At 73.5% G+C, this 114,095-nt stretch carries 95 protein-coding genes and 1 pseudogene; 58 read left to right on the top strand and 38 right to left on the bottom strand.

The features are described from left to right. Nucleotides 1-143: 143 nt before the first annotated feature. Genes tsaB through AC0B61_RS06360 form a run of 5 tightly spaced genes read left to right on the top strand, consistent with a single transcriptional unit; the run spans nucleotide 144 to nucleotide 3,674 of the window. Nucleotides 144-818, top strand: a complete 675-nt coding sequence (tsaB, locus tag AC0B61_RS06380; protein ID WP_471739476.1) for a tRNA (adenosine(37)-N6)-threonylcarbamoyltransferase complex dimerization subunit type 1 TsaB — start codon at nucleotides 144-146, stop codon at nucleotides 816-818. 23 nt (nucleotides 819-841) lie between these two features. Then, nucleotides 842-1,330 carry a ribosomal protein S18-alanine N-acetyltransferase gene (rimI, locus tag AC0B61_RS06375; RefSeq protein ID WP_471739785.1) on the top strand — a complete coding sequence of 163 codons (489 nt, stop codon included), beginning with the start codon at nucleotides 842-844 and terminating at the stop codon, nucleotides 1,328-1,330. Beyond that, nucleotides 1,323-2,429, top strand: coding sequence for a tRNA (adenosine(37)-N6)-threonylcarbamoyltransferase complex transferase subunit TsaD (tsaD, locus tag AC0B61_RS06370; protein ID WP_471739475.1), 1,107 nt, complete (start codon nucleotides 1,323-1,325; stop codon nucleotides 2,427-2,429). The genes rimI and tsaD overlap by 8 nt, the downstream gene beginning before the upstream one ends. Continuing rightward, nucleotides 2,426-2,731 carry a hypothetical protein gene (locus tag AC0B61_RS06365; RefSeq protein WP_471739474.1) on the top strand — a complete coding sequence of 102 codons (306 nt, stop codon included), beginning with the start codon at nucleotides 2,426-2,428 and terminating at the stop codon, nucleotides 2,729-2,731. The genes tsaD and AC0B61_RS06365 overlap by 4 nt, the downstream gene beginning before the upstream one ends. 34 nt (nucleotides 2,732-2,765) lie before the next feature. Continuing rightward, the gene (locus AC0B61_RS06360; RefSeq protein ID WP_471739473.1) at nucleotides 2,766-3,674 is read left to right on the top strand and encodes a polysaccharide deacetylase family protein; all 909 of its coding nucleotides are present in this window, start codon (nucleotides 2,766-2,768) and stop codon (nucleotides 3,672-3,674) included. On the opposite strand, the gene AC0B61_RS06355 is transcribed toward AC0B61_RS06360, so the two are convergent. Beyond that, nucleotides 3,675-4,859 carry a THUMP-like domain-containing protein gene (locus tag AC0B61_RS06355; RefSeq protein WP_471739472.1) on the bottom strand — a complete coding sequence of 395 codons (1,185 nt, stop codon included), beginning with the start codon at nucleotides 4,857-4,859 and terminating at the stop codon, nucleotides 3,675-3,677. A 245-nt stretch (nucleotides 4,860-5,104) separates the two neighbouring features. Here AC0B61_RS06355 and groES point away from each other — a divergent pair, with 245 nt between their 5' ends. From groES to AC0B61_RS06340, 3 genes are all read left to right on the top strand, one after another. Further along, the gene (groES, locus tag AC0B61_RS06350; protein ID WP_014136232.1) at nucleotides 5,105-5,410 is read left to right on the top strand and encodes a co-chaperone GroES; all 306 of its coding nucleotides are present in this window, start codon (nucleotides 5,105-5,107) and stop codon (nucleotides 5,408-5,410) included. 116 nt (nucleotides 5,411-5,526) lie between these two features. Next, nucleotides 5,527-7,152, top strand: a complete 1,626-nt coding sequence (gene groL / locus AC0B61_RS06345) for a chaperonin GroEL (RefSeq protein ID WP_471739471.1) — start codon at nucleotides 5,527-5,529, stop codon at nucleotides 7,150-7,152. A gap of 132 nt (nucleotides 7,153-7,284) precedes the next feature. Continuing rightward, nucleotides 7,285-8,283, top strand: a complete 999-nt coding sequence (locus AC0B61_RS06340; protein ID WP_471739470.1) for a LysR family transcriptional regulator — start codon at nucleotides 7,285-7,287, stop codon at nucleotides 8,281-8,283. Between the two features lie 97 nt (nucleotides 8,284-8,380). On the opposite strand, the gene AC0B61_RS06335 is transcribed toward AC0B61_RS06340, so the two are convergent. Next, nucleotides 8,381-8,707: a WhiB family transcriptional regulator gene (locus AC0B61_RS06335; RefSeq protein ID WP_380418051.1), complete on the bottom strand. Its 327-nt coding sequence runs from the start codon at nucleotides 8,705-8,707 to the stop codon at nucleotides 8,381-8,383. 562 nt (nucleotides 8,708-9,269) lie between these two features. Between AC0B61_RS06335 and AC0B61_RS06330 the strand changes: the two genes are divergently transcribed. The 4 genes from AC0B61_RS06330 (at nucleotide 9,270) to AC0B61_RS06315 (ending at nucleotide 14,073) form a co-directional block, all read left to right on the top strand. Then, complete coding sequence (locus AC0B61_RS06330; RefSeq protein ID WP_014136228.1) at nucleotides 9,270-9,881, top strand: response regulator transcription factor; 612 nt, start codon at nucleotides 9,270-9,272, stop codon at nucleotides 9,879-9,881. Nucleotides 9,882-10,213: 332 nt separating this feature from the next. Next, a complete protein-coding gene (shbA, locus tag AC0B61_RS06325) occupies nucleotides 10,214-10,930 on the top strand; it encodes an RNA polymerase sigma factor ShbA (protein WP_471739469.1) in 717 nt (238 codons plus the stop codon). A 354-nt stretch (nucleotides 10,931-11,284) separates the two neighbouring features. Continuing rightward, a complete protein-coding gene (guaB, locus tag AC0B61_RS06320) occupies nucleotides 11,285-12,787 on the top strand; it encodes an IMP dehydrogenase (RefSeq protein WP_471739468.1) in 1,503 nt (500 codons plus the stop codon). 158 nt (nucleotides 12,788-12,945) lie between these two features. Further along, complete coding sequence (locus tag AC0B61_RS06315; protein WP_471739467.1) at nucleotides 12,946-14,073, top strand: GuaB3 family IMP dehydrogenase-related protein; 1,128 nt, start codon at nucleotides 12,946-12,948, stop codon at nucleotides 14,071-14,073. Nucleotides 14,074-14,162: 89 nt separating this feature from the next. On the opposite strand, the gene AC0B61_RS06310 is transcribed toward AC0B61_RS06315, so the two are convergent. After that, entirely contained in the window at nucleotides 14,163-14,726 is a 564-nt protein-coding gene (locus AC0B61_RS06310; RefSeq protein WP_471739466.1) for a hypothetical protein, read from the bottom strand. 254 nt (nucleotides 14,727-14,980) lie between these two features. On the opposite strand from AC0B61_RS06310, the gene AC0B61_RS06305 reads away from it, so the two are divergent. Beyond that, the gene (locus tag AC0B61_RS06305; protein WP_471739465.1) at nucleotides 14,981-16,993 is read left to right on the top strand and encodes a serine/threonine-protein kinase; all 2,013 of its coding nucleotides are present in this window, start codon (nucleotides 14,981-14,983) and stop codon (nucleotides 16,991-16,993) included. An 18-nt stretch (nucleotides 16,994-17,011) separates the two neighbouring features. On the opposite strand, the gene AC0B61_RS06300 is transcribed toward AC0B61_RS06305, so the two are convergent. Further along, on the bottom strand, nucleotides 17,012-17,575 hold the full coding sequence (locus tag AC0B61_RS06300) for an SHOCT domain-containing protein (RefSeq protein ID WP_471739464.1): 564 nt from the start codon (nucleotides 17,573-17,575) through the stop codon (nucleotides 17,012-17,014). 57 nt (nucleotides 17,576-17,632) lie between these two features. On the opposite strand from AC0B61_RS06300, the gene AC0B61_RS06295 reads away from it, so the two are divergent. The 8 genes and pseudogenes from AC0B61_RS06295 (at nucleotide 17,633) to AC0B61_RS06260 (ending at nucleotide 30,168) form a co-directional block, all read left to right on the top strand. Beyond that, nucleotides 17,633-18,796, top strand: coding sequence for a protein kinase domain-containing protein (locus tag AC0B61_RS06295; protein ID WP_471739463.1), 1,164 nt, complete (start codon nucleotides 17,633-17,635; stop codon nucleotides 18,794-18,796). A gap of 163 nt (nucleotides 18,797-18,959) precedes the next feature. Next, nucleotides 18,960-20,756 carry a serine/threonine-protein kinase gene (locus tag AC0B61_RS06290; protein ID WP_471739462.1) on the top strand — a complete coding sequence of 599 codons (1,797 nt, stop codon included), beginning with the start codon at nucleotides 18,960-18,962 and terminating at the stop codon, nucleotides 20,754-20,756. A gap of 127 nt (nucleotides 20,757-20,883) precedes the next feature. Next, complete coding sequence (locus AC0B61_RS06285) at nucleotides 20,884-22,515, top strand: succinic semialdehyde dehydrogenase (protein ID WP_471739461.1); 1,632 nt, start codon at nucleotides 20,884-20,886, stop codon at nucleotides 22,513-22,515. Between the two features lie 154 nt (nucleotides 22,516-22,669). Then, complete coding sequence (locus tag AC0B61_RS06280; RefSeq protein ID WP_471739460.1) at nucleotides 22,670-24,475, top strand: GMC oxidoreductase; 1,806 nt, start codon at nucleotides 22,670-22,672, stop codon at nucleotides 24,473-24,475. Nucleotides 24,476-24,728: 253 nt separating this feature from the next. Then, the gene (locus AC0B61_RS06275; RefSeq protein WP_471739459.1) at nucleotides 24,729-26,285 is read left to right on the top strand and encodes a hypothetical protein; all 1,557 of its coding nucleotides are present in this window, start codon (nucleotides 24,729-24,731) and stop codon (nucleotides 26,283-26,285) included. A gap of 1,072 nt (nucleotides 26,286-27,357) precedes the next feature. Then, nucleotides 27,358-28,953: a glutamine-hydrolyzing GMP synthase gene (gene guaA / locus AC0B61_RS06270; protein ID WP_471739458.1), complete on the top strand. Its 1,596-nt coding sequence runs from the start codon at nucleotides 27,358-27,360 to the stop codon at nucleotides 28,951-28,953. A gap of 195 nt (nucleotides 28,954-29,148) precedes the next feature. Then, nucleotides 29,149-29,676, top strand: a pseudogene (locus tag AC0B61_RS06265) (DoxX family membrane protein); the annotation flags it as partial. Between the two features lie 192 nt (nucleotides 29,677-29,868). Then, nucleotides 29,869-30,168: a QcrA and Rieske domain-containing protein gene (locus AC0B61_RS06260; protein WP_471739784.1), complete on the top strand. Its 300-nt coding sequence runs from the start codon at nucleotides 29,869-29,871 to the stop codon at nucleotides 30,166-30,168. 34 nt (nucleotides 30,169-30,202) lie between these two features. On the opposite strand, the gene AC0B61_RS06255 is transcribed toward AC0B61_RS06260, so the two are convergent. Next, complete coding sequence (locus AC0B61_RS06255) at nucleotides 30,203-30,412, bottom strand: hypothetical protein (protein ID WP_471739457.1); 210 nt, start codon at nucleotides 30,410-30,412, stop codon at nucleotides 30,203-30,205. Then, nucleotides 30,409-31,812 (bottom strand): PspC domain-containing protein, encoded by a 1,404-nt coding sequence (locus AC0B61_RS06250; protein ID WP_471739456.1) that lies wholly within the window; start codon nucleotides 31,810-31,812, stop codon nucleotides 30,409-30,411. The genes AC0B61_RS06255 and AC0B61_RS06250 overlap by 4 nt, the downstream gene beginning before the upstream one ends. Before the next feature lie 134 nt (nucleotides 31,813-31,946). Here AC0B61_RS06250 and AC0B61_RS06245 point away from each other — a divergent pair, with 134 nt between their 5' ends. The 3 genes from AC0B61_RS06245 (at nucleotide 31,947) to pcrA (ending at nucleotide 36,853) form a co-directional block, all read left to right on the top strand. Continuing rightward, nucleotides 31,947-33,416, top strand: a complete 1,470-nt coding sequence (locus tag AC0B61_RS06245; protein ID WP_471739455.1) for an ATP-binding protein — start codon at nucleotides 31,947-31,949, stop codon at nucleotides 33,414-33,416. Continuing rightward, entirely contained in the window at nucleotides 33,409-34,086 is a 678-nt protein-coding gene (locus tag AC0B61_RS06240) for a LuxR C-terminal-related transcriptional regulator (protein ID WP_471739454.1), read from the top strand. The genes AC0B61_RS06245 and AC0B61_RS06240 overlap by 8 nt, the downstream gene beginning before the upstream one ends. 151 nt (nucleotides 34,087-34,237) lie before the next feature. After that, nucleotides 34,238-36,853, top strand: coding sequence for a DNA helicase PcrA (pcrA, locus tag AC0B61_RS06235; protein ID WP_471739453.1), 2,616 nt, complete (start codon nucleotides 34,238-34,240; stop codon nucleotides 36,851-36,853). A 7-nt stretch (nucleotides 36,854-36,860) separates the two neighbouring features. Here the strand turns inward: pcrA and AC0B61_RS06230 are convergent, their stop codons facing one another. Further along, nucleotides 36,861-37,661: a M23 family metallopeptidase gene (locus AC0B61_RS06230; RefSeq protein WP_471739452.1), complete on the bottom strand. Its 801-nt coding sequence runs from the start codon at nucleotides 37,659-37,661 to the stop codon at nucleotides 36,861-36,863. Between the two features lie 324 nt (nucleotides 37,662-37,985). On the opposite strand from AC0B61_RS06230, the gene AC0B61_RS06225 reads away from it, so the two are divergent. Beyond that, on the top strand, nucleotides 37,986-38,390 hold the full coding sequence (locus AC0B61_RS06225; RefSeq protein ID WP_471739451.1) for a cobalamin B12-binding domain-containing protein: 405 nt from the start codon (nucleotides 37,986-37,988) through the stop codon (nucleotides 38,388-38,390). A 159-nt stretch (nucleotides 38,391-38,549) separates the two neighbouring features. Here the strand turns inward: AC0B61_RS06225 and AC0B61_RS06220 are convergent, their stop codons facing one another. Continuing rightward, nucleotides 38,550-40,157, bottom strand: coding sequence for a DUF5691 domain-containing protein (locus AC0B61_RS06220; protein ID WP_471739450.1), 1,608 nt, complete (start codon nucleotides 40,155-40,157; stop codon nucleotides 38,550-38,552). A gap of 11 nt (nucleotides 40,158-40,168) precedes the next feature. After that, complete coding sequence (locus tag AC0B61_RS06215; RefSeq protein ID WP_471739449.1) at nucleotides 40,169-41,482, bottom strand: SWIM zinc finger family protein; 1,314 nt, start codon at nucleotides 41,480-41,482, stop codon at nucleotides 40,169-40,171. A gap of 249 nt (nucleotides 41,483-41,731) precedes the next feature. Here AC0B61_RS06215 and AC0B61_RS06210 point away from each other — a divergent pair, with 249 nt between their 5' ends. The 5 genes from AC0B61_RS06210 (at nucleotide 41,732) to sucD (ending at nucleotide 48,817) form a co-directional block, all read left to right on the top strand. After that, nucleotides 41,732-42,814, top strand: a complete 1,083-nt coding sequence (locus AC0B61_RS06210; RefSeq protein ID WP_471739448.1) for an ATP-binding protein — start codon at nucleotides 41,732-41,734, stop codon at nucleotides 42,812-42,814. After that, complete coding sequence (locus tag AC0B61_RS06205) at nucleotides 42,811-45,168, top strand: DUF5682 family protein (protein ID WP_471739447.1); 2,358 nt, start codon at nucleotides 42,811-42,813, stop codon at nucleotides 45,166-45,168. The genes AC0B61_RS06210 and AC0B61_RS06205 overlap by 4 nt, the downstream gene beginning before the upstream one ends. Before the next feature lie 97 nt (nucleotides 45,169-45,265). Then, on the top strand, nucleotides 45,266-46,432 hold the full coding sequence (locus tag AC0B61_RS06200; protein ID WP_471739446.1) for a VWA domain-containing protein: 1,167 nt from the start codon (nucleotides 45,266-45,268) through the stop codon (nucleotides 46,430-46,432). Nucleotides 46,433-46,734: 302 nt separating this feature from the next. Beyond that, a complete protein-coding gene (sucC, locus tag AC0B61_RS06195; protein ID WP_471739445.1) occupies nucleotides 46,735-47,907 on the top strand; it encodes an ADP-forming succinate--CoA ligase subunit beta in 1,173 nt (390 codons plus the stop codon). A 19-nt stretch (nucleotides 47,908-47,926) separates the two neighbouring features. Beyond that, nucleotides 47,927-48,817, top strand: a complete 891-nt coding sequence (gene sucD, locus AC0B61_RS06190) for a succinate--CoA ligase subunit alpha (RefSeq protein ID WP_471739444.1) — start codon at nucleotides 47,927-47,929, stop codon at nucleotides 48,815-48,817. Between the two features lie 57 nt (nucleotides 48,818-48,874). Here sucD and AC0B61_RS06185 read toward each other — a convergent pair whose 3' ends face one another. Continuing rightward, nucleotides 48,875-50,950 (bottom strand): LuxR C-terminal-related transcriptional regulator, encoded by a 2,076-nt coding sequence (locus AC0B61_RS06185; RefSeq protein ID WP_471739443.1) that lies wholly within the window; start codon nucleotides 50,948-50,950, stop codon nucleotides 48,875-48,877. A 132-nt stretch (nucleotides 50,951-51,082) separates the two neighbouring features. Here AC0B61_RS06185 and AC0B61_RS06180 point away from each other — a divergent pair, with 132 nt between their 5' ends. Continuing rightward, entirely contained in the window at nucleotides 51,083-52,525 is a 1,443-nt protein-coding gene (locus AC0B61_RS06180; RefSeq protein WP_471739442.1) for a cell division protein PerM, read from the top strand. Nucleotides 52,526-52,580: 55 nt separating this feature from the next. On the opposite strand, the gene AC0B61_RS06175 is transcribed toward AC0B61_RS06180, so the two are convergent. After that, entirely contained in the window at nucleotides 52,581-53,225 is a 645-nt protein-coding gene (locus AC0B61_RS06175) for a DUF308 domain-containing protein (RefSeq protein ID WP_471739441.1), read from the bottom strand. A gap of 373 nt (nucleotides 53,226-53,598) precedes the next feature. Between AC0B61_RS06175 and purN the strand changes: the two genes are divergently transcribed. Further along, nucleotides 53,599-54,318 (top strand): phosphoribosylglycinamide formyltransferase, encoded by a 720-nt coding sequence (gene purN / locus AC0B61_RS06170; protein ID WP_471739783.1) that lies wholly within the window; start codon nucleotides 53,599-53,601, stop codon nucleotides 54,316-54,318. Further along, complete coding sequence (gene purH / locus AC0B61_RS06165) at nucleotides 54,315-55,916, top strand: bifunctional phosphoribosylaminoimidazolecarboxamide formyltransferase/IMP cyclohydrolase (RefSeq protein ID WP_471739440.1); 1,602 nt, start codon at nucleotides 54,315-54,317, stop codon at nucleotides 55,914-55,916. Before purN ends, purH begins: the two co-directional genes overlap by 4 nt. 68 nt (nucleotides 55,917-55,984) lie before the next feature. Here purH and AC0B61_RS06160 read toward each other — a convergent pair whose 3' ends face one another. Beyond that, nucleotides 55,985-56,596 carry a hypothetical protein gene (locus AC0B61_RS06160; RefSeq protein WP_471739438.1) on the bottom strand — a complete coding sequence of 204 codons (612 nt, stop codon included), beginning with the start codon at nucleotides 56,594-56,596 and terminating at the stop codon, nucleotides 55,985-55,987. 528 nt (nucleotides 56,597-57,124) lie between these two features. Here AC0B61_RS06160 and AC0B61_RS06155 point away from each other — a divergent pair. From AC0B61_RS06155 to AC0B61_RS06130, 6 genes are all read left to right on the top strand, one after another. Continuing rightward, entirely contained in the window at nucleotides 57,125-57,979 is an 855-nt protein-coding gene (locus AC0B61_RS06155; RefSeq protein WP_471739437.1) for a bifunctional methylenetetrahydrofolate dehydrogenase/methenyltetrahydrofolate cyclohydrolase, read from the top strand. Nucleotides 57,980-57,997: 18 nt separating this feature from the next. Continuing rightward, complete coding sequence (locus AC0B61_RS06150) at nucleotides 57,998-58,423, top strand: DUF3017 domain-containing protein (RefSeq protein ID WP_471739436.1); 426 nt, start codon at nucleotides 57,998-58,000, stop codon at nucleotides 58,421-58,423. A gap of 210 nt (nucleotides 58,424-58,633) precedes the next feature. Further along, nucleotides 58,634-59,626: a malate dehydrogenase gene (locus AC0B61_RS06145; protein WP_471739435.1), complete on the top strand. Its 993-nt coding sequence runs from the start codon at nucleotides 58,634-58,636 to the stop codon at nucleotides 59,624-59,626. Nucleotides 59,627-59,734: 108 nt separating this feature from the next. Further along, on the top strand, nucleotides 59,735-61,060 hold the full coding sequence (locus tag AC0B61_RS06140) for a hemolysin family protein (protein WP_471739434.1): 1,326 nt from the start codon (nucleotides 59,735-59,737) through the stop codon (nucleotides 61,058-61,060). A gap of 75 nt (nucleotides 61,061-61,135) precedes the next feature. Continuing rightward, nucleotides 61,136-62,131 carry a tryptophan--tRNA ligase gene (trpS, locus tag AC0B61_RS06135; protein WP_471739782.1) on the top strand — a complete coding sequence of 332 codons (996 nt, stop codon included), beginning with the start codon at nucleotides 61,136-61,138 and terminating at the stop codon, nucleotides 62,129-62,131. Nucleotides 62,132-62,193: 62 nt separating this feature from the next. Beyond that, the gene (locus AC0B61_RS06130) at nucleotides 62,194-62,682 is read left to right on the top strand and encodes a 2'-5' RNA ligase family protein (RefSeq protein WP_471739433.1); all 489 of its coding nucleotides are present in this window, start codon (nucleotides 62,194-62,196) and stop codon (nucleotides 62,680-62,682) included. Between the two features lie 55 nt (nucleotides 62,683-62,737). On the opposite strand, the gene AC0B61_RS06125 is transcribed toward AC0B61_RS06130, so the two are convergent. Beyond that, nucleotides 62,738-65,248: a CDP-glycerol glycerophosphotransferase family protein gene (locus AC0B61_RS06125; RefSeq protein ID WP_471739432.1), complete on the bottom strand. Its 2,511-nt coding sequence runs from the start codon at nucleotides 65,246-65,248 to the stop codon at nucleotides 62,738-62,740. Between the two features lie 228 nt (nucleotides 65,249-65,476). Next, entirely contained in the window at nucleotides 65,477-69,046 is a 3,570-nt protein-coding gene (locus AC0B61_RS06120) for a bifunctional glycosyltransferase/CDP-glycerol:glycerophosphate glycerophosphotransferase (RefSeq protein WP_471739431.1), read from the bottom strand. A gap of 133 nt (nucleotides 69,047-69,179) precedes the next feature. Between AC0B61_RS06120 and AC0B61_RS06115 the strand changes: the two genes are divergently transcribed. Continuing rightward, entirely contained in the window at nucleotides 69,180-70,175 is a 996-nt protein-coding gene (locus AC0B61_RS06115; protein WP_471739430.1) for a glycosyltransferase family 2 protein, read from the top strand. A 49-nt stretch (nucleotides 70,176-70,224) separates the two neighbouring features. After that, the gene (locus AC0B61_RS06110; protein WP_471739429.1) at nucleotides 70,225-71,247 is read left to right on the top strand and encodes a YihY/virulence factor BrkB family protein; all 1,023 of its coding nucleotides are present in this window, start codon (nucleotides 70,225-70,227) and stop codon (nucleotides 71,245-71,247) included. Nucleotides 71,248-71,274: 27 nt separating this feature from the next. On the opposite strand, the gene AC0B61_RS06105 is transcribed toward AC0B61_RS06110, so the two are convergent. Further along, nucleotides 71,275-72,471 (bottom strand): D-alanyl-D-alanine carboxypeptidase family protein, encoded by a 1,197-nt coding sequence (locus tag AC0B61_RS06105; protein ID WP_471739428.1) that lies wholly within the window; start codon nucleotides 72,469-72,471, stop codon nucleotides 71,275-71,277. A 142-nt stretch (nucleotides 72,472-72,613) separates the two neighbouring features. Between AC0B61_RS06105 and AC0B61_RS06100 the strand changes: the two genes are divergently transcribed. Beyond that, entirely contained in the window at nucleotides 72,614-72,874 is a 261-nt protein-coding gene (locus tag AC0B61_RS06100; RefSeq protein WP_471739427.1) for an SCO4848 family membrane protein, read from the top strand. Nucleotides 72,875-72,971: 97 nt separating this feature from the next. Here the strand turns inward: AC0B61_RS06100 and AC0B61_RS06095 are convergent, their stop codons facing one another. From AC0B61_RS06095 to AC0B61_RS06065, 7 genes are all read right to left on the bottom strand, one after another. Beyond that, nucleotides 72,972-73,745 carry a succinate dehydrogenase iron-sulfur subunit gene (locus AC0B61_RS06095; protein WP_471739426.1) on the bottom strand — a complete coding sequence of 258 codons (774 nt, stop codon included), beginning with the start codon at nucleotides 73,743-73,745 and terminating at the stop codon, nucleotides 72,972-72,974. After that, nucleotides 73,745-75,487: a succinate dehydrogenase flavoprotein subunit gene (gene sdhA / locus AC0B61_RS06090; RefSeq protein WP_471739425.1), complete on the bottom strand. Its 1,743-nt coding sequence runs from the start codon at nucleotides 75,485-75,487 to the stop codon at nucleotides 73,745-73,747. The genes AC0B61_RS06095 and sdhA overlap by 1 nt, the downstream gene beginning before the upstream one ends. 51 nt (nucleotides 75,488-75,538) lie before the next feature. Next, entirely contained in the window at nucleotides 75,539-76,030 is a 492-nt protein-coding gene (sdhD, locus tag AC0B61_RS06085; RefSeq protein WP_471739424.1) for a succinate dehydrogenase, hydrophobic membrane anchor protein, read from the bottom strand. Between the two features lie 8 nt (nucleotides 76,031-76,038). After that, on the bottom strand, nucleotides 76,039-76,419 hold the full coding sequence (sdhC, locus tag AC0B61_RS06080; RefSeq protein WP_471739423.1) for a succinate dehydrogenase, cytochrome b556 subunit: 381 nt from the start codon (nucleotides 76,417-76,419) through the stop codon (nucleotides 76,039-76,041). Nucleotides 76,420-76,764: 345 nt separating this feature from the next. Beyond that, nucleotides 76,765-77,250, bottom strand: coding sequence for a 2-oxo-4-hydroxy-4-carboxy-5-ureidoimidazoline decarboxylase (locus AC0B61_RS06075; protein WP_471739422.1), 486 nt, complete (start codon nucleotides 77,248-77,250; stop codon nucleotides 76,765-76,767). Nucleotides 77,251-77,537: 287 nt separating this feature from the next. Then, nucleotides 77,538-79,193, bottom strand: a complete 1,656-nt coding sequence (locus tag AC0B61_RS06070) for an alpha/beta hydrolase (RefSeq protein WP_471739421.1) — start codon at nucleotides 79,191-79,193, stop codon at nucleotides 77,538-77,540. A 67-nt stretch (nucleotides 79,194-79,260) separates the two neighbouring features. Continuing rightward, complete coding sequence (locus AC0B61_RS06065) at nucleotides 79,261-80,016, bottom strand: SDR family oxidoreductase (RefSeq protein WP_471739420.1); 756 nt, start codon at nucleotides 80,014-80,016, stop codon at nucleotides 79,261-79,263. Nucleotides 80,017-80,136: 120 nt separating this feature from the next. Between AC0B61_RS06065 and AC0B61_RS06060 the strand changes: the two genes are divergently transcribed. The 8 genes from AC0B61_RS06060 (at nucleotide 80,137) to AC0B61_RS06025 (ending at nucleotide 90,681) form a co-directional block, all read left to right on the top strand. Next, nucleotides 80,137-81,762, top strand: coding sequence for an acyl-CoA mutase large subunit family protein (locus tag AC0B61_RS06060; RefSeq protein ID WP_471739419.1), 1,626 nt, complete (start codon nucleotides 80,137-80,139; stop codon nucleotides 81,760-81,762). 258 nt (nucleotides 81,763-82,020) lie between these two features. Next, nucleotides 82,021-83,274: an amidohydrolase gene (locus AC0B61_RS06055; RefSeq protein ID WP_471739418.1), complete on the top strand. Its 1,254-nt coding sequence runs from the start codon at nucleotides 82,021-82,023 to the stop codon at nucleotides 83,272-83,274. A gap of 269 nt (nucleotides 83,275-83,543) precedes the next feature. Continuing rightward, the gene (locus AC0B61_RS06050) at nucleotides 83,544-84,605 is read left to right on the top strand and encodes a BMP family lipoprotein (protein ID WP_471739417.1); all 1,062 of its coding nucleotides are present in this window, start codon (nucleotides 83,544-83,546) and stop codon (nucleotides 84,603-84,605) included. A 293-nt stretch (nucleotides 84,606-84,898) separates the two neighbouring features. Further along, nucleotides 84,899-86,479 carry an ABC transporter ATP-binding protein gene (locus tag AC0B61_RS06045; RefSeq protein ID WP_471739416.1) on the top strand — a complete coding sequence of 527 codons (1,581 nt, stop codon included), beginning with the start codon at nucleotides 84,899-84,901 and terminating at the stop codon, nucleotides 86,477-86,479. Nucleotides 86,480-86,482: 3 nt separating this feature from the next. Continuing rightward, complete coding sequence (locus AC0B61_RS06040; RefSeq protein ID WP_471739415.1) at nucleotides 86,483-87,637, top strand: ABC transporter permease; 1,155 nt, start codon at nucleotides 86,483-86,485, stop codon at nucleotides 87,635-87,637. After that, nucleotides 87,634-88,899, top strand: coding sequence for an ABC transporter permease (locus AC0B61_RS06035; RefSeq protein WP_471739414.1), 1,266 nt, complete (start codon nucleotides 87,634-87,636; stop codon nucleotides 88,897-88,899). The genes AC0B61_RS06040 and AC0B61_RS06035 overlap by 4 nt, the downstream gene beginning before the upstream one ends. After that, nucleotides 88,896-89,297, top strand: a complete 402-nt coding sequence (locus tag AC0B61_RS06030; RefSeq protein ID WP_471739413.1) for a cytidine deaminase — start codon at nucleotides 88,896-88,898, stop codon at nucleotides 89,295-89,297. The genes AC0B61_RS06035 and AC0B61_RS06030 overlap by 4 nt, the downstream gene beginning before the upstream one ends. 106 nt (nucleotides 89,298-89,403) lie before the next feature. Next, nucleotides 89,404-90,681, top strand: a complete 1,278-nt coding sequence (locus AC0B61_RS06025; protein ID WP_471739412.1) for a thymidine phosphorylase — start codon at nucleotides 89,404-89,406, stop codon at nucleotides 90,679-90,681. Nucleotides 90,682-90,741: 60 nt separating this feature from the next. Here AC0B61_RS06025 and AC0B61_RS06020 read toward each other — a convergent pair whose 3' ends face one another. Both AC0B61_RS06020 and AC0B61_RS06015 read right to left on the bottom strand, forming a co-directional pair. Beyond that, entirely contained in the window at nucleotides 90,742-90,894 is a 153-nt protein-coding gene (locus tag AC0B61_RS06020; protein WP_471739411.1) for a hypothetical protein, read from the bottom strand. A 60-nt stretch (nucleotides 90,895-90,954) separates the two neighbouring features. Further along, entirely contained in the window at nucleotides 90,955-92,241 is a 1,287-nt protein-coding gene (locus AC0B61_RS06015) for an MFS transporter (protein ID WP_471739410.1), read from the bottom strand. A 91-nt stretch (nucleotides 92,242-92,332) separates the two neighbouring features. On the opposite strand from AC0B61_RS06015, the gene AC0B61_RS06010 reads away from it, so the two are divergent. The 3 genes from AC0B61_RS06010 (at nucleotide 92,333) to AC0B61_RS06000 (ending at nucleotide 95,205) form a co-directional block, all read left to right on the top strand. Next, a complete protein-coding gene (locus AC0B61_RS06010) occupies nucleotides 92,333-93,301 on the top strand; it encodes a LysR family transcriptional regulator (RefSeq protein ID WP_471739409.1) in 969 nt (322 codons plus the stop codon). A 152-nt stretch (nucleotides 93,302-93,453) separates the two neighbouring features. Continuing rightward, complete coding sequence (locus tag AC0B61_RS06005; RefSeq protein WP_471739408.1) at nucleotides 93,454-94,611, top strand: adenosine deaminase; 1,158 nt, start codon at nucleotides 93,454-93,456, stop codon at nucleotides 94,609-94,611. Between the two features lie 225 nt (nucleotides 94,612-94,836). Beyond that, a complete protein-coding gene (locus AC0B61_RS06000) occupies nucleotides 94,837-95,205 on the top strand; it encodes an ATP-binding protein (protein WP_471739407.1) in 369 nt (122 codons plus the stop codon). A gap of 73 nt (nucleotides 95,206-95,278) precedes the next feature. On the opposite strand, the gene AC0B61_RS05995 is transcribed toward AC0B61_RS06000, so the two are convergent. Next, a complete protein-coding gene (locus tag AC0B61_RS05995; RefSeq protein WP_350735952.1) occupies nucleotides 95,279-95,464 on the bottom strand; it encodes a PspC domain-containing protein in 186 nt (61 codons plus the stop codon). A gap of 274 nt (nucleotides 95,465-95,738) precedes the next feature. Continuing rightward, entirely contained in the window at nucleotides 95,739-96,410 is a 672-nt protein-coding gene (locus AC0B61_RS05990) for a hypothetical protein (protein WP_471739406.1), read from the bottom strand. A gap of 149 nt (nucleotides 96,411-96,559) precedes the next feature. Between AC0B61_RS05990 and AC0B61_RS05985 the strand changes: the two genes are divergently transcribed. Continuing rightward, nucleotides 96,560-97,234, top strand: a complete 675-nt coding sequence (locus tag AC0B61_RS05985; RefSeq protein ID WP_471739405.1) for a PhzF family phenazine biosynthesis protein — start codon at nucleotides 96,560-96,562, stop codon at nucleotides 97,232-97,234. Here the strand turns inward: AC0B61_RS05985 and AC0B61_RS05980 are convergent. The 4 genes from AC0B61_RS05980 to AC0B61_RS05965 form a co-directional block, all read right to left on the bottom strand. Then, nucleotides 97,204-97,848 carry a VanZ family protein gene (locus AC0B61_RS05980; RefSeq protein ID WP_471739404.1) on the bottom strand — a complete coding sequence of 215 codons (645 nt, stop codon included), beginning with the start codon at nucleotides 97,846-97,848 and terminating at the stop codon, nucleotides 97,204-97,206. The genes AC0B61_RS05985 and AC0B61_RS05980 overlap by 31 nt on opposite strands. Before the next feature lie 140 nt (nucleotides 97,849-97,988). Next, nucleotides 97,989-98,300 carry a hypothetical protein gene (locus AC0B61_RS05975; RefSeq protein WP_471739403.1) on the bottom strand — a complete coding sequence of 104 codons (312 nt, stop codon included), beginning with the start codon at nucleotides 98,298-98,300 and terminating at the stop codon, nucleotides 97,989-97,991. Then, nucleotides 98,297-99,838, bottom strand: a complete 1,542-nt coding sequence (locus AC0B61_RS05970) for an ATP-binding protein (protein WP_471739402.1) — start codon at nucleotides 99,836-99,838, stop codon at nucleotides 98,297-98,299. The genes AC0B61_RS05975 and AC0B61_RS05970 overlap by 4 nt, the downstream gene beginning before the upstream one ends. Nucleotides 99,839-99,942: 104 nt before the next feature. After that, nucleotides 99,943-100,620, bottom strand: coding sequence for a response regulator (locus AC0B61_RS05965; RefSeq protein WP_471739401.1), 678 nt, complete (start codon nucleotides 100,618-100,620; stop codon nucleotides 99,943-99,945). A 379-nt stretch (nucleotides 100,621-100,999) separates the two neighbouring features. Here AC0B61_RS05965 and AC0B61_RS05960 point away from each other — a divergent pair, with 379 nt between their 5' ends. After that, nucleotides 101,000-101,869 carry a SigE family RNA polymerase sigma factor gene (locus AC0B61_RS05960; protein WP_471739781.1) on the top strand — a complete coding sequence of 290 codons (870 nt, stop codon included), beginning with the start codon at nucleotides 101,000-101,002 and terminating at the stop codon, nucleotides 101,867-101,869. 197 nt (nucleotides 101,870-102,066) lie between these two features. Here the strand turns inward: AC0B61_RS05960 and AC0B61_RS05955 are convergent, their stop codons facing one another. From AC0B61_RS05955 to deoC, 4 genes are all read right to left on the bottom strand, one after another. Continuing rightward, on the bottom strand, nucleotides 102,067-102,708 hold the full coding sequence (locus tag AC0B61_RS05955) for an ATP-binding protein (RefSeq protein ID WP_471739400.1): 642 nt from the start codon (nucleotides 102,706-102,708) through the stop codon (nucleotides 102,067-102,069). Nucleotides 102,709-103,009: 301 nt separating this feature from the next. After that, nucleotides 103,010-103,915 (bottom strand): aldehyde dehydrogenase family protein, encoded by a 906-nt coding sequence (locus AC0B61_RS05950; RefSeq protein WP_471739399.1) that lies wholly within the window; start codon nucleotides 103,913-103,915, stop codon nucleotides 103,010-103,012. Next, the gene (locus AC0B61_RS05945; protein ID WP_471739398.1) at nucleotides 103,908-105,392 is read right to left on the bottom strand and encodes an aldehyde dehydrogenase family protein; all 1,485 of its coding nucleotides are present in this window, start codon (nucleotides 105,390-105,392) and stop codon (nucleotides 103,908-103,910) included. Before AC0B61_RS05945 ends, AC0B61_RS05950 begins: the two co-directional genes overlap by 8 nt. Nucleotides 105,393-105,397: 5 nt before the next feature. Then, nucleotides 105,398-106,384 carry a deoxyribose-phosphate aldolase gene (deoC, locus tag AC0B61_RS05940; RefSeq protein ID WP_471739397.1) on the bottom strand — a complete coding sequence of 329 codons (987 nt, stop codon included), beginning with the start codon at nucleotides 106,382-106,384 and terminating at the stop codon, nucleotides 105,398-105,400. 106 nt (nucleotides 106,385-106,490) lie between these two features. Between deoC and AC0B61_RS05935 the strand changes: the two genes are divergently transcribed. Further along, complete coding sequence (locus AC0B61_RS05935) at nucleotides 106,491-107,171, top strand: PH domain-containing protein (RefSeq protein WP_471739396.1); 681 nt, start codon at nucleotides 106,491-106,493, stop codon at nucleotides 107,169-107,171. 62 nt (nucleotides 107,172-107,233) lie between these two features. Here AC0B61_RS05935 and AC0B61_RS05930 read toward each other — a convergent pair whose 3' ends face one another. The 3 genes from AC0B61_RS05930 to AC0B61_RS05920 form a co-directional block, all read right to left on the bottom strand. Next, nucleotides 107,234-108,958: a phospho-sugar mutase gene (locus AC0B61_RS05930; RefSeq protein WP_471739395.1), complete on the bottom strand. Its 1,725-nt coding sequence runs from the start codon at nucleotides 108,956-108,958 to the stop codon at nucleotides 107,234-107,236. 282 nt (nucleotides 108,959-109,240) lie between these two features. Continuing rightward, nucleotides 109,241-110,062 (bottom strand): purine-nucleoside phosphorylase, encoded by an 822-nt coding sequence (locus tag AC0B61_RS05925; RefSeq protein WP_471739394.1) that lies wholly within the window; start codon nucleotides 110,060-110,062, stop codon nucleotides 109,241-109,243. A gap of 234 nt (nucleotides 110,063-110,296) precedes the next feature. Then, nucleotides 110,297-110,734, bottom strand: a complete 438-nt coding sequence (locus AC0B61_RS05920; protein WP_030241624.1) for a gamma-glutamylcyclotransferase family protein — start codon at nucleotides 110,732-110,734, stop codon at nucleotides 110,297-110,299. A 117-nt stretch (nucleotides 110,735-110,851) separates the two neighbouring features. Here AC0B61_RS05920 and AC0B61_RS05915 point away from each other — a divergent pair, with 117 nt between their 5' ends. Both AC0B61_RS05915 and AC0B61_RS05910 read left to right on the top strand, forming a co-directional pair. After that, the gene (locus tag AC0B61_RS05915; RefSeq protein WP_471739393.1) at nucleotides 110,852-112,306 is read left to right on the top strand and encodes an NAD(P)H-quinone dehydrogenase; all 1,455 of its coding nucleotides are present in this window, start codon (nucleotides 110,852-110,854) and stop codon (nucleotides 112,304-112,306) included. A 237-nt stretch (nucleotides 112,307-112,543) separates the two neighbouring features. Continuing rightward, entirely contained in the window at nucleotides 112,544-113,500 is a 957-nt protein-coding gene (locus tag AC0B61_RS05910) for a DeoR/GlpR family DNA-binding transcription regulator (RefSeq protein WP_471739780.1), read from the top strand. Between the two features lie 126 nt (nucleotides 113,501-113,626). Here AC0B61_RS05910 and AC0B61_RS05905 read toward each other — a convergent pair. Next, on the bottom strand, nucleotides 113,627-114,095 hold a 469-nt coding region (locus tag AC0B61_RS05905; protein WP_471739392.1), incomplete at its 5' end, for an acyl-CoA carboxylase biotin carboxyl carrier protein subunit.

Below are 114,095 nucleotides of genomic sequence, written 5' to 3'. Positions count from 1 at the left end.
TGCCGCTCCCGCCGCCGTCCCTTTTCGTACGGCCCCATCGTGCCAGGTCCGTCCGTCCGGGTCGCAGCGCCTCGGATGTGTGTTCCCGAGTGGTACACCCGGCCGATCGGCCGGTCGGCCCAACGTCGGTCTAACCTTGACCCGTGCTGCTGCTCGCGTTCGACACCGCCACCCCCGCCGTTACCGCCGCCGTCCACGACGGCACCGCCGTCCTGGCCGAGACCCACCAGGTCGACGCCCGGCGCCACGGTGAACTGCTGCTGCCCGCGATCGACGGCGTCCTGCGGGCGGCCGGGGTCGACAAGCACCGGCTGACCGGCATCGCGGTCGGCGTCGGGCCGGGCCCGTACACCGGCCTGCGGGTCGGCCTGGTGACCGCCGCCGCGCTCGGCCACGCCCTCGGGCTGCCGGTGCACGGCGTCTGCACCCTGGACGCGATCGCCTTCCAGGCCCGCGCCGAGGGCCTGGCCGGGCAGCCGTTCACGGTGGCCACCGACGCGCGCCGCAAGGAGGTCTACTGGGCCTCGTACGACGCCGAGGGCCGCCGCACCGAGGGACCGAACGTGGACCGCCCGGCCGAGCCGGCCGTCCAGCCGCGCTCCGTCGGCGCCGGCGCCCTGCTCTACCCCGAGGCCTTCCCGGGCGCGCACGGCCCCGAGCACGTGTCGGCCGGTGCCCTGGCCGGCTTCGCCGCCGCCGAGCTGGCCGCCGGGCGCGAGCTGCTGCCCAACGTGCCGCTGTACCTGCGCCGCCCGGACGCCCAGGTGCCCGCCGGCTACAAGACCGTTCTGGGGGGCAAGGCGGTGCTCCCGGCGTGAACCACGGCACCACCCTGCGCCCGATGCGCTGGTGGGACATCGCGCCGGTGGTGGAACTGGAGCAGCGGCTCTTCCCCGAGGACGCCTGGTCCACCGGGATGTTCTGGTCCGAGCTGGCCGACGCCCACCCCGGCGGCACCCGCCACTACACCGTCGCCTGCGCCCCGGACGGCACGATCGTCGGCTACGCCGGGCTGATGGCGATCGCCGGCGAGGGCGACGTCCAGACCATCGCCGTCGACGACCGACACCAGGGCGCCGGCCTCGGCACGGCGCTGCTCACCGACCTGATCCGGGAGTCCGCCCGGCGCGGCTGCGCCGAACTGCTCCTGGAGGTACGGGTGGACAACCCGCGCGCCCAGAGGCTGTACGAACGCCACGGCTTCGAGCCGGTGGGCATCCGGCGCGGCTACTACCAGCCCGCCAACGTCGACGCGCTGGTGATGCGCCTCGACCACCCGAGCACTGACAGCACCGACCCGAAGGACATTGAGGACAACCCCCATGGCTGACGAACCGCTCGTCCTCGGCATCGAGACCTCCTGCGACGAGACCGGCGTCGGCATCGTGCGCGGCACCACGCTGCTGGCCGACGCGGTCGCCTCCAGCGTCAACGACCACGCCCGCTTCGGCGGTGTCGTCCCGGAGATCGCCAGCCGCGCGCACCTGGAGGCGATGGTCCCGACCATCCAGCGCGCCCTGGACACCGCCGGGGTCAAGGCGAGCGACCTGGACGGCATCGCGGTCACCGCCGGCCCCGGCCTGGCCGGCGCGCTGCTGGTCGGCGTCAGCGCCGCCAAGGCCTACGCCTGGGCGCTGGACAAGCCCCTGTACGGGGTCAACCACCTCGCCTCGCACATCTGCGTCGACCAGCTGGAGCACGGCCGGCTGCCCTCGCCGACGATGGCCCTGCTGGTCTCCGGCGGGCACTCGTCGCTGCTGCTCAGCGAGGACATCACCACCGACGTCCGCCCGCTCGGCGCGACCATCGACGACGCGGCCGGCGAGGCCTTCGACAAGGTCGCCCGGGTGCTCGGCCTGGGCTTCCCCGGCGGCCCGGTGGTCGACCGGACGGCCCGCGAGGGCGACCCGAAGGCGATCGCCTTCCCGCGGGGCCTGAGCGGCAGGAACGACCCGGAGTACGACTTCTCCTTCTCCGGTCTGAAGACCGCCGTCGCCCGCTGGGTGGAGGCCAAGCGCAGGGCCGGCGAGGAGGTGCCGATCGCCGACGTGGCGGCGTCCTTCCAGGAGGCGGTCACCGACGTGCTGACCCGCAAGGCCGTCAAGGCGTGCAAGGCCAACGGCGTCGACCACCTGATGATCGGCGGCGGCGTCGCGGCCAACTCGCGGCTGCGCGAGATGGCCCAGCAGCGCTGCGACCGGGCCGGCATCCGGCTGCGGGTGCCCCGTCCGGGCCTGTGCACCGACAACGGCGCGATGGTCGCGGCGCTGGGCTCCGAGATGGTGTGGCGCGACCGCGCGCCCTCCGCCCTCGACCTGTCCGCCGACTCCTCGCTGCCGGTGACCGACGTCCACGTGCCTGCCGCGGGCAGCGGGCACGCCGACGTCCACGGCCGGGCCTACGACGCCCTCGGCGGCGGCACCGCGTGACCGTCGCCGCGATGTGGGAGGCCCGGGCGGTGGCCGGCCGGGGGGCCGAACTCGCCGCCTGGGTACGGGAGGAGGCGCTGCCCGCGGTGCGCGGCGGGGCCGGGCTGGAGCGCCTCGAACTGTTCGGCGCCCCCGGGGACCGGGTGCTGCTGATCACCTGGTGGAGCGGCGAGCCGGTGCCGGTCGCCGACCCGCCGGCCGACCTGCTCGGCCGCCCGGTGCACCGCTGGTCCTTCACCAGCGAGCTCGCCGAACAGCCTGGGGCGGGAACCGCCGACCCGGCCGCTACCGTGCATAGCTGAGAGAAGGCTGGACGGGAACCGGGAGCGCGGTGCGGTGAGCAGGGACCGACGGAACAGAACCAGGACGTACGCGGCAGGGGCGCTGGCCCTGCTGGCCTTCGCCACCGCCTGCGGGGACAACGGCGGCGGGGGCGGCGCCGCCCCCGCCGCCCCGACGGCGGCGCCGTTCGCGCCCACCGGGGCCGCCCCGACCGGCGGCACGGCCGCCACCCCCGGCGCCACCGCCCCGGCGGGCGCGAACGCGGCGGCCTGGGCGAAGTGGAACCTCACCCCGCTCGCCCCCGCCCCCGCGCCGCCCGCCGACAAGCCCGTCAAACTCGAACGCACCGGCCCGGTACCGGTGTTCAGCGACATCAAGACGACCGACAAGGTGGTCTTCGTCACCATCGACGACGGCGCCGAGAAGGACCCGAAGTTCGTCGAGATGCTGACCGACCTCAAGGTGCCGATCTCGATGTTCCTGACGAAGGACATCGTCAAGAACGACTACGGCTACTTCAAGCCGCTCCAGGCCCTGGGCAACCACATCCAGAACCACACCGTGGACCACCCGGTGATGAGCAAGCTGCCGGCGGACAAGCAGAAGGCCGAGGTCTGCGACGACCAGGCCGCGCTCACCCAGCAGTACGGCACCGCCCCGCTGCTGTTCCGCCCGCCGTTCGGCGACGGCGCCAACACCCCGACGCTCAACACCTCGGTGCAGCAGTGCGGCCCGCGCGCGATCGTGCTGTGGCGCGAGTCGATGCAGATCCACGACATGCAGTACCAGGCGGCGGACAAGAAGCTGAAGCCCGGCGACATCGTCCTGGCGCACTTCCGCGGCCCCAAGGAGCTCAAGGGCGCCACGATGACCCAGATGTTCGGGGACCTGCTGGCCCGGATCCAGGAGCAGGGCTTCTCGGTGGCCCGCCTGGAGGACTACATCCAGGCCCCCGCCACCTAGCTAGTCCGCGCTGTCCGCGCGGACCGGCTGCCCCAGCATCATCAGCGGGCCGTGGTCGGTGCGGCTGAGGATCACCGTGACGGTGTTCGGCCCGGAGGGCTTGAGCTGGCGGCGCAGCTCCTCCGGGGTGATCGCCATCCCGCGCTTCTTGATCACCACCGTGCCGACCGCGCGGTCGCGCAGCAGCGCCTTCAGCTTCTTGATGTGGAACGGCAGCACGTCGGTGAGTTCGAAGGCGTGCGCGTACGGGGTGTCGACCAGCCGGTCCGAGGTCAGGTAGGCGATCTTCGGGTCGATCAGCCGGCCGCCGACCCGCTCGGCCACCTCGGCCACCAGGTGGGCCCGGATCACCGCGCCGTCCGGCTCGTACAGGTAGCGCCCGACCGGGCCGGCCGGCGGGTCGGGCAGGTCGCCGCCGGTCAGGCTGGCGCCCTGCGGCAGCAGGGTGGCGCGGTGCGGGCGCGCGGCCCGGGTGCCGAACCAGAGCACCGCCTCCTTGACGTCGCCGTGGTCGGAGACCCACTCCGCCTCGGCGTCCGCCGGGACGGCCTCGTGCGGGATGCCCGGGGCGACCTTCAGCGCCCCGATCGGGGTCCGGCGGCCGGCCTTGACGGCCCAGGAGAGCGGCGGCGCGTACGCCTCCGGGTCGAAGACCCGGCCGCGCGAGGTGCGCCTGGCCGGGTCGGTGAACACCGCGTCGTAGCCGGTGACGTCCACCTCGGCGACGTCCGCGCAGCGCACCTCGACCAGGTCGGCCAGGCCCAACGCGGCGGCGTTAGCGGCGGTGGCGGCGCAGGCCGCCGGGTCCTTGTCGACGGCCAGCACCTCGATGCCTGCCCGGGCCAGCGCCAGCACGTCCCCGCCGATGCCGCAGCACAGGTCGGCCAGGCGCCGCACGCCCAGTGCGGCGAACCGCTGCGCCCGCCACTCGGCCACGCTGCGCCGGGTGGACTGCTCGACGCCGTTGGGCGTGAAGTACATGAGATCGGCGTCCGCCCCGAACTTCGCCCGCGCCCGCTGCCGCAGCCGGGCCTGCCCGAATGCCGCCGACACCAGCTCCGCCGGGTGCTCGCGCCGCAGCCGGGTCGCCAGCGCCAGTTCCTCCTCAGGGGTGAACTCGCGCAGCTCGGCGAGCAGGGCCTGGCCCTCGGGGGCCAGCAGGGGCTGGAGGTTCTCGGTGTCCACGGGGCCATTCTCGCCGGTCGCCGGGCGGCCACGAGTACGGGTCGCCGCCCGGCCGGCAGGATTCGAGGGGCGCGTCGTTGGCACTCTGGTTGACTGAGTGCTAACACAGGCCTATGGTCGTCCTTGGCACTCCCCACCGGGGGAGTGCTAACGCGAAGACGCGTGTCTGACCCCCGCGACGGCAGGCTCGCAGGTTCGCCCCTACCCGTTAGAAAACCCCGTAATCTCCGAAGGGGAGCTCGGACGTGACCACCAGCAGCAAGGTTGCCATCAAGCCGCTCGAGGACCGCATTGTGGTCCAGCCGCTCGACGCCGAGACCACCACGGCCTCCGGCCTGGTTATCCCGGACACCGCCAAGGAGAAGCCCCAGGAGGGCGTCGTCCTGGCCGTCGGCCCGGGCCGCTTCGAGGATGGCCAGCGGCTGCCGCTCGACGTCGCCGTGGGTGACATCGTCCTGTACTCGAAGTACGGCGGCACCGAGGTCAAGTACCAGGGCGAGGAATACCTCGTCCTCTCCGCCCGCGACGTTCTCGCCATCATCGAGAAGTAAGTCGTCCCGACCCGCCCCGGATCCGTGTCCCCCGTGACAATGGCCCGGGGCGTGGTTGTTGGTTCACGTAGTTCGGCGGCCGGTGGGCCGGCCGCAGCCCCGAGGGAATAGGGAACATGGCGAAGATCCTGCAGTTCGACGAGGACGCCCGCCGCTCGCTGGAGCGCGGTGTCAACAAGCTGGCCGACACCGTCAAGGTGACCATCGGCCCCAAGGGCCGCAACGTCGTCATCGACAAGAAGTTCGGCGCCCCGACCATCACCAACGACGGTGTCACCATCGCCCGCGAGGTCGAGCTGGACGACCCGTACGAGAACCTTGGCGCGCAGCTCGTCAAGGAGGTCGCCACCAAGACCAACGACGTTGCGGGCGACGGCACCACCACCGCCACCGTGCTGGCCCAGGCCCTGGTCAACGAGGGTCTGCGCAACGTCGCCGCCGGCGCCGGCCCGGCCGCCCTGAAGAAGGGCATCGACAAGGCCGTCGCCGCCGTCTCCGAGCACCTGCTGTCCATCGCCCGCGAGATCGAGGGCAAGGACGACGTCGCCGCCGTCGCTTCCCTCTCCGCGCAGGACACCCAGGTCGGCGAGCTGATCGCCGAGGCGATCGACAAGGTCGGCAAGGACGGTGTCATCACCGTCGAGGAGTCGAACACCTTCGGCGTGGAGCTGGACTTCACCGAGGGCATGCAGTTCGACAAGGGCTACCTGTCGCCGTACTTCGTCACCGACGCGGAGCGGCAGGAGGCGGTCCTGGAGGACCCGTACATCCTGATCAACCAGGGCAAGATCTCCTCCATCCAGGAGCTGCTGCCCCTGCTGGAGAAGATCCTGCAGAGCGGTGCGTCGAAGCCGCTGCTGATCATCGCCGAGGACGTCGACGGCGAGGCGCTGTCGACCCTGGTCGTGAACAAGATCCGCGGCACCTTCAACGCCGTCGCCGTCAAGGCCCCGGGCTTCGGCGACCGCCGCAAGGCGATCCTCGGCGACCTGGCCACCCTGACCGGCGGCACGGTCATCTCCGAGGAGGTCGGCCTCAAGCTCGACCAGGTCGGCCTGGACGTGCTGGGCACCGCCCGCCGCGTGACCATCACCAAGGACGAGACCACCGTCGTCGACGGTGCCGGTGACAGCGAGGCCGTGGCCGGCCGCGTCGCCCAGATCAAGGCCGAGATCGCCGCGACCGACTCCGACTGGGACCGCGAGAAGCTGCAGGAGCGCCTGGCCAAGCTGGCCGGCGGCGTCTGCGTCATCAAGGTCGGCGCCGCCACCGAGGTGGAGCTGAAGGAGCGCAAGCACCGCCTGGAGGACGCCATCTCGGCGACCCGTGCCGCGGTCGAGGAGGGCATCGTCGCCGGTGGTGGCGCCTCCCTGGTCCACGCCGCCAAGGTGCTGGACGGCGGCCTGGGCCTGACGGGCGACGAGGCGACCGGTGTCGCGGTGGTCCGCAAGGCGCTGCACGAGCCGCTGCGCTGGATCGCCCAGAACGCCGGCCTGGAGGGCTACGTCATCACCTCCAAGGTCGCCGAGCTGGAGAACGGCCAGGGCTACAACGCGGCCACCGGCGAGTACGGCGACCTGGTGAAGGCCGGCGTCATCGACCCGGTCAAGGTCACCCGCTCCGCCCTGGAGAACGCCGCCTCGATCGCCTCCCTGCTCCTCACCACCGAGACCCTCGTGGTGGAGAAGAAGGAGGAGGAGGCCGACAGCGGTCACTCCCACGGTCACGGCCACTCGCACTGAGGCCCGAACCACTGACCGGAGGCCCGGTCCGCGCCCCGCGAGGGGTGGCGGCCGGGCCTCCGGCGTTCGCCTTTGAGGCTTCAACTATCAGTAGAATTTTGCAGAACGCAAAGACTGCCTTATAACTGAGGCATGATCGAGGCCCGCCACCTGCGCGTCCTGCGTGCCGTCTCCCGCACCGGCTCCTTCTCCGCCGCCGCCCGCGAGCTGGGGTGTACCCAGCCCGCCATCAGCCAGCAGATGAAGGCCCTGGAGAAGTCCGTGGACACGCCTCTGGTGGTCCGCTCCGGCCGGGGGATGCAGCTCAGCGAAGCCGGGCGCGTCCTGCTCAAGCATGCCACCGGAATCCTGGCCGGGCTCTCCGCCGCCGAGGAGGAGGTGGCCGCGATCGCCGGGCTGCGGGCCGGCCGGGTGCGGCTGGTCTCCTTCCCGACCGCGAGCTCCACCCTGGTGCCGCCCGCCGTCGCCCGGCTGCGGGACAGCCATCCGGGGGTGCGCGTGTCGCTGGTCGAGGCGGAGCCGCCGGAATCGCTGGCGATGCTGCGCGGCGGTGAGTGCGAGATCGCGCTGGCCTTCCGCTACCCGCAGTCCGAGGGCGCCGTTTCGCTGCCCATCCCCGCGCACGGCACACCGCGCGAGGCGCGGGCCGAGGCCAATCTGGAGGCGCAGCAGCTGACGGCCGGCACCGACTGGTCCGACCTGGTGGTCACCCCGTTGCTGGACGACCCGCTGGTGGGCCTGCTGCCCGCCGGCCACCGACTGGCCGGGCGGGGCGGGCCGGTGGAGCTGGCCGGGCTGGCGGGGGAACAGTGGATCGCCGGCTGCCCGCAGTGCCGTGGGCACCTGGTGGAGCTCTGCGCGGGAGCGGGCTTCGAGCCCCGGATCGACTTCGCGACGGATGACTACCCGGCGGTGGTCGGCCTGGTCGCGGCCGGCCTGGGGGTGGCGGTGCTGCCACGGCTGGCGCTGCAGTCGGTGCGCCCTGACGGCGTGTCGACGGTGCCGGTGCGGACGGCCTCCGGGGCGCCGGCGGTGCGCCAGGTGGTCGCGCTGACCCTGCCGGACCTGGCCGAGGTGCCGGCCGTGGCGCTGATGCTGGAGCGGCTGGCCGGTGCGGCGGGTGCCCGCTGACGGTGCGTGACGGGGCTCCGGTGGGCCCCGTACCGGCTGTGGGCAGGCTGAGGCGCCGAGAAGAAACGTTTCTTCACGGCGCGCCGTGGAGGCGGGGCTAGCGGTGCGCGACGGCCGGCGGGGCCAGCGGGACCTCCACCAGCCGGTGCCGCGAGCGCCCCAGCATCTCCTCGCGCTCGTCCTCGGTCATCCCGCCCCAGACCCCGTACGGCTCGCGGACCGCCAGCGCGTGCGCCGCGCACTCGGCGATCACCGGGCAGCGCATGCAGACCTCCTTGGCGCTGGCCTCGCGTGAACTGCGCGCCGCCCCGCGCTCGCCCTCGGGGTGGAAGAAGAGCGAGCTGTCCACGCCCCGGCAGGCCGCGGAGAGCTGCCAGTCCCAGAGGTCCGCGTTGGGACCGGGGAGACGGGAGAAATCTGCCATGGCTCATTCCCTTCAGAGGCCGTCGGCCGTCAGCCGGGCGCTCGGCGGGCTGCTGCCGGGCGGTACGGCGGGGCTTCGATGCACTGGTGTGGACACCTGGAAATATGACTTAAGGCAACTCCATGGACAAGTCATCCACACACTGGCACAACAGTCAATGACCATACGAAAGCTATAAAAACGGGCAAAGTGGGCAAAGGGTCCGGCGAGGGCGGGCGTGGCAATCGGGTGGCCGACGGGCGCACGACATGCCGAATCGGTGTGCGGGTCGTACGCCCACCGCGCGCGAGCTGCGCAAAAGTGCGGCGTGTGCACCGCGGTGCGGCTGATCGGTAACGGGTTGGCCACGTACAGTGGTGGAGATGGCCCTGAAGGCCGTAACTCATTCGAGTGACGGTCGTTGGAAGTGCGGAGGCGGTTAGCGGGCGCCGGACGTCGGGAACGATCGCGGGCAAGTCGGGGCGATCAGGACGGAGTCTGTCGCCGATCGGCCGTGTCGGAGAGGTTCGTACCAGCCCAGGAGGCTCAACGTGACGCGGATCAGCTGCGGAGGACGACGGTCATGACTTCCGTTCTCGTTTGCGACGATTCCCCGCTCGCCCGCGAGGCGCTTCGCCGCGCCGTCGCGACCGTACCCGGTGTGGACCGGGTCACCACCGCGACGAACGGGGAGGAGGTCCTCCGCCGCTGGGTGGCCGACCGCTCCGATCTCGTCCTGATGGACGTCCGGATGCCCGGCCTCGGTGGGGTCGAGACCGTCCGGCGGCTGCTGTCCGCCGATCCGGGCGCCCGGATCATCATGCTCACCGTCGCCGAGGACCTAGACGGTGTCGCGCTCGCGGTGGCCGCGGGCGCCCGCGGGTACCTGCACAAGGACGCCTCGCGCGCCGAACTGCGGGCCACCGTCACCCAGGCCCTCGCCGACCCGACCTGGCGGCTCGCCCCGCGCCGGCTGCGCAGCCCCGACATGGGCGCCGCGCCGACGTTGACGGCGCGTGAGATCCAGGTCCTGGAGGGCATGAGCCACGGCCGCAGCAACGCCGAGATCGGCCGCGAGCTGTTCCTGTCCGAGGACACCGTCAAGACCCACGCCCGACGGCTGTTCAAGAAGCTCGGCGCCTCCGACCGCGCGCACGCGGTGGCACTGGGCTTCCGCTGGGGCCTGGTCCGCTGACCACCGGCGGCGCCGCCGGGTGCGGCGCGCCACCGGTGATTTCCGGAGCGGGCACCGCACGGGCGTGTGACGTCACGGTCCCGAGGTTGCACCATGGAGGAGTGGAGCACCTCGGGGACCAGCGGACAGGCACTGCGGCGAACCACGCAGCCGCAGGACACTCGGCGGACGGCGCGACGGACAGGACCACCGACGGCGGGGCGGGAGGCGGCACGGTGCAGGAGGGGCCGGTGGTACGCGGCACGCCCCTCGGTGCGCCAGCGCATAACGTTCCGGTGCACAACTCCGGACGCGGTGCCGCGTTTTCCCGCTCGACCAGGCACCATGGACCGATGCGCGACGACGTCGCCGGTGCGGCCGGCCAGGCGGACCCGGTGGAGGCCGAGCCCTCCGGCCCGGGTCACGATCCGTCGTACGCGGATTCCGACGGCCCCGGCGCCGAAGCCGGACCGGGCCGCCCGCCGGTGCTCGGCAGGGGCGGATCGCCGCTGGTGGGCGAGCTGGTCGTGGCCGCCGTCCGCGGCGAGGGCCCGGCGATCGACGCCCTGCTCGCCTACGTCCACCCGCTGGCGCTGCGGTACTGCCGCGCCAAACTGGTCCGGCTGCCCGGCGGCGCCCGGCACCACGTGGACGACGTCGCACAGGAGGTCTGCGTCGCGGTGCTCTGCGCGCTTCCCCGGTACAAGGACCAGGGACGGCCGTTCGAGGCCTTCGTCTACGGCATCGCCGCGCACAAGATCGCCGATCTGCAGCGGGCCGCGATGCGCGGGCCCGGCTCGACCGTCGTCCCGCAGGACGACCTGCCGGAAGTGCCGGACGAGGCGCTCGGACCGGAGGAGCAGGCGCTGCTGAGCAGCGACGCGGCCTGGGCCAAGGAGCTGCTGTCCAACCTGCCGGCCCGTCAGCGCGAGCTGGTGCTGCTGCGCGTGGCCGCCGGGCTGTCGGCGGAGGAGACCGGTGAGGTGCTCGGGATGTCGCCCGGCGCCGTCCGGGTGGCCCAGCACCGGGCGCTCAGCCGGCTGCGGGCGCTCGCGGAGGAGTCCTCCTGATCGCCCCGGGCTCCTGATCGCTCCGGCCTCGTGATCTCCCGGGGCTCGTGATCGCTCCGGGCCTCCCGACCTTTCCGACCTGGGGACCTTCCGGTCGGCGGCCGTCCGGCGGCGCGCGGAATGAGCAACGGGGCGGGGTTGTTGTCAAGGGCACACGAGGACACATTCGCGGTGCCAGTACCATGGGGTATCGGCGCCTGGGCGGGTTGCCAAAGTGTCACGGGTGTGCGCGGGCCTCCCTTGGAGGATCGTCCCATTGCACCCGGCTTCGGCGGTCTGCGCGAGTGAGCGATCAATGCGCCCCCACCCTCAGGGCGTGAGCGGATAAGGCCGGCCACGGAAGGTACCCCCCAAATGTCTTACAACGCCGCAGGCGTACCCGAGAAGTTCGCCATGCTCGGGCTCACGTTCGATGACGTCCTGCTGCTGCCCGGGGCCTCCGAGGTGCTGCCGAACGAGGTCGACACCTCCTCGCGGGTCTCCCGGAACGTCCGCGTCAACATCCCGCTGCTCTCCGCGGCGATGGACAAGGTCACCGAGTCGCGGATGGCCATCGCGATGGCGCGCCAGGGCGGTGTCGGCGTGCTGCACCGCAACCTGTCGGTCGAGGACCAGGCCAACCAGGTCGACCTGGTGAAGCGCTCCGAGTCCGGCATGGTCACCGACCCGATCACGGTCGGCCCGGACACCACGCTGGGCGAGGCCGACGCGCTGTGCGCCAAGTTCCGGATCTCCGGCGTGCCGATCGCCGACGAGGCCGGCAAGCTGCTCGGCATCGTCACCAACCGCGACATGGCCTTCGAGTCGGACCGCAGCCGCCAGGTCCGCGAGATCATGACCCCGATGCCGCTGATCACCGGCAAGGTCGGCATCTCCGGCGTCGACGCGATGGCGCTGCTGCGCCGCCACAAGATCGAGAAGCTGCCGCTGGTCGACGACGAGGGCCGGATCAAGGGCCTGATCACCGTCAAGGACTTCGTCAAGGCCGAGCAGTACCCGAACGCCGCCAAGGACGCCGAGGGCCGGCTGCTGGTCGGCGCCGCCGTCGGCGCCAGCGCCGAGGCGTTCGACCGGGCCCAGGCCCTGGTCGAGGCGGGCGTGGACTTCCTCGTCGTCGACACCTCGCACGGCCACAGCCACAACGCGCTGGCCTGGATCGCGAAGATCAAGTCGGCCGTCGGGATCGACGTGGTCGGCGGCAACGTCGCCACCCGGGACGGCGCCCAGGCGCTGATCGACGCCGGCGTGGACGGCGTCAAGGTCGGCGTCGGGCCCGGCTCCATCTGCACCACCCGCGTGGTCGCCGGCATCGGCGTCCCGCAGATCACCGCCATCTACGAGGCCGCCCAGGCCTGCCAGGCGGCCGGCGTGCCGGTCATCGGCGACGGTGGCCTGCAGTACTCCGGCGACATCGGCAAGGCGCTGGCCGCCGGCGCCGACACCGTCATGCTGGGTTCGCTGCTGGCCGGCTGCGAGGAGTCCCCGGGCGAGCTGTTGTTCATCAACGGCAAGCAGTTCAAGTCCTACCGCGGCATGGGCTCGCTGGGCGCCATGCAGTCCCGCGGCCAGGGCCGCTCGTACTCCAAGGACCGCTACTTCCAGGCCGAGGTCGCCTCGGACGACAAGCTCGTCCCCGAGGGCATCGAGGGCCAGGTGCAGTACCGCGGCCCGCTGTCGGCCGTGCTGCACCAGCTCGTCGGCGGCCTGCGCCAGACCATGGGCTACGTCGGCGCCGGCACCGTCGCCGAGATGGAGAGCAAGGGCCGCTTCGTCCGGATCACCTCGGCGGGCCTCAAGGAGAGCCACCCGCACGACATCCAGATGACCGTCGAGGCGCCGAACTACTCGAGCCGCTGACCGGTCGGAACCGCTGAGGGCCCGTCGCCGCGAAGGCAGCGACGGGCCCTCCGGCGTGCCCGGGCCGGTCCGTCGGGGCGGTGTCCGCCCCGGTACGGGATACTGGACGCGGCCGGGGTGACCCGGCGGGCATGAGCAACACAGCAGAAGGGCTCGAAGTGACTGAGATCGAGATCGGGCGAGGCAAGCGCGGCCGCCGGGCGTACGCCTTCGACGACATCGCCGTCGTCCCCAGCCGCCGTACCCGGGACCCGAAGGAGGTCTCGATCGCCTGGCAGATCGACGCGTACCGCTTCGAGCTGCCGTTCCTGGCAGCCCCGATGGACAGCGTGGTCTCGCCCCAGCAGGCCATCGCCATCGGCCGCCTCGGCGGCCTCGGTGTGCTGAACCTCGAAGGCCTCTGGACCCGCTACGACGACCCGCAGCCGCTGCTGGACGAGATCGCCGCGATCACCGACGAGTCCACCGCGACCCGCCGGCTGCAGGAGATCTACGCCGCGCCGATCCGCGCCGAGCTGATCAAGCAGCGGATCCAGGAGGTCCGCGACTCCGGCGTCGTCACCGCCGCCGCGCTCTCGCCGCAGCGCACCGCCGAGTTCTCCAAGGCCGTGGTGGACGCCGGAGTCGACGTCTTCGTCATCCGCGGCACCACCGTCTCGGCCGAGCACGTCTCCGGCGCCGCCGAGCCGCTCAACCTCAAGCAGTTCATCTACGAGCTGGACGTCCCGGTGATCGTCGGCGGCTGCGCCACGTACACCGCGGCCCTGCACCTGATGCGGACCGGCGCGGCCGGCGTGCTGGTCGGCTTCGGCGGCGGCGCCGCCCACACCACCCGGGGCGTCCTGGGCATCCAGGTGCCGATGGCCACCGCCGTCGCGGACGTGGCCGCCGCCCGCCGCGACTACATGGACGAGTCCGGCGGCCGCTACGTGCACGTGATCGCGGACGGCGGCGTCGGCTACAGCGGCGACATCCCGAAGGCCGTCGCCTGCGGCGCCGACGCGGTGATGATCGGTGCCGCGCTGGCCCGCGCCACCGACGCCCCGGGCAAGGGCATCCACTGGGGCATGGAGGCCGTCCACGAGGAGCTGCCGCGCGGCAAGCGGGTCGACCTCGGCACCGTCGGCACCACCGAGGAGATCCTCACCGGCCCGTCGCACACCCCGGACGGCACCATGAACCTGTTCGGTGCGCTGCGCCGGGCGATGGCCACCACGGGCTACACCGAGCTCAAGGAGTTCCAGCGGGTCGAGGTGACCGTCAACCCGGCGCTCGACATCCGCTGACCCGGCCTTCACCGACAGGCCCCCGCCGAGCCCGGCGGGGGCCTGTCGGCGGTCCGGGGCGCGGCGGCCGGCGGGTGGCGTGCCGGGGGTCAACCGCGGTCGGCGGTGCGGCGGGTGAGGAGGAAGCCGCCGATGAGGGCGATGGCGTAGAAGGCGGCGTCGAGCGGGCGGAGCTCGGCGCGCCAGGTGGTCAGGGTGTCGTGCAGCAGGTCGCGGGGGCCGGGGCCGTCGGCGTCCACCCGGCGGAGGTGCTCGGTCAGCTGGCCGAGGAGGAGGGCGCCGGCCGCGAGGAGGGCGCCGAGCGGCGGGAGCAGCCGGTTCCGGCCACCGAGGAGGCCGAGCGGGAGGGCGACCAGGCCGGCCGGGGCGATGGCCAGCCAGCCGAGGCTGTCGGCGGCCCGCAGCGGCGCGAAGCCGTACACCAGGCCGCCGACCAGCATGGCGAGGAGTGCGAGGGCGACGGCCAGGGCGGTTCGGCGGCGGGGGACGGTCCGGGGCGCGGGGGCGACGGGCTCGTAACCGGTGACCGGGGCGCCGGGCATGCCGGGGGCGACGTAGCCTTCGGGGGAGAGGGGGGCCGGTGCGACCGAGTAGTGCTGGGCGGTGCGGGGCCGGGCCGATGGGCCGTCAGCGCCCGGTGTGGGTGCGGACATGGGCGTCGAGTCCCCCCGGAAAAGACGATGAGCTGATGAACGGTAGCAGTGGCTCGAACGGAACTTGGCGAGTTTTCGATCACAGATCGGGCACGGAGCGCCGCACCCGTGCCGGTTCGTCCACGCTTGGGACGGGGGCCGGGTGGTCGCGGGCCCCCGGGACAGGAGATGATGGAGGCTTCGGCGTTCGGGCCTGAGGCCGGGCCGACGCGTTGTCACCACGACCGCCAGCAGCACATGGGGGAACGTTCCGAATGACCCAGGCGAAGGGTTCCACCGGCCGCCTCCTGGCCGGCCGCTACCGCCTGAACGGCGTGCTCGGGCGCGGCGGCATGGGCACCGTCTGGCGCGCCGAGGACGAGATGCTGGGCCGGACCGTCGCGGTCAAGGAACTGCGGATGAACGGCAGCGTCGACGACGACGAGAAGCACCGGCTGATCACCCGGACGCTGCGCGAGGCCAAGGCCACGGCGCGGATCCGGCACAACTCGGCGGTCACCGTCTTCGACGTGGTCGACGAGGACGACCGGCCGTGGATCGTGATGGAGCTGGTCGAGTCCCGTTCGCTGGCCGACGTCATCCGCGAGGACGGGCCGCTCAAGCCCGGCCGGGCCGCCGAGATCGCCCTCGACGTGCTGGGCGTGCTGATCGCCGCGCACGCGCTGGGCATCCTGCACCGGGACGTCAAGCCGTCCAACGTGCTGATCGGCGAGGACGGCCGGGTGGTGCTCACCGACTTCGGCATCGCCAGCGTCGAGGGCGACGCCTCGGTCACCTCCACCGGCATGCTGGTCGGCGCGCCCTCGTACATATCCCCGGAGCGGGCCCGCGGGCAGAAGCCCGGGCCGCCGGCCGACCTGTGGTCGCTGGGCGGCACGCTGTACGCGATGGTCGAGGGCCGGCCGCCGTACGACCGCGGCTCGGCGCTGGCCACGCTGACCGCGGTGATGACCGAGGACCTGGCCGCACCGGTGAACGCCGGCGGGCTGCGGCCGGTGATCGAGGGGCTGCTGGAGAAGGACCCGGCCGAGCGGCTGGACGCCGCGCAGACCCGGTCGATGCTCAAGCGGGTGGTCGCGGAGGCGACCGTGAAGGCGGAGTCGACCACCGAGCACGCGATGCCGGTGGGGACGCCGGACACGGTGGTCGTGGCGGAGCCGGACGCGGACTCCAAGCCGGCTTCGAAGCCGGACCCGAATGCGGATCCGAAGGCGGATTCGAAGACGGCGTCGGAGCCGGCGAAGCCCGAGGGCGCCCGGAAGCGGTCCGTGAGCGGGCTGTTGGGGACCGTCCGGGTGGGCAGCCGGGCCCGGGACGAGGAGCCGCCCCCCGTGGCGGCGGCCGAGCCCGCCGCCCGGGCGGACGCGCCGGCGCCCGAGCCGATCCGGCCGGTGACCAGCGAGTGGACGATGGGCGCGACGCAGGCGGCCGGGGCCGACCCGCGCACCGGACGGCGGCGGCTGGCCATCGCCACCGTGGTCGTGGTGCTGCTGCTGATCGCGGGAGTGGTCGCGGTGCTCCAGGCCGTCGGCAGCGGGGACGGCGGGGCCAACGGCGAGTCCACGCACGGCGCGGGCGCCACCTCGCCGGTGTCGGTGACCACGGATCCCACGCCCGGCCAGGGCACGGGAGCCCCCGCGACCGAGCCTCCGCCGGCCGGCCCGGCCACCGGGACGCCGGGAACGGACGCCCCCGCCCCCGGTGCCCCCGCCCAGCCCGCCGCCACGCCCGCCACCACCGCGCCCGGTGCCACCCCGCCCGCCGCACCCGTGCAGCCGCCGGCGCCGGCCCCGAACCCGGCGCAGTCCGCGCCGGGCGGCGCGGTGCCGGCCGGCTACCACGAGTACAAGGACCCGAGCGGCTTCTCGGTGGTGCTGCCGGACGGCCTGCAGCCGGCCGGGTCCGACGCCAACCGGCGGATCTTCAAGAACGCCGCCGACGGCAGCCAGCTGCGGATCGAGTGGAGCACCACGCCGCACGCGAGCGCCCTCGCCGACTGGCAGGCGTCCGAGCCCGACCTGCGCGCGCAGGTCAGCAACTACCAGCGGCTGACCCTGGCGGCGATCACCTACCGGCAGTGGACCAACGCGGCGGACTGGGAGTGGACCAACGGCACGCCCACCATGCACTCCCTCAACCGCGGCTTCGTGACCGGGACTCCGGCCAAGTACGGCTACTCGATCTACTGGATCGTCCCGGACGCGCAGTGGGCCGTGCAGGCCCCGGCCCGGGACGTCGTCTTCAACAGCTTCCAGCCCGCGCCGTAGCGCGCGGGGGCGCCGGGTTCAGCCGATCAGGCGCTGCTTGGCGCGGGTGAACTCGTCCTCGGTGAGCGCGCCGGAAGCGCGCAGGGCGGCCAACCGCTCGAACTGGCCGACGAGTTGCTCACCGGCACCGAGCCCGGCGGGGCCGGAGTCGGCCGGGGGCGCGTCGGCCGGTTCGACGGCGGGTACGGCCGGCGGGGCGAGCCGGGCGAGCCGGGCTGCCTCCCGTACCTGTTCGGCGAAGACGTCAGCCTTGGCCACGTCCTCGAAGCGGTGGGAGCCGGTCAGTGCGACGATCGTCAGTACGTCGCCGTTGAGCTTGGTGCGGACCACGGCGGCGTCGGTGACGGCGGCGAGCGGAACCGGTATCGGAGGCTTCCCGTCCTTCAGGAAGAGCAGCCGGTGGGTGGTCAGCACGAGCACCCCCTTGCGGAAGTGGTCGGGGTGGCGCCCGGCGGTGGAGGCCACCGGCTTCTCGCCGCCGATGACGGCCGCCTCCACCGTGCGGACGGCCTCCGCCCGGTTGGCTCGGTCGGTGTTCCCCGCCACGTTGAAGGCGGTGTCGATCAGATCGGTCCAGTCCATGGGGCCGAGCGTAAAGGAGCCGCTCAGTAGGCTGCTCGGTGAGCGAGAGGAACTGGCATGCGAGGCGGCCCCGGGCAGTTGCTGGGGGGACGGTACCGGCTGACGGACCGTCCCGAACCGCTGTGCGCCCGCGCGGTGGACGAGCGCACCGGCGAATCCGTCCTGCTTCGCGCCCTGGAGCTGCCCCCGCTGCTGACCAGTGGTCAGGACCCGGAGGACGCGGCGTCCGCGCAGGCGGACCGGCTGGTCCGGCGGGTGGCGGCCGTCGGCTCGGCCGCGCCGGCCGCACACCCGCGGCTGCTGCGCGGGGTCGGCGCCTTCGTCGAGGGCGATCTGCTGTGGACCGTGGAAGAGCGGCCGGCCGGGTTGACGGTGGCGGAACTGCTCGTCGCCGGGCCGGTGACGCCGTACCGGGCGGCCGAGGCGGCGGCGGACCTGTCCGGCGCCCTGCGGGCGCTGCACGAAGCCGGGCTCACCCACGGCAACCTGACCGCCGAGTCGGCGCTGGTCTGCGAGGACGGCGCGGTGATGCTCGGCGGACTGCTCGCCGGGGTGGCGCAGGAGGCGCTGGCCGAGGAGCTCGGCGGGCCGGGTGGGCGGCGCCGGTACGACGTACGGGCCACCCTGGTCGGCCCGGTGGCCGAGCGCTGGCCGATGGACGGCGGCCCGGCGGGCGACTGCTGGGCGCTCGGCGTGCTGCTGCACCGGCTGGCCACCGGCCGCTCGCCGTACCCGGAGGACGGCGTGCCGGAGCTGGTGACGGCCGTGCGGGACGGGCGGCGCGAGCACTCGGCGGCCTGTGGGCCGCTGGGGCCGCTGGTCGAGCGGCTGCTGCAGCCCGATCCGGTGCGGCGGCCGACGGCGGAGCAGGTGCGCGGGGAGGTGGCCGGGCTGCTGGCGGGCGCGCCGGAGCCGGTGGACGAGGAGCGGGTGGCCCGGGCGGTGACGCTGAAGCCGGAGGCCCCGCTGGTGCCGGTGCGGGCGCGCCGGGGCAGCCGGGTCGGCCGGGTCGGCCGCGGGGTCGGGGCCGGCGGCAACGGGCCTGACGGCAGGTCCGGTGGCGGGCTCGGTGGCGGGCTCGGCGAGGGAGCCGGTGGCGGGCTCGTCGGCGGGGCGAAACCGCCGCGGATAGCCCCCGCGCTCCTGGGCCCGCTCCTGGTGGGGGCGGTGTTCGTCCTGCTGGCGCTGGGCGTGGCCGCCGTGGTGTTGTTCGCAGGCTGACGGCCCGCCCGGACCATGGTCGGCCGGTCCGGGGGGTGGGCGTGATTACCGGGGGCGGCAGGGTGCGCCTAATGTGTGCGTGGGATTTGTTCGAACAGTGGTCTGCACCAGGTCCTCCGTCGCGGTGACGGCGGGCGGAATGCGTGTGGGGGAGCGGTCGCGGATGGGCGTGCAGGACGGGCCGGAGGCGGTCGAGGCGGAGCGGTTGCTGGCCGGGCGGTACGAGCTCGGCGAGCGGCTCGGCCGGGGCGGCATGGGCACCGTCTGGCGGGCCTGGGACCGGATGCTGGACCGCGAGGTCGCGGTCAAGGAGCTGACCGTCAACCACCTGCCCGAGGAGGACCGGCAGATCCTGCACACCCGGATGAAGCGCGAGGCCAGCGCGGCCGCGCGGATCAAGCACCCCGGTGTGATCACCGTGCACGACGTGCTGGAGCAGGACGGCCGGCCGTGGATCGTGATGGAGCTGGTCGACGGCCGCTCGCTGGCCGACGTGATCAGCCAGGACGGCACCCTGCCGCCGCGCGCCGCCGCCGAGGTCGGCAGCCAGGTGCTCGCCGCACTGCACCGCGGCCACCAACTGGGCGTGCTGCACCGGGACGTGAAGCCGGCCAACGTGCTGCTGGAGCGCGGCACCGGGCGGGTGGTGCTGCTGGACTTCGGCATCGCGAAGTACGAGGGCTCGACCGAGCTGACGCGCCCCGGGGACCTGGTCGGCTCGCCGGACTACCTGGCGCCGGAGCGCGCCCAGGGCGAGCGGCCCGGGCCGGCCTCCGACCTGTGGGGCCTCGGCGCGACGCTGTACGCGGCGGTCGAGGGCCAGTCGCCGTTCCGCCGGGACTCGCCCATCACCACGCTGGCCGCGGTGGTCGACGAGCCGCTGCCGGAGTCGCGCCGGGCCGGGCCGCTCGGGCCGGTGCTGGCCGCGCTGATGGCCAAGGACCCGGACGAGCGGCCGACCGCCGACGAGGCGGCCCGGATGCTGGCCGAGGTGCAGGCCGGGCACACGATGGGCTTCAAGTCGGTGGTGGCGATGCGGGTGCCCACCCAGTCGGTGCCGGTGGTGGACCGCAGCGCGGGGCGGCCGGAGGGTGCCGCCGAGGAGCAGGTCGAGGGGGCCGAGGGGCCGACCGAGCCCCAGGCTGCCCCTGCTACCCCGGCTGCTCCGGGAGACCCGGCCACGCCGGCCACCCCGGCCACCCCGGTATCGCCCGTGGTCCAGGACACCACCGGGGGCGCCCTGGGCGCCGCGCAGGCGCACACCGGCCCCGTCGCGCCGGTGGCGCACACCGTCACGCCCGCGCGGGGGCCGGCCAAGCGCCGCAACACCGCGAAGTTCGTCGCCATCGCGGTGGCCGTCGGCCTGCTGGCGGCCGCGGGCACCTTCCTCGGCACCCGGCTGATGGTGGGCGGCGGCGGCGAACCGGCGCCCACCGGGCCGACCGGCGCGGCCGAGTCGACCGGACCCGAGCCCACCGGCGGCGCCAGCCCCTCGGCGACCGCGCCTGGCGGCTACCACTGGGTCGACGACCCGGCCGGCTTCCGCTTCCCGCTGCCGGACGGAACCCCGGCCTGGCAGCGCATCAGCACCGCGGACAACCAGATCTACTACAGCCCCGACGGCAAGGTGCACTACCTGCAGTTCGCGGTCACCGTCGGCCAGTCGGTCAAGCCGCTGGAGCACCTGCGGCAGATGGAGACCAGCGTCTCCAGGTCGCTGAAGGAGTACAAGCAGCACCGGATGGCCGGGGCCGCGGTGAACGGCCACGAGGCGGCGGTCTGGGAGTTCAGCTACGCCGCCCAGGGCGGGGGCCGGCGCCGCGCGATCGAGGCCGAGTTCATCGCCGAGGACGGCACCAGCTACGCGATCTACTCGTCCAGCCCGGAGAAGGGCAACGAGTGGAACGAGGCCGAGCAGCGGTTCAACGCGGTGCTCAACCACTTCACGCCGACCCGCTGACGGCGGACCCCCGGATCGGGGCCCCGGACCGGGGCGCACGGGCGGGGTGCCCGCTTTGGCCCGACTGCGGCAGATTCTTGTTACCGACGGGTACCGGACCGGCCCCCGAACGTCTAGGCTGCGCCGTATGTCGGACCTCACAGCAGATGCAGTGGCCACCGAACACCCCGGCGCCGGCAACCCGGCGGCCCCCGGCGGCGGCCGGACCGTCACGGCGGCCGTGCCGGCGGCCCTGGTCGCCCGGCTGGCCGCCGGCGTCACCGCCGCCGGCGATCCCGACCTCGTGGAGACCGTCGCCCCGCTGACCGGCGAGCGGCTGGCCAGCCTGCCGCAGTCCACCCCGGCCGACGTCGAGGTGGCCTTCCAGCTGGCCCGCCGCGCCCAGTCGGCCTGGGCCGCGCTGCCGGTGCGCCGCCGCGCCGCCGTACTGCTGCGCTTCCACGACCTGCTGCTCAAGCGGCAGGACGAGGTGCTGGACCTCATCCAGGCGGAGACCGGCAAGGCCCGACTGCACGCCTTCGAGGAGGTGCTGGCCGTCGCCATGGCGGCGCGCCACTACGGGCGGGCCGCGCACTCGTACCTCAAGGACAAGCGGCGCGGCGGCGCGCTGCCGGTGCTCACCCACGCCGTCGAGGCCCGCCGACCCAAGGGCGTGATCGGCCACATCTCGCCCTGGAACTACCCGCTGGAGCTGTCCGTCGGCGACGCCCTGCCCGCCTTCGCGGCCGGCAACGCGGTCGTCAACAAGCCCGACACCCAGACCGCGCTGACCGCGCTGTGGGCCCGTGAGCTGCTGGTCGAGGCCGGGCTCCCCGCCGACCTGTGGCAGGTCGTGCTCGGCGACGGCCCGGTGATCGGCCCCGCCGTGGTCGAGCACGCCGACTACGTCTCGTTCACCGGCTCCACCCGCACCGGCCGCGACGTCGCCCAGCGCGCCGCCGCCCGGCTGGTCGGCGCCTCGCTCGAACTCGGCGGCAAGAACGCCATGCTGGTGCTCTCCGACGCCGACCTCGACGCCGCCGCCGCGGGCGCCGTCCGAGCCTGCTTCTCCTCCGCCGGGCAGCTGTGCATCTCGGTCGAGCGACTGCTGGTACACCGCTCGGTGGCCGACGGGTTCCTGGAGCGCTTCGCCGCCCGCACCCGGGCGCTGCGCCTCGGCGGCGGCCTCGCGTACGGCGCGGACATGGGCTCGCTGGTCTCCGTCCGCCAGTTGGAGACCACCACCCGGCACGTGGAGGAGGCGGTCAAGGCGGGCGCCACCGTGGTGGCCGGCGGCCGCGCCCGGCCGGACCTCGGCCCGTTCTTCTTCGAGCCGACCATCCTCGACGGCGTCACCCCGGAGATGGCGGTCTGCGCCGAGGAGACCTTCGGTCCGGTCGTCTCCGTCTACCGCTTCGACACCGAGGAGGAGGCGGTGGCCGCCGCCAACTCCACGCCGTACGGCCTGAACTCCAGCGTCTGGACGAGGGACCTGCGGCGCGGCCGGTCGGTCGCGGCCCGGCTGCGCACCGGGACGGTCAACGTCAACGAGGCCTACGCGGCCGCGTACGGCTCGATCGGTGCGCCGATGGGCGGCATGGGCGACTCCGGGCTGGGCCGGCGGCACGGCGCCGAGGGCATCCTGCGCTTCACCGAGGCGCAGACCATCGCGACCCAGCGGCTGATGCCGATCGCGCCCTCGTTCGGCCTGGACGACAAGCAGTTCGCCGCCGTGATGACCGGCGGGCTGCGCGCGCTCAAGGCGCTGCGCCTCAGGTAGGCCGCGGGCTCCGGGCAGGCGTCGGCGGCCGTGGGCCCCGGCGCCGTGCGGGGCTCCGGCGCGCTTGCCCCGGGCGGGTCCGTCCCGTTCACGGTGCTCATCCCGATCATCCTGATCATCCCGTTCGTTCATCCCGGCGAAGGAGCAGTGGCAGATGGTGGAGTCCGGCGGTGCGGCGGAGTTCGACTACGACGTGGTCGTGGTCGGCTCCGGCTTCGGCGGTTCGGTCGCGGCGCTGCGGCTGACCGAGAAGGGCTACCGGGTCGCCGTCCTGGAAGCCGGACGGCGCTTCGACCGGGACGAACTGCCCAGGAACTCCTGGGACCTGCCGAACTACCTGTGGGCGCCGCGGCTCGGGCTGTACGGCATCCAGCGGATCCACCTGCTCGCCAATGTGCTGATCCTGGCCGGCGCCGGTGTCGGCGGCGGCTCGCTGAACTACGCCAACACCCTGTACGTGCCGCCGAAGGCCTTCTTCGAGGACCGCCAGTGGCGCCACATCACCGACTGGCAGGCGGAGTTGGCGCCGTTCTACGACCAGGCGCAGCGGATGCTCGGCGTCCGGCTCAACCCGACCGTCACCCCCTCCGACGTCCACCTCAAGGCGGCCGCCGAGCGGATGGGCGTCGCCGACACCTTCCACATGGCGCCGGTCGGGGTGTTCTTCGGCGACGGCAAGGACTCCGACGGGGCGGCCAAGGCGGCGCCGGGCGAGGAGGTCGCCGACCCGTACTTCGGCGGAGCGGGCCCGGCCCGCAAGGCCTGCGTGGAGTGCGGCGAGTGCATGACCGGCTGCCGGCACGGCGCCAAGAACACGCTCACCGAGAACTACCTGTACCTGGCCGAGCGGGGCGGCGCGGAGATCCACCCGCTCACCACGGTGGCCCGGATCCGGGAGCACACCGACGCCGACGGCAACAGCGGCTTCGCCGTGGACGTGCGCCGCACCGACTCCCGCTCCAGGACCGACCGGGTGAAGGCCGGCGCACGGACCATCACCGCCGCCCGGGTCGTCGTCGCCGCCGGTACGTACGGCACCCAGTCGCTGCTGCACCGGATGCGCGCCGCCGGGCACCTGCCCCGGATCTCCGCCCGGCTCGGCGAGCTGACCCGCACCAACTCCGAGGCCCTGGTGGGTGCGCAGACCACCGACCGGCGCTACGGGACGAAGGCGGACTTCACCAAGGGTGTCGCGATCACCTCCTCGATCCACCCGGACGCCAGCACCCACATCGAGCCGGTCCGCTACGGCAAGGGCTCCAACGCGATGGGCGCGCTGTCCGTCGCGCAGGTCAAGGGCGGCGGCCGGGCCCCGCGCTGGCTGCGCTACCTGGGCAACTCGGTGCTCCACCCGGTGACCTTCGCCCGCTCGATGAACCAGCACCGCTGGTCCGAGAAAACGATCATCGGCCTGGTGATGCAGTCGCTGGACAACTCGATCACCGTCTCGCTGACGAAGGGCCCGCTCGGCAAGGACCGGCTCACCTCCACCCAGGGCCACGGCGCCCCCAACCCGACCTGGATCCCGGCCGCCGAGCAGGGCGCCCAGGCGCTCGCCGACGAGATCAACGGCTTCGCGGGCAGCTCCGCCGGCGAGATCTTCGACATCCCGATGACCGCGCACTTCCTCGGCGGCTGCCCGATCGGCGACGCCCCCGAGACCGGCGTGGTCGACCCGTACCACCGGCTGTACGGCCACCCCGGGATCAGCGTGGTGGACGGCTCGGCCGTCTCCGCCAACCTCGGCGTCAACCCCTCGCTCACCATCACCGCGCAGGCCGAACGCGCCCTGTCGATGTGGCCGAACAAGGGCGAGGCGGACCCGCGCCCCGCCCAGGACGAGGCGTACCGGCGGGTCACCCCGGTGGCGCCGGTGCGGCCCGCCGTGCCGGCGGGCGCGTTCGGCGCGCTGCGGCTGCCGCTGCTGCCCGTCCCGGAGGTCCCGAAGAAGCGCGGCTGAACCCGGCCGGCCGGGCCAATCCGCCTGCCGGGGTTTCCGGTTGACAGCCGTTCGGGTCCGATGGGATAAACGGGCTCCCTGGGGCGACCCAGGGACTCGTCGAGCGGGGGGACGGCAGTCCATGGCCAACTGCGCATCGTGCGGCGCGACTTCGGTGGCGGGGGCGCCCGCCTGCGGTGCGTGCGGGCGGCCGTTCGCGCCGCCACCGCCACCGCCACCGCCACCGTCACCGCCGACCGCTGCCCTGTCCGTCGTGCCTGCTGTGCCCGTCGTGCCGCCCCCGCCGCCCGGGCCGCCCGGGACGGGCAGTTGGGGTGCCGGGCGGCCGTACGACCAGCAGCCGCCCGCCCACCGCTCGCCGGCCGGGCCCGACTGGCGCCCCGCCTTCAAGGCGGCCCTCGCGCCGACCGCCGTGCTCCTGCTCGCGGCGCTGATCGCGGCCGTCCCCGGCGACTACCCGTACGCGTACCGGTTCCCCTCGCCCGACTTCGGCAGCCGCTTCGGCGCGACGCTGTCGATGGCGCTGAGCGCGCTCGGCGCGCCGTTCAAACTCGGCTACCAGGGCCCGCTCAGCGGCGCCCACGCCGAGCGGATGGACCTCGTCTTCCGGGTGGCGCCGATGACCGTCACCGTCCTGTGGTGCCTGGCGCTCTGGTACGGCCTGCGGGCCGGGCTGCGCCGGCGCAAGGCGGTGACGGGCGAGGTGACCAGGGGACAGGCCGGGTGGGAGGCGCTGCGGACCGCCCTGGTCCTCGCCGCCGTGACCACGGTGATCTGGGCGGTCGGCGGTACGAGCCAGCGGCCTCAGGACACCTTCGACCTCCCCGACTACACCGGTACCGGCCAGGACCTGTCCCGGCCGGTGATCAACGCGGGCTCCGGCTGGCTGGAGGCGGTCGGCTGGACCGTGCTGCTGTCCGGCCTGCTCACCTTCGCCGTCTACGGCACCGGCGCGCTGCGCTGGGCCGCCTGGCGCAGCCGGTCGGTGCGCGGCTGGGCGGTCGCCGCGCTGGGCGCGGGCCGGGCGCTGGCGGTGTCGGTGGGCCTGTCCTCGGTGGCGGGCTTCGTCCTGGTCGCCGCGAACAGCACCGGCGGGGGAGAGGCCGGGGTGTCGCTGGCCTTCCTGCCCAACCTCGGCCTCAACCTGCTCGGTTTCGGCTCGGGCGCGACTTTCCAGGCCCACAGCGGCACGGTCGGCGGCGAGACCTCCTGGCGCGACCGCGGCGAGGACCTGGACCTCTCCTTCTTCGACCTGCACGACGAGGTGACCGCCGACTGGCGCTGGGCGGCCCTGCTGGCGGTCTTCGCGGCGGGCGTGCTCGGCTGGACGGCGTACCGGCGGCAGCTGGACGCGGCCGACCGGCTGCGGCTGGCGGCCGTGTACGCCGTGGCGCTCACCGGGCTGATGGCGGTGGCCGGGGCGATGATGACCCGCACCTCCGCCGTGGCGGGCTGGGGCCGGACCTCCGACCTGGAGGTGTCCCAGGAGAACTCGGTCGGGTTGACCTTCCTCACCGTCCTCGCGGCCAACGCGGTCTGGGCGGTGGTCGGCGCGCTGCTGGTGCCGCCGCTGCTGGCGGCCGTCCGCGGCGGGGGCACGGGCACCCCGTACGCCCCGGCCCCGTACGCCCCTTACGCCCCGGACGCCACGGCCCCGTACGGCGGCGCGGTGCCCGGGGTGCCGGCGCAGGGTGCCCCGGCGGACGACGCGCCGCCCACGCCCGCCGCCGGGCCGCCGACTCCCGCCGACGCGCCACGGCCCCCGGTCGAGGAGCCGGTGGACCCGAGCGTCTGGCGCGAGCACCCCTGAGCCGGCGCCGCGCAGGGAGCCGAAGTGGAAGCGGCAGTGGCAGCAGAAGGGCTCGGACAGGGCAAAGGGCCCCGCGGGGGAACGGGGCCCTTTGTCGCTCAGCACTCGGCGTCAGGGCCGCGCCGGTGCTGGGGTGACGGCGCCGGGGGAGGAGCGCCGTCGTGTCGGTTGGCTTCGGGTGCGCCCTGGCGGCTCCGGCGTGGGTGGCCGGTGGCGCGGGGCGCGGACGCCAGTGGCGGGGCGGTCGGCGGTTAGGTCTGCGCCGGTCCATCGCTCACGGAGCGTGAAGTGAAAACCGCTGTCGCCTCCCTCTGCGGCGACGGCGGAACCATGCGGGGCGGACCTCCCCGGTGGGCCGTCAGGCCGCCGGGAGAACCGCTTACAACGAGCATCGTGCTGGACGAGGGGGTCGCTCTGCAACCGGTTCGGCACAGTTCGACCCAGTCCATTTACGGTCGGCCTGGCCATCGATGATCACGGTGAGTAGTGATGCGCATGGTGCGGCGCACGGGGACGCGCGTAGCGGCGCGGGCCGGGTGGGGCAGTGCGCCCGGGTACGCCCCGGCGCGAGCCGGAGCGAGCCGGAGCGGGCTGAGCGGGTTGAGCAGACTGAGCGGGTTGAGCGGGCCGGGGGTGCGACGGCCGGTCCCGGGCGTCCCCGGATTCCGGCCGTCCCACCTCTCGGCCCAGTCGCGGCCGGGTTCGCTGTCCCCTGCTCGTCGGCCGCCGCACCCGCGCACGGTCCCACGGAGCCGCGCTCCCGGCGGGGCCGGGCGGCGGCGCCACGTGCGCCGGTGGACTGGTGTGCAGCTCCACGCGTGGTCCTGCAGCCGTACGGCGTGCCCCCGAGGGGGCCGGGCGGCGCGTCTGGCGGACGCGCCGCGGCCGTGCGGTCGTCAGAAGCAACGAACCGCGGCCCCGGCCGGTCACGGTCCTTTGGACGGGCAGACGAGTGAAACCGGACAGCCCGGTAGAATCGGTGTCCAGACACCCACACCCGTCCCGCCGCCGCAGCCCCCCGCCGGGAGGCGGTCGCGCGCGACACCTCGATACCGCTGCCGGAAGGCCGTCTGTGTCCTCTGCAATTCCCGTCCAGTCCGCGCCGGACAACGACCCCGTCCTGGTGGTCGACTTCGGCGCCCAGTACGCCCAGCTCATCGCCCGTCGGGTGCGTGAGGCGCGGGTCTACAGCGAGATCGTGCCGAGCAGCATGCCGGTCGCCGAGATGCTCGCCAAGAACCCGAAGGCGATCATCCTCTCCGGCGGTCCGTCGTCGGTCTACGAAGAGGGCGCGCCGCAGATCGACCGCGCGATCTTCGAGGCCGGTGTCCCGGTCTTCGGCATGTGCTATGGCTTCCAGCTGATGGCGAAGAGCCTCGGCGGCACCGTCGACAACTCCGGTGCCCGCGAGTACGGCCGCACCCCGCTGACCGTCTCCCGCACCGGCTCCACCCTGTTCGAGGGCGTCCCCGCACAGCACTCGGTGTGGATGTCGCATGGCGACGCCTGCTCCGCGGCGCCGGAGGGCTTCACGGTCTCCGCCTCCACCGACGTGGTCCCGGTCGCGGCCTTCGAGAACGACGAGGCCCGGCTGTACGGCGTCCAGTACCACCCCGAGGTGCTGCACTCCGACCACGGCCAGCAGGTCCTGGAGCACTTCCTCTACCGCGGCGCCGGCATCGCCCCGACCTGGACCACCGGCAGCGTGGTCGAGGAGCAGGTCGCCCTGATCCGCGCGCAGGTCGGCACCAAGCGCGCGATCTGCGGCCTGTCCGGCGGCGTGGACTCCGCGGTGGCGGCCGCCCTGGTCAACAAGGCCATCGGCGACCAGCTGACCTGCGTGTACGTCGACCACGGCCTGATGCGCAAGGGCGAGAGCGAGCAGGTCGAGAAGGACTTCGTGGCGGCCACCGGCGCGAAGCTGAAGGTCGTCGACGCCGCGGACCGCTTCCTGGACGCGCTGCGGGGGGTCACCGACCCCGAGGAGAAGCGCAAGATCATCGGCCGGGAGTTCATCCGGGTCTTCGAGCAGGCCCAGGCCGAGATCATCGCCGAGGCCGGCGAGCACGGCGAGTCGGTCGACTTCCTCGTCCAGGGCACCCTGTACCCGGACGTGGTGGAGTCGGGCGGCGGCACCGGCACCGCCAACATCAAGTCCCACCACAACGTCGGCGGCCTGCCCGAGGACCTGCAGTTCCAGCTGGTCGAGCCGCTGCGCAAGCTGTTCAAGGACGAGGTCCGGATGGTCGGCCAGGAGCTCGGCCTGCCGGAGGAGATCGTCCAGCGCCAGCCGTTCCCGGGCCCCGGCCTGGGCATCCGGATCGTCGGCGAGGTCACCAAGGACCGCCTGGACCTGCTGCGCGACGCCGACGCGATCGCCCGTGAGGAGCTGACCGCGGCCGGTCTGGACCGCGAGATCTGGCAGTGCCCGGTCGTGCTGCTCGCCGACGTGCGCAGCGTGGGCGTGCAGGGTGACGGCCGCACCTACGGCCACCCGATCGTGCTGCGCCCGGTCTCGTCCGAGGACGCCATGACCGCCGACTGGTCGCGCCTGCCGTACGACGTGCTGGCCAAGATCTCCACCCGGATCACCAACGAGGTCCGCGACGTGAACCGCGTCGTCGTCGACGTCACCAGCAAGCCGCCGGGCACCATCGAGTGGGAGTAGCCCTCCCGCCGGCCGGTGAGGCCGCAGCCTGAACGGCCGCGCCGTCGTTCCCGTACTGAGGGGAGCGGCGGCGCGGCCGTTCGCGCTGCGGGCACCGTTCCCCGGGTGGGACCTCCCACCGAAAGCGGGCACGAGCGGGCAGAATGCGGACCGGACCTGTCAGGGAGTGACGGGCCGAGAGGGAAGGTGTGAGGGATGTCGGAGGCCAGCAACTCGGTGCCGGCCGGCGGGGGAGCGGCCGGCCGGGCCGACCGGGCGGAACAGCGCCGGACGATCGTGTCCAGGTACGCGCTGCTGCCCCTGCGGCTCTTCCTCGGCGTCACCTTCGTGTACGCCGCTCTCGACAAGCTGTCCGACGCGCACTACCTGGCCGGGGCGGGCGATCCGGCCTCCTTCCTCTCGCAGACCCAGGCGGCCAAGGCGGGCGGCAGCCCGATCTCCTTCCTGCTCGGCCCCGCACTCGACCACCCGACCCTGTTCGCGCTCGCCATCGCCTTCGGCGAGCTGGCCGTCGGCCTCGGCACTCTCCTCGGCCTCTGGGGCCGGGTCGCCGCGCTCGGCGGCGCGCTCCTCAACCTCAGCCTCTGGCTGACCGTCAGCTGGAGCGTCTCGCCGTACTACCTCGGCAACGACCTGGCGTACCTGATGGCCTGGACCCCGCTGGTGCTGGCCGGCACGCCGTACCTGTCGGTGGACGGCTACCTCGCCCGCCGGGCGGGGCGGGACCGCGCGCGCGGACTCGGCGAGGACCACGTCAAGCGCCGGGCACTGGTCGACGGAGGCATCGCGGCCGTCGCGATCGGTGGCGCCGGGCTGCTCACCGGCTCGCTGACCCGAACCTTCGGCCGGGGCAGGGACGCCGCGGCCAAGCAGTCGGCGGCCCCCGTCTCCGCCGCCCCGGCGCAGGCCCCCACGGTGCCCGCCGCGAGCGTGCCGGTCGGCGGCTCGGCCCAGGTCAAGGACCCGGCCACCGGGGACGCCGTCTACATCGTGCAGCCCAAGGCGGGCCAGTACTGCGGCCTCTCCTCGGTGTGCACCCACTCCGGCTGCGCCGTGGACGCCCCGAAGGACGGCCGGCTGTACTGCCCCTGCCACGGTTCCCGGTTCGACGCCGCCACCGGTGCGGTGGTCAACGGGCCGGCGGTCAAGCCGCTGCCGAAGTACACCGTCACCAAGGACGGGGACGCGCTGGTCCTGGGCCCGCAGCAGAGCTGAGGCCCAGGACCGGGGGTGGTGCGGGGCGGGGCGCCTACTCCTCGCGGTCGGGGCGGGCGCGCCGGGCCACCGCGGCGACCGCGCCGGCCAGGCCGCCGACGCCGAGCACGATGAAGGTGACCGGGATGACGATCCGTCCGTTCACCGACTGGTCGTTGAGCGCCGCGACCAGGTAGAGCACGGCGAGCACGGTGAACAGCGCGCCCGCGATCAGCGAGAACAGGTCGAGCCGGTGCTTCCTCACTGCTGGACCACCTTGATGTTGCCGAGCCCGATGCCGAGTTCGAGGGTGAGCGTGCCCTTGGAGGCCTGGCCGTTCGCCGGGCCGATCAGATAGCCGTGCCGCCCGGTGCTGTTGCTGCGGCCGCCGGGGACGGTGACGTCGCCGAGGCCGACCCGGGCGACCAGGTTCACCGTCACGTCGTCCGGCAGGGCGACGGTCAGCTCGCCGGCGCCGAGGTCGGCCTTGGTGGCGAGGGCGGCCCCGGCCGGGTCGAGGCCGGTCAGGTCGAGCCGGAGCTCGCCGGCGCCGAGGTTGTAGCGGTCGTGCAGGTCGGCCGTCGAGGTGACCGTCCACTCCCGTTGGCCGACGGCGTTGCGCATGGAGTCCGGCGAGTGGCCGACGAAGGCCAGCGCCAGGGTGAGCAGCAGGCCGGTCACCGCCAGCCTGCGGGCCCGGCCGAACTTCGCGCCGACCAGCAGGGTCAGCCCGACCACCAGCAGTGCGGTGGCCAGCACCGTCGCGCCCAGCACGGTGGGGTTGTGATGGTCGCCCGCGGCGGCCCAGACCGCGGCGGCCGCGCCGATCGCCAGCAGGAAGCCGAAGAAGCCGAGCGCCGAGCGCTCCCGGGGGTGCCGCACGACGGCGGGCTCGGAGCGGCGCTTCGGGCGCTCCTTGCGCAGCGGGTCGCCCTCGGGCAGGTCGGCGCGCTGCCACCAGGGCTGGGCCGGGCCGCCGGCCGGCGGCACCGGGGTGCCGAACGGCGGGGTGGGGGCCGCGGAGGCGGCGCCGTACGGGTTGCGCTCGGGGTGGCGCGGATCCCACAGGTAGCCGCTCGGGCCGGGGGCCGGGCCGTCGGCGGAGGCCGTGTGCCTGGTGCGGCTGGCCTCGTCCTCCTTCGGCCGTGGCCAGACGTAGCCCTCGGACTCGGGGAACCGACGGTCGTACGGGCCGCCGTGCCGGCGTTCCCGCCCCCGGCCACGGCGGCGGTCCGGGTCGTAGCGCACCGCCAGGAAGACCAGGCCGGCGAGCAGCAGCAGCGGGAACAGCTGGTCGCCGTCGCCCATCGAGGAGAAGAACACCCCGGTGCCGATCACGGTCAGCAGCACCGCGCCGATCGACTGGCCGTCCACCCGGCCGGTGAGCACCCGCTGCAGCTCGGTGCGCCCGCCGCGGCCCTTGGACTCGTCGTCGGTCGGGACGATCAGCCAGGCCAGGCCGTACAGGAACAGCCCGAGGCCGCCGGAGAGGCAGAGCACCACGGTGACCACCCGGAAGACCACCGGATCGATGTCCAGGTGCCGGCCGAGGCCGCCGCAGACACCGGCCACCACGCGGTGGTGCTCGGCCCTGGTCAGCGGCGGGCGTTCCGGCTCCGGCGGGGCGGCGGGCCCGGCCTCCTCGATGCGGGGGTCCTCGGTCATGGGCACCATCCTTCCGGCAGGTGCCGGTCCGGCCCAACCGGGAGCACCCCTGCCCGTACCCTGACTTGTCCCTGATGCGGGCCAGGGGCACACCCTGATGCGCCCGCGGCGGCGCGCGTGGAACCATCGGTGGCGTGGCAGCCCCTGGTACCGACCCCCGAACCACCGCCCCCGACGCCGCGCCGTCGGCCGGCGCCGACTCCACCGCGCCCGCCGGTGGCGTACCGCCGTACCGCCGGCTCTACCGCAGCCCGCAGGGCCGGATGCTCGGCGGCGTCGCCCACGGCCTGGCGGTGCACCTCGGACTGCCGGTGCGGTGGGTGCGGCTCGCCTTCGTCCTGCTGTTCTTCGCGCAGGGGATCGGCGCGCTGCTGTACGCCGCGTTCTGGTTCGTGGTGCCGATCGGCATCGGCGAGCCCGCGCAGCGCGGCGGAGCCCAGTGGGTGTACCTCAACGGCGTGTTCGTCCCGGCCGCGCCCGGGCTGCAGGGCGGCCTGCTGAGCAAGGGCGCCGCCGCCACCACCGGCGGCTGGGTCGGGCGGCTGCGCCAACTGCTCCAGCACACGCTGCAGGGCGAGCCGGTGGTGGCGCCCGTCGAGGGGGAGGAGACGGCGCCGGCCGCCAAGGCCGGGCAGGGCGGCCTCGGCCAGCTCGCCGCCCTGGTCATGGTCGTGATCGGCCTGATCGCCCTGCTCAACGTGCTCGGCTGGCAGACCGCCAAGCCGTACACCTGGCCGCTGCTGGCGATCGGCGTCGGCGTCGCGCTGGTCTGGCGGCAGGCCGACGACTCGCGCTGGCAGCGCTGGTTCGGCATCGAGGAGGGCGAGAAGCGGCGCGGCGCCTACACCCGGGTCGGCGCCGGCGTGCTGCTCGCGGTGGCCGGCACCATCGCACTGCTCGCCATGCAGGGCAGCGGTTCCACGCTCGGCTCGGTCGTCGAGGCCTCGCTCGCGGTGCTCGCCGGGGTGCTGGTGCTGCTCGGCCCGTACGGCCTGCGGCTGTGGCAGGACCTCGGTGCCGAGCGCACCGCCCGCATCCGCGCCCAGGAGCGGGCCGAGATCGCCGCGCACATCCACGACTCGGTGCTGCACACCCTGACCCTGATCCAGCGCCGGGCCGAGGACCCCAAGGAGGTGCTGCGGCTGGCCCGCTCGCAGGAGCGCGAGCTGCGGCTGTGGCTGTACCGCCCGGAGGCGGCCGCCGAGGCCGCGCCGGACACCATGGCGGAGACCCTGCGCGCCGTGGTCGCCGAGGTCGAGGACCGGCACGGCGTCCCGGTGGAACTGGTGGTCGTCGGCGACTGCCCGATGGACGAGGGGATCGCGGCACAGATGCAGGCCGCGAGGGAGGCGACCGTCAACGCGGCCAAGTACGGTGGCGGGGGACCGGTCCAGGTCTACGCCGAGGTGGAGGGGAGGACGGTGTCGGTGTTCGTCCGCGACCACGGGCCCGGCTTCGACCCCGACACGGTGCCGGAGGACCGGATGGGCGTACGGGAGTCGATCATCGGCCGGATGAAGCGCAACGGCGGCACCGCTCGGGTGCGGCCGGCGGCGGGCGGCGGTACCGAGGTCGAGCTGGAGATGGAGACAACGAATGACTGAGGCAGCTCCGGAGCGCACGGCCCGGGTCGTGCTGGTGGACGACCACCGGATGTTCCGGACGGGGGTCAGGGCAGAGATCGGCCGCACCGACGTGACCGGCATCGACGTGGTCGGCGAGGCCGACGACGTTGACTCGGCGGTCCGGGTGGTCGCCGAGACCAGGCCCGACGTGGTGCTGCTCGACGTCCACCTGCCCGGCGGCGGCGGGGTCGAGGTGCTGCGCCGCTCGGCCGGGCTGATGGGCGAGCAGGGCGGGGTGAAGTTCCTGGCGCTGTCGGTGTCGGACGCCGCCGAGGACGTCATCGGCGTCATCCGCGGCGGTGCGCGCGGCTACGTCACCAAGACCATCACCGGCACCGACCTGGTGAACGCGATCTTCCGGATCGCCGACGGCGACGCCGTCTTCTCGCCCCGGCTGGCCGGCTTCGTCCTGGACGCCTTCGCCGCCACCGACACCCCGCCGGTCGACGAGGACCTGGACCGGCTCACCCAGCGCGAGCGCGAGGTGCTGCGCCTGATCGCCCGCGGCTACGCCTACAAGGAGATCGCCAAGCAGCTCTTCATCTCGGTGAAGACGGTCGAGAGCCACGTCTCCGCCGTGCTGCGCAAGCTCCAGCTGAGCAACCGCCACGAGCTCACCCGCTGGGCCACCGCCCGCCGCCTGGTCTGAGCCTGCCTGCCAGCCCCGCCCGCTCGGGCCGGGCGGGGCGAGCGGAACCCGTGGGAAGCCCGTCAAGCCCGTCAAACCCGTCAAGCCCGTCCGGCCGGTTCGCTCCGGGCGGGCGGGCTTGTCGGTGGGTGGCCATAGACTCGTCAGTGCCATGAATAGCCTCTTTGACGACCTTCCGCTCCCCGGCTTCGAGGCACCCGCCGCCGGGTCGAAGCAGCCCGACGCACCCGCCGGCGAGGAGCCCCCGCCGTACGAGGACGACGTTCCGTACGACGCGTACGAGGAAGCCATCCCGGAGGGGCTGTTCCAGACCGACCACGCCGCGCAGACGGAGCGGGACGCCTGGTACCGCAACGGCGCCGCCCGGACGGTGGTCGACCCGGCGCAGCTGCTGGAGGGGATGAACGACCCGCAGCGCGAGGCGGTGCTGCACGCGGGCTCGCCGCTGCTGATCGTGGCCGGCGCCGGCTCCGGCAAGACCCGGGTGCTGACGCACCGGATCGCCCACCTGCTGGGCGCCCGCGGGGTGCAGCCGGGGGAGATCCTGGCGATCACCTTCACCAACAAGGCGGCCGGCGAGATGCGCGAGCGCGTCGAGGCGCTGGTCGGCCCGCGCGCCCGGGCGATGTGGGTCTCCACCTTCCACAGCGCCTGCGTGCGGATCCTGCGCCGGGAGTCCAAGCAGCTGGGCTTCACCTCCAGCTTCTCGATCTACGACTCGGCCGACTCGCAGCGGCTGATGTCGCTGGTCTGCCGGGACCTCGACCTGGACCCGAAGCAGTTCCCGCCGAAGTCCTTCACCGCGAAGATCAGCAACCTCAAGAACGAGCTGATCGACGAGGAGTCCTTCGCCGACCAGGCCGCCAACCCGATGGAGAAGAAGCTCGCCGAGGCGTACGCGCTGTACCAGCGGCGGCTGCGCGAGGCCAACGCGCTGGACTTCGACGACATCATCATGACGACGGTGAACCTGCTGCAGGCCTTCCCCGACGTCGCCGAGCACTACCGGCGCCGGTTCCGGCACATCCTGGTCGACGAGTACCAGGACACCAACCACGCCCAGTACATGCTGGTGCGCGAGCTGAGCGGGGGATCCGTCGCGGCCGCGCCCAAGCGCACCGCCGACGGCGACTTCGTGAACCCGGCGGCCGGCCGGCTCGCCGAGGTGCCGCCCGCCGAGCTGTGCGTCGTCGGTGACGCCGACCAGTCGATCTACGCCTTCCGCGGCGCGACGATCCGCAACATCCTCCAGTTCGAGGAGGACTACCCGAACGCGACCACGATCCTGCTGGAGCAGAACTACCGCTCCACCCAGACCATCCTCAGCGCGGCCAACGCCGTCATCGAGCGCAACGCCAACCGCCGCGCGAAGAAGCTCTGGACGGCCGGGGACCACGGCGAGAAGGTCATCGGCTACGTCGCGGACGACGAGCACGGCGAGGCGCAGTTCATCGCCGACGAGATCGACCGGCTCACCGACCAGGGCGAGGCCAAGCCCGGCGACGTCGCGATCTTCTACCGGACCAACGCGCAGTCCCGGGTGTTCGAGGAGGTGTTCATCCGGGTCGGCCTGCCGTACAAGGTGGTCGGCGGGGTGCGCTTCTACGAGCGCAAGGAGGTCCGGGACGTCCTGGCGTACCTGCGGGTGCTCTCCAACCCGGAGGACACCGTGCCGCTGCGCCGGATCCTCAACGTGCCCAAGCGCGGCATCGGCGAGCGGGCCGAGGCGATGGTCGACGCGCTCGCCGCGCGGGAGCGGATCTCCTTCGCCCAGGCGCTGCGGCGGGTGGACGAGGCGTACGGGATGGCCGCGCGCTCGGCCAACGCGGTGAAGAAGTTCAACACCCTGATGGCCGGGCTGCGCCAGGTGGTCGAGTCGGGCGCGGGCCCGGCGGCGGTGCTGGAGGCCGTCCTGGAGGAGACCGGCTACCTCGCCGAACTCCAGGCCTCCACCGACCCGCAGGACGAGACCCGGGTGGAGAACCTGCAGGAGCTCGCCTCCGTCGCCCTCGAGTACGAGCAGGACCCGGGCGAGCGCCCGGACGCCGGGGAGGAGGGCACGCCGCCGGTCGGCTCGCTGGCCGACTTCCTGGAGCGGGTCGCGCTGGTCGCCGACTCCGACCAGCTGCCGGACGACGACGAGGAGGGCCAGGGCGTCATCACGATGATGACCCTGCACACCGCCAAGGGCCTGGAGTTCCCGGTCGTCTTCCTGACCGGCATGGAGGACGGGATCTTCCCGCACATGCGGGCGCTCAACCAGGTCAAGGAGCTGGAGGAGGAGCGCCGGCTCGCGTACGTCGGCCTCACCCGGGCGCGCCGACGGCTCTACCTGACCCGCTCGGTGCTGCGCAGCGCCTGGGGGCAGCCGGCCTACAACCCGGCCTCGCGGTTCCTGGAGGAGATCCCGGAGGCGCTGGTGGAGTGGAAGCGCAGGGGCGCGGCGCAGGCGCCGGTCCAGCGCGGCTTCTCCTCGGGCTCGTCCTGGGGCAAGTCCTCGTCCGGGGGCGGGAGTTCGCGTTCCTCCTCGGCTGCGGCGGCCTCGCCGAAGGCGGGCTGGGGGCAGTCCGCGCGGCGCGGCGGCAAGGTCGTGGAGCGCGAGGTCGTCTCCCTCGCGATGGGGGACCGGGTCACCCACGACAGCTTCGGGCTGGGCACGGTGGTGGGCATGAAGGGTGCCGGCCACGACGCCCAGGCCGAGGTGGACTTCGGCGCGACCGGCCGCAAGTGGCTGGTGCTGCGCTACGCGCCGGTCGAGAAGCTGTAGCGGGGCGTCAGCGCGGGTCGAGCCCGTTCGAGAGGAACCACGGCAGCGGGTCGACCGGCCCGCTGCCGTCGGCGGGCCGGATCTCGAAGTGCAGGTGCGGTCCGGTGCTGTTGCCGCTGCTGCCGACGAAGGCGATCACGTCGCCCTGCTTCACCGGCCCCTTGCGGATCTTGTACCCCCGCAGGTGGCAGTACCAGGCCTCGGTGCCGTCGGACATCTTGAGTATCGACATGTAGCCGTAGAACGGGTTCCACTGGGTGCGGATCGTGCCGTCGGCGACGGCCATGACCTGGGAGCCGCCGTCCACCGGGAAGTCGATGCCGGTGTGGCGCTTGGCCCAGTGGGTGCCGGCCGCGCCGAACAACTCGCCGAGGCCGTGCTGCGCGACCGGCATGACCACCGCGGGCCTGGCCGGCGCCGGGGCCTGCTCGGTGCCGGGCGGCCCGGTCGGGGCGTCGGCGGGCTGCGCGCCGGCCAGCGGCTGACGGGCGTCGCCACGGGAGGCCTGGCCCTGGCCGCCGGCCGCGGCCGCCTGCTGGGCCGCCTTGGCGGCCGCGTCGTCCGGGGCGCCCGCGGATTGCGGCGGCACCCGTCCGGCGGCCAGGGCGTGCTGCTGGTCGGCCTCCCCGTGGACCGTGATCGCCGCCGCCGCGGCGACCCCGAGCGCGGCCACCGACGGGAGCGCGACCCGCAGCAGTGCCGTCCGGGTGGCCGCCTTGGCGGCGCCGCGGCGCTGGGCGCGGGACTGCTCACGGGCGGCCAGGCGCAGTTGCGCACGGGTCGGACGGGCGGCTGCTTCGGGAGCCATCGGGGGCTGCCTCCTCGGTGGGCCTCGGGCACGTCGTCGGGCGAGGGGGAAACAGCCGTGACTGTAGCCGCAAGGCCGACGCCCAGGAAAAACCTCCGGTTGTCAAGGGGTCGGCCGGGCGGTCTGTGCGCAGGTTGCGGGCCGGACGGTTATACCCGCCGGTAGCAAGGCCCGGAGCTGTGACTTTGCCCTCCTCTTGGGAGGGGGCGCGGCCAACGGGGCCGGGTGGCGCTAACCTCCCCTCAGGTTGTTATTGACCGTTAACCGCGCCCGTGGCCCCCAAGGCCCGGTCGGCTGGTGGACGACGAGGTCCAGGAGGCAGTGATGGGTGTGTCGGGGCCGATCCGTGTGGTGGTCGCCAAGCCGGGGCTCGACGGTCACGACCGTGGCGCCAAGGTCATTGCGCGCGCCCTGCGCGATGCCGGTATGGAGGTCATCTACACCGGGCTGCACCAGACGCCCGAGCAGGTCGTCGACACCGCGATCCAGGAGGACGCGGACGGCATCGGGCTGTCGATCCTCTCCGGCGCCCACATGACGCTGTGCGCGCGGGTACTGGAACTGCTGAAGGAGCGCGACGCCGAGGACATCAAGGTCTTCTGCGGGGGGATCATCCCCGAGGAGGACATCGCCGAGCTCAAGGCGATGGGCGTCGCGGACATCTTCACCCCGGGCACGCCCACCCGGGACGTGGTCGCCTGGGTCGAGGCCAACCTCCGGGCGAGCTGACCTCCGGTACGACGGGCGGGCCGGTCCTCGGGGGCCGGCCCGCCCTGCCGTTTCCGGAGCCGGGCCGCGTTGCCGATTCGGGGCCGCGCCGCCCTGCCGTTTCCGGGGGCGCCCCGACCTGGAGCTCGCGGCGGCCGGCCGGCCCGGCGGAGCCGCAGGTCAGCCCGCGAGCTCCGCTAGCATCGCGGCCCGGAAGCGCAGGGTGCCGGCCAGCCGGGCGAAGGTCTCCGCCCAGGCGGAGTCCGGGGCGGCCCCGGCGGCCAGCTCCTCCACCGCGGCGGCCGTCTCCGGGGCGAGCGCGCGCTCCGTCATCCCGAGCACCCCGCTGTGGCTCCACGGGTACGCGCCGGAGGTGGCGGCCCGGGCCAGCGCCGCCACCACGGCGGTGGACAGCGGCGGTGTCCACGGCGTGGCGCAGGCACCGAGCAGCTGGAAGGCCTCCCCCAGTCCGTGCACCTCGATGAACGCGGCCGTCCAGGCCGCCCGCTCCTCGGGCGGGAGGACGGCCAGCAGCTTGGCCGGGGCGCCGGTGGCCCGCGCGGCGCGGGCCCGGCCGGCGCCGCGGACCGGCGGCACCGGGGCCGGCCCGAGCAGCGCCCGGGCCCAGTCGGCGTCGTGCTGGCGGACGGCGGCGCGCGCCCAGGCCTCCCGCAGGTCGTCGGCCCAGCTGCTGCTGGTCTCGTCGATGCTGTCGCCGACCCGCAGGGCGAGCAGCTGCCCGGGCGTCAGACCGGTGCTCCTCGGCCAGACCGAGAGCGGCGCCGCGGCCACCACCTCGCCGAACCACCAGGCCCGTTCACCGCGCCCGGTGGGCGACGTGGGCGCGATGCCGTCGCGCTGCATCCGGGCGTCGCACTCGGCGGGCGGGCTCACCAGCAGGTGGGTGCCGGCCTCGGCGAGGCGGACGGCGGCCAGCGCCCGCTCGGCCATGCGGTGGGCCAGCGCGGAGCCGGGCAGGGTGGAGAGCAGTTCGGCGGCGGTGGCGCGGACGTTCTTGCTGCGGTCGCCGAGGGCGGCCTCCAGGAACGGCTCGTCGGCGGGGGAGAGGCCGTCCTGGAGGGCGTCCAGGAAGAGCAGGCGGTCCTCGGCGCGCTCGGTGGACCAGGTGCTCCGCAGCAGCTCCAGGCCGGTGGCCGGGTCGCTGCGGCGCAGCAGCGTGAGGTGGGTGACGCGCTCGGCGAACAGGCCCTCGTGCCACAGGTGGTGGGCGGCGGGGTCGTCGGGCCGGCCCACCGGCTGCTCGGTGGTGGTGCGCAGGACGAACCGCCAGTCGGGGTTCCGCTCGGCCAGCCAGCGGCCCGTCGGGCCGGCCAACGCGACCGCGTCGGAGCGCAGTTCGCCGCGTGCGCGGGCGGCGTCGAGCAGGCCGGGTATCAGCGCGGCGGGCGGCCGCAGGCCCCGGGCCCGGGCGGCGGCGAGCCACTGCGGCAGCAGCTCGGCCAGGTTGGCCAGGGTGCCGCCGGCGCTGCCGCCCGTCCGGCCTGCCAGCAGGACGGCCAGTCGGCGGCCGGCCGGCTCGGGCAGCTCCGGGCGCGGGTCCTCCGGCGCGGGCGGGCCGGGCGGCCCGGCGGCCGGTACGGGCAGCGCGCCGGCCCGGCGGCGGACGGTGGCGAGGGCGGCCAGCTCCAGCAGGGCGGTGGCCGGGTCGGCCTGGTGGTCCACGGCGTCGGCGAGCGGCAGGGCGGAGGCCGGGAGCGGGCGGCGGTCGGTGCCGAGCAGGGCGCTGGTGTGCAGGCTCTCCCACGGGTCCTGCGTGGTCGTCGTCATTCTCCGTGCTCCTAAGCGTTGGTGAGGCCGACCGGGCGCCGGCCGGCGGGCCAGGCGGTGACCGGGGCGAAGCCCTGATGGCCGTACTCGCCGAAGAGCGTCAGCGGGCGGCCGGCCGAGACCGCGGCCAGCCGCCACAGCGCCGTCTCCGGGACGGCCGAGGCGCGGACCGGCACGGTGTGGTGGCCGTCCGTCAGGTACCAGCCGTCCGGGGTGCGGACCGGGACGACGCCGGTGAGCACCGTCGGCCAGTGCTCCAGCCACGGGTCGTCGGCGACGGCCGTGCCGTAACCGGCCACCGCCTCGGCGACGGTGAGCCCGGCGGGCGGGGCGGCCGGGCCCGCCGCGGGGGCGCCGTAGCGGGTGCCGAGCGTGGCGCGCAGCGGGCGGGCGCCGGGGTGGTAGGCGAGTTCGGCCTCCAGCAGGTGGCCGGTGGGCAGGGCGAGGTCGGGGGCCTGGCCCGGGCGGCCGAAGGCGAGCAGCAGGGCCGGCCGGCCGGTCTTGGCGCCGCGCAGCCAGACCCGGCGGGTGGTGAGCCGCTCGTCGGAGCCCCCCGCCATGGGCAGGGTCCGGCTGCCGAGCACCAGCCAGCGGTCGCGGACGGTCGGGCCGGCCAGCACCTCGGCGGCCTCCACGGTGTAGCCGACCCGGGTGCGGACGGTCGCGGCCAGGTCGGGGGGCAGCTCGTCGAGCCGGGTGGCGGCGGTGGCGAGCAGGTGGAGCATCGCGTACTCCTCCAGCAGCCGCTCCTGCGGGACGGCGTCCAACTCCCGTACGCGGGTGGCCAGGCCGGGCGCCTGCGCGTCGACCATCCGGGCGGCGACCTCCTCCCAGGGCCCGGCGGTGGACCGGTCGGCCAGGCCGTGCCGGATCCGGTCGGCCAGCCGCAGCCGCAGCTCGGCCGCGCCGGCCGCGACCCGGGCGCGGCGCTTCTCGGCCCGGCGGCGGGCGGCGTCCGGATCCGCCGGGGCCGCCGCCCGCTGCTCGGCGCGCTCCTGGCGGCCCGCGAGCCAGTCGGCCGCCCAGTCGGCGGGCTCGGCGGCCGGGACGGCCTCCGGGGAGCCGCTCCACAGCAGGAGGAGCCCGAGCGCGTGCTTGCACGGGAACTTCCGGCTGGGGCAGCTGCACCGGTAGGCGGGCGTGGCGAGTTCGACCACGGTGCGGTACGGCGTGCGGCCGCTGCCCTCGCACTCGCCCCACAGCGCGGTGCCGTCGGTGCCCGCGCCCGACCACGGCGCGGGCGAGGAGAACGCGCCCGCCGCCTTCCGCGACGAGGCGTCAGGGGCCAGGGACAGGACGTGTTCGGTGCTCCAGCGTTCCTCCATGCGACCGACCGTAGGCGGCGGCACTGACAGTGGCTGACTGTCCGTCCGGAGGCCCGGCCGGCGCCCGGATCCGGAGCACTTCCCGGAGCGCTTCCGGAGCCCCGTCCGGAGCCCCTTCGAGGTCGGCGGCTGATGTCAGTGGCCCGGTGCAGGGTGGTTCCCGCAGGCCGGGACGCTGGCCTGGCTCCCCCCCGATCACCCTGCCGCCGGGGCACCCGCGTACCCGGGCGGCCGACCCGAAGGAGCCCCATGACCGACGTACTGCGGCAGCACGCCGAGGACGCCTTCGCCGGTGAACTGGCCGCGCTGGCCGCGCAGGACGACCGTCCGCGCCCCGAGCGCTGGAAGCTCTCGCCGTGGGCCGTGGCGACGTACCTGCTCGGCGGCGAACTGGCCGACGGCACCCGGATCACCCCGAAGTACATCGGCCCGCGCCGGGTGGTCGAGGTCGCCGTGACGACCCTGGCGACGGACCGTGCGCTGCTGCTGCTCGGCGTGCCCGGCACCGCGAAGACCTGGGTGTCCGAGCACCTGGCCGCCGCGATCAGCGGTGACTCCACGATGCTGGTGCAGGGCACCGCCGGCACCCCCGAGGAGGCCGTCCGGTACGGCTGGAACTACGCCCGGCTGCTGACCGACGGCCCGAGCCGGGACGCCCTGGTGCCCTCGCCGCTGATGCGGGCGATGGCCGACGGCAAGCTCGCCCGGGTCGAGGAGCTGACCCGCATCCCGGCCGACGTGCAGGACGGTCTGATCACCATCCTGTCCGAGAAGACGCTTCCGATACCGGAGTTGGGCGCCGAGACGCAGGCGGTGCGCGGCTTCAACGTGATCGCCACCGCCAACGACCGCGACCGCGGCGTCAACGAGCTGTCCAGCGCCCTGCGCCGCCGCTTCAACACCGTGGTGCTGCCGCTGCCGGCCTCCCTGGAGGAGGAGGTCGACATCGTCACCCGCCGGGTCGGGCAGCTCGGCCGCTCCCTCGAACTGGCCGAACTGCCCGGCGGGGCGGAGGAGATCAGGCGGGTGGTCACCGTCTTCCGCGAGCTACGGGCCGGGATCACCGTGGACGGCCGGACGAAGGTCAAGACCCCGAGCGGCACCCTCTCCACCGCCGAGGCGATCTCGGTGGTGACCAACGGCCTCGCCCTGGCCACCCACTTCGGCGACGGCGTGCTGCGCGCCGGCGACGTGACGGCCGGCATCCTCGGCGCCGTCGTCCGCGACCCGGTGGCCGACCAGGCGGTCTGGCGCGAGTACGTCGAAGGGGTGGTGCGCGAACGCGACGGCTGGAAGGACTTCTACCGGGCCGCCCGCGAGGTGACGGCATGACCACTGCCGAGGTCGCCCTCCTCGGCATCCGCCACCACGGCCCCGGCTCGGCCCGGGCGGTGGCCGCCGCGCTGGCGCAGTGGCGGCCGGACGCGGTGCTGATCGAGGGGCCGCCGGAGGCCGACGGGATCGTCCACCTGGCGGCCGGGAAGGACCTGGTGCCGCCGGTCGCGCTGCTCGCCCACGCCGTGGACGACCCTGCGAAGGCCGCCTTCTGGCCGTACGCCGAGTTCTCCCCGGAGTGGGTGGCGATCCGCCACGCCGTGGACCACGACCTGCCGGTCCGCTTCATCGACCTGCCCGCCGGGTACTGCTTCGCGCCCGGCCCCGAGGCCACCCCCGGCCCCGACTCCGGCGACACCGACGACTTCGGCGAACGGCCCGCCGACCCGCTGGCGCTGCTCGCCGAGGCGGCCGGGCACGACGACGCGGAGCGCTGGTGGGAGGACGTGGTCGAGCACCGCGCACCCGGCACCGACGCGCTGGCGCCGTTCGCCGCCGTCGCCGAGGCGATGGGCGCGCTGCGCGCCGAGGGCCTCGGGGAGTCCCGCCGGGACCTGCTGCGCGAGGCGTACATGCGCCGGCAGATCCGCGCCGCCCGGCGCGCCGGGCACCGCCGGATCGCCGTCGTCTGCGGGGCCTTCCACGTCCCCGCGCTGGCGACGATGCCCACCGTCGCGCACGACCGGGAGCTGCTCGCCGGACTGCCGAAGAAGGTGCGGACGGACATCACCTGGGTGCCGTGGACGCACCGGCGCCTCGCCCAGTCCAGCGGCTACGGCGCGGGCGTGCGCTCGCCCGGCTGGTACCACCACCTGTTCACCACCGACGGCGACCCGGTGCCGCGCTGGCTCACCCGGGCCGCCGAGCTCCTGCGCGCCGAGGACCACCCGGTCTCCTCCGCGCACGTCATCGAGGCGGTCCGGCTCGCCGAGGCCCTCGCGGTGCTGCGCGGCCGCCCGCTCGCCGGGCTGACCGAGACCCTGGACGCCGTGCGCGCGGTGCTCTGCGAGGGCTCGGACGTCGCCCTGGAGCTCGTCCGCGACCGCCTGGTGGTCGGCGACGAGCTCGGCGAGGTCCCGGACGCCGCACCGGCGGTGCCGCTGCAGCGCGACCTCGTCCGGCTGCAGCGCGCGCTGCGGCTCAAGCCCGAGGCCGCGCCGAAGGACGTCGACCTCGATCTGCGCAGGGAGACCGACGCGGGCCGCTCGCGGCTGCTGCACCGGCTGCGGCTGCTGGGCGTGGACTGGGGCGTGCCCGCCCGCTCCTCGGTCAACTCGACCGGGACGTTCCGGGAGAGCTGGCGGCTGTGCTGGCAGCCCGAGTTCGCGGTCCGGATCGCCGAGGCCGCCCAGTGGGGCACCACGGTCGAGGCGGCGGCCACCGGCAAGGCGGTCGGCACCGCCCGCGCCGCCGTCGAACTCGCCGAGCTGACCGGCCTGGTGGAGACCTGCCTGCTGGCCGGGCTGTCCGGCGCGCTGCCCGCCGTGATGCGGGTGCTCGCCGACTGCGCGGCCCTGGACACCGACGTCGCGCACCTGGCGGGCGCGCTGCCCGCGCTGGTCCGCGCGCTGCGCTACGGCGACGTGCGCGGCACCGACCACGGTGCGCTCGCCGAGGCGGCGGCGGGCCTCGCCGAGCGGGTCTGCGTCGGGCTGCCGCCCGCCTGCGTCGGACTGGACGCCGAGAGCGCGGCGGCGATGCGCGGCCGCCTCGACGAGGTGCACGGCGCGATCGGCCTGCTGGGCTCCGCCGGTCCCCGGGCCGCCGGCACGACACTCGCCCCTGGCGCGGCAGCGGGGCCCGACGGCACGAACGGCCTGGCCGGACGCTGGGCCGCCGCCCTGCGCTCCCTCGCCGCCCGCGAGCCGTCCGGCGGGCGGGCCACCGGCGCCCCCGGCCTGCTCCGCGGCCGGGCCGTCCGCCTGCTGCTGGACGACGGTCGGCTCGACTCCGAGGAGGCCGGCCGTCGGCTGCGACTGGTCCTGTCCGTCGCCGCCGCCCCGGCGGACGCGGCCGGTTGGGTCGAGGGCTTCCTGGCCGGCGGCGGCGCCCTGCTGCTGCACGACCCCCGACTGCTCGCCCTGCTGGACGAGTGGCTGACCGGCGTGAGCGGGGAGGTCTTCACCGACGTCCTGCCGCTGCTGCGCCGCACCTTCGCCGGGCTGGAGGCGGGTGTGCGCACCACCATCGGCAGCCGGGTGGCGGCCGGCCCGCTCGATCAGCCCCCGGCGGACCGCGCCCCGGCGGGCGAGCTGGACCGGGCCCGCGCCGATGCCGCCGTCCCGGTGGTGGCCGTGCTGCTGGGCGTCCGCCCGACGATCCCCCGGCAGGCCGCCGGCCGCGACACCTGACCGCCCGCCGGCCGTGACACCGCCGCACCCATCGCCGCCGCCCCCGACCACCGCCGCACCCGCCACCGCAGTACCCCGACCACAGGAGGAGGACGAGATGGCAGCGCCCACGACCGACGAACGGCTGCGCCGCTGGCGGCTGGTGCTCGGCGGCGAGGCCGAAGGCACCGGCTGCCCCCTGCGCGGCCGGGACGCCGCGATGGACGGCGCGCTCGCCGCGCTCTACCGTGGCGCGCCCGACGAGGGCGCCCGGGCGGCCCGCGGCGGCCGCCGAAGCGCCGGGCTGGGCGGTTCGGCCCCGCAGGTGGCCCGCTGGCTGGGCGACATCCGCGAGTACTTCCCGTCCAGCGTGGTCCAGCTGATGCAGCAGGACGCGATCACCCGGCTCGGCCTGGACCGGCTGCTGCTGGAGCCGGAGATGCTGGAGGCCGTCGAGCCGGACGTCCACCTGGTCGCCACCCTGCTCTCGCTCAAGCACGCGCTGCCCGAGACCACCCGGGAGACCGCCCGGGCCGTGGTCGGCAAGGTCGTCGCCGACCTGGAGCGCCGGTTCGCCGACCGCACCCGGGCCACCCTCGGCGGCGCCCTCGACCGCAGTGCCAAGGTCAACCGGCCGCGGCACCGGGACATCGACTGGGACCGGACGATCCGGGCCAACCTGAGGAACTTCCTGCCCGACCACGGCACCGTCGTCCCCGAGCGGCTGGTCGGCCACGCCCGCGCCCGGAGCGCCGTGCGGAAGGAGGTGATCCTCTGCATCGACCAGTCCGGTTCGATGGCCCCGTCGGTCGTGCACTCGGCGGTCTTCGGCGCGGTGCTCGCCTCGATGCGCACCCTGGACACCCGGCTGGTCGTCTTCGACACCTCGGTGGTCGACCTCACCGAGCAGCTCGCGGACCCGGTGGACGTCCTGTTCGCCACCCGGCTCGGCGGCGGCACCGACATCAACCGCGCGCTCGCCTACTGCCAGTCGAGGATCACCCGCCCGGCCGAGACCGTCGTGGTGCTGATCAGCGACCTGTACGAGGGCGGCGTCCGGGACGGCATGCTCAGGCGGGTCGCCGCGATGAAGGCGGCCGGGGTCCAGTTCGTCGCGCTGCTCGCGCTCTCCGACGAAGGTGCGCCCGCCTACGACCACGCGCACGCCGCCGCGCTGGCCGCCCTCGGCGCGCCGGCCTTCGCCTGCACCCCGGACGCCTTTCCCGGGATCATGGCCGCGGCCCTCGAGAAGCGCCCCGTCGCGGTGCCCGGCCAGGGCGCGTGACGGATTCACCCGGACGTGCGAATCCGTCCGAGCGGTGGACCGGGCGTCCGCCCAGGCGATTCAGGCTGTCTGTGACGGTTCTCACCCACGACGGGCAGGCCCCGGGCGGAACAGGCCCGTCCCACGGGGATAACCTGCCAGACGGACGTGACGCGCGTGTTGATTGACGTGTGCGCCCGTGGCTGTGTGGGCCGCAAGGCCGTACCTCTGCGTACCCGCACCGCCCCGACGACCCGCAGCGAAGATCCTGCCGTGGCACGCTCGTAGAGACACAATCCGCGACCACGAACAAGGACAAACACGTGGACCTGTTCGAGTACCAGGCGAGGGACCTCTTCGCCAAGCACGGTGTGCCCGTGCTTGACGGCGATGTCATCGAGACCGCCGCAGACGCTGCCGCCATCGCGGAGCGCTTCGGCGGCCGCGCCGTCGTCAAGGCTCAGGTGAAGGTGGGCGGCCGAGGCAAGGCCGGTGGCGTCAAGCTCGCCGCCGACCCGGCGGACGCCGTCGCCAAGGCCGGGCAGATCCTCGGCATGGACATCAAGGGCCACACCGTTCACAAGGTGATGCTGGCCCAGACCGCGGACATCAAGGACGAGTACTACGTCTCGTTCCTGCTGGACCGCACCAACCGCACCTTCCTGGCCATGGCCAGCGTCGAGGGCGGCGTGGAGATCGAGGTCGTCGCCGAGCAGAACCCCGACGCGCTCGCCAAGATCCCGGTCGACGCCAACGAGGGCTGCACCCCGGAGAAGGCCGCCGAGATCGTCGCCGCGGCGAAGTTCCCGGCCGAGGTCGCCGACCAGGTCGCCGACGTCCTGCAGAAGCTGTGGACCGTCTTCATCAAGGAGGACGCCCTCCTCGTCGAGGTCAACCCGCTGATCAAGTCCGGTGACGGCAAGATCATCGCGCTCGACGGCAAGGTCTCCCTGGACGAGAACGCCGAGTTCCGCCAGCCCGGGCACGAGGCCCTGGAGGACAAGGCCGCGGCCAACCCGCTGGAGGCCGCCGCCAAGGCCAAGGGCCTGAACTACGTCAAGCTCGACGGCCAGGTCGGCATCATCGGCAACGGCGCGGGCCTCGTCATGAGCACCCTCGACGTGGTCGCCTACGCCGGTGAGAAGCACGGCGGCGTCAAGCCCGCCAACTTCCTCGACATCGGCGGCGGCGCCTCCGCCGAGGTCATGGCCAACGGCCTGGAGATCATCCTCGGCGACCCCGACGTCAAGTCGGTCTTCGTCAACGTCTTCGGCGGCATCACCGCGTGCGACGCGGTCGCCAACGGCATCGTGCAGGCCCTGGAGCTCCTCGCGGGCAAGGGCGAGAACGTGACCAAGCCGCTGGTCGTCCGCCTGGACGGCAACAACGCGGAGCTGGGTCGCAAGATCCTCGACGACGCCAACCACCCGCTGGTCCAGCGCGTGGACACCATGGACGGCGCCGCTGACCGCGCCGCCGAGCTGGCCAACAAGTAAGGAAGGGGACTTTCACACCATGGCTATCTTCCTTACCAAGGACAGCAAGGTCATCGTTCAGGGCATGACCGGCTCCGAGGGCATGAAGCACACCCGCCGCATGCTCGCGTCCGGCACCCAGATCGTCGGCGGTGTCAACCCGCGCAAGGCCGGCACCACGGTCGACGTCGACGGCACCGAGATCCCGGTCTTCGGGTCGGTCGCCGAGGCGATGGAGAAGACCGGTGCCGACGTCACCGTCGTCTTCGTCCCGCCGGCGTTCACCAAGGCCGCCGTGGTCGAGGCGATCGACGCCGAGATCGGCCTGGCCGTCGTCATCACCGAGGGCGTCCCGGTGCACGACACCGCCGCCTTCTGGGCGCACGCCGGTTCGAAGGGCAACAAGACCCGCATCATCGGCCCGAACTGCCCCGGCCTGATCAGCCCCGGCCAGTCGAACGCCGGCATCATCCCGGCCGACATCACGACCTCCGGCAAGATCGGCCTGGTCTCGAAGTCCGGCACCCTGACGTACCAGCTCATGTACGAGCTGCGCGACATCGGCTTCTCCTCGGCCGTGGGCATCGGCGGTGACCCGGTCATCGGCACCACCCACATCGACGCCCTCAAGGCGTTCCAGGAGGACCCGGAGACCGAGATCATCGTCATGATCGGCGAGATCGGTGGCGACGCCGAGGAGCGCGCCGCGGCCTTCATCAAGGAGAACGTGACCAAGCCGGTCGTCGGCTACGTCGCGGGCTTCACCGCCCCCGAGGGCAAGACGATGGGCCACGCCGGCGCCATCGTCTCCGGCTCCTCGGGCACCGCCCAGGCGAAGCAGGAGGCCCTCGAGGCCGCCGGTGTCAAGGTCGGCAAGACGCCGTCCGAGACCGCCCGCCTGGCCCGCGAGATCATCGCCGCCCAGGCCTGATCCCGCCCCGCGCGTGACGAGCGCCCCCGCCCCTCCCGGGCGGGGGCGCTCGCCGTTTCAGCGCGCCGTCGGCCCCGTGCCGCACGGCAGCGGCGACCACATCCGGCAGACCGTCGGCCCCTGCGGCGGCGGGGCCTCCGCGCCCCGGGCCGCCGACGGCAGCCCCCACCGGGCCCACTGGGCGGCCGCCTGGGCGTGCGGCTCCACCAGCACCGCCTCCAGCCCCGGCGCCGGGCTGCACCACAGGCTGGTGATGCCGTTCGGCGCACCGCCCGGCAGCAGCGGCACCGCCGGCTCCTCCTCTGCGAGGGGCAGACAGAGCGAGGGCGCGGGCGCGGCCGGCGGCCCGAACACCGCCGCCGGCCGGACCCCCGAGAGCGTCGCCAGCACCGCCCCGCCCACCGCCACCGTCAGCAGTGCCGCCGCGCCCGTCCGGCTCGCCGTCCACAGCCGGTGCCGGGCGCGCAGCAGTGGCACCGGCGAGCGGTGCGGCGCCGGGCACCCGCGCACCGCCGCCCGGTGCAGCAGCCGGCTCAGCCCGTCCGCGAACCCCGGCGCCGCCGGATCCGGCCCGACCAGGTCTGGCACCCACTGGGCCAGCGCCACCCGGGACGTCCACACCCGGCCCTCGGCCGCCGCCTGCGTCGCCTCCACCTCGACCGCGACCGCCGCCGCCGGCAGCCCCAGCCCGTCGTGCAGCACCAGTGCCCGCCGCTGCGGCCGGGACAGCCGCCGGAGGGCCTTCAGCAGCGCCCGGTCCCGGTCGGTCAGCCGGTCGTGGTCCGGCAGCACCGCCTGCGCCTCGTCGGCGGGGCGCACCTTGATCCGCCGGTGCGGCAGGCTCCACGCGTGCGTCCGCCGCGGCCCGCCGCGGTGCCACGGCGACAGCGCCAGCTCGGACGCCCGCACCCGCACCCAGCCCTCCGGGTTCCCCGAACCGGCCACCGCCCGCCACCCCCGCCGGGCCTCCCCGAACGCCCGCCGCACGCAGTGCACCGCCCGGTGCCGGCAGGTGGTCAGCAGGAACACCTGCTGCACCAGCCGGGTGTACGCCGTCTCGTACAGCTCCTCGAAGCTGTCCGCCGGACGGCCGGCGGGCGCCGGGGGTGCCGACTCCTGAGGCTCGTCTGCGGCTGGTGCGGCCGGAGCCCGCTGCGCCATGGTGCCGTGCCCTTCCGTGCCTGCGGGCTGCTGCCTCGCGCTCGCCGTGGTGGAACCCGGGGCCGTCGGCGCCGCTGGCGCCGACCCGCTGCCGGCGGGGTGTTGCGGCCCCTGGGCCGTGGTGGCGGCCCCTGCCCGCGCGGCCGCGTCGCCACGCTCCACCCCGCCCGCACGGCCCGCGTCCGGGCGTCCGGCGCCCGCCGAGTGCCACGCCGAGGCGGCCGTACGGTCGGGCTCCGAGCGCCGGTGGCCGGGGTCTGCGGTACCGGGTTCGGCGGGAGCCTGCGGCCAGGGCCGGAAGCCGGGCACGGGGGGCGTGGGTGCCGGGGCTTCGCGCTCCGGGTGGCTCGGCTGCGCCGCCTGTTCGCGCCCCCGGTCGGCGGCGGAACGCCGCCCGGTGCGCACGGGTGGCTCGGGCGGGGGCGGCTGTGCCGGGGTGTCGCCGGCTTCCGGGGCGGCGACTGCCCTCGCAGGGTGAACGGCGGCGGCCGTCTGGCGGTAGTCTCCGGCGTCGGATCCGCCCGGTGCCGGTTCGGCCGGGTGGGTACGGCCGCCGTCGGCGGAAGGGCGTTGTCTCTCTGCCGCGGCGCCCCACCCTTCCGGGGGCGGCCCTGCGAACCGGCCGGGGCCCACGGCGGGCCCGAGGGAGGACGGCGTGACGCCGGCGAAGTTCGTCCGGATGACGGCCGGGGGCTTCGGCAGGGTGTCCGCGGCGAGGGTGACGGCCTCGGCCTCGGTGGGCGCGCCGAGCTTCCTCATGGCGCGCTGCAGGTAGCTGCGGGCCGTGGCGCGGGTGACGCCGAGGGCGGCGGCGGTGTGCGGGAGGTCGTGGCCGGCCGCGAGGTGGGCGAGGGCCTCGGCTTCACGGGGGGTCAGTTTCCGTGGCCGGTGGGTCGCGTCGTGGTCGGCGCGGGCGGGTGCTCGGTGGCGCTTCGGGGTGGCGGAGCCGGCGGCGGTGGACGGCGTGGCCATCAGACGCTCCGGGCCGGGGCGCCGGCGGCTTGGGGGCAGGGTCTGAAAATGCGCATAAGCCAATAATCTGGGACACGGCGGCGGTTTGCCGCTTCACGGAGCATGGCGAGTCGCCTTGGCACCATGAGGCGCATGACGCAGCTGATGGGCCGTCCGATCCTGGAGACGCCGGGTGCATTGGGCGGACGCCCCGCGCTGGCCGACCTGTTGGCGGGTGTGCGGGCGGCACTGGTCGGCCTGGCGGTGGTCGGGGTGCCGGTGCTCGGGCTCTGGGTGGTGACGCCGTACGCGGACGACGGCGCCACCGCTGCCACCCGGTTGGCGGGGGTGCTCTGGCTGCTCGGGCACGGCGCGCCGGTGCTCCGTGGCGCCGCGGACGCTCCGCTGACCGTCACTCCGCTGCTGCTCGGCGCCCTGGCCGTGGTCCGGCTCCACCGGGCGGGTGCCGGGGTGGCGGCGCGGCGCGGGCTGCGCTCGCGCTGGGGCGGCCCGGTCGCGGTGTGGGCGGGTTACTGCGCGGTGGCCGTCGTGGTGGCGCTGCACTGCGCGGGCGCGGGGCTGTTCCACAGCCGGGTGCTGCCGGACGTGCTGGTGGTGGCGCTGGTGGCGGCCCTGGCGACGGCCGCCGGAGTCCGCTCGGCGGAGTCCCCGGGTGCCGACGGGGCCGTCGCCGCCGCGCTGGACCGCCTCCCGCCGCCGTACCGGCCGGCGGGCGGCGCACCGGTGGTGCGGGCCGCGGCGCTGGCGGGCGGGGCTGGGCTGGTCGCGGCGGGCGGGCTGCTGGTGGCGGTGTCGGCGCTGCTGGGTGCGATGGCCGGCGGCGGTCGGGGGATGACGCTGCTCGGGCGCGGGCCCGTCGCGCTGCTGGGCCTGCTGCTGCTCGCGCTGGTGCTGCTGCCGAACGCGGTGCTGTGGGGGGCGGCGTACGCGCTGGGCCCCGGGTTCGCCGTGGGGGCCGGGACGGTGGTGTCGCCGGGCGGTACGGCGTTGGGCCCGGTGCCGGAGTTCCCGCTGTTCGCCCTGCTGCCGGCCGACGGCCCGGGCGGGTGGCGGCTGGCGGCGCTGGCGCTGCCGCTGCTGGCGGGGGCGGTGCCGGCGGTGCTGCTGGGCCGTGCGGGGGCTGGTCTGCGGAGTCCGGCCGGAGGGAGCCTGGCGGGGGAGGGCCTGGCGGGTGGGGGCTCGGCGGGTGGGGGTGAGGACCGGTTGGAGCCCTGGTCGGCCGCCGCGACGGTGACGGCCGCCCTGGCGGCGGCGGTGGCGGTCGGGGCGGGGGCGGCGCTGCTGGGCTGGCTGTCCGGCGGGGCGCTGGCGGGCGAGCGGATGGCCTGGCTGGGGCCGGTGCCGTGGTGGACGGGCCTGGCGGCGGCGGGCTGGTTCGCGCTGGTGGCCGTCCCGGGCGCCCTGCTGGTGCGGCACCGCGGGCTCGCCCCGGCGCGGCAAGGTGCGCTCACCCCGGCGGACAGCCAGGGCGCGTACGCCCGGCTCGCGGGGCAGGCGCGCCGGGGTGCGCTGCGGCTGCGCGCCCGTGCCCACGCCCTCGTGCTGCGGCTGTCCGAGCGGGCCGAGCGGGCCTAGCGGGCCGGGGCCGGGACGTCGGGGGTCCGGCCGACTGACGGGGCAGTGCGGGCGGCTACTCGGTGTTCCCGGTGAAGTCCACGTACCACTGGGGCGCGTACCGGTCGCAGTTCTCGGCGCCGACGGCGGTCAGCGAGTCCTGCACGCAGGTGACGTACTCGCGGTAGTGGTACCCCAGGCCGATCACCGAGGTGGCGACCACGACGGTCATCGCGCCGGTGAGGATCCCGGCGAGCGCGGCCGGGGTGAGCGGGTTCGGCGCCGCGACGCCGGGGACCTGGCCGGCGGCGGTGGCCGCGGTCTGGGCGGGCCGCGGGGCCCGCAGGGCGCCGATGCCCCAGACGATGCCGAGCACCCCGACGAGCAGCGCGAGCCAGTGGAACCCCGCGAACAGGCAGACCAGCGCGAACAGCCCGGCGAGCGCGGCGTTGCGGGCCCGGCGGTGGGCCGGGTCGGCGGGGTCGAGCCGGGGCGGCTGCGGGGCCGTCGGCCGCCGGCCGGGGCGTCCGTCGCCCGGGACGGGGCCCCACGGCGGCGGGAGCTGCGGGCGCTCCTCGCCCTGGCCGCCGGTACCCCCCTGGCCGACGCCGCCCTGGCCCTCGCCGGGCCTGGGGCTGCGCGGCTGCCACGGCTGGTCCGGGGCATCCGCCGGCGGCGGCGCGAAGGGGTTGCGCTCGCCGTTGTCGTCGCCGCTGCTCATGGGTTCAGCCAATCCTTGTCGGTCGGGACTCGGTCGGGATCCGGCCGGGACTCGGGGAGCCCGGCCGGGGGTCTCGCGGTCGTCGCGGACTCCCGCGCCCTCCAATGATCCCGCAGCCGTTCGCCGGCCCACCGGCGGCCCGGGCCCGAGCCCGGTCGGCGGTGGGACGCGGGGTGCGGCGGCGGTGCGACGGCGGTGCGGCGGGCCCGAGGAGATCCCCGTCTCAACTACGCGCGTAGCGCCGCCAGGAGGGTTCGGAGGCCGTTCGACCAGCCGTTATCGTGGTGACGGTCAGCAGCTCGCATCGGTTCCCGGGGCCCGCGTCGCGGCGGGTTCTCCTGGTGTTCCCCCCATGCTCGACCTGCCGTTCGTAGTGGCCCCACCGCCGGTGGACGTACCAGCGGACGGCGCCCGACCTACGGAGAATCGCGCAGTGGCCGCCGCCCCCGCCCAGCACTTCCCGCCCCGCACGCCCGGACCGGCCCGTCTGGTGGTGCTGGTCTCCGGCTCCGGCACCAACCTGCAGGCACTGGTGGACGCCGTCGCGGATCCGGCCTACGGCGCCGAGATCGTCGCGGTGGGCGCCGACCGGGACGGGATCGCCGGACTGGAGCGCGCCGGCAAGGCCGGCCTGCCGAGCTTCGTGCACCGGGTGAAGGACCACCCCGACCGCGCCGCCTGGGACCGCGCGCTGACCGCCTCGGTCGCCGCGTACGAGCCGGACCTGGTGGTCACGGCCGGTTTCATGAAGATCCTCGGCCCCGAGTTCATCGCCGCCTTCACCGGACGGATCGTCAACACCCACCCCGCACTGCTGCCGTCCTTCCCCGGCGCCCACGGCGTCACCGACGCGCTCGCGTACGGCGTGAAGGTCACCGGCTGCACCGTCCACCTGGTCGACGCCGGCGTGGACACCGGGCCGATCATCGCGCAGGGCGTCGTCAAGGTCGTCGACGCCGACCACGCCGATGGCGGCGAAGCGCTGCACGAGCGCATCAAGACTGTCGAGCGCAAGCTGCTCGTCGACGTCGTGGGCCGGCTGGCCCGCGAGGGCCACCGCATCGAGGACCGAAAGGTATGGATCCCGGCATGAGCGCGAGCTCCACCACGCCCCCTGTCTCCGAGAACATCCGTCCGATCCGTCGCGCGCTGATCAGCGTGTACGACAAGACCGGTCTGGAGGAGCTGGCCCAGGGCCTGCACGCCGCCGGGGTCGCCATCGTCTCCACCGGTTCCACCGCCGGCCGGATCGCCGCCGCCGGCGTCCCGGTGACCGAGGTGTCCGAGCTGACCGGCTTCCCGGAGTGCCTCGACGGCCGGGTGAAGACCCTGCACCCCCGCGTGCACGCCGGCGTGCTGGCCGACCTGCGGCTGGAGTCGCACCGCGCGCAGCTGGCCGAGCTGGGCGTCGAGCCCTTCGACCTCGTCGTGGTGAACCTGTACCCGTTCAAGGCCACCGTCGCCTCCGGCGCCACCCCGGACGAGTGCGTCGAGCAGATCGACATCGGCGGCCCGAGCATGGTCCGCGCCGCCGCGAAGAACCACCCCTCGGTGGCCGTCGTGGTCGACCCGGCCCGCTACGGCGACGTGCTGAAGGCCGTCCGGGACGGCGGCTTCGACCTGGCCACCCGCAAGCGCCTGGCCGGCGCCGCGTTCGCCCACACCGCCGCCTACGACGTGGCCGTCGCCTCCTGGTTCGAGGCCGGCTACGCGCCGAGCGACGCCGCGGACACCAGCGGCTCCGCCGCGGGCTTCCCCGCCTTCCTGGGCGCGACCTGGGAGCGGCAGAACGTGCTGCGCTACGGCGAGAACCCGCACCAGGGCGCCGCGCTGTACAGCGACGGCACGGGCGGCCTGGCCGGCGCGCAGCAGCTGCACGGCAAGGAGATGTCGTACAACAACTACGTCGACACCGACGCCGCCCGCCGCGCCGCCCACGACCACGCCGAGCCGGCCGTCGCGATCATCAAGCACGCCAACCCGTGCGGCATCGCGACCGGCGCCGACGTGGCCGAGGCGCACCGCAAGGCGCACGAGTGCGACCCGGTCTCCGCGTACGGCGGCGTGATCGCGGTCAACCGCCCGGTCACCGTCGCGCTGGCCGAGCAGATCGCCCCGATCTTCACCGAGGTCGTCGTGGCCCCCGGCTACGAGGAGGGCGCCCTGGAGGTGCTGACCCGCAAGAAGAACCTGCGGGTGCTGGTCGCCCCCGAGGCCCCGGCCAACCGCCGGGAGGTGCGCCCGATCTCCGGCGGCGTGCTGCTGCAGGACGCCGACCGGGTGCACGCCGAGGGCGACGACCCGGCGAACTGGACGCTCGCCACCGGTGAGGCGCTCTCCGCCGCCGAACTGGCCGAACTGGCCTTCGCCTGGCGGGCCTGCCGGGCCGTCAAGTCCAACGCGATCCTGCTGGCCAAGGACGGCGCCTCGGTCGGCGTCGGCATGGGCCAGGTCAACCGGGTCGACTCCTGCAAGCTCGCGGTCGAGCGGGCCGGCGAGCGGGCCAAGGGCGCGTACGCGGCCTCGGACGCCTTCTTCCCGTTCGCGGACGGCCCGGCGATCCTGATCGCGGCGGGCGTCAAGGCCATCGTCCAGCCCGGCGGTTCGATCCGCGACGAGGAGGTCGTCGCGGCGGCCGCCGAGGCCGGCGTGACCATGTACCTCACCGGCGCGCGCCACTTCTTCCACTGAGTGGCACGAAGCGGCCCGGCCCCCTCCGAGGAGGGAGCCGGGCCGCTTCGCCGTGTGGTGCCGTCGGGTCAGTACCGCGGCCGGTTGAACCAGCTGACGCCGTCCCGGACGCACATGGCGGTGATCCAGATGACGCTGATCGCCAGCCAGAGGAAGGCCATGACCAGGCCCACGGCCGTCCCGCCGCTGATGGCGCCCAGCAGGATCAGCACACCGACGAGGCCGCCGAGCGAGCCGTACACGATGGTGATGACCCGGACGGTGTTGCCGCCCTTGCCGAACTTGGCCCCGAGCGTGATGGAGAGCGCGGCGAACAGCCCGAACAGGACGGCGATCACGATCAGGACACCGGCGGCGGCGTTGCCCATCGTGGTGAACGGGTTGTCGCTGCTGCTGGTCCTGCTGAGGGTGTTGGTGGCGTCCTTCGCGGCAGCCCCGATGATCACGTAGATGATCGCCAGGATCGCCTGCACACCGCCGACGATGAACAGCAGCACCCGGGCGGTCGTCACCAGGCCCGGCATGGACGGCGGCGCGGCCGGCGCGTAGCCGTACGCCGGGGCGGCCTGCGGGTAGCCGTACGCGGCGGGCTGCGGCGGCGGGGCCTGCTGCGGGTAGCCGTAGCCCGGGGCGGCCGGCGGCTGGCCGTACGGATTGTTCGGGTCGGGCGGGTAACTCATGGATGCCTCCGGGCAGTTACGGGGACGCGGGGACGGGACGGCGGACGGCCCGGTGCCGGTCGGTGCGTCGGAACGCCGACCGGACGGGACAGTAGCGGAGCAGGGTGACAGCCCGGCGGCAGTGACGGGCGCCGTCGGCTCAGCGGCGTGGTGAGCGCCGGAGCGGTGGGAGCGTCGACGGGCACGGCGCGGGCGGGACGGCACCGCGGCGGACAGGTCGCTCGGTCTGCTGTGGTCGACTCACTGGCTCTTTCCCCCGGGTACGCCCCGCCGCAGGATCCGTCGGCCCGTCACCGGGCCGGTCGCGGCGGGAATGCCCGCTTATCGTGATCCGGACGGCCGTGCCGTGTCCAGCCGGTTCCACGGGCCGGGCCAAGACTGTGGCGCAACCGCAACGTGCGGCGGACCTGCGGGCCCATCCGGCCGCCCGTCCGATCGCGTGTCCGGCCGCCGTGCGTCGCGGGGCGCGGGGCGCGGGGCGCGGCCGCCGTGGTACGGCGACCGGTCGCGATCCGGGAGAATGGGGCCATGACTGCCCAGATTCTCGATGGCAAGGCCACCGCCGCCGCGATCAAGTCCGAACTCGCCGCCCGCGTGGCGGCCCTCAAGGCCAGGGGCGTCACGCCCGGCCTCGGCACCGTCCTGGTCGGCGACGACCCGGGCAGCCGCTGGTACGTCAACGGGAAGCACAAGGACTGCGCCGAGGTCGGCATCGCCTCGATCCAGCGCGAGCTGCCCGCCACCGCCGGCCAGGAGGACGTCGAGAACGTCGTCCGCGAGCTCAACGCCGACCCGACCTGCACCGGCTACATCGTCCAGCTGCCGCTGCCCAAGGGGCTGGACCAGAACCCGGTCCTGGAGCTGATGGACCCGGACAAGGACGCCGACGGCCTGCACCCGACCTCGCTCGGCCGGCTCGCCCTCGGCATCGACGGCCCGCTGCCCTGCACCCCGCTGGGCATCGTCGAGCTGCTCCGCCGCCACGACGTCGAGATCGACGGCGCCGAGGTGGTCGTGGTCGGCCGCGGCATCACCGTCGGCCGCTCGATCGGCCTGCTGCTGACCCGCCGCAGCGAGAACGCCACGGTGACCCTGTGCCACACCGGCACCCGGGACCTGAGCGCCCACCTGCGCAAGGCCGACATCATCGTGGCCGCCGCCGGCGTGCCGCACCTGGTCAAGCCGGAGGACGTCAAGCCGGGCGCGGCGGTGCTGGACGTGGGCGTCAGCCGCAGCGAGGGCAAGATCGTCGGCGACGTCCACCCGGGCGTGGCCGAGGTGGCCGGCTGGATCTCCCCGAACCCCGGCGGCGTGGGCCCGATGACCCGCGCGATGCTGCTCAACAACATCGTCGAGGCGGCCGAGCGCCGCGCCGGCATCTGACCCCCGGGGACGGCGACCATGACTGAACCGCGACCGGCGCGGTCCCGGCGCAGGCCGGTCAAGACCACCGGCACCCTGCCGCCCGAGGGCTCGGCCGCGGCCCTCGGACGCGACCACGCCCTGCCGGTGCGGCAGTGGCCGATAACGCTGGTCCTGCTGGTGGTCGGGGCCGGCCTCGCGGTCACGTGGTTCGCCGACTTCAAGGACGGCTTCAAGTACGGGCTGCTGATCCTCGGCGGCGGCGTGCTGCTGGGCGCGGTGCTGCGCCTGGTGCTGCCCGAGGTCGGGATGCTGGCGGTGCGCAGCCGCTTCACCGACGTGGTCGTGCTGACCTTCCTGGGTGCGTCGATCGTGCTGCTGACCCTGGTCGCGCAGCCGAACCCGTGGCTGCAGATCCCGTTGCTCGACAACATCGGCCAGCTGATGGGCCGGCCCAAACACTGATCGGCCCATCGGCTCTCCCCACCCGGCCCCCGGGGTTCCGGTGCCGGGTGGGGGCCGCGGTGCGGTTGTGACGCATCAGCCAGTCCGGAAGCCGCGGCACACGCTCCCCTTTGCGATAACCTGACGCCGGTCTCTCGATGTCGAGAGACCATCCTCGGCTCCAGTGCCGGTGTGCCTGGGGCGCCTGGCGAACTGCTGGAGAAGGTAGAAATGACCCGCACCCCCGTCAACGTCACCATCACCGGAGCGGCCGGCCAGATCGGCTACGCGCTGCTCTTCCGCATCGCCTCGGGCCACCTGCTCGGTGCCGACGTGCCGGTGAACCTGCGCCTCCTGGAGATCCCGCAGGGCCTCAAGGCCGCCGAGGGCACCGCCATGGAGCTCGTCGACTGCGCCTTCCCGCTGCTGCGCGACATCACGATCACCGACAACCCGAACGAGGCCTTCGACGGCGCCAACGTCGCGCTGCTGGTCGGCGCCCGTCCGCGCACCGCCGGCATGGAGCGCGGCGACCTGCTGCAGGCCAACGGCGGCATCTTCCGCCCGCAGGGCAAGGCCATCAACGACCACGCCGCGGACGACATCAAGGTCCTGGTCGTCGGCAACCCGGCCAACACCAACGCCCTGATCGCCCAGCGCAACGCCCCGGACGTCCCGGCCGAGCGCTTCACCGCGATGACCCGCCTGGACCACAACCGCGCCGTCGGCCAGCTGTCCGCCAAGACCGGCGCCCTGGTCTCGGACATCAAGCGCGTCACCATCTGGGGTAACCACTCCGCGACCCAGTACCCGGACATCTTCCAGGCCGAGGCCGCCGGCAAGCCGGCCTTCGAGGCCGCCGGCAGCGACCAGGCCTGGCTGGAGAACGACTTCATCCCGACCGTCGCCAAGCGCGGCGCGGCGATCATCGAGGCCCGCGGCGCCTCCTCGGCCGCCTCGGCCGCCAACGCAGCCATCGACCACGTGTACACCTGGGTCAACGGCACCGCCGAGGGCGACTGGACCTCCATGGGCGTCGTCTCCGACGGCTCCTACGGCGTCCCGGCCGGCCTGATCTCCTCCTTCCCGGTCACCACCAAGGACGGCCGGTTCGAGATCGTCCAGGGCCTGGAGATCTCCGACTTCTCGCGTGCCCGCATCGACGCCTCGGTCAAGGAGCTGACCGAGGAGCGCGACGCGGTCCAGGAGCTCGGCCTCATCTGAGCCCGCCCCGCACGGTCCCACCGGCGGCCCGCCGTCTTCCCCCGGGAAGCGGCGGGCCGCCGCCGTGTCCGGCCCCGCTCCGCACCCGCCGCCCTACACTGGCCCGCTGTGAACGAAACCCTCGGGGACGCCGCGCTCGTCCTCGTCTTCATCCTGCTGGGCGGACTGTTCAACGTCGCCGAGATCTCGCTGATCTCGCTGCGCGAGGGCCAGATCCGGACGCTGGAGGCACACGGCACCCGGCGTTCGGCTCGGGCCGCGCACCTGGCCGCCGATCCGAACCGCTTCCTGGCCGCCGTCCAGGTCGGCGTGACCTGCATGGGCTTCCTGTCCGCCGCGTTCGGGGCGGACACCCTGTCCGGCAAGGTCGCCCCGCTGTTCGTCCGGGCCGGCCTGGCCCAGGGCGCGGCCGACGCGGTCGCCCTGGTCGGCCTCACCCTGGTGATCAGCTACGCCTCGCTGGTGCTCGGCGAGCTGACCCCGAAGCGGATCGGCCTGCAGCGCGCCGAGTCCATCGCCGTCATCGCAGCCCCGGTGGTGGACGTGATGTCGGTCGTGCTGCGCCCGGTGATCTGGCTGCTCGGCCACTCCACCAACCTGATGGTCCGCCTCCTCGGCGGCGACCCGGCGGCCGGCCGCGGCTCGATGAGCTCCGAGGAACTGCGCGGCCTGGTCGCCGCCAACACCGAACTGGGGAGCGACGAACGGGCGTTGATCGCCGATGTGTTCGCCGCCGGGGAGCGCCAGCTGCGCGAGGTGATGGTCCCGCGCACCGAGGTGACCTTCCTGGACGCCGAGCGCCCGCTGGCCGCCGTACGGCAGCAGGCCGACACCTCGCCGCACTCGCGTTACCCGGTGGTCGAGGGCAGCGCCGACGCGGTGGTCGGCTTCGTCCACGTCCGCGACCTGTACGGCGCGCGCGGCGAGCAGGCCGCCAAGGTCCGCGACCTGTCCCGCCCGGTGAAGCTGCTGCCCGGCACCAAGCGGGTGCTGGAGGCGATGGGCGAGATGCGCCGCGAGGGCCACCACCTGGCCATCGTGGTGGACGAGTACGGCGGCACCGCGGGGATCGTCACCCTGGAGGACCTGGTCGAGGAGGTGATCGGCGAGATCCGGGACGAGTACGACCGGCCGGAGACCGCCCCCACCCGCCGCCTCGCCGGCGGCGGCATCGAACTGGACGGCCTGCTCAACCTCGGCGACTTCGCGGAGGAGACCGGCGTCACCCTGCCCGAGGGCCCGTACGAGACGGTGGCCGGCTGCCTGGTCGCCTCGCTCGGCCGGCTGCCCCGGGACGGCGACCAGGTGCGCGTCCCGCTGGAGGGCGGCGGCCGGGTGCTGCTGACGGTGGCCAAGGTCGAGGGCCGGCGGATCGCCCGGGTGAGGGTGAGTGCGGTCACACTGGCCGAACCTCCGGGGGCGGAGGTTTCCTGAGCGACCGGTGGAACTGGAACAATGGCCCGCATGGTCAACGCAGCGGTCACCGGTCCGGCCAAGGACCGTCCCCGGGTGCTCTCCGGCATCCAGCCAACCTCCGGCTCGTTCCACCTCGGCAACTACCTGGGCGCGGTGCGCCAGTGGGTCGACCTGCAGAAGGACAACGACGCCTTCTACATGGTCGTCGACCTGCACGCGATCACGGTGCCTCAGGACCCGGCGACGCTGCGCGAGAACACCCGGATCTCCGCGGCCCAGCTGCTCGGCGCGGGCCTGGACCCGGACCACTGCACCCTGTTCGTCCAGTCGCACGTGCCCGAACACGCGCAGCTCGCCTGGGTGATGAACTGCCTCACCGGCTTCGGCGAGGCCGCCCGGATGACCCAGTTCAAGGACAAGTCCGCCCGGTACGGCTCCGACAGCACCACGGTCGGCCTGTTCACCTACCCGATCCTCCAGATCGCGGACATCCTGCTCTACCAGGCGGACGCCGTCCCGGTCGGCGAGGACCAGCGCCAGCACGTGGAGATCACCCGCGACATCGGCGAGCGCTTCAACACCCGCTTCGGCCGGAGCTTCACGATCCCCAAGCCGTACATCCTCAAGGAGACGGCGAAGATCATGGACCTGCAGGACCCGGACGTGAAGATGAGCAAGTCCGCCTCCTCGGTCAAGGGCCTGGTGAGCCTGCTGGACGAGCCGAAGGTGAGCGCCAAGAAGTTCAAGAGCGCCGTCACCGACACCGGCACCGTCGTCTCCTACGACGAGGACGGGAAGCCGGGCGTCTCCAACCTGCTGCGCATCCACTCGGCGCTCAGCGGCCAGTCGGTCGACCAGCTGGTCGAGCACTTCGAGGGCAGGATGTACGGCGCCCTGAAGACCGAGCTGGCCGAGCTGTTCACCGAGTGGGTCACCCCCTTCCAGGAGCGCACCCGCACCTTCCTGGACGACCCGGCCGAGCTGGACCGGGTGCTGGCGAACGGCGCGTGGAAGGCCCGTGAGGTGGCCTCCCGGACGCTGGAGACGGTGTACGACCGGATCGGCTTCCTCCCGGCCGCCAAGCGGTGACTCCCCTCACACCCCCGCCCGGTGGTGGCGGCCTCCCGGAGGTCGTCACCATCGGCGTGTCCGTGAGCGTCCCGGATCCGTACGGCGCGGCGATCCAGGACGCCCGGGCCGGGCACGGCGATCCGCTGGCCCGGTCGATACCGACGCACGTCACCCTGCTGCCGCCGACCGAGGTGCCGGCCGAGGCGCTGCCGAAGATCGAGGAGCACCTGGCGGCGGTGGCCGCCGCGCACCGGCCGTTCCGGATGCTGCTGCGCGGCAGCGGCACCTTCCGCCCGGTCTCCCCGGTGGTGTTCGTCCGGGTCGAGGAGGGCGCGCAGGAGTGCCGGCTGCTGGAGGCGGACATCCGCTCCGGGCCGCTGGCCCGCGAGCTGGCGTTCCCGTACCACCCGCACGTGACGGTCGCGCACGGGCTGCCGGACGACGTGCTGGACCAGGCGTACGAGCAGGCGCGCGGCTTCCGGGCCGCCTTCCCGGTGCCGGGCTTCGGCCTGTCCCGCTTCGACGCGGACGAGGTCTGGCGGCCCTGGCGGGGCTACTCGTTCTCCTGACGGGCCCCCTTCCGGCCCTGCCCCTGCTGCCGGAGCCGATCCAGCCGATCCCGAACTAGCCTGCAGCCCGGCCCAGTTCGAGCATCCGGTCGACCACCCGCCGCGCCGCGCCGCCGTCGTCCAGGACGCAGTGCTCGTCCTGGAAGCGCCGGTAGCGCCCGGTGTAGCCGGGCGGCAGCCGGGCGCCGCCGTCGGCGAGTCCGCGCAGCGCGCCGAGCAGTCCAGCCGAGGTCGGCACCAGGGGACCGGGGGCGTTCGACTCGAAGTCGAAGTAGAAGCCGCGCAGGGTGTCGCGGTAGTGCTCCAGGTCGTAGGTGAAGAAGTACATCGGGCGGCCGGTGATCGCGAAGTCGAACATGATCGACGAGTAGTCGGTCACCAGCACGTCCGCGACCAGCAGCAGTTCCTGCGGGTCGGGGTAGTCCCCGCAGTCGTACAGGAAGCCGTCGCCGGCGCCGGGCAGCGGCTCGCGCACGTGGGTGTGCGGGCGGACGAGCAGCACGTGGTCACCGCCGAGCAGCCGCCGGGCGTGGTCGAGGTCCAGCCGCAGGTCGAGCCGGAAGCCGTCGCCGTCGCCGCGCTGCTGGTCCTCGCGCCAGGTCGGCGCGTACAGCACGATCCGCCTGCCGTCGGGGACGCCGAGCCGGCGGCGGACGGTCTCGGCGGTCCGGCCGTCCGGGCGGGCGAGCAGGTCGTTGCGGGGGTAGCCGGACTCCAGCACCTCGCCCCCGTAGCGGAAGGCGCGCCGCAGGATCGGGGTGGCGAACGGGCTGGGGGAGAGCAGCAGGCTCCACTGCGGGGTCTCCCGGTCGAGCGCCGCCAGGTAGCCGTGGTCGGCCAGCCAGGGGCTCTCGACGTCGTGGGCGATCCGCTTCAGCAGCGAGCCGTGCCAGGTCTGCACGACGACCTGGCCGGGGCGGCGCTCCAGGAACTCCGGGAAGTGGGTGTTGCCGACCAGGTACCGGCAGGTGGCCAGCGCCCGGTACCACTCCGGGCTCCAGGTCCGGACCGGGGTGATCCCGGCCGGCACCGCGGCCTGGGCGTCGTCGACCACCCACAGGTGCTCCAAGGGCGCGCCGCGGCGCGCGAGTTCGGCGTGCACCGCGCGCGGCGAGTCGGCGTAGCCGCGGCCGCCGAACACGTCGTACAGGACCGCCTCGCGCAGCGGCTCGCGGCGGGCGGCCGGGTAGTGCTCGGCGCGCTGGCGGCTCTGCGTCCAGGCGCTGCGCTCGGTGGCGGTGAGCACCGGGGTGGAGTCCACCAGCAGGGTGTCGTGCCAGCGGCGCTGCAGCAGGACCTGCTTGCCGCCGGCCGTGGCGGCGGCGGGCAGCGCGGGCAGCGCGGCGGGGGCGGCGAGCAGCGGGCGGCTCGGGCCGGTGCCGTCGCCCGGCTCCAGCGCGGCCTCCCAGATACCCTTGCGCAGCGGCAGTGCGACGCCGTCCGAGCCGGTGCGGGTGGCGGGCACTCGGGCCCGGAACCGGCCGTCCGGGGCGGTCTCGACGGGGGCGCGGACCTCGTTCCCGGTGCCGCAGTGCCGCAGCACCAGCTCCAGCCGGTCCGCCGCCGGGTCCGGGCAGTGGCCGGACAGTTCGAAGCCGTCGGGCCGGACGGCGATCCGGTCGACCAGGCCGGCCGCGGGCTGGACGCAGACCTGGAGCCGGCCGTCGGCGAGGTGCTTGAGGTAGAGCACGCGGCCCGGCGCCCCGGGCAGCGGGTGCTGGCCGGCCACCGCGCCGCCGCGTTCGTCGAGGCAGAGCCGCGCGGTGGCGCCGTCGGGGTGCAGCAGTTCGGCGTCCCAGTGCTCCAGTCCGCCGATGCCGCGCCCGGCGGCGGTCAGCGGCCGGTACGGCAGGCGGGTGGTGAAGGTGTCGCCGGCGCGGGTGAGCGGCTGCTCGACCACCGCGTCGCTCTCCCGGTGGCGCAGCCGCAGCACGGTGCCCAAGGGGCAGGAGTCGGCGACGCCGGTCAGGTCGAGGCCGCCGGCGGTGCGGGCGGCCCGGGTGATCCGTACGGCGGGGCGCTCCAGCCGCAGCCGCAGCCGGTCGTCCTCGAAGTACGGCTGGAGGCGGACGTCGTGGTCCACCCAGCGGGCGGGCGGGTACTCGCCGGAGCCGCACCAGTGCGGGGCCAGGGCGCCGTACTGGCGGCGCACCCGGGTGGCGCGGGGGCGGGTGAAGAGGGTGGTCTCGATCTGCCAGTCGCCGAGCAGCCAGCGGTCCTCGCGGCGCAGCCGGCCGGGCTCCAGCAGGGCGGTGAAGCCCGACCAGTCGTGGTTGTACTCGGGCTGGGCGCTGTCGTCGGTGATCTCGGGCATCCTGCGCGGTCTGGAGCGCAGGTGCACGGGCGGTTCGGTGCCGTTGTCGTGGCGCAGGGTCAGCCAGGTCCAGGCGGAGCCGGGGCGGCCGGTGTCCAGGCCGTTCGGGCGGGCGAAGCCGGTGAGCTCCAGGCCGCGGGCGTGCCAGCGGGCGCGTAAGAGTCCGAACGCCACGTCCCGGTCCTCGGCGGGGCGCCCCGTGGTCACCCGGGGGGCGGCGTGCGGCAGGACGATCCGGGTGAGCACAGGCATGGCGGTGGGAGCCCTTCGGAATGGAAATCCATATCCCATCCAGAAATTGCATCCGGGTCAACTGCACGCTTTTTCGAATTCCCTGGGAATTCATTTTCGGGAACGCCGGTTCGAGGATTGTTCCGGTGTTCGGGCTGGCCATTGCCGAATAGCGCCCGAATGGCTCCCGGAAACGCGGAGGCGCCCGACACCGGTGGTGTCGGGCGCCTCGTGGACCGCTCGCGGAAGCTACTCCGTGCGGAGCATCGCGTCGACCACCCGGGCGGCGGCCTTGCCGTCGTCCAGATCGCAGTACGCCTCTCGGAACGCGGCGTACTTGTCCGCGTACTCGGCCGCGACCTCGTCCGTCCGGCCCAGCGCGGCGACCAGCTCCTCGGAGGTGGAGATCAGCGGGCCGGGCGCCTCCGCCTCGAAGTCCAGGCTGAAACCGCGCAGGTTGTCCCGGTAGTGCTCCAGGTCGTAGGTGAAGAAGAGCATCGGCTTGCCGGTCGACGCGAAGTCGAACACGCTCGCCGAGTAGTCGGTCACCAGGACGTCGGCGATCAGCAGCAGCTCCGCCATGTCGGGGTAGCTGCCGACGTCCCAGATGTAGCCGTTGCCGGCACCCGGGATCTGACCGCACATCACGTTGTGCCGGCGCACCAGCAGCACCTGGTCGTCGCCGAGCGCGGCCTTGGCCGCCGCCAGGTCGATCCGCAGGTCGATCTGGTAGCCGCCCTGCGGACGGCGCCGGTCCTCGCGCCAGGTCGGCGCGTACAGCACGACCTTCTTGCCCTCGGGCAGGCCGAGCCGCTCCCGGACCTGCTCGGCGGTCTTCTCCCGGTCGACGGCGAACAGCCGGTCGTTCCGGGGCGAGCCGCTCTCCAGGATCTCGCCCTTGAAGTCGAAGGCGCGCCGCAGCACCGGGGCCGACCAGCTGTTGCCGGCCGTCAGCAGGCTCCAGTTCGGCACCTCCCGGGCCAGGCCCTTGAGGTAGTTGGAGTCGGTGAACCAGACCTTCTCGAAGTCCAGGCCGACCTGCTTCAGCGGGGTGCCCTGCCAGGTCTGCAGGACCACCTGGCCGGGGCGGCGGACGAAGAAGTCGGGCAGGTGGGTGCCGGTGACGATGTACTTGGCGGTGGCCAGCGCCTCGAACCACTCGGGGCTCCACAGCCGGACGGGCGTCGCGCTCTGCGGCAGCTCCACCTGCAGGTCGTCGCTGCCCCACAGGTGCTCCAGCGGCAGGCCCCGGCGGACCAGCTCCTCGTGGACCGCCCGCGGCGAGTCGGCGTACATGCTGCCGTTGCCGGCGTTGTACAGCACCGTGTCGCGCACCGGCAGCCGGCGGGCGGCCGGGTAGTCGACGGTGCGCAGCTGGCGCTGGCGGTAGCCGGACCGCTCCTCGGGCAGCAGCGCCCCGTGCGACTCCAGCGACAGGCCGTCGTGGTGGCGGCGCTCCAGCACGATGCGCTTGCCGCGGGACTCGACCTCCAGCGGCAGCGCGTCGAAGCAGTCCGGGGTGACCAGCGCGGCGGCGTCGGGCAGTGCTTCGACCGCTCCGACCGGGCGGAAGAAGACGGACCAGGTGCCCTTGGCGAGCGGCACCCGGCCGGCGTAGGTGGCGGTGGGCACGGTGGGCAGCGCGGTGCGGAACCGGCCGTCCGAGATCTCCACCGGGTAGACGTGCTCCTCCTCGCGCCAGTGGTGACGGACCACCAGCTCCCAGCGGTGCGCGCCGGGCAGCGGGAACGAGCCGCTGAGCAGGAAGCCGTCGGCGCCGCGCGAGGACACCTCGTCCACCAGCGGCTGCAGCACCTGGTCGGAGAACTGCAGGTGCCCGCCGGGGGAGGGCTTGGCGTAGAGTGCCCGGCGGCTGCCCGCCGGGGCCTGCGGGTTCAGCGGCAGGTGCAGCCGCTCGGGCGCGTTGCGCTCGTCCCAGGCCAGCTCCACGACGCTGCCGTCGGCCAGCAGCAGCGCGGTGTCCCAGCGGTCGCGGCTGCGCTCGGAGGCCACCGGGTCCAGCTCGGCCCAGGCCTCGCGGACGGCGGTCAGTTCGGCGGCCGCGAAGGAGGCGGTGAAGGGCTGCAGCGAGCCGGCCGGCGCGCCCAGTTCCAGCGGGACGGTCACCTCGCGGTCCGATTCGAGGTGGGTGAGCTGCAGCCGGGCCCCGGCGAAGCTCGGGCCGGAGCGGGCCGCACCCGAGACCTCGACCCGGCCGGCGTGCGCGGTCAGGCCGGTCACCCGGGCCTTGACCGTCTCCACCCGCAGGTAGAGGAAGCTGTCCCGGACCCACGGCGCGATCCGCACGTCCGGCTCGACCCAGTGCGCCGGCACGTACTGCGCGGTGTCGCTCCAGCCGGCCGAGACCCGGCCCTTGTAGACCCCGCCCTTGCCCGCGCCGGCCACCAGGAAGCGCCAGTGGCCGTCCTTCCACTGGCCGCGGTGCTTGAGCTTCTTCGGGTCTACGGCGACGGTGAAGCCGGACCAGTCGCAGTTGTACAGGTCGTGGTTGCAGCTGGCGGTGGCCTCGGGGCTGTACGTGGTCTTCATCGGCACCGCGATCGTCCGGCGGCCCTTGGTCTCGCGCAGCACCAGGGTGCGGACCATGTCGTGCTTGGAGGCCGCGCCCAGCTGCTCCGGGTACGCGTGCCCGCTCAGCTGCAGCTTGCCGCCCACCCAGGCGCTCTCGTACAGCCGGCTGCGCATGACCAGCGAGTTGTCCAGCTTGAGCACACCGGCCGGCACGCTCTTGCGGCCGCCGCGCAGGAACGGGTAGTCCGCGTACGGGCGCAGCAGCCCGCGGGCCTGCACGCCGCCGCCGCTCTCGCCCTCGTACTTGATCTGCTCGACCAGCTCGTCCACCCGGCCCGCCAGGGTCAGGTGGTACTTCAGCCGCAGCGGCGCGCGCAGCTTGCGGACCTGCTCGGGGCCGATCGCCCGGAGCAGCCGGCTGACGCTCTGGACGTAGGCGTCCCGGTACTCCTTGTCGCCGTCCACGACGGACCAGAAGAACATCGGGATCTCCTCGACGAGGGTGTTCTCGTCGTAGGAGCGCAGGTACTGGGCGAAGCGCGGCTCGGTCTGCTTCTTCAGCCAGCCGCGGACCAGCTCCACCGAGGTGACACGGTCGACCAGGCCCTTGGGGTTGGTGCGCATCTGCGTGATCGACATCTCGCCGACCTCGCGCTCGCGCCAGTGGTAGATCGGCTCGGAGAGCACGTCCACGCTCTTGGCCAGGTAGTGGTGCGGCACGCTGACCGGTGCGTCCTCGTACAGGATGCCCTCGGGGTAGAGCAGGCCGGCCGCGTCGAAGAAGGAGCGGCGGTACACCTTGTTCCACGCGGTGCGGTCGGTGACCAGCGCCGGGATCTCGGTGATGTGGGTCTTGAGCCGGGTCTCCTTGAACGGCTTCACATGGCCGCCGGACTGGTAGTAGCCCACGGCCCGGAAGCGCAGCACGTTGCCGGTGCAGAAGTCCGAGCCAGTCTCGTCCAGCGTGTTGATCATCAGCTCGTACGCACTCGGCGGCATCGAGTCGTCACTGTCCACGAAGCACAGGAACTCGGAGTCCGGGTCGATGTGCCGGATGCCCGTGTTGCGGGCCGCGCCGAGTCCCTTGTTCACCTGGCGGACCAGCCGGAACCGGGAGTCCTCGGCCGCGTACGCCTCGGCGAGCGCCGCGCTGTCGTCCTTCGACCCGTCGTCGACCATGACGCACTCGAAGTCCGTGAAGGACTGGGCGGCGATCGAGTCGAGGCACTCGACGAGGTAACGCTCGACGTTGTAGATCGGAACGACGATGGAGAGGCGGGGAGCCATCGGCTACGCAGGCCTTTCTCGGGAAGGAGCGTGGCAGCCCGGTGGGGGCCTGACCGCACTTGATCGGTGCGTACGTGCGTCCTGATCCTACCTCCGGGGCCGGAGCCCTCCCCTGGGCTACTACGCTGGCCCCGTGCCCCGCTTCAGCGTCATCGTCCCTGTGTACAACGTCCAGGACTACCTCGCCGAGTGCCTCGACTCGGTGCTCGGACAGGACGGCCCGGACTTCGAACTGATCGCGGTGGACGACCGCTCCCCGGACGGCTGCGCGGCGATGCTGGACGAGGCCGCCGCGGACCCCCGGGTCCGGGTGCTCCACCTGCCGGAGAACGTCGGCCTCGGCCGGGCCCGCAACGCCGGCCTGGCGGCCGCCACCGGCGACTACGTGGTCTTCCTCGACAGCGACGACACCCTCACCCCCGGCCTGCTCAGGAGCATCGACGCACGGCTCACCGCCACCGGCGACCCGGACGTCCTGGTCTACGACTACGCCCGCACCTACGCCGACGGCCGGACCACCCGCGCCGCCTCCGCGCACGTCTTCGGCGCCGACTCCCCGGACGTCTTCGACCTCGCCGCCCGCCCCGACCTGCTCGACCTGCTCCAAGTCGTCTGGAACAAGGCCTACCGCCGCGACTTCGTCACCGAGCAGCGGCTGGTCTTCCCGGCCGGCTACTACGAGGACACCCCCTGGACGTACCCGGCGCTGCTCGCCGCCGCCCGGATCACCCTGCTCGACCAGGTCGGCGTGCACTACCGCCAGCGCCAGGAGGGCGGCAACATCCTGGCCACGGCCGGCCGCAAGCACTTCGACGTCTTCGCCCAGTACGACCTGGTCTTCGCCTTCCTCGACCGCCGCCCCGACCTCGACCGCTGGCGCCCGGTCGTCTACGGCCGGATGCTGCACCACCTCAACACCGTGGTCTCCAAGCCCGGCCGCGTCCCGCCCGGCGACCGCCGCGAGTACTTCCGCCGCGCGGCCGCACACTGCGCCCGGCTGCGCCCGGCCGGCTACCACCCGCCCGCCGGCGTGGACGGCGTGCGCACCGAACTGCTCAGCCGCGGCCGCTACGGCGCCTACCAGGCCGTCCGCGCGCTCGCGAAGGCCCGCCGACTCGCCAAGCGGTGAGGCCCGCGCCTGACGGCCATTCGGGGGACGGACCGGTATAACCGGTCGGGTGGACTTCCTGACCCGCCTCCCGGTCGTCGGCCCGCTCGTGCTCCGGGTGCTGCGCAGCCGCCCGTACCGCGCGTACGAGCACTTCACCGCCGCCCGCGGCAACCGGCTGGCGGGCGCCGTCACCTTCTTCGGCTTCCTCGCGCTCTTCCCGCTGCTCACCGTCGGCCTGGCGGTCGCGGTCGCGACGCTCAGCGACAGCCGGGTGCACGAACTGCAGGACCGCATCGCCGACCAGCTCCCGGGCATCTCGGACGCGCTCGACCTGCCCGCCCTGGTGGCCAACGCGGGCGCGGTCGGGGTGGTCGGCGGGGCGCTGCTGCTGGTCTCCGGCCTCGGCTGGGTCGACACCATGCGCACCTCGATCCGGGACGTCTGGCAGCTGCCCGACGAGGACGCCAACCCCGTCCTGCGCAAGGCCTGGGACGTCGTGGTGCTGGGCGGCCTCGGCCTGGTGTCGCTGTTCTCGCTGGCCGCCTCCGCCGCCGGGACGACCCTGGCCGGGCGGATCGCCGAAGCGATCGGCCTCGGCAGCGGCTACCTGCTGACCGGGGTCGGCGTGCTGATCGTCATAGCGTGCGACATGCTGCTGTTCGCCTACCTGCTGGCGCCGTTTCCCGGCATCACCGGCCAGCGCCGACCGGCCCTCCTGCAGGGCGCGCTGATCGGCGCGGTCGGATTCGAACTGCTGAAGCTCCTGCTCGCCTCCTACCTCGGCTCGATCGCCGGGCGGAGCCTGTACGGGGCCTTCGCCACACCGGTGGCGCTGCTGCTGTGGATCAACTTCGTCTGCCGGCTGCTGATGTACTGCGTGGCCTGGACGGCGACGGCCGACCCGGCGGCCGCCCTGGAACGGGCCAGGGCGCAGGGGCGGGCGCTGCTGGAGGCGGCGGACAAGGCGGAGGCCGAGGCCTCGAAGGCCGAGAAGGGCGAGAAGGCCGATAAGTCAGAGAAGGCCGAGAAGACCGAGAGCACCGTGGAACAGGCCGCCGCCAGGGACGGCGAGGCCCGGCCCCAGGACTGAGACCGGGCCGTCCCGCGCGGGCGGGGATCAGCCGGCGGAGCGCCGCCGCCACAGGACCCGCCCGCCGTACCCGGCCGCGGCCGCGGCCAGCACCACCGCCGACCAGCCGGCGAGGCCGAGCCCGTCGTCCCCGCCGGTGGCGGGTGCGGCGGCCTGCTGGGCCGTGGGGGAGGGGTGCGGCGGCGGCGCGGGCGTACCGGCGGTGCCGCCCGCCTGGCCGGTCGGCTCGGCGCCGCCCGGCGGCAGCTCGTCGACCAGCTTGCCGACGGGCTGGACCTTCCCGGCCGCGGCGAAGCCCCAGTCCAGCAGCGCGGCCGTCTCGTCGTACACCTTCTGGTAGCTGGCCGGGTGCATCACCGTCACCAGCAGGGTGCGCCCGTCGCGTTCGGCGGCGCCGACGAAGGTCGAGCCGGCGTTGGTGGTGGTGCCGTTCTTCACGCCGATCAGACCGGGGTACTTGCCCAGCAGCCGGTCGGTGTTGGCAATCCCGAAGCTGCCGCGCTGGCCGGTGTTCTTGTCCACGGCGCCCGGGAACATCGCGTCCCGGGTGGCGCAGTACATCCGGAAGTCGGCGTTGCGCAGGCCGGCCCGGGCGAACAGCGACAGGTCGTACGCCGAGGAGACCTGGCCGTCCATGTCGTAGCCGTCCGGGGAGATCACCTTGGTGTCCTTCGCCTGCAGGGCCTCGGCGCGCGTCTGCATCTCGGCGACGGTCTGCGGGATGCCGCCGTTCATGTGCGACAGGACGTGCACGGCGTCGTTGCCCGAGCTCAGGAACACCCCGCGCCACAGGTCCTCGACCCGGTACTCCAGGTCCTCCTTGATACCGACCAGGCTGCTGCCGGGGCCGATCCCGGTGATCTCCTCGTCGGCGACCTTGTGGACCGCGTTGCGGTCGAACTTGGGCAGCACGGTGTCCGCGAAGAGGATCTTCAGGGTGCTGGCCGGCGGCAGTCGCAGGTGCGGGTTGTAGGACGCCAGCACCTCTCCCGACGCGGCGTCGGAGACTATCCAGGACTGGCCGGTGAGTCCGGTCGGCAGCGGCGGGGTGCCCGCCAGCGGGGCGACCTGCACCCCGGGCAGCCCCAGCTTCTCGCCGCCGACCGCGACCGACGGGGGCGGCTGCTGCGGGGCCGCGACCGCCGCCGGGGCGGTGAGCAGGACCGGTAGGGCCGCAGTGGCCGCGGCGCACAGACGCGCGAAGGTGTGACGGGGTGTGGACACCAGCAGACCGTACCCACTCCGACCCCCCGGCGTCCGCCGCTCCGGGCCCGTCCTCCGCAGGAGGGGCCCGCCGTACGCCGATCGGCGGCCCGCGCATACTGGGGAGGCACACCGTCTTCACAAGCCACCGCCGAGGACCCCCATGAAGCTCAGCCGCCGCACCTCCTGGTTCCTGACCGCCTTCGGGGCCTGGTCGATCATGATCTGGACGACCTTCGTCAAGAACCTGTGGAAGGACTCCGGCGGCCAGGCCTTCGTGAACGGCGACCACTCCCAGCCGACCGCCTTCTTCTGGATCCACCTCCTCCTCGCCGTCACCTCCTTCCTCCTCGGCATCGCCGTCGGCACCATCGGCCTGCGCGGCCTCCGCGCCACCCGCCGCGCCACCCCGGCCACCGACTGACCGGCGCGGCCAGGCCGCCCGGAACGCGCGGAGGCCCCCGTCCGATCCGGGGATCGGGCGGGGGCCTACGGCTGGGTGAGCCGGGGTCAGGCGGGGGTCAGAAGCGGCGGGTGACCAGCGCCCGCTTCACTTCCTGGATCGCCTTGGTGACCTCGATGCCACGCGGGCAGGCCTCGGAGCAGTTGAAGGTGGTGCGGCAGCGCCACACGCCCTCGCGGTCGTTGAGGATCTCCAGGCGCTGCTCGGCACCCTCGTCGCGCGAGTCGAAGATGAAGCGGTGCGCGTTGACGATCGCGGCCGGGCCGAAGTACTGGCCGTCGTTCCAGAACACCGGGCAGGACGACGTGCACGCGGCGCACAGGATGCACTTGGTGGTGTCGTCGAAGCGCTCGCGCTCCTCGGCGGACTGCAGGCGCTCGCGGGTCGGCTCGTTCCCGTTGGTGATGAGGAACGGCATGACGTCCTTGTACGCCTGGAAGAACGGGTCCATGTCCACGACCAGGTCCTTGAGGACCGTGAGGCCCTTTATGGCCTCGATCGTGATCGGCTTCTCCGGGTTGACGTCCTTGATCAGGGTCTTGCACGCCAGCCGGTTGCGGCCGTTGATCCGCATGGCGTCGGAGCCGCAGATGCCGTGCGCGCAGGAACGGCGGTAGGTGAGGGTGCCGTCCTGCTCCCACTTGATCTTGTTGAGCGCGTCCAGGACGCGCTCCTTCGGGTCCATCTCCAGCTGGTAGTCGACCCACACCGGGTCCGGGTGCTCCTCCGGGTTGAACCGGCGGATCCGGAAGGTGACGGTGATCAGCTGGACGCCGCCGGCCTCGGCCGCGTCCAGAGCGGCCGAGTGCTTCTCCACGGTCGGAGTGCTCATCAGTACTTACGCTCCATCGGCTGGTAGCGGGTCGTGACGACCGGCTTGTAGTCGAGGCGGATGGAGGTGGTGCCGTCGGCGGCGACCTCCTGGTACGCCATGGTGTGCTGCATGAACTTCACGTCGTCACGGGTCGGGAAGTCCTCGCGGTAGTGACCGCCGCGCGACTCCTCGCGGGCCAGCGCGGAGACGGCCAGCACCTCGGCCAGGTCGAGCAGGTTGCCCAGCTCGACGGCCTCCAGGAGGTCCGTGTTGTAGCGGAAGCCCTTGTCCTGGATGGAGACGTGCTTGTAACGCTCCCGCAGCGCGGCGATGTCCTCGACCGCCTGCTTCAGGGTGGCGCCGGTGCGGTACACCATCGCGTTGGCGTCCATGGTCTCCTGCAGTTCCTTGCGGATCTGCGCCACGGACTCGGTGCCGGTGGACTCGCGCAGGCCGTCGACCAGCGCCTGCACCTTGTCGGCCGGGTTCTCGGGCAGCTCGGTGAAGTCGACCGTCTGCGCGTAGTCGGCGGCGGCGATGCCGGCCCGCTTGCCGAAGACGTTGATGTCCAGCAGCGAGTTGGTGCCCAGGCGGTTGGCGCCGTGCACGGACACGCACGCGACCTCGCCGGCCGCGTACAGGCCGGGGACGACGTCGGTGTTGTTGCGCAGGACCTCGCCCTCGACGTTGGTCGGGATGCCGCCCATGGCGTAGTGCGCGGTGGGCTGGATCGGGATCGGGTCCGTGTAGGGCTCGATGCCGAGGTAGGTGCGCGCGAACTCGGTGATGTCCGGGAGCTTGGCGTCCAGCTGCTCCGGCGGCAGGTGGGTCAGGTCCAGGTAGACGTGGTCGCCTTCCGGACCGCAACCGCGGCCTTCGCGGATCTCGGTGTAGATCGCGCGGGAGCAGACGTCACGGGACGCGAGGTCCTTCATGACGGGGGCGTAGCGCTCCATGAAGCGCTCGCCGTCCTTGTTGCGCAGGATGCCGCCCTCGCCGCGGGCGCCCTCGGTGAGCAGGATGCCCATGCGCCAGATGCCCGTCGGGTGGAACTGGAAGAACTCCATGTCCTCCAGCGGCAGGCCGCGGCGGTACACCAGGGCCTGGCCGTCACCGGTGAGGGTGTGGGCGTTGGAGGAGACCTTGAAGAACTTGCCGGTGCCGCCGGAGGCGAACACGACGGACTTGGCCTGGAAGACGTGGATCTCGCCGGTGGCCAACTCGTAGGCGACGACACCGGCCGTCTTGCCCTCGTTGATCAGCAGGTCGAGGACGTAGAACTCGTTGAAGAACTCGACGCCGTGCTTGACGCAGTTCTGGAACAGCGTCTGGAGGATCATGTGGCCGGTGCGGTCGGCCGCGTAGCACGAGCGGCGGACCGGGGCCTCGCCGTGGTTGCGGGAGTGGCCGCCGAAGCGGCGCTGGTCGATCCGGCCCTGCTCGGTGCGGGAGAAGGGCAGGCCCATCTTCTCCAGGTCGAGGACCGCGTCGATGGCCTCCTTGCACATGATCTCGGCGGCGTCCTGGTCGACCAGGTAGTCACCGCCCTTGACCGTGTCGAAGGTGTGCCACTCCCAGTTGTCCTCCTCGACGTTGGCGAGGGCGGCGCACATGCCGCCCTGGGCCGCGCCGGTGTGGGACCGGGTCGGGTAGAGCTTGGTCAGGACGGCGGTGCGGCTGCGCTGCGTCGACTCGATGGCCGCACGCATGCCGGCGCCGCCGGCGCCGACGATGACGGTGTCGTACTGGTGAATCTGCATGGGGGTTTAACTCGCCTCTGGCCTCTGCCGATGGTCGATGGTGCTCGCGGCTCAGATGTTGGGGTCGAAGGTGAAGATCACCAGGGTGCCGAGCAGCACGGTGAAGACCGTGGCGGTACCCATGAGTCCCTTGAGCCAGAGCCGGGTCGAGTCCTTCTCGGCGTAGTCGTTGATGACCTGACGCATGCCGTTGGCGCCGTGCAGCATGGCGAGCCAGAGCATCAGGAGGTCCCAGCCCTGCCAGAACGGCGAGGCCCAGCGGCCGGCCACGAAGGCGAAGCCGATCTTGGAGACGCCGCCGTCGAGCAGCAGCATGATGATCAGGTGGCCGAGGATCAGCACGACCAGGACGACACCGGACAGGCGCATGAAGAGCCAGGCCAGCATCTCGAAGTTGGTGCGGGTGCGGCGCGGGGTCTTCGTGGTCCGCTTGCGGGGCGGCTCGATGACGAACGCGTCGGCCGGGTTGCCGGTCCCGAGGCCCTTGCCGGTGTGCGCCTGCTTGGAGGGGACGACTACGGCGTCGGAGATTTCCGTGGACATGTCTCGGCTCACTTCCCGAACCAGGAGATCAGCGTGTGCTGCAGGACTCCGTAGAAGGAGCCGGCCATCAGGACGACCCAGATGCCGACCACGGTCCAGAGCATCTGCTTCTGGTACTTGGGGCCCTTGGACCAGAAGTCCACCGCGACGACCCGCAGGCCGTTCAGGGCGTGGAACAGGATGGCGGCCACCAGGCCGTACTCCATCAGGTTCACGAGGGGAGTCTTGTATGTCTGGATGACGGTGTCGTAGGACTCCGGCGACACTCGCACCAGAGCGGTGTCCAGGACGTGGGCGAACAGGAAGAAGAAGATGAGGACGCCGGTGACTCGATGAGCCACCCAGCTCCACATACCTTCCCGGCCGCGGTACAGCGTTCCAGCCGGCACGGAAAAACCCTCCGGAAGCGATTGGGGGCTCGGCCGGCTTCGGTGTCGGTCAGCCCGGCCGGGTACGGTCCACCGGCCGCGAGCATCCTATCGACGCCTTCTCGGTAACCGCCCCCGGGGGCCCCAGGTGTGATCAATCAGGCACTTCTGGCCTAGTGGGACAGGAACCGGCCCCGCGTTCACCACTCTGGGTGACCGTCTGAGTGCGCTACGGCGCCCCCGACCGCCGACACCCTGTCGAGGTGTCCGTGCCGCTTCGCCCTGTCCGCCCCGCCGCCGCCGGCCGAGAAGCCGGGGAGGCGGGCGGAGGAGTCAGGGGAGGGAAGGGGCGGGGAGGGCCGGGGCTCAGCGCGCTCCGGCCTCCGAATGGGTGGCGACCAGGTGCTCCAACCGGGTGAGGGCGATCCGGCGGAGCTCGTCCGCCGCGATCAGCCGCTCCTCGTCCGGGTCGTTGGCGAGCCGGGTGCGGATGGAGGAGAGCACGGTGTCGAGCATCTCCTCCGGGGCGACGCCCTCCAGGCAGACGACGAAGACGTGGCCGAACCGGGCCTCGTACGCGGCGTGCGCCGCCCGCAGCGCGGTGTGCGCGGCCTGGCTGCCGGGGGCCCGCATGCCGAGCAGCGGTTGCGGCATCCAGCTCTCGTCCGCGAGCGCCTCGGTGAGGTCGGCCGGGCGGAGGTCGTAGGAGGCCTCGCTGGCGGCGGCCAGCAGGGACTCCAGGTCGGGGTAGGGCCGGTGTGCGGTGAGGCGCAGCGCCCAGCGGTGGCTGCCGCAGCAGGCCAGGAGGGCCTCCTCGGCGGCACCGGCGTCGGCCTCGTTGAAGCGGTGCAACCCGAGGAGGGTCGGCTCTGTTCTGACGTCGAGCCGCTGTGACGGGATGTCGCTGGCCAGCGGGTCCTCCTCGTGAGGGCGGGAAGGTGCCGGTGAAGGGGAGTGGTGGAGCAGCTGAAGTATGGGGGCTGCGCAGGGGTGCTCGGCCCCGGTCCGGCAGCTCCTTCAAGGTAGTTGAGCGGTCATCAGTTGGGGAGGGCGCGCGCCGAATTCATCCGGACGAGCTATCAAGTTGTGACGTTGACACCTTCGTGTCAGCGCCCTCCCCGTGTTGCCGCGCCGCTGCCTCAGGTGCAGCGGGTGCCCGGAGCCGGCATCGTGCCGTCGGTCAGGTAGGCCTCCAGGGCCCGGTCGATGCAGACGTTGCCCTTGCCGAACGCGCCGTGGCCCTCGCCGACCCGGGTGAGCAGGGTGGCGTTGGCGAAGCCCTTGGCCAGCGACTCGGCCGAGGCGTACGGGGTGGCCGGGTCGCCGGTGGAGCCGACCACCAGGATCGGCGCGCTGCCCTCGGCCCGGATGGGGTGCGGCTTCTCCTGGGTCTTGAACGGCCAGTAGGCGCAGCCGGGCTCGCTGTAGTCGTCCACCGTGACGCCCTTGGACAGCAGCGGAGCCTCGGCGAGCAGCCGGTCCACCGCCGCCTTGGCGTGTTCGGGGGTGGGCGCGGGGCGGGCGGCGTCCGCGCAGCCGATCGCGGCGTTGGCCTCCTCCATCGGGCTGTAGTGGCCGTTCTGGTCGCGTCCGTCGTAGTCGTCCGCGAAGGCCATCAGCAGGTCGCCGCGCTTCATCGTCATCGCCATGCCGAGGCCGACCCGCAGGTACTTCCAGGAGGTGTTCTCGTCGCCGTAGAGCATCGAGATCGTGCCGGTCCAGGCCAGGTCGCGGCCGAGCTTGCGGCCGTCCTTGGTGGTGAGCGGGTTGTCGTGCAGGCCGTCGAGGAAGTCGGCGGCCTTCTTGGCGGCCTTGTCCCTGTCCTTGCCGAGCGGGCACTCGGCGGCGTGGTTCTCGACGCAGTCGGCGGCGAAGCGCTCGAAGGACTTCTCGAAGCCGATCTGCTGGTCCACGCCGTGGTCCAGGGTGTCCTGAGCGGGGTCGACGGCGCCGTCCAGGATCAGCCGGCCGGTGTTCTTCGGGAACTCCTCGGCGTAGAGGGCGCCGAGGTAGGTGCCGTAGGAGATGCCCAGGTAGTTCAGCTTCCGGTCGCCGACGACGGCGCGCAGCACGTCCAGGTCCCGGGCCGTGTTGCGGGTGCCGACGAAGGGCAGCAGCCGGCCGGACCTGGCCTGGCAGGCGGCGGCGTGGTCGGTGGACTGCTTGATGTACGCGGCCTTGCGTTCGGCCGGGTCCACCGGGTCGTCCACCTGGTTGAGGGCGTCGTGCTGCTTGTCGTCGTAGCAGACGACCGGCGCGCTGGCGCCGGTGCCGCGGGGGTCGAAGCCGATCACGTCGAAGCGGTTGTGCAGGGTGCCGACGAAGTCCTTGGCGCCGTACTCGACCATCTCGACGCCGGAGCCGCCGGGGCCGCCCGGGTTGACCATCAGTGAGCCGATCCGCTGGTCCGGCTTGGCGGCGGGGTACTTGATCAGCGCGAGGTCGATCGCGTCGGTGGCGGGCGCGGCGTAGTCGAGGGGGACGTGCAGCGTGCCGCACCGCATCCCGGAGAGGTCGACCTTGGCCTGTTCGGCCTTGGGGTCGGCCGGGCAGGCCGCCCAGGTGATCTGCTGGCCGTAGAAGGGCTTGAGCGCCGGGTCGGCCTCGCCGCCGGGCTTGGCGGTTGGGGTCGGGGTCGGGGCGGCCGCGGGGCTCGCGGCGGTGGGCGCGGCGGTGCCGGCGGCCTGGTCCTGGGCGGGCTCGGGGGTGGTGTTGCAGGCGCTCGCCAGGAGGAGGGTGCCTGCCGCCACGGCGGTCAGCAGGACGCGGGGGCGGGCGGCCCGGAAGGTTCTCATCGGACGTATGTACCACTGGTGGGTGATGCGTTCGATCCGGACCCCCCGGCCGCCCGCCGGGCCGGGGTCAGCCCCGGTGGACCTTGTGGTTGGCCGCCTGCGCCCGCGGCCGGACCACCAGCAGGTCGATGTTCACGTGCGCGGGCCGGGTGACCGCCCAGGCCACCGTGTCCGCGACGTCCTCCGAGGTCAGCGGCTCGGCCACGCCCGCGTACACCGCGGCCGCCTTCTCCTCGTCGCCGCGGAAGCGGGTGACCGCGAAGCCCTCGGACCTCACCATGCCGGGCGCGATCTCGATCACCCGGATCGGCTCCCCGCACAGCTCCAGCCGCAGGGTGGCGGCGATGGTGTGCGCGGCGTGCTTGGCGGCCACGTACCCGCCGCCGCCCTCGTACGCGGTCAGCGCGGCGGTCGAGGAGAGCACCAGTACGGTGCCGTCGCCGGTGGCCCGCAGGGCCGGCAGCAGCGCCTGCGTCACGTGCAGCACGCCGAGCACGTTCACCTCGTACATGGCGCGCCAGTCGGCCGGGTCGCCGTGCTCGACCGTCTCGGCGCCGATCGCGCCGCCGGCGTTGTTCACCAGCACGTCCACCCGGCCGACCCCGGCCGCGAAGGCGTCCACGGCGGCCCGGTCGGTGACGTCCAGGGTGACCGCCCGTGCCGCACCGCCCAGGTCGCCGATCTCCTTGGCCAGCGCCTCGATCCGATCGGTGCGGCGGGCGGTCAGCACCACCTCGAAGCCCTCGGCGGCCAGGCGGCGGGCGGTCGCCGCGCCGATTCCGCTGCTGGCACCGGTGACCACGGCCACCTTCTGCTCGGTCATTGCCACTCCCTGGGGCTCATCGGTCGTTCACCCGATCATCTCAACCGCGTCGGCGGGCCCGGTGGGCCGGTCACGTCCTACATTGCGAGGACCAGCGCCCGCCGATCCCGTGGAGGACCCATGGCAGCCGAGCCGCGCCGCGCCGAGCCGAACCGCCCCCCGCAGCGGGCCCGGCTGTCCGAATCCGGCCTCCCGATCGAGCCGCTCTACGGCCCCGAGGCCCTGGCCGGCTGGGAGCCGGCCGCCCGGCTGGGCCGGCCCGGGGAGTACCCGTACACCCGGGGCGTCCACCCGACGATGTACACCGGACGGCCCTGGACGATGCGCCAGTACGCGGGCTTCGGCACCGCCGCCGAGTCCAACGCCCGCTACCGGCAGCTGATCGCGGGCGGCGGCACCGGCCTGTCCGTCGCCTTCGACCTGCCCACCCAGATGGGCTACGACTCGGACGCTCCGCTCGCGGCCGGCGAGGTCGGCCGGGTCGGCGTGGCCGTGGACAGCGTCGAGGACATGGCGGTGCTCCTCGACGGCATCCCGCTGGGCGAGGTGTCCACCTCGATGACCATCAACGCGCCCGCCGCCCTGCTCCTGCTCCTCTACCAGCTGGTCGGGGAGGCCCAGGGCGTGCCGTCGTCGGTACTCACCGGCACGGTCCAGAACGACGTGCTGAAGGAGTACATCGCCCGCGGCACGTACATCTTCCCGCCGCAGCCCTCGCTGCGGCTGGTCGCCGACGTGTTCCGGTACTGCCGGGCCGAGATCCCGCGCTGGAACACCATCTCCGTCTCCGGCTACCACATGGCCGAGGCCGGGGCCGACCCCGTGCAGGAGATCGCCTTCACCCTCGCCGACGGCATCGCCTACGTCCGGGCCGCGATCGCCGCCGGGATGGCCGTGGACGACTTCGCGCCCCGGCTCTCGTTCTTCTTCGTGGCCCGTACGACCCTCCTGGAGGAGGTCGCCAAGTTCCGGGCAGCGCGCCGGATCTGGGCCCGGATCATGCGGGACGGGTTCGGCGCGCGGGATCCGCGCTCGCAGATGCTGCGCTTCCACACCCAGACCGCCGGCGTGCAGCTCACCGCCCAGCAGCCCGAGGTGAACCTGGCCCGGGTCACCGTGCAGGCGCTCGCCGCGGTGTTCGGCGGCACCCAGTCGCTGCACACGAACAGCTACGACGAGGCGATCGCGCTGCCCACCGCGAAGGCCGCCCGGCTCGCGCTGCGCACCCAGCAGGTGCTCGCCCACGAGACCGACGTGACCGCCACCGTCGACCCGTTCGCCGGTTCCTACGCGGTCGAGTCGCTCACCGACGAGGTGGAGGCCGCGGCGCTGGCGCTGATGGACCGGATCGAGGAGCGGGGCGGCGCGGTGGCCGCGATCGAACAGGGCTTCCAGAAGGCCGAGATCGAGCGCACCGCGTACCGGGTCCAGCAGGAGACGGACTCCGGCGAGCGGACCGTGGTCGGCGTCAACCGCTTCCGGCTGGACACGGAGGAGCCGTACCAGCCGCTGCGGGTGGATCCGGCGATCGAACGGCAGCAGGCCGCGCGGCTGGCCCGGCTGCGGGCCGAGCGCTCCGCCGGCGCCGTCACCCGGACGCTGGACGCGCTGCGCCGCACCGCCGAGGGGCCGGAGAACGTGCTCTACCCGATGAAGGAGGCGCTGGCGGCCAGGGCCACCGTCGGCGAGGTGTGCGACGTGTTGCGGGAGGTGTGGGGCACCCACACCCCGGTGGAGCGGTTCTGATCGCCGCCACCGCGGCCACCGCGGCCATTCGCCGCTACCGCTGCCATCGTCGCCTGAACGGCCGTCAACGCCCGGAGTCCGTCGAGGCGGTGGCGGCCGTGACCGCCGGCCCGGGTGGTCGTTGCACAGGGCAAGCAATCCGGGGAAGGCGGCTGAAACGAGATGTCATACCCACCTGTCCGGCCGGTATGCACCCATCCGGGGACTAGTTTTCCGGAAGCCGGGCCAAATCCCCCCAACAGGCCTACTCTTGGGGAGATGAACCGTCCTGAGCCCGCTCAGCCGGGCGCCACTCTCGCCGCCGCACGCCCCGCCGCCGATCTGCGCGACCGGGTGAGGGCGCTGGAGCCCGAGCTGATCGCCTTCCGCCGTGATCTGCACCGGCATCCGGAGCTGGGCCGCCAGGAGTTCCGCACCACCGGGCTGCTGCGCGACCGGCTGGTGGCGGCCGGCCTCGAACCCCGGGTGCTGCCCGGCGGCACCGGCCTGCTCGTCGACCTCGTCCCGGCCGGCACCGCCCCGGGCGCCGAGTTCCTGGCCTTCCGCGCCGACATCGACGCGCTGCCGATCGACGACGCCAAGACCGACGTGCCGTACCGCTCCACCGTCCCCGGCCGGGCCCACGCCTGCGGCCACGACGTGCACACCTCGGTGGTGCTCGGCACCGGCCTGGTCCTGGCCGAGGCCGCCCGCACCGGCGAGCTGCGCCGTCCGGTCCGGCTGGTGTTCCAGCCGGCCGAGGAGGTCATGCCGGGCGGCGCGCTGGACGTGATCAAGGCCGGCGGGATGGACGACGTGGGCCGGATCTTCGCGGTGCACTGCGACCCGAAGGTGGAGGTCGGTCGGATCGCCCTGCGCGCCGGGGCGATCACCTCCGCCTGCGACCGCCTGGTGCTGCACCTGGACGGCCCCGGCGGGCACACCGCCCGCCCGCACCTGACCACCGACCTGGTGACCGCGGTGGCCCGGATGGCCGCCGACCTGCCCGGCGCGCTGGTCCGCCGGATGGACCCGCGCTGGGGCGTCAGCCTGGTCTGGGGCCGGATCGCCTCCGGCTCCGCGCCCAACGTCATCCCGCAGCACGCCGAGCTGGAGGGCACCGTCCGCTGCCTGGAGCTGGACGGCTGGCGCGAGGCGCCGGACCTGTTGCACGAGCTGATCGCCAAGCTCGCCGAGACCTACCGGGCCAAGTGGACGCTGGACTACCACCGCGGAGTGCCGCCGGTGGTCAACGAGGCGGTCTCGGTCGCGCAGCTGGACGAGACGATGAACGCGCGGTTCGGACGCGACGGCGCCCAGGTGGTCGAGGGCACCGAGCAGAGCCTCGGCGGGGAGGACTTCTCCTGGTACCTGGAGCACGCCCCGGGCGCGCTGGCCCGGCTCGGCGTCCGCGCCCCCGGCGACACCACCGTCCGCGACCTGCACCAGGGCCGGTTCGACGTGGACGAGCGGGCGATCGGCATCGGCACGGAGCTGTTCGCGGCGCTGGCCCTGGCGGCGGACGGGCGCTGAGCGCGGCGCCGGTGACCGGCGCCGCGGGGCAGGCGGTCGGCACGTGCGCGGGTCGTGGGGATCCGGGGCCCGGGGGCGGTTCCGTAGACTGGGCTGAACCAACCCCGGACCACCGTCCGTGCAGGGGAGAGGGCGCTCGGGACGGGCGTCAGACCACGGTTTGATAACAACCCGAATGCTCCGGCACCCCGTAACACAACCGTGTTCTACGCGCGTTACGGTGGCGTCCGACCACGCCAAACGGTTGCGTGTCAGAAGGAGATACTCCCTTGCGCCGTTCAATGAAGCTCGCTGCGGTTGTGCTCTCGGGTTCCCTGGGCATGGCCTCGCTCGCCGCTTGCGGCGCAAAGAGCACCGACAGCACCTCCTCCTCCGCCTCGGGCGACGGTTCGCTCAAGGTCGGTATGGCCTACGACATCGGTGGTCGTGGCGACCAGTCGTTCAACGACTCCGCCGCCCGCGGTCTCGACAAGGCCAAGGCCGAGCTGGGTGCCTCCGTGACCGAGGCCGAGGCCAAGTCCGGTGAGGCCGAGGCCGACAAGGAGACCCGCCTCAAGAACCTGGTCGACGCCGGCTACAAGACCATCATCGCGGTCGGCTTCGTCTACCAGCCGGCGGTCAACAAGATCGCCAAGGACAACCCGAACGTCAAGTTCGCGATCATCGACTCGAACGACAAGGACCAGCCGTCCAACGTCACCTCGCTGCTCTTCGCCGAGCAGGAGGGTTCGTACCTGGCCGGTGTCGCGGCCGCCAACAAGTCGAAGGCCCACCACATCGGCTTCATCGGTGGTGTGCAGTCCGAGCTGATCAAGAAGTTCCAGGCCGGTTACGAGGCGGGCGCCAAGTTCGTCGACCCGAACATCTTGATCGAGACGACCTACCTGACCACGCCGCCGGACTTCACCGGCTTCAACTCGCCCGACAAGGGCAAGGAAGCCGCGCAGGGCCAGCTCGACAAGGGCGCGGACATCATCTACACCGCCGCCGGCTCCTCCGGCAACGGCGCCATCGAGGCCGTCGCCAACAAGCAGGGCGCCCTGGCCATCGGTGTCGACTCCGACCAGGCCAGCCAGCCGGCCCTGGCGAAGTACAAGAACAGCATCATGACCTCGATGGTCAAGAACGTCGACAACGCGGTCTTCGCGTACATCGACTCGGTCAAGAAGGGCAACGCCTTCACCGGCATCAAGCTCTTCGACCTGAAGGCCGACGGTGTCTCGCTCGCCACCACCGGCGGCAAGATCGACGACATCCAGGACAAGCTGAAGACCGCCGCCGACGCCATCAAGAGCGGCGCCACCACCATCCCGACCGCGCCGGCCAAGTAAGGGCCGCGCGTCTCGGACGCGACAGCGCCTGTCGCCTGCCCGACAGCGCGATGATCGACACAGTTCACGGGAGGGGCCCGGCAGGGTGCGCTCAACGCGTACCCCCGGGCCCCGTCCCGTCCCCCCGTTTCCCCCCTTGGCCCTCCGAGCGCAACGACGCGCCTCCAGACCACCAGGAGACCGCCATCACCGCATCCGACCCCGTCCCCCTGCGCAAGGACGGCACCCCCAGCGCGGGGACGGCGACATCGGCCGTCGAACTGCGCGGCATCACCAAGCGCTTCCCCGGTGTCGTGGCCAACCACGACATCAACCTCACCGTCCGCACCGGCACCGTGCACGCCCTGATGGGCGAGAACGGCGCCGGCAAGTCGACGCTGATGAAGATCCTCTACGGCATGCAGAAGCCGGACGAGGGCACCATCGCGATCAACGGCGAGCAGTGCGAGTTCAACACCCCCGGCGACGCCATCTCCCGCGGCATCGGCATGGTGCACCAGCACTTCATGCTCGCCGACAACCTCACGGTGCTGGAGAACGTCGTCCTCGGCGGCGAGAAGATCCACGGCATCGGCGCCAAGGCGAAGGCGAAGATCAAGGAGATCTCCGACCAGTACGGCCTGGGCGTGCGCCCGGACGCCCTGGTCGAGGACCTCGGCGTCGCCGACCGCCAGCGCGTCGAGATCCTCAAGGTGCTGTACCGCGGCGCCAAGATCCTGATCCTCGACGAGCCCACGGCCGTGCTGGTCCCGCAGGAGGTCGACGCGCTGTTCGACAACCTGCGCGAGCTCAAGTCCGAGGGCGTCACCGTCATCTTCATCTCGCACAAGCTGCACGAGGTGCTGGCGGTCGCCGACGCGATCAGCGTCATCCGGCGCGGCACCACGGTCGGCGACGCCGACCCGAAGGCCGTCACCGCGCGCCAGCTCGCCGAGATGATGGTCGGCGCCGAGCTGCCCTCCCCGGAGAGCCGCGAATCGACCGTCACCACGTCCGAGATGCTCGACGTCAAGGACCTGCGGATCGCCAAGACCGACGCCGAGGGCGTCGAGCGCGTCGTCCTGGACGACATCTCGCTGCGCATCCACAAGGGCGAGATCCTCGGCATCGCGGGCGTCGAGGGCAACGGCCAGGCCGAACTGGTCGAGGCCATCATGGGCATGCTGCCGCTGGACGGCGGCACCGTCACCCTGGACGGCAAGGACCTCTCCGGCACCCTGACCCGGGCCCGCCGCGAGGCCGGCATCGGCTACATCCCCGAGGACCGCCACAAGCACGGCCTGCTGCTGGAGGCCCCGCTCTGGGAGAACCGGGTCCTCGGTCACGTCACCGAGGCGCCCAACTCCAAGGGCGTGCTGCTCGACCCCTCCGGCGCCCGGACGGACACCCTGCGGATCGTCGACGAGTACGACGTCCGCACCCCCGGCATCGAGGTCACCGCGGCCTCGCTCTCCGGCGGCAACCAGCAGAAGCTGATCATCGGCCGCGAGATGAGCCACCAGCCGAAGCTGCTGATCGCCGCGCACCCCACCCGCGGTGTCGACGTCGGTGCGCAGGCCCAGATCTGGGAGCACATCCGGCGCGCCCAGCGGGAGGGCCTGGCGGTCCTGCTGATCTCCGCCGACCTGGACGAGCTGATCGGGCTCTCCGACACCATCCGGGTCATCTACCGCGGCCGCCTGGTCGCCGACGCCGACCCGGCCACCGTGACCGCCGAGGACCTGGGCACCGCGATGACCGGTGCCGCCAGCGGCCACATCGAGTCCGAGCCGGAGGCCGTCGCCGAGGCGCAGGCCGTCGCCGCCGAGGGCACCGAGGCCGAGGCCGAGCACCCGCCCACCGACACCGCCGGCGACTCGCAGGCGGGGGAGTAATCCATGACCAGTCCCAACCCCGCCGTCAAGCGCAGCCTGGCGCAGCGGATCAGCGGTGAGCGGATCGTGCTCGCACTGGCGGCGCCGGTGCTCGCGGTCGTGCTCTCCGTCGCGATCTGCTCCGTCCTGCTGGCGACCTCGGGCAAGAACCCGTTCGACGCGTGGAACGTGATGATCACGTACGCCACCAAGTCGGACGGCCAGGTGAACATCCTCAACCGCTCCACCACGTACTACCTGGCCGCCGCGGCCGCCGCGTTCGGGTTCCGGATGAACCTGTTCAACATCGGCGTCGAGGGCCAGTACAAGGTCGCGGCGCTGTTCGCGGCGTACATCGGCACTCAGGTCGACCTGCCGGCCTTCATCCAGATCCCGCTGCTGCTGGTCACCGCCATGCTGGTCGGCGGCCTGTACGCGAGCATCGCCGGTCTGCTGAAGGTCTTCCGCGGCGTCAGCGAGGTCATCTCGACCATCATGCTGAACGCCATCGCGCTCGCGATCGTCGGCCTGCTGCTCGCCCCGGGCATCTTCGCGCCGAAGGTGAGCGGCACCAGCAACTCGATCCAGACCGAGTCGGTCTCCCAGTCCAGCCACTTCTTCACGATCGAGACGGCCGGTGGCCCGCTCTGGGGCTTCCTCTTCATCGCGATCCTGGTCGGTGTCCTCTTCCAGTTCACCCTGAGCCGCACCCGCTTCGGCTTCGACCTGCGCGCCACGGGCCGCTCGGAGTCCGCGGCCACCGCGTCCGGTGTGAACGTCAAGAAGATGGTGATCACCTCGATGGTGGTCTCCGGCGCGATCGCGGGTCTGATCGGCATGCCCGAGCTGCTGCAGAACTCGTTCTACTACGGGCAGACCTTCCAGCAGAACCTGGGCTTCCTCGGCATCTCGATCGCCCTGCTGGGCCGGAACAGCCCGATCGGCATGGCCTTCGCCGCCCTGCTGTTCGCCTTCCTGGACGCCACCGGCTCCCAGCTGCCGCTGCAGGGCGGCTTCCCATCCGAGATCGTCGCGGTCATGCAGGGCACCATCGTCATCTGCGTCGTCGTCGCGTACGAGTTGGTGCGCCGCTACGGCCTGACGCGCCAGCAGAAGAAGGTCGGCGAGCAGCTCGCCGCCCAGCTCGCGGCCGCTGAGAAGAAGGAGGTGTCCGCGTGAGTACGGCCACCGCTGCTCGTCCGAAGGCGTCGGGCGCGCCCGCGAAGAAGCGCAAGCTGTCCTGGCCGGTGGTCCTGCTCCTGATCGCGGGCGCCCTGGTCCTGTTCTCCGCCGTGGGCATGGCCACCGGCAACCACTCGCTGACCTCCTCCGGTCAGGTCACCGCCGCGCTCAGCGCCGCCGTGCCGATCGGCATGGCCGGCCTCGGCGGTCTCTGGTCCGAGCGGGCCGGTGTGGTCAACATCGGTCTCGAAGGCATGATGGTCGCCGGCACCTTCTGCGGTGCCTGGGCCGGCTACCTGGTCAACCCGTGGGTCGGCCTGCTGGCCGGCATGCTCGGCGGGGCGCTCGGCGGTCTGCTGCACGCGGTCATCACCGTCACGTTCGGCGTCGACCACATCGTCTCCGGTGTGGGCATCAACCTGCTGATCCCCGGCATCTGCGCGTACGTCAACCGGATCTACTACAAGGACTACATCTCGGCCGGTGCCGGGGCGAACCAGTCCCCGCCGGCGGATCCGCTGCCGTACATCACCATTCCGGGGCTGTCCTCGGGCCTGAAGAGCATTGAGAACCACCACTGGTTCCTCGTGTCGGACGTCGCCGGCGTGCTCGGCGGCCTGGTCACCAACATCTCGGTGGTCGTGCTCCTGGCCGGCGCGCTGATCGTGGTCAGCTACTTCGTGCTCTGGCGCACGGTGTTCGGCCTGCGGCTGCGCTCCTGCGGCGAGAACCCGACCGCTGCCGAGTCGCTGGGCGTCAACGTCTACAAGTACAAGTACCTGGCGGTCATCGCCTCCGGTGCCTTCGCCGGCCTCGGCGGTGCGTACCTGTCGCTGGTCGCCGCCCACTTCTACAAGGACGGCCAGACGCTGGGCCGCGGCTTCATCGGCCTCGCGGCGATGATCTTCGGCAACTGGATGCCAGGCGGTCTCGCCATGGGCGCGGGCCTGTTCGGCTTCACCGACAGCCTCCAGCTGCGCGACCCGGAGTCGGTGCACGTGCTGATCCTGATCGTCGGCATCGCGATGATCCTGCTCGCCCTGTGGCAGCTGTACCGGCGCAAGTACACCTCGACGGTGATCTCCTTCGTCGTCGCCGGCGGCCTGATCGCCTGGTACTCGCTCACCGACCAGGTGCAGCGTCCGCTGATCGTCGCCACGCCGTACCTGATCACCCTGATCGTGCTCTCGCTGGCCTCGCAACGGCTGCGGATGCCGAAGGCGGACGGCCAGATCTACCGCAAGGGCCAGGGCAAGTGACGGCCCCGACGCCTTCCGCGATCGACTGGGAGCGGCTGCGCGAGGCGGCGCGCGAGGCCATGGGCCACGCGTACGCCCCGTACAGCAGGTTCCCGGTCGGCGCGGCCGCGCTGGTGGACGACGGGCGGGTGGTCACCGGCTGCAACGTCGAGAACGCCTCGTACGGGCTCGGGCTGTGCGCCGAGTGCGGGCTGGTGTCCGCGCTGCACGCCACCGGTGGCGGGCGGCTGACGGCCTTCACCTGCGTGGACGGCGCCGGCGAGCTGCTGATGCCGTGCGGGCGCTGCCGCCAGCTGCTGTACGAGCACGGCGGGCCGGAGCTGCTGGTGGACCTCGCGTCCGGCGTGAAGCCGATGAGTGAGGTCCTGCCCGACGCGTTCGGGCCGGAGCGGCTCTAGCCTCTCCGTTTGTTACGCGCGTAGAGTGTCGCGAGTGGGCCGGAACCCGGTCATCTCGCGGCACTCTACGCATTTCATGCTTTTTGAAACCCCTCTTGGAGCACGCATGGACGCCATCTCCGTCATCAGGACCAAGCGCGATCGCGGAGAGCTGAGCGACGCTCAGATCGACTGGGTCATCGACGCCTACACCCGCGGCGACGTCGCCGACGAGCAGATGTCCGCGCTGGCCATGGCGATCCTGCTGAACGGCATGCGGCCGCGCGAGATCAGCCGCTGGACCGACGCCATGATCCGCTCCGGCGTCCGGATGGACTTCTCCTCGCTGCCGCTGCCCACCAGCGACAAGCACTCCACCGGCGGCGTCGGCGACAAGATCACCCTCCCGCTCGCCCCGCTGGTCGCCGCCTGCGGCGCCGCCGTCCCGCAGCTCTCCGGCCGCGGCCTCGGCCACACCGGCGGCACCCTGGACAAGCTGGAGTCCATCCCCGGCTGGCGCGCCCTGCTCTCCAACGAGGAGATGATGGACGTGCTGCGCGACGCGGGCGCGGTCATCTGCGCGGCCGGCGACGGCCTCGCGCCCGCCGACAAGAAGCTGTACGCGCTGCGCGACGTCACCGGCACCGTCGAGGCGATCCCGCTGATCGCCTCCTCGATCATGTCCAAGAAGATCGCCGAAGGCACCGGCGCCCTGGTCCTGGACGTCAAGGTCGGCTCCGGCGCCTTCATGAAGAACCTGGACGACGCCCGCGAGCTCGCCCGGACCATGGTGGGCCTGGGCACCACCGCGGGGGTCAACACCGTCGCCCTGCTCACCGACATGTCCACCCCCCTCGGCCTCACCGCGGGCAACGCGCTGGAGGTCCGCGAGTCCGTCGAGGTCCTGGCCGGCGGCGGCCCGGCCGACGTCGTCGAGCTGACCATCGCGCTCGCCCGCGAGATGCTCGCCGCGGCCGGCGTGCGCGGCAAGGACCCGGCGGACGCGCTGCGCGACGGCTCCGCGATGGACCACTGGCGCCGCATGATCGCCGCCCAGGGCGGCGACGTGGACGCCCCGCTCCCGGTCGCCCGCGAGCAGCACGTCATCCCCGCGCCCGCCTCCGGCGTGCTCACCGAGCTCGACGCCTACGCCATCGGCGTCTGCGCCTGGCGCCTGGGCGCCGGCCGCGCCCGCAAGGAGGACCCGGTCCAGGCCGGCGCCGGCGTCGAGATGCACGCCAAGCCCGGTGACACCGTGGTGGCCGGCCAGCCCCTGCTGACCCTCCACACCGACACCCCGGAGCGCTACGACTACGCCATCGAGGCCCTCACGGGCGGCGTCACCGTCGCCCCGGCCGGCACGGCGTTCACCCCGAACCCGATCGTGCTGGACCGCATCGCCTGAGCGAGAGCATGAACGGGCCGCCCGCCGGCGCACCGGCGGGCGGCCCGACTGTTTCACCGGTCAGGGACGGCCGAAGGTGTCGTGGGTGCTGATCCGGCGCCAGACGATGTGGGGCTCGCCGTCCTCGACAGGGGTTCCGTAGCTGAAGGTGGCCCGGCCGTCCGGGGCCCAGGTCATCTCCCAGATGTCCGAGTGGCCCTGCATCTTCTTCACCCGCAGGCCCCGGCGGAAGCCCTGCCCGGTTCGGAGGCGGTACTACTCGTCGTGGAGGTGTCAAGCGTTCGTGATCGCTCGCCTCGTCGCGAGCGCCCGACGGGTGGCGTAGAGCGTCACCGCGGCGGCGAGGGTCATGGCGGTGAGGCCGACGGCGGCGGCGCCGGGCCAGCCGGTGGCGTGGTAGGCGTCGGCGCCGAGGGTGCCGCCGAGGCTGTTGCCCAGGTAGTAGGCGATCAGGTAGAGCGCGGAGGCCTGGGCGCGGCCCGCGGTGGCGGTGCGGCCGACCGCGGCGGAGGCGGTGGCGTGGCCGGCGAAGAAGCCGGCGGTGATCAGGACCAGGCCGAGCAGCGCGCAGACCAGGGAGTCGGCGAGGGAGACCAGCAGGCCGGCGGCGGTCACGCCGATGGAGACGTACAGGGCCCCGCGGCGGCCGAGCCGGCCGGAGAGGCGGCCGGCCGCGGCGGAGGTGCCGGTGCCGACCAGGTACACCACGAAGATCGAGGCGGCGATCGACTCCGGCAGGTGGAACGGCGCGCCGATCAGCCGGTAGCCGACGGTGTTGTAGACCGCGCCGAACACGGCCATGAACAGCAGTCCGAGCACGTACAGCCGGACCAGCAGCGGGTTGCGCAGGTGCCCCGCGACGGTGCGGGCGAGCGCGCGGGCGTCCACCGGCGCCGGGGTGAAGTGCCGGGCGGCGGGGATCAGCAGTCGGAAGGCGAGGGTGGCGAGCAGGGCGAGGGCGGCGGAGGCGGCGAGGCCCCAGCGCCAGCCGAAGCCGGCGGCGGTCCAGCCGGAGAGCAGCCGGCCGCCCATGCCGCCGATGCTGTTGCCGGCCACGTACAGGCCCATCGCGGCGGCCAGGGCGCTGGGGTGGACCTCCTCGGCGAGGTACGCCATGGCGGTGGCCGGGAGCCCGGCGAGGGCGGCGCCCTGGACGACGCGCAGCACCACGAGGGTGGTGAGGTCCGGCGCGAAGGGCAGCGCGAGGGCGAGGAGGGAGGCGGCGAGGGTGGAGGCCGTCATCACCGCGGTGCGGCCGTACCGGTCGGACAGCGCGCTCGCCGGGAGCAGCCCGAGGGCGAGTCCGAGGGTGGCGGCGGAGGCCGTCCAGCTGGCCTGGCCGGGGGTGAGGTCGAGGTCGGCCGAGAGGACCGGCAGCAGGCCCTGGGTGGAGTACAGCAGGACGAAGGTCGCGACCCCTGCGGAGAACAGGGCGAGGTTGGCGCGGCGGAACGCGGGCCGGCCGGGGCGGTGGCGGTCGTCCTCGGTGGGGCGGGTGGCGGGGCCGGTGGCTGGGGCGTCCGGGGCGGTCGCGGATGCCCTGGTGTCGGAGGGCTGCATGTCCTCGACGGTAGGCCTGCCGCCGTTGATGCGTCCAATGCATGAACCATGGATGATCGATGCACTGGCGTATGAGTCGAGGTGGCGCGCAATGACCGGTCCGGAAGCGTCGGACGGCGGGGAACAGCGGTACCGGGCAGTTGAGTTGGAGCCGGAAGGGACGGCCGTCCGGCTGGCGCCCCGGCTGGCGCAGTTCGCGGCGGTGGCCAGGCTGGAGCACGTGACGCAGGCGGCCGCGCTGCTCGGGGTGCCGCAGCCGACGCTGTCGCGCGCGGTGGCCCGGCTGGAGGAGGAGCTGGGGGTGGACCTGCTGGCCCGGCAGGGCCGGACGGTCCGGCTGACCAGGGCGGGCCGGCTGCTGCTGGCCTCGGTGGAACGGGCGCTGGCCGAGGTCGAGCGCGGCGCGCAGGCGGCCCGGGCGGAGGCCGACCCGGAGGTGGGGCTGGTGGCCTTCGGCTTCCTGCACACGATGGGGCCGGACACGGTGCCGGCGTTGGTGCGCGGCTTCCGCGCCGAGCACCCGAAGGTGCGGTTCCAGCTGGTGCAGGACTACGGCGCGGCGATGCTGGAGCGGCTGCGGCTCGGCGAGCTGGACCTGTGCCTGGTGGCCCCGCTGCCGGACGACCAGGCGTTCGCGGCCCGCCGGCTGGACGAGCAGCGCCTGCACCTGGTCGTCCCGGCGGACCACCGGCTGGCCGGGCGGCGACGGATCCGGTTGTCGGAGGTGGCCGAGGAGCCGTTCGTCGGGCTGGAGCAGGGGTACGGGCTGCGGGCGATGACGGACGGCTTCTGCGCGGAGGCGGGGTTCGTGCCCCGGCTGGCGTTCGAGGGGGAGGAGGCGGAGACGCTGCGGGGGCTGGTGGCGGCCGGGCTGGGGGTGGCGCTGCTGCCGCCGGCCCTGGTGCCGCGGCCCGGGGTGGTGGAGCTGGAGGTGACGGCGCCGCGCACCCGCCGGGCGATCGGGGTGGCCTGGGTGGCGGGGCGGCCGCTGGCGCCGCCGGCGCGGGCGTTCCGGGACTTCGTGCTGTCCCGGCGGGGGCGGCTGCTCCAGCACGACTGACGGGGCTGTGGCGCAATGGGCGGCCTTGCTCCGGCGCGACCCGGCCGTTTGGCGGATCGTATGGACCGGTCGGTGGAATTCCGGGTGCGGTTTGGACCATCCGGTGGTACTTCCGGTGGTAGGTCTACGCGCGTAGGGGCTATATTTCCGCAATGGAAAAGCAGATCCCCGTCACCACCGCGGGCACCGGCCCGCGCATCCCGACCGCCGACCAGATCCGCCGCGCGCCGAAGGTCCTCCTGCACGACCACCTGGACGGCGGGCTGCGCCCGGAGACCGTGATCGAGCTGGCCGCCGCCGTCGGCTACCAGGGCCTTCCCGCCACCGACCCCAAGGAGCTCGGCGAGTGGTTCCGCGAGGCCGCCGACTCCGGCTCGCTGGTCCGCTACCTGGAGACCTTCGCGCACACCTGTGCCGTGATGCAGACCCGTGAGGCCCTGGTCAAGGTCGCCGCCGACTGCGCCGAGGACCTGGCCGCCGACGGCGTCGTGTACGCCGAGGTCCGCTACGCCCCCGAGCAGCACCTGGAGGCGGGCCTGACCCTCGACGAGGTCGTCGAAGCCGTCCAGGAGGGCTTCCGCCTCGGCGAGGCCAACGCCCGCGAGGCCGGCCACCGGATCCGCGTCGGCACCCTGCTGACCGCGATGCGGCACGCCGCCCGCTCCACCGAGATCGCCGAACTGGCCAACCGCTACCGGGACCAGGGCGTCGTCGGCTTCGACATCGCGGGCGCCGAGGCCGGCTACCCCCCCACCCGCCACCAGGCCGCCTTCGACTACCTCAAGGGCGAGAACAACCACTTCACCATCCACGCGGGCGAGGCCTTCGGCCTGCCGTCGATCTGGGAGGCCCTGCAGTGCTGCGGCGCCGACCGGCTCGGCCACGGCGTGCGGATCGTCGACGACATCACGGTGGGCGAGGACGGTGCGGTCGAGCTCGGCCGGCTGGCCGCGTACGTGCGCGACAAGCGCATCCCGCTGGAGATGTGCCCGACGTCCAACATCCAGACCGGCGCGGCCGCTTCGTACGCCGAGCACCCGATCGGGCTGCTCAGCCGGCTGAAGTTCCGGGTCACCGTGAACACCGACAACCGGCTGATGAGCGGCACCAGCATGAGCCAGGAGTTCGGCCACGTGGTGGACGCCTTCGGCTACACGCTGGGGGACCTGGAGTGGTTCACCGTGAACGCGATGAAGTCCGCGTTCCTGCCGTTCGACGAGCGGCTGGCGATGATCAACGACGTGATCAAGCCGGGCTACGCCGAGCTCAAGGCGGAGTGGCTGTTCAGCGCGGGTGTCGGCGGCAACTGAGCCGCGACGCCGGGACCGTTCCCGGGGGTCGGATGAACGGGCCTTTTGGGCAAGGAAATTGGCGTTCATCCGACTACTCACTCTAGTGAGTGAACGGCCTTTGGTTCTCACGCGACCGGCTCACTACGGTGTGCCAGTCATTGCCGACCAGGCGCGGTGGCGGCCGCCCGGCCGTCGAACCCGTACGCGAGGCCGGCCACCGACGAGGACCCAAGGGGACGAACCATGAAGCAGGCTCTCAAGGCCGCCGGCACCGCGGCGCTCGGCATCGCCATCGCGGCGATCGGCGCCGGCACCGCCTCCGCCGACGCCGCCCCGGCACCCGGCGGCCTCGGACTGCCCACCGGCGCTGTGTCGAACCCCGCGGTGACGGGGGCGGTCACCGACACCGCCGCCAAGCTGCCCGGCGCTGACAAGGTCACCGGCACGCTCGGCAGCCTCGCGCCGTCCGTCGGCCGCGCGGCCCCGGCCGCCGCCCCGATCGCCGGGGTCACCCAGCAGCGCGGCGCCGTCCCGACCGTCCCGGGTCTCGACAAGACCCCCATCGGCGGGCTGACCGGCGCCCTGCCCGGTCTGCCGGGCCTGACCGGCTGATCCGAGCCGCCGGCACGGCGACGGGCCGCCCGCCCCGGTGATCCCGGGGCGGGCGGCCCGTCGCCGTTGCCTCCTACGGCTCCTGGGGCAGGAGCACCCAGAGGGCGAGGTAGAGCAGGAACTGGGGGCCGGGCAGCAGGCAGGAGAGCAGGAAGATCAGGCGGACGGTCCACGGAGTCAGGCCGAAGCGCTCGGCGATTCCGGCGCAGACGCCGGCGATGACACGGTTGTGGCGGGGTCGGGCGAGGCGGGCGCTCATGATCCACTCCTGATCTGCTTCGCACGGTGGCGGCCCGGTCCGGCCGGTCCGGCGGGGTACTTCCATACTGCGCCGCGGCCGCCGCGCGATCCTCCGCCCGGGAGGTGATTCCCCGCCCCGCCAGGTCACCGGCGAGGCGGAGACGGACGTCGGGGTCGCCCTCAGGGTCACCCTGAGGAAACCGCGGAAGGCCCGCCTGCCCCCGCTCGACGGCGGGGACGGACGGGCCTTCCGGCGTGCGTACGCGGGTGGCGTACCGCGGTGTGCGGCGCGGTCAGCCGGCCGGGTGCGGAGGCTGCGACGGGCCCGGCTGGGCCGGCGGCGCGGGCTGCGCGTACGGGTTGTCCGCCACCGGCTGCGGCGGCAGGCCCGGCTGGTACGGCGGGGCGCCCTGCGGCTGCGCGGGCGGCGCGGCCTGGGGGGCGACCGGCGCGCCGGCCTGCGGCGGCACCGGGGCGCCCGGCTGCGGGGCGTTGGGGTTGAACGGGGCCTGCGCGTTGGGGTTGTACGGGGCCTGCGCGTTGGGGTTGTACGGGGCCTGCGCGTTGGGGTTGTACGGGGCCTGCGCGTTGGGGTTGTACGGCGGCTGCGGCGCGTTCGGGTTGTACGGAGCCTGCGGGGCGTTCGGGTCGAACGCGGCGGCCTGCGCGGCCTGCTGCTGCTTGGCGTTGCTGCGCTCGGCTATCGCCTTCACCGAGTAGACGATCATCGCGACCGGCAGGATGAACACCTTGAAGAAGATGGTGTACGTGCCGCCCTCGAAGACGAACGCGAGGTAGTAGGCGTACCCCAGGAAACCGAGGCCGATGAGGACGTTGAGGATCCGCAGGCCGACCTTCAGTCCGCCGGAGACGGCGCCGAGCACCACCATGATGATGCCGCTGAGCGTCAGCAGGACGACGTACCAGGAGAACAGCGGCTCGGCGCTGAAATCGAGATTGTTCAAGGGGGGTTTCCTGTGGGAGGGAAGTAGAACGAACGGCGGAACCGTTCGGGGACGAGAGCGCACAGTACTGGAGGGGGCCGACATTCGTCGCGGCCTTTGTGTCACGGTGTGGTTGCGCCGTGCCGGAACGGTAATTGACGAGGTGGGAAATGACTGCATATGAGGTGCTGCGGGTCTTTTGCGGCCCTGGCGGGGAGTACGGGAACGAGCTCGGAGTGGTGCGTGACGGGGCGTCCGTCCCGAACCGCCCGGACCGGCAGCGGATCGCACGCGAACTCGGTTTCAGCGAGACGGTGTTCATCGACGACCCGGAGCGCGGGGAGATCGACATCTACACCCCGTCGGTGCGCCTGCCCTTCGCCGGCCACCCGTGCGTCGGCGCCGCCTGGCTGCTCGGGGTGGACCGCCTGGTCACGGCCGCCGGTGCGGTGGGCGTGCGGCGCGAGGACGGGCTGACCAGGATCGTGGCCCGGCCGGAGTGGGCCCCGGGGCGCACGCTGCGGCAGTACGGCTCGGCGGCCGAGGTGGAGGCGCTGGAGGTGCCGCCGCCGGGGGAGTGGATCTACGCCTGGGCCTGGCAGGACGAGGCGGCCGGCACCGTCCGGGCGCGGGCCTTCCCCGGGCGGGGCGACGGGATCGACGAGGACGAGGCGACGGGTGCGGCCGCCCTGCTGCTGGCCGCACGGCTCGGCCGGGCGCTGACCGTCACCCAGGGCCGGGGCTCGCAGCTGCTGACCGGGCCGCGCGAGGACGGGCTGGTCGAGGTCGGCGGCCGGGTGGTGCCGGCGCCGGCTCAGCCCGCGGGCGGGGTCGGCTCGGCGTAGGCGCGGGGGCGGGCGGCGGACACGCCGACCACCACCGGGACGGCGGCCATCGGGACGGTGGTCACCGGGAAGGGAGCCACTGGCGGTCCGGCCGGTCCGGCCGGCCCGGCAGCCCGGGGGGCCGCCGTCCGCCGCGTCCGCAGCAGGTGCCGCAGGCCGGGGACCAGGGAGAGGTGGGCGACGGCGACGCCGATCACGGCGAGCAGGATGTGGTCCACGTTGAGGACGTGCCCGGGCGCCCAGGAGGAGAGGAACTCCAGCGCGGTGCCCAGCAGCGCGGAGGCGCCGGTGGTGCGCAGGAAGGAGGGCAGCCAGGGGGCCCGGAGGCGCCCGCCGGCCAGCGGCAGCAGGACGCCGAGCGGTGCCAGCAGCAGGAGTTCGCCGACCACCTGCCAGGCCGTGGAGGAGCGGAGCGAGGCCAGCGGCGTCAGGTTGGCGTCGTAGACCCAGGCCACCGGCAGCGGTCTCAGCACCAGCCAGAGCGCCAGCGTCAGGTGGCAGGCCAGGCCCGCCAGTCCGGCCAGCCGGAGGGGACGGTGGACGGCCGCCGCCGGGCTGCTTTCGGTCCCCGCGCCGGAACGCTCGTCGCGTGTCCTGGTGCCATCTCGCTGCACGGGGGGAAGGACGTGAGCCGGTGGCACGGCGGTTCCACGCTGGGCGTGAACATTCCCGGACGCGCCCCCGCCTCCTCCTCCGGCCGGTCCGGCCCGCCTCGCCGGCTGCCGTCGAGGGCGCCCCCGGGCCGCCCGTACGACTACTTGCAGGGTGAGGCCGTCGGCACCGCGCTGAACACGTTGTCCGGCGGCGGGCTGCCCGGTGCCACCGGCGCGGGCGACGGGCTCGGGCTCACGGACGCCTTGCCGCCACCGCGGGCGGTGACGGACGGCGCGGGGCCGGGCGGGGTGGCCAGCGCGGTCGGTATGTGCGGGCTGGTCGGGCAGGCCGTCCGGCTGGCCGGGGCGCCGGCGTCGACCGGTACGGCGGTCGGCCGGATGCCGCAGCCGGAGGCCAGCGCGAGCAGGAGCAGTACGCCGGCGGCGCGGCGCAGGGGGGCGGGGGCGGTCACGTGGCGTCCTTGTCCTCGGCGGCGTCGCGGGCGGGACCGCCCGCGGTCTCGCCCGCGGACGGCGACGGCGGCGTCAGCGGCAGTGTCAGGGTGAACACCGCGCCGACTTCCCCGTTCGCCGCCGTGATCGTCCCCCCGTGTATCTGCGCGTTGGCCATCGCGATCGACAGGCCCAGGCCGCTGCCCTCCGAGCGAGCGCGCCCGCGGTCCGCCTTGTAGAAGCGGTCGAAGACGTGCGGCAGCACGTCCTCGGGGATGCCCGGGCCGCTGTCGGAGACCTCGACCACGACCGCGTCCTCGGTCTGCCGGACCTTGACCCGCACCGGCGAGCCGCCGTGCTTGAGCGCGTTGCCGATCAGGTTGGCGAAGACCACGTCGAGCCGGCGCGGGTCGACCACGGCCAGGACGCCGCGCGGGGCGTCCAGCTCGACGGCGTCGTACCAGGCCCGCCCGTCGATGCAGGACATGATCAGGTCGGCGATGTCCATCTCGTCGGCGACCAGTCTGGCGGTGCCCGCGTCGAAGCGGGTCACCTCCATCAGGTTCTCCACCAGGTCGGACAGCCGCCGGGTCTCGCTGACCACGAGCCGGACGGCCGGTTCGATCATCGGGTCCAGCGACTCGGCCTCGTCCTCCAGGATGTCGGTGACGGCGGTCATCGCGGTCAGCGGGGTGCGCAGTTCGTGCGACATGTCGGCGACGAACCGCCGGCTCTGCGCCTCGCGCGCGCTCAGCTCCTCGACCTGCTCGTGCAGCGACTCCGCGGCCCGGTTGAACGTCCTCGCCAGGTCGGCGAGTTCGTCCGATCCCTCGACCTCGAGCCGGGTGTCCAGGTGTCCCTGGCCGAGCCGCCGGGCCGCGTCGCCGAGCCGCTTGACGGGCCGCAGCACGGTGGCCGAGGCGGCCTGGGCGAGCAGGGCCGAGCCGATCAGCGCGAGCAGGGTCGCGATGGCCAGTGACCAGCCCAGCGTGTTGAGGTCGGCCCGCTCGTTCTCCAGCGACTTGAACATGTACGCCGTCGGGCCGCTCGGCACCACCTTGGTGCCGCCGATCACGAACGGCCGGCCGTCCAGGTTCTGCCGCTGCCAGTACAGGTGGTACGGGTACGGGTTGTTCTCGGTGATCTCGCGCGGCTTGGCGACGGTGGACCGCAGGGCGGTCGGCACGTCGGCCAGCGTGAAGCGCGAGGGGTCGGAGGACGGCGCGCACTCCGGGTGCGCCGGATCGACCACCACCACGTCGTAACTCAGGCCGGAGCTGGCCACGTTGGACGCCAGCGCGGCCAGTTCCGGGCAGCTCGCGTTCAGCGGCAGTTCGGAGACGTTGCGGCTGAGGGAGACCCGGAAGTCGTTCAGCGCGGTGTCCTGGGCGCGCTTGAGCACCGCGTCGCGGTTCAGCCAGTACGCGATGCCGGAGGCCGAGACGGCGGCGAGCAGCGCGACCGCCGCGAACACCGCGATCAGCCGCACCCGTAGGGAGCGCAGCCGTCGCCACCGGCCCGCCGGGAAACGCCGGGCAGTCGTCTGATGGTCAGTCACAAGAGCCTGTCGTGGTACGGGAGTTCAGCGGCGGCAAGGGAAAGGGTAGGGCAGGGCGCGGGAAGGCGGGACGCGGAGGACAGCGACGGTCGGCGGGGCGAGGGTCAGAGCGGCGGGTCCAGCCGGTAGCCCACCCCGCGGACGGTGCGGATCAGCGTCGGCGCGGACGGCACGTCCTCGACCTTGGCCCGCAGCCGCTGCACGCAGGCGTCCACCAGCCGGGAGTCGCCGAGGTAGTCGTGCTCCCAGACCAGCCGCAGCAGCTGCTGGCGGGAGAGCGCCTGCCCGGGGCGGCGGCTGAGTTCCAGCAGCAGCCGCAGTTCGGTCGGGGTGAGCTGGAGGTCCTGCCCGTCCTTGGTGACGGTCATCGCCGCTCGGTCGATCACCACGCTGCCGTACGCCGAGGAGTCGGAGCTCTCCCGCTCGCCGCGCCGCAGCACCGCCCGGATCCGGGCATCCAGCACGCGTGGCTGCACCGGCTTCACCACGTAGTCGTCCGCGCCCGACTCCAGACCCACCACCACGTCGATGTCGTCGGAACGGGCGGTCAGCAGGATGATCGGCAGCTGGTCGGTGCGGCGGATCCGGCGGCACACCTCGAAGCCGTCGATGCCGGGCAGCATGACGTCCAACACGATCAGATCGGGCCGCTGCTCCTTGAAGAGCCTCAGACCGTCTTCGCCCGAGGCGGCGGTGGCCACGCGGTGGCCCTGGCGGGTGAGGGCGAGTTCGAGGCCGGTCCGGATGGCGTCGTCGTCCTCGATCAGTAGGAGGAAAGGCACGGCCCCATTTTGGCCCACCCGCAGCGCCGAATCACCCCCCGGCCCGCTCATCACCGTCCGGGAACCGGACGGGCCGCCACCGGCGTCCGGTACGGAGGGAGGCGGACCGGGACGAAAGGCCCACCCCTGTGACACCCCTGTGACAGTCGGCGGACAGCGCCATCACAACCGGCGGGCAGGATTTTCCATGTCGCCGCAGGACAGCGGGCCGCAAGGCCGGCTGGAGGGCGGCGACCGGAACCGCTCGTACCGACCCAGGGGGCGCACGATGAACGCCACGCTTCAGACCCGGACCAACCCGGCCGTCCGGACCGCGCGTTCGTCAGCCACGGCCCACCGGACCCGGTACGAGATCAGGACCGACGAGACTTCCGGTGCCGTGACCGTGCGGGGGTGCGCGCACAGCACCGGTGGAAACCCTGCCACCCGCCGGGTGGGCGGCGGCAGGACGGGGGAGCTGTACGGAATCGGCCGGCTGGGGAGTGCGGTCGACTCCGCCGACACCCTGACGCTGCGGGGGATCCTCCCCGTCCGCGTCGAGGGCAAGGACGCCCCGGAGGGGAACCGGGGGACCGGGGGGAACGGTCTGCGGACGGTCGGCTCGGGGGAGCCGGCCGATCGTGAGGCCGCCGGTGCGACGCTGCTGCGGCTGAACCCCGCCGCGGCCCGCACCACCGAGGCCGGACAGGGAGGCGCGCAGGGGGAGCACTCGGCCGCCGCGGAGGACCACATCACGGAGTTCACCGCGTACGTGCGCGAGCGCCGCGCCTCCCTGTACGCCACGGCCTACCACCTCACCGGTGACCGCTACGAGGCCGAGGACCTGCTGCAGAGCGCGCTCTTCAGCACCTACCGGGCCTGGGGCCGGATCACCGACAAGGCCGCGGTCGGGGGCTACCTCCGCCGCACCATGACCAACCTGCACATCTCCGCCTGGCGGCGCCGCAAGGTCAACGAGTACCCGACCGAGGAGCTGCCGGAGACGGCCGGCGACACCGACGCGATGGGCGGCACCGAGCTGCGCACCGTGCTCTGGCAGGCGCTGGCGAAGCTGCCGGAGAACCAGCGGACGATGCTGGTGCTGCGGTACTACGAGGGCAAGACGGACCCGGAGATCGCCGACGTGCTGGGGATCAGCGTCGGCACGGTCAAGAGCAGCATCTGGCGTGCCCTGCGCCGGCTGCGCGACGACGAGCACCTGAACAAGTCGGGCGACACCGCCCGGGCGTTCGGCGAGCTGGTCGCGTAACGCGGCGCGCAGGACGAGGACTCCCGTCGGGGGACGGGAAGCGGACGGTCACGGTCCGGGGGCAGCGGCTCGGGGGAGCGTGCCCGTGGGGGAGCCGAGGATCGTTCGGGAAGGCGACGGCCCGGTGCGGGGGGAGACGCACCGGGCTCGTCGTTTTCTCGTTGGGACCGGCCTTCAGGGCGTACTGTCCCGAGGCTTCAGACCGCGGCGGGGAGCTCCGTCGTCCGCGCCGCGGCGCGGATCCGCCGCTCGGCCTCCGGACCGGCGCACGCGTGCGAGCCGAGATCGACCTGCCGCCCGACGATGGACCGCTCGGCCCGCATCAGCCGCACGCCCCGGCGCAGCAGCACCGGCAGCGACTTGCGGCCCTCCCGGACGTCCCGGCGCAGTCGGCGCCAGGCCGTGGTGAGCGCGCCGTTGCGCAGGCACAGGGCGTCGCCGAGCAGGCCCTCCTCGGCGCACGCGCCGGTGATCTCGGCCGCGAAGATGCCCTCCGCGATGAACGCCTCGGCGCCGCCCAGTTCCAGGGCGCGGGTGCCGACCCGGCCGTTGTCCGGGATCGAGTACACCGGGACCTCCGTGCGGCCGTGCTCGTGCAGGGCGCGGATGGCGGCGAGGGCCTGGTCGCGGTGCCAGGCGAGCGGGGAGTCCCAGTCGACGGCGCCGTCCGGCAGCGTCGGCAGGGTGGGGTCGTCCCCGTCCTTGTAGAAGTCGTCGAGCTGGAGCACCGGCAGGCCGCTGCGCTCGGCGAGCGAGGACTTCCCCGACCCGGAGGGCCCGGAGAGCAGGATCACCCGGGCGTGCGAGGTCGGTACGGGGTTCAGGGGGGAGTCACTCACGGGACACCAGTCTGACGCATCCCGGCCCGTTGCCGAAACCGGTCGGTGCGGACCTTCTGCTGAGACTTCGACCGTGACTGCGACTGCGAGTCGGCGGGGGTGACGGAAAGCCGACGGAAAGCCCACGGAAAGCCCACGGAACGCGACGGACCCGCGCCAGGGGGGGAGAGGCGCGGGTCCGTCCAATGACCGTCCGGGCCCTGGGGGGGTGAGGGCACTGGGGACGGCCAGTCTGTGGGGTTGTCACTCCACCGTCCGGTCGGGCGGGTGGAGCGGGTGGAGCGGGTGGAGCGTCGAAGGGTCAGATACCCATCGGGTGCCAGACCGTCTTCGTCTCCAGGAACGAGAGTAGCCGGTCCGTACCGGGCGCATTGGTCCAGTCCTGGGCGAACGGGTCCAGCACCGGACGGACCACCCTCTTCAGGGTATCCGCGGCGGCCGCTTCCAGCGCCTGCGCCGCGCCGGGCCCGTCGGCGGCGATCGCCCCGGTGAGGTCCAGCGCGTTGACGTCCTGGTGCGAGGCCAGGGTGGGGGCGATGTCCGCCGTCCGGCCCGAGAGGATGTTGACCACGCCGCCCGGGACGTCCGAGGTGGCGAGCACCTCGCCCAGCGACAGCGCGGGCAGCGGGGCGTCCGCGGCGGCCGCGACCACGACCGTGTTGCCGGTGGCGATCGCCGGGGCGACCACCGAGACCAGGCCGAGCAGCGAGTGCCCGTACCCGGCCTGCGGGGCGACGATCCCGACCACGCCGGTCGGCTCCGGGGACGACAGGTTGAAGTACGGACCGGCGACCGGGTTGGCGCCGCCCGCGATCTGGGCGACCTTGTCCGTCCAGCCCGCGTACCAGACCCAGCGGTCGATCGCGGCGTCCACCAGCGCGGCGGCCTTCTTCGGGCCGACGCCCTCGGAGGCGGCCACCTCGGCCGCGAACTGCTCGCGCCGGCCCTGCAGCATCTCGGCGACCCGGTACAGCACCTGGCCGCGGTTGTACGCGGTGGTGCCGGCCCAGCCCTTGACCGCCGCACGGGCGGCCAGCACGGCGTCCCGGGCGTCCTTGCGGGTGCCCAGCGGGGCGTTGGCGAGCCACTCGCCGTTCGAGTCCGTCACCTCGTACACCCGCCCGCTCTCGGAGCGCGGGAACTTCCCGCCGACGTACAGCTTGTAGGTCTTGAGGACGTCAAGACGCGCGAAGGTCGTGTCAGACATCGAGGTAGGCCTCCAGACCGTGGCGGCCACCCTCGCGGCCGTAGCCCGACTCCTTGTAGCCGCCGAACGGCGAGGTCGGGTCGAACTTGTTGAAGGTGTTGGCCCAGACCACGCCGGCCTTGAGCTTGTCGGCCGCCCAGAGGATGCGCGAGCCCTTCTCCGTCCAGATGCCGGCGGAGAGGCCGTACGGGGTGTTGTTGGCCTTCTCGATCGCCTCGGCGGGGGTGCGGAAGGTCAGCACCGACAGCACCGGGCCGAAGATCTCCTCCTGGGCGATCCGGTGGGCCTGGCTGACGCCGGTGAACAGGGTCGGCTTGAACCAGAAGCCGGTGCCCGGGAGTTCGCACTCCGGCGACCAGCGGTCCGCGCCCTCGGCCTCGCCGGCGTCGGTCAGCTCGGTGATCCGGGCCAGCTGCGCGGCCGAGTTGATGGCACCGATGTCGGTGTTCTTGTCCAGCGGGTCGCCGACCCGCAGGGTGGACATCCGGCGCTTCAGGGCGTCCAGCAGCTCGTCCTGGACCGACTCCTGGACCAGCAGGCGCGAGCCCGCGCAGCAGACGTGGCCCTGGTTGAAGAAGATGCCGTTGACGATGCCCTCGACGGCCTGGTCGATCGGCGCGTCGTCGAAGACGATGTTGGCGGCCTTGCCGCCCAGCTCCAGCGACAGCCGCTTGCGGCTGCCGGCCAGCTGCTTGGCGATCGCCCGGCCGACCGGGGTGGAGCCGGTGAAGGCGACCTTGTTGACGTCGGGGTGCGCGGTCAGCGCGGCGCCGGTGCGGCCGTCGCCGGTGACGATGTTGACGACGCCCTTCGGCAGACCGGCCTGGCGGCAGATCTCGGCGAAGCGCAGCGCCGTCAGCGGCGTGGTCTCGGCCGGCTTCAGCACGACCGTGTTGCCGGTCGCCAGCGCGGGCGCGATCTTCCAGGCGAGCATCATCAGCGGGAAGTTCCACGGGATGACCTGGCCGGCCACACCGAGCGGGCGCGGGTTGGCGCCGAAGCCCGCGTAGTCCAGCTTGTCCGCCCAGCCCGCGTAGTAGAAGAACCACGCGGCGACGGTCGGGATGTCGAAGTCCCGGGTCTCGCGGATCGGCTTGCCGTTGTCGATCGACTCCAGCACAGCCAGCTCGCGGCCGCGCTCCTGGATGATCCGGGCGATCCGGAACAGGTACTTGGCGCGCTCGCTGCCCGGCAGCGCCGACCAGTCGGCGAAGGCCTTGCGGGCGGCGGCGACCGCGCGGTCCACGTCCTCGTCGGTGCCCTGGGCGAACTCGGCGAGCACCTGCTCGGTGGCCGGGTTGACCGTCTTCAGGGCCTCGCTGCCGGAGGAGTCGACGAACTCGCCGCCGATGAAGTGGCCGTAGGAGGAGGCGATGTCGCCCGCGGCGGCGGGGGACTCGGGGGCCGGGGCGTAGGTGAAGAGGCCGCCGGCGGGCTTGGCCGCGGGCTCCTCGGTGTGCTTCTTCTTCTTGGACATGGTGATCAGTCCACCGTCACGTAGTCGGGGCCGGAGTAGCGGCCGGTGGCCAGCTTCTGGCGCTGCATCAGCAGGTCGTTGAGCAGGCTGGAGGCGCCGAAGCGGAACCAGTGCGGCGTCAGCCAGTCGTCGCCCAGGGTCTCGTTGACCATGACCAGGTACTTCATGGCGTCCTTGGTGGTCTTGATGCCACCGGCCGGCTTCACACCGACCTGGACGCCCGTCTGCGCCTTGAAGTCGCGGACGGCTTCCAGCATCAGCAGGGTGACCGGCGGGGTCGCGTTGACGGCGACCTTGCCGGTGGAGGTCTTGATGAAGTCGGCGCCGGCCAGCATCGCCAGCCAGGAGACCCGGCGGACGTTGTCGTAGGTCTGCAGCTCGCCGGTCTCGAAGATCACCTTGAGGTGGGCGGCGCTGCCGTCGGGGCGCTTGCACGCCTCCTTGACGGCCACGATCTCGTTGTAGACGTCGAGGTAGCGGCCGGAGAGGAAGGCGCCGCGGTCGATCACCATGTCGATCTCGTCGGCGCCCGCGGCCACCGCGTCGGCGGTGTCGGCGAGCTTGACCGGGAGGGCGGCGCGGCCGGCCGGGAAGGCGGTGGCCACCGAGGCGACCTGGATGTCGGTGCCCCGCAGGGCCGCCTTCGCGGTGGCGACCATGTCCGGGTAGACACAGATGGCGGCGACGCGGGGGGTGGTCGGGTCGGTCGGGTCGGGGGTCCTGCCCTTGGCGCACAGCGCGCGCACCTTGCCGACCGTGTCCGCGCCCTCCAGCGTGGTCAGGTCGATCATCGAGATCGCCAGGTCGATGGCATAGGCCTTCGCCGTGGTCTTGATCGAGCGGGTACCGAGAGTGGCGGCACGCGCCTCCAGGCCGACCTGGTCGACGCCGGGCAGGCCGTGCAGGAAGCGGCGGAGCGAGGCCTCGGACGCCGCAACGTCCTGAAGACCGCTGCCCGCAACGCCGGGGGCATTGGCTGCAACAGTGGACATAGTCACCAGACCAGCATATCTACGCGCGTAGTCGTCCGCTAGGGTGGCGGCCTTTCGTGGCCGGACCGAGACCTCGGGGTGAAAGCCATGGGGCAGAATCGACGCCATGACCGATTCCGACGGCAGGCCCGACCAGGGCCCCGCCGCCCCCGACGGGGAACCCGAGTACGCGGACCGCGTGTACCGCTCCGTTCCCGGCGTGATCTCCGGAGTGCTGCTGCTGGCCGTCGCCGCCTGGCTGATCGGCGACGCCGCGGTCACCGGGACCGGCAAGACCCCGTACGTCTCGCTCGCCGCGGTGCCGGTGTTCGCCTTCCCGGTGATCGCCTACACGCTGCGTCCGGAGGTACGGGCCGGCCGCAGCCGGCTGGTGGTCCGCAACCCGTGGCGGACCATCGTCGCGCCGTGGGCCTCGGTGGAGGCGCTGCGCGCCGGTTACTCGGTCGAACTGCTCGCCGGCGGCCGGAAGTACCAGGTGTGGGCGGTGCCCGTCTCGCTGCGCCAGCGCAAGCGCGCCACCCGCGCGCAGAGCCGCAGCAACGCCGAGCACGCCTCCCGGACCGGGCTGGGGATGGGGCTCGCCGCCCGCACCAACCCCGTCGTCCAGGGCTCGTCCGACCCGGCCCGCGCCTGGTCCGACCAGGTCACGGACGTGCTGCAGGAGATGGCCGAGCGCAACGCCCGCCGCCCCGACGCGGCCGGCCCGGTCGTGGTGCGCTGGTGCTGGTGGGTGATCGCCCCCACCCTGGCCGGCCTGATCGCGCTGGTCACCGTCATCGCAGTCTGACCCCACCCGACGACACGGAAGGGCCCGCCGAACCGGCGGGCCCTTCCGTGTCGCGTGGGGCGTCAGGCGGTGATGCCCGCCGCTGCGGCGAGGTCCTGCTTGACGGTGGCCAGGAGGTCGGCGGCCCGGTCGCGGGCGGCGGCCAGGTCGGCGGCGGAGGCGACCGGGAGGACGACCTCCAGGTAGCACTTGAGCTTGGGCTCGGTGCCGGAGGGGCGGACCACGATGCGGGCCGAGCGGACGCCCTCGCCGGCCAGGTAGTAGCGCAGGCCGTCGGTGGGCGGCAGGTCGGCGGAGCCGGCCGCGAGGTCGTCGGCCCGGGTGACGGTCAGGCCGGCCAGGACGGTCGGGGGCTGCTCGCGCAGGCGGCGCATGGCGTCGCCGATCAGCGAGAGGTCCTGGACCCGGACGGAGAGCTGGTCGGTGGCGTGCAGGCCGTGCTCCAGCGCCAGGTCGTCCAGCAGGTCGGACAGGGTGCGGCCGGACCGCTTGAGGGTGGCGGCGAGCTCGGCGACCAGCAGGGCGGCGGTGATGCCGTCCTTGTCCCGGACGCCCTCCGGGTCGACGCAGTAGCCGAGCGCCTCCTCGTAGCCGTAGCGCAGGCCGTCGGCGCGGGAGATCCACTTGAAGCCGGTCAGGGTCTCCGCGTAGCCCAGGCCCGCCGCCTCGGCGATCCGGCCGAGCAGGGTCGCGGAGACGATGGTGGTGGCGAAGGTGCCCGCGGCCTTCTTCGCGACCAGGGCCGAGCCGAGCAGGGCGCCGACCTCGTCGCCGCGCAGCATCCGCCAGCCGGAGGTGCCGTTGCCGCTGCCGACCGCGTTGCCGTTGGTGGGGACGGCCACCGCGCAGCGGTCGGCGTCCGGGTCGTTGGCGATCACGATGTCCGGGCCGACCGAGGCGGCGGTGCGGAAGGCGAGGTCCATCGCCCCCGGCTCCTCCGGGTTGGGGAAGGCCACGGTGGGGAAGTCCGGGTCGGGCTCGGCCTGTTCGGCGACCACCGTCGGCGCGGGGAAGCCGGCCCGGCGGAACGCGGCGACGAGGGTGTCGCGGCCGACGCCGTGCATCGGGGTGTAGACGACGTCGAGCTCGCGCGGGGTGTGCGCGTCGACGATGGAGACGGCCCGGGTCAGGTAGGCGTCGATGACGTCCTCGCCGAGCACCTCCCAGCCGCCGTCGGCGCGCGGGACCTGCTCCAGCGAGGCGATCGCGTCGATCTCGGCGGCGATCCCGGCGTCGGCCGGCGGGACGATCTGCGAGCCGTCGCCCAGGTAGACCTTGTAGCCGTTGTCCTGCGGCGGGTTGTGGCTGGCGGTGACGGTGACGCCGGCCGCCGCGCCCAGGTGGCGGACGGCGAAGGCGAGCACCGGGGTGGGCAGCGGGCGGGGCAGCAGCGCGGCGCGCAGGCCGGCGCCGACCACCACGGCGGCGGTGTCGCGGGCGAAGTCGTACGACTTGTGCCGGGCGTCGTAGCCGATGACGACCAGGTCGCCCAGGCCCTGCTTCCGGACGTACGCGACCAGGCCGGCGGCGGCCCGGATCACCACGGCGCGGTTCATCCGCATCGGGCCGGCGCCGAGTTCGCCGCGCAGGCCGGCGGTGCCGAACTGGAGCCGGTCGGAGAAGCGCTCGGCGAGCTCCGCCCAGGCGGTCTTGCTGTCCGATTCGGCGTCCGGGCCCTCGGCCCGGGCCAGCAGGGCGCGGAGTTCCTCGCTGGTCTGCGGGTCGGGGTCCTCGGCCAGCCAGGCCCTGGCCCGGGTGAGGAGGTCGGTGGTGGGTGCCTGCGTCATCCCAACTCCTTGCGTGGATGCCCCGGATACGGGTCAGGGCGTCTGAACGGTTGATGCTCTGGGTGGTGCCTGGTGCCTGGTGCCTCGGTGACGTCAGGGGTCTGCCGAGCCGGGCGGTACACCGCCCCCGGCCGGTGATCAGGGTCGGCAGTCGGGCGCGGCGGGGTCAAGGCTGCCAGCTCCGTCGCGAGGCGACGGGCGGCACGCGGACGGGGCCCGCGGGTGGGTGTGATCAGCGGATCACTGCCGCCCGCGGGCCCCGTCGTTCGTGCCGGGTGGGCGTCAGATCCGCTCGAGGACCTTCGCCAGCAGCTCGCCCATGCGCTCGGCGGAGGCCTTGCCGGCCTCCAGCACCTCGGCGTGGTTGAGCGGCTCGCCGGTGATGCCGGCGGCCAGGTTGGTGACCAGCGAGATGCCGAGCACCTCGGAGCCGGCCTCGCGGGCGGCGATGGCCTCCAGGGTGGTGGACATGCCGACCAGCTCGCCGCCGATCACCCGGGCCATGTTGACCTCGGCCGGGGTCTCGTAGTGCGGGCCGCGGAACTGCACGTAGACGGCCTCGTCCAGGGACGGGTCCACCTCGCGGCAGAGCGCGCGCAGGCGCTTGGAGTAGAGGTCGGTGAGGTCGACGAAGTTGGCGCCGACGATCGGGGAGTCCGCGGTCAGGTTGATGTGGTCGCTGATCAGGACCGGCTGGCCCGGGGTCCAGCCCTGGCGCAGGCCGCCACAGCCGTTGGTCAGCACGATGATGCCGCAGCCGGCCGCGGCGGCGGTGCGCACGCCGTGGACGACGGTCGCGACGCCGTGGCCCTCGTAGTAGTGGTTGCGGCCGAGGAAGATCAGGGCGCGCTTGTCGCCGATCTTCACCGAGCGGATCGTGCCGGCGTGGCCGGCGACGGCGGGGGCGGGGAAGCCGGGCAGGTCGGTGACCGGGAATTCGGCCACGGTCTCGCCCAGGGCGTCGGCGGCCGGCACCCAGCCGGAGCCCATCACCAGGGCGACGTCGTGCCGCTCGGCACCGGTCAGCTCGCGCAGGCGCTCGGCGGCGGCCTGGGCGGCGGCGTAGGGGTCGGCGGAGACGACCGACTGAGGAGAAGCGTTCACGGGTCCGAGGATAGACGGGAATCGGCTACGCGCGTAGAAAATCGGGCGCGGCATGCCGGAATCGTTACCCGGTTGACCCGAAAGCACAGCTCGGTGGCGCTTTTCGGGTGACCCGGCTCGTCGTTTTCCACACACCCGGAGCCGCCCACCCGCCGCGCGGCCCGGGGTACGCGCGCGCCGCGTGCGGGCCCACGGCCGTCCGGCGGTCGGGCGGGCCGGCGCCGGGCGGTCCGGTCAGCAGGGCCGCCGGCGCAGGTCCATGACGTAGTCGTGCGGGGCGCCGGCGCTCTCGGCGGCGTCGGCGATCAGGCCGAGGTAGCGGGCCGCGGGCAAGCCGCCCTCGTAGTCGTTGAGCACGTACGTCCAGACCGAGATGGAGCCGTCCAGGGTCTGCGCGCGCAGCTTGATCTTGCGGTAGATGCCGAGCTGGACGCCCTCCCAGCGGTCCAGGCCGTCCTCGTCCATCGGCGAGACGTCGTACAGCGAGACGAAGACCTGGTCCTTCTCGTCCTCGACGACGGTGGCCAGCGAGCCCTCCCAGCCGAGCTGCTCGCCGCCGAAGGTGAGTCGCCAGCCGTCCAGCCACCCCGTGCCGCGCAGTGGGGAGTGCGGGGCCCGGCGGGTCATCTGCCGGGCATCGAGGTTGGTGGCATACGCGGCGTAGAGGGGCATGGGGGCCAGCGTAGCCCGGGCGGCGGGTGACGGGAGTTCGGAGGCCGTCCCCGGTTTCGCACACGTTCGCACACGAGCGCGGACCCCGGCGTGGCGGCGCTCCCGGCGTACGGGACAATGGGGAGCGTGACTCGGATCGTGATCATCGGTGGCGGACCCGGCGGCTACGAGGCGGCCCTGGTCGCCGCACAGCTCGGCGCGGAGGTGACCGTCGTCGACCGCGACGGTCTTGGCGGATCGGCGGTGCTCACGGACTGCGTTCCGTCGAAGACCCTGATCGCGACCGCGGAGGTGATGACCACCTTCGACAGCTCCTACGAGGAGCTGGGCATCCTGGTCGCGGACGACACCCCGCCGGACGGGCAGACCGCCCGGGTCATCGGCGTGGACCTGGGCAAGGTCAACCGACGGGTGAAGCGGCTCGCGATCGCGCAGTCCCACGACATCACCCAGTCCGTCACCCGGGCCGGGGTGACCGTGCTGCGCGGCCGGGGCCGGCTCGGCAGCGGCGGGCAGGCCGCGGACGGCTCCCGCGAGGTCCTGGTGGACGCGCCGGACGGCACCGTGCAGGCGCTGCGCGCCGACGCCGTGCTGATCGCCACCGGCGCCCACCCGCGCGAACTGCCGGACGCCCAGCCGGACGGCGAGCGGATCCTGACCTGGACCCAGGTGTACGACCTGGAGGAGCTGCCCCGCGAGCTGATCGTGGTCGGCTCCGGTGTGACCGGCGCCGAGTTCGCCGGCGCGTACCAGGCGATCGGCTCCAAGGTCACCCTGGTCTCCTCGCGCGACCGGGTGCTGCCGGGCGAGGACCCGGACGCGGCCGAGGTGCTGGAGGACGTCTTCCGCCGCCGCGGCATGAACGTGATGGGCCGCTCGCGCGCCGAGAGCGTGAAGCGGATCGGCGACCGGGTCGAGGTGACCCTGGCCGACGGCAAGGTGATCGAGGGCTCGCACTGCCTGATGGCGGTCGGCTCGATCCCCAACACCGCCGAAATGGGCCTGGAGGAGGCCGGGGTCAAGCTCAACGACTGGGGCCAGATCCAGGTCGACCGGGTCTCCCGCACCACCGCCCCCGGCGTCTACGCGGCGGGCGACTGCACCGGCGTCTTCATGCTCGCCTCGGTGGCGGCCATGCAGGGCCGGATCGCGATGTACCACGCGCTCGGCGACGCGGTGCAGCCGCTGAACCTCAAGACCGTGGCCTCCAACGTCTTCACCGACCCCGAGATCGCCACCGTCGGCTACACCGCGGCCGACGTGGAGTGCGGCAAGATGGACGCCGTCGTCGTCAAGCTCCCGCTGCGCGGCAACCCGCGGGCCAAGATGCAGGGCATCCGGGACGGCTTCGTGAAGCTGTTCTGCCGCCCGGGCACCGGCATCGTGGTCGGCGGCGTGGTCGTCGCCCCGCGCGCCAGCGAACTGATCCATCCGATCTCGCTCGCGGTGGACGCCAATCTGACGGTCGAACAGGTGGCCAGCGCCTTCACCGTCTACCCGTCCGTCTCGGGTTCGACCGCCGAGGCCGCCCGGCAGCTGCACATCCGCAAGCGGGCCGACGGCGAATCCTGAGCGCCCGGCGCGCAGTTGAGGGGCGGCTGCGGATCGGCGGCCACCCTTCGCGCGGCATGGGCCGTCACCCGGACGGCGGGCGCAGTCCCGAGCCCCTGACGGCGCGTATTGTACGGTCACGCGCCGCTCTTGCGTGAGCAATTCCCGCTACTAGCTGGAAACGCCTGAAAGCAGACGGTCACGCAGGTTACCGTCGGTTCTGTGTTTGCAGCAGAACGTCGCCAGTTGATCCTCGAAATGGTGCGCGCCAACGGAGCGGTCTCGCTCCGGGAGTTGGCCCGCGTCGTCCAGACCTCCGAAGTGACCGTGCGTCGTGACGTGCGGGCCCTGGAGGCAGAAGGGCTCCTCGACCGCCGGCACGGCGGCGCGGTGCTCCCCGGCGGCTTCAGCCGCGAACCCGGATACCCGCAGAAGACCCACCTGTCCGCGGCGGAGAAGAGCGCCATCGCGGACGCCGCCGCCGCCCTGGTGGAGGAGGGCGACGCGGTCGTGGTCGGCGCCGGGACCACCACCCAGGAGCTGGCCCGCCGGCTGGCCCGGGTTCCCGGCCTGACCGTGGTCACCAACTCGCTGCTGGTCGCCCAGGCGCTGGCGCACGCCAACCGGGTCGAGGTGGTGATGACCGGCGGCACCCTGCGCGGCTCCAACTACGCCCTGGTGGGCAGCGGCGCCGAGCAGTCGCTGCAGGGGTTGCGGGTCACCAAGGCCTTCATCTCCGGCAGCGGGCTGACCGCCGAACGCGGCCTGTCGACCGCGAACATGCTGTCCGCGAGCGTGGACCGGGCACTGGTGCAGTCGGCCGCCGAGGTCATCGTCCTCGCCGACCACACCAAGCTCGGCACGGACAGCATGTTCCCGACCGTCGCCACCGAGACCATCACCCGCCTGGTCACCGACGAGCAGGCCACCGCGGACGACGCCACCGCCCGTGAACTGGACGCGCTCGCCGACTGCGGGGTGCACATCGACCTCGCGCCGCTCGGCCCGGCCCCGAGCGGCGACGCCCCGGTGCACGGCACCGGCAGCGGCCCGGTGCACCAGACCCAGCCCGGCCCGATGGCCCGCCGGGCCGGCCCGCCCCCCGGTGGCGCCCCGCTGCCCGGCCAGCGCCGGCCCGGCGCGCACGGCGGCCCGGGCGGCCCCGGCGGGATGCCGGTCCGGCTGGCCGAGCTGGGCCTGCAGCGCGGCCGCTGAGCGGGCCGCCGAGGCCCGTACGGGCGGTACGAACGCGACCGGTCCGCACCCCCCGAAGGGTGTACGGACCGGTCGGTGCCCGACAGGGCGGATCAGATCCTGACCAGGGTCAGTCCCTGATCGGGGTCAGTCCTTGATCTCGCAGAGCGCGGCGCCGCTGCTGACGCTGCCGCCCACCTCGGCCTTGAGGCCGACGACGGTGCCCGCCTTGTGGGCGTTCAGCGGCTGCTCCATCTTCATCGCCTCCAGGACCACGATCAGCTCGCCCTCGGCGACGACCTGGCCCTCCTCCACGGCGACCTTGACGATGGTGCCCTGCATCGGCGAGGCCAGGGTGTCACCGCTGACGGCCGAGCCGGCCTTCTTGGCGCCCACCCGGCGCTTGGCCTTGGCGGCACCCGCCGCACCGGCCGCCGGGGCCGCCGCGACGCCCAGCGAGGACGGCAGCGAGACCTCGATCCGCTTGCCGCCGACCTCGACCACGACGGTCTCCCGGCCCTCGGCCTCCTCGCCGTCGCCGGCCGCGCCCGCGAACGGCGGGATGGTGTTGTGGAACTCGGTCTCGATCCACCGGGTGAAGACCGTGAACGGCGCG

It is taken from the genome of Kitasatospora sp. NPDC023385, from assembly GCF_055664045.1.
This window is presented reverse-complemented; position numbering and strand designations above follow the sequence as displayed.

Excerpts from the sequence above, each read along its gene's own strand:
- AC0B61_RS06175 (WP_471739441.1), bottom strand. The coding sequence starts at position 53,225 with ATGAGCAGCGGCGACGACAACGGCGAGCGCAACCCCTTCGCGCCGCCG.
- deoC (WP_471739397.1), bottom strand. The coding sequence starts at position 106,384 with ATGTCCACTGTTGCAGCCAATGCCCCCGGCGTTGCGGGCAGCGGTCTT.
- AC0B61_RS05950 (WP_471739399.1), bottom strand. The coding sequence starts at position 103,915 with ATGTCTGACACGACCTTCGCGCGTCTTGACGTCCTCAAGACCTACAAG.
- sdhD (WP_471739424.1), bottom strand. The coding sequence starts at position 76,030 with ATGTCCACGGAAATCTCCGACGCCGTAGTCGTCCCCTCCAAGCAGGCG.
- AC0B61_RS05920 (WP_030241624.1), bottom strand. The coding sequence starts at position 110,734 with ATGCCCCTCTACGCCGCGTATGCCACCAACCTCGATGCCCGGCAGATG.
- AC0B61_RS06040 (WP_471739415.1), top strand. The coding sequence starts at position 86,483 with ATGACCAGTCCCAACCCCGCCGTCAAGCGCAGCCTGGCGCAGCGGATC.
- AC0B61_RS06060 (WP_471739419.1), top strand. The coding sequence starts at position 80,137 with ATGGCAGCCGAGCCGCGCCGCGCCGAGCCGAACCGCCCCCCGCAGCGG.
- AC0B61_RS06300 (WP_471739464.1), bottom strand. The coding sequence starts at position 17,575 with ATGGACTGGACCGATCTGATCGACACCGCCTTCAACGTGGCGGGGAAC.
- AC0B61_RS05910 (WP_471739780.1), top strand. The coding sequence starts at position 112,544 with ATGGTGCGCGCCAACGGAGCGGTCTCGCTCCGGGAGTTGGCCCGCGTC.
- AC0B61_RS06000 (WP_471739407.1), top strand. The coding sequence starts at position 94,837 with ATGAAGCAGGCTCTCAAGGCCGCCGGCACCGCGGCGCTCGGCATCGCC.
- AC0B61_RS06240 (WP_471739454.1), top strand. The coding sequence starts at position 33,409 with ATGACTGAGGCAGCTCCGGAGCGCACGGCCCGGGTCGTGCTGGTGGAC.
- rimI (WP_471739785.1), top strand. The coding sequence starts at position 842 with ATGCGCTGGTGGGACATCGCGCCGGTGGTGGAACTGGAGCAGCGGCTC.
- AC0B61_RS06330 (WP_014136228.1), top strand. The coding sequence starts at position 9,270 with ATGACTTCCGTTCTCGTTTGCGACGATTCCCCGCTCGCCCGCGAGGCG.
- AC0B61_RS06230 (WP_471739452.1), bottom strand. The coding sequence starts at position 37,661 with ATGGCTCCCGAAGCAGCCGCCCGTCCGACCCGTGCGCAACTGCGCCTG.
- AC0B61_RS06280 (WP_471739460.1), top strand. The coding sequence starts at position 22,670 with ATGGTGGAGTCCGGCGGTGCGGCGGAGTTCGACTACGACGTGGTCGTG.
- AC0B61_RS05935 (WP_471739396.1), top strand. The coding sequence starts at position 106,491 with ATGACCGATTCCGACGGCAGGCCCGACCAGGGCCCCGCCGCCCCCGAC.
- AC0B61_RS06285 (WP_471739461.1), top strand. The coding sequence starts at position 20,884 with ATGTCGGACCTCACAGCAGATGCAGTGGCCACCGAACACCCCGGCGCC.
- AC0B61_RS06150 (WP_471739436.1), top strand. The coding sequence starts at position 57,998 with ATGACTGAACCGCGACCGGCGCGGTCCCGGCGCAGGCCGGTCAAGACC.
- AC0B61_RS05995 (WP_350735952.1), bottom strand. The coding sequence starts at position 95,464 with ATGAGCGCCCGCCTCGCCCGACCCCGCCACAACCGTGTCATCGCCGGC.
- AC0B61_RS06340 (WP_471739470.1), top strand. The coding sequence starts at position 7,285 with ATGATCGAGGCCCGCCACCTGCGCGTCCTGCGTGCCGTCTCCCGCACC.
- AC0B61_RS06015 (WP_471739410.1), bottom strand. The coding sequence starts at position 92,241 with ATGCAGCCCTCCGACACCAGGGCATCCGCGACCGCCCCGGACGCCCCA.
- AC0B61_RS06290 (WP_471739462.1), top strand. The coding sequence starts at position 18,960 with ATGGGCGTGCAGGACGGGCCGGAGGCGGTCGAGGCGGAGCGGTTGCTG.
- AC0B61_RS06205 (WP_471739447.1), top strand. The coding sequence starts at position 42,811 with ATGACCACTGCCGAGGTCGCCCTCCTCGGCATCCGCCACCACGGCCCC.
- AC0B61_RS06335 (WP_380418051.1), bottom strand. The coding sequence starts at position 8,707 with ATGGCAGATTTCTCCCGTCTCCCCGGTCCCAACGCGGACCTCTGGGAC.
- AC0B61_RS06095 (WP_471739426.1), bottom strand. The coding sequence starts at position 73,745 with ATGAGCACTCCGACCGTGGAGAAGCACTCGGCCGCTCTGGACGCGGCC.
- sucD (WP_471739444.1), top strand. The coding sequence starts at position 47,927 with ATGGCTATCTTCCTTACCAAGGACAGCAAGGTCATCGTTCAGGGCATG.
- AC0B61_RS06160 (WP_471739438.1), bottom strand. The coding sequence starts at position 56,596 with ATGAGTTACCCGCCCGACCCGAACAATCCGTACGGCCAGCCGCCGGCC.
- AC0B61_RS06250 (WP_471739456.1), bottom strand. The coding sequence starts at position 31,812 with ATGACCGAGGACCCCCGCATCGAGGAGGCCGGGCCCGCCGCCCCGCCG.
- pcrA (WP_471739453.1), top strand. The coding sequence starts at position 34,238 with ATGAATAGCCTCTTTGACGACCTTCCGCTCCCCGGCTTCGAGGCACCC.
- AC0B61_RS06145 (WP_471739435.1), top strand. The coding sequence starts at position 58,634 with ATGACCCGCACCCCCGTCAACGTCACCATCACCGGAGCGGCCGGCCAG.
- AC0B61_RS06120 (WP_471739431.1), bottom strand. The coding sequence starts at position 69,046 with ATGGCTCCCCGCCTCTCCATCGTCGTTCCGATCTACAACGTCGAGCGT.
- AC0B61_RS06210 (WP_471739448.1), top strand. The coding sequence starts at position 41,732 with ATGACCGACGTACTGCGGCAGCACGCCGAGGACGCCTTCGCCGGTGAA.
- groL (WP_471739471.1), top strand. The coding sequence starts at position 5,527 with ATGGCGAAGATCCTGCAGTTCGACGAGGACGCCCGCCGCTCGCTGGAG.
- AC0B61_RS06100 (WP_471739427.1), top strand. The coding sequence starts at position 72,614 with ATGAAGCTCAGCCGCCGCACCTCCTGGTTCCTGACCGCCTTCGGGGCC.
- AC0B61_RS06220 (WP_471739450.1), bottom strand. The coding sequence starts at position 40,157 with ATGACGACGACCACGCAGGACCCGTGGGAGAGCCTGCACACCAGCGCC.
- AC0B61_RS06215 (WP_471739449.1), bottom strand. The coding sequence starts at position 41,482 with ATGGAGGAACGCTGGAGCACCGAACACGTCCTGTCCCTGGCCCCTGAC.
- sdhA (WP_471739425.1), bottom strand. The coding sequence starts at position 75,487 with ATGCAGATTCACCAGTACGACACCGTCATCGTCGGCGCCGGCGGCGCC.
- AC0B61_RS05945 (WP_471739398.1), bottom strand. The coding sequence starts at position 105,392 with ATGTCCAAGAAGAAGAAGCACACCGAGGAGCCCGCGGCCAAGCCCGCC.
- AC0B61_RS06125 (WP_471739432.1), bottom strand. The coding sequence starts at position 65,248 with ATGCCTGTGCTCACCCGGATCGTCCTGCCGCACGCCGCCCCCCGGGTG.
- AC0B61_RS05985 (WP_471739405.1), top strand. The coding sequence starts at position 96,560 with ATGACTGCATATGAGGTGCTGCGGGTCTTTTGCGGCCCTGGCGGGGAG.
- AC0B61_RS06200 (WP_471739446.1), top strand. The coding sequence starts at position 45,266 with ATGGCAGCGCCCACGACCGACGAACGGCTGCGCCGCTGGCGGCTGGTG.
- AC0B61_RS06025 (WP_471739412.1), top strand. The coding sequence starts at position 89,404 with ATGGACGCCATCTCCGTCATCAGGACCAAGCGCGATCGCGGAGAGCTG.
- AC0B61_RS06055 (WP_471739418.1), top strand. The coding sequence starts at position 82,021 with ATGAACCGTCCTGAGCCCGCTCAGCCGGGCGCCACTCTCGCCGCCGCA.
- AC0B61_RS06180 (WP_471739442.1), top strand. The coding sequence starts at position 51,083 with ATGACGCAGCTGATGGGCCGTCCGATCCTGGAGACGCCGGGTGCATTG.
- AC0B61_RS06155 (WP_471739437.1), top strand. The coding sequence starts at position 57,125 with ATGACTGCCCAGATTCTCGATGGCAAGGCCACCGCCGCCGCGATCAAG.
- AC0B61_RS06225 (WP_471739451.1), top strand. The coding sequence starts at position 37,986 with ATGGGTGTGTCGGGGCCGATCCGTGTGGTGGTCGCCAAGCCGGGGCTC.
- AC0B61_RS06295 (WP_471739463.1), top strand. The coding sequence starts at position 17,633 with ATGCGAGGCGGCCCCGGGCAGTTGCTGGGGGGACGGTACCGGCTGACG.
- purH (WP_471739440.1), top strand. The coding sequence starts at position 54,315 with ATGAGCGCGAGCTCCACCACGCCCCCTGTCTCCGAGAACATCCGTCCG.
- AC0B61_RS05930 (WP_471739395.1), bottom strand. The coding sequence starts at position 108,958 with ATGACGCAGGCACCCACCACCGACCTCCTCACCCGGGCCAGGGCCTGG.
- AC0B61_RS06005 (WP_471739408.1), top strand. The coding sequence starts at position 93,454 with ATGGAAAAGCAGATCCCCGTCACCACCGCGGGCACCGGCCCGCGCATC.
- AC0B61_RS06065 (WP_471739420.1), bottom strand. The coding sequence starts at position 80,016 with ATGACCGAGCAGAAGGTGGCCGTGGTCACCGGTGCCAGCAGCGGAATC.
- tsaD (WP_471739475.1), top strand. The coding sequence starts at position 1,323 with ATGGCTGACGAACCGCTCGTCCTCGGCATCGAGACCTCCTGCGACGAG.
- AC0B61_RS06310 (WP_471739466.1), bottom strand. The coding sequence starts at position 14,726 with ATGTCCGCACCCACACCGGGCGCTGACGGCCCATCGGCCCGGCCCCGC.
- AC0B61_RS06010 (WP_471739409.1), top strand. The coding sequence starts at position 92,333 with ATGACCGGTCCGGAAGCGTCGGACGGCGGGGAACAGCGGTACCGGGCA.
- AC0B61_RS05915 (WP_471739393.1), top strand. The coding sequence starts at position 110,852 with ATGGGGAGCGTGACTCGGATCGTGATCATCGGTGGCGGACCCGGCGGC.
- guaB (WP_471739468.1), top strand. The coding sequence starts at position 11,285 with ATGTCTTACAACGCCGCAGGCGTACCCGAGAAGTTCGCCATGCTCGGG.
- AC0B61_RS06305 (WP_471739465.1), top strand. The coding sequence starts at position 14,981 with ATGACCCAGGCGAAGGGTTCCACCGGCCGCCTCCTGGCCGGCCGCTAC.
- AC0B61_RS06185 (WP_471739443.1), bottom strand. The coding sequence starts at position 50,950 with ATGGCCACGCCGTCCACCGCCGCCGGCTCCGCCACCCCGAAGCGCCAC.
- AC0B61_RS06070 (WP_471739421.1), bottom strand. The coding sequence starts at position 79,193 with ATGAGAACCTTCCGGGCCGCCCGCCCCCGCGTCCTGCTGACCGCCGTG.
- shbA (WP_471739469.1), top strand. The coding sequence starts at position 10,214 with ATGCGCGACGACGTCGCCGGTGCGGCCGGCCAGGCGGACCCGGTGGAG.